Genomic DNA, 115,343 nt, shown 5'->3' on the forward strand with positions numbered 1-115,343 from the left:
CACACACGTTAGTAATTTACGCTAAAACAGATTTAAACGCCGGCGCTAAAGGCATTACCGCGTTTATTGTTGAGAGTGACTTCCCTGGTTTTTCAACGGCGCAAAAGCTCGATAAACTGGGCATGCGCGGCTCAAACACCTGTGAGCTGGTATTTGAAAACTGCGAAGTGCCCCAGGAGAATATTTTAGGTAACTTAAACGAAGGCGTTAAGGTACTTATGAGTGGCCTTGATTACGAGCGCGTAGTACTTGCAGCAGGCCCACTTGGTATAATGCAAGCGTGTATGGATATAGTTGTGCCGTATATTCATGAGCGTAAACAGTTTGATACCCCTATTGGTCAATTTCAGTTAATTCAGGGTAAAGTAGCCGACATGTATACACAAATGAATGCTGCGCGCTCATATGTATACACGGTAGCTAAAGCGTGTGACCGTGGTGAAACCACCCGTAAAGATGCCGCTGGTGCCATTTTATACGCCGCAGAGCTTGCAACTAAAATGGCGCTAGATGCAATTCAAATTTTAGGTGGCAATGGCTACATCAACGAATACGCCACAGGCCGCCTACTGCGTGATGCAAAACTATACGAAATAGGTGCAGGTACATCAGAAATACGCCGCATGCTTATTGGCCGCGAACTTTTCACTGAAAGCCGTTAAGGATTAAGCCATGACGATTTTAAAATCGAGCGTTAATCCTCACGATCCAACGTTTATACAAAACCATAAAAACATGTCAACGCTGGTGGATGATTTACGCGATAAAGTAGCCACAATTAGCCAAGGTGGTGGCGCTGCGTTAAAAGAGCGCCACGAAGGTCGGGGTAAATTATTTGTACGCGACCGCATAACTACGTTAATTGACGAAGGCTCACCATTTTTAGAAATTTCACAATTTGCTGCCTTTGGTGTGTACGAACAAGCAATACCGTGTGCTGGCGTTGTAGCCGGTATAGGCCGTGTTAAGGGTATTGAATGCATGATTATTGCAAACGATGCCACGGTTAAAGGCGGTACGTACTTTCCGCTGACCGTTAAAAAGCATTTACGTGCACAAGACATCGCAGAGCGCTGCCACTTACCGTGTATTTATCTTGTAGATTCGGGCGGTGCAAATCTGCCAGAGCAAGACGATGTATTTCCAGATAAGCTGCATTTTGGTCGTATTTTTTACAATCAAGCCCGCATGTCAGGTAAAGGTATCCCACAAATTGCCGTGGTAATGGGGTTATGTACCGCAGGTGGGGCGTACGTACCTGCAATGGCCGATGAAAGCATTATTGTAAAAGATCAAGGCACTATATTTTTAGCAGGCCCGCCGCTTGTAAAAGCAGCAACAGGCGAAGAAGTAACCGCCGAAGAACTTGGCGGCGCCGATGTGCACTGTAAAGTGTCGGGTGTTGCCGATCACTACGCTGAAAATGACACCCATGCGCTTTCTATTGCGCGCCAATGTATTGAGCGTATTAATTACACACGTCCGACCGCGCCGTTACTTAAACAAGAGTTAGATGATGTAAAACCACCACGTTACGATATTAACGAGCTTTACGGCATTGTCGGTACCGACCTTAAAAAGCCGTTTGATGTACGCGAAGTCATAGCGCGCACAGTAGACGACTCATCATTTGATGAATTTAAACGCTACTTTGGTGAAACGCTCGTCACCGGTTTTGCCAGTATTTATGGCAACCCGGTTGGCATAGTGGCTAATAACGGTATTTTATTTAGTGAGTCGGCGCAAAAAGGCGCGCACTTTATTCAGCTGTGTGCTCAGCGCAATATTCCTTTAGTGTTTTTACAAAATATTACTGGCTTTATGGTAGGTAAAAAATACGAAGCCGAAGGTATTGCTAAGCACGGCGCTAAAATGGTGATGGCTGTTTCGTGTGCGGATGTGCCTAAATTTACAGTACTTATTGGCGGCTCATACGGCGCAGGTAACTACGGTATGTGTGGTCGTGCATTTGAACCAACCATGATGTGGATGTGGCCAAATGCCCGTATTTCGGTAATGGGCGGCGAACAAGCTGCGGGTGTAATGGCACAAGTCAAACAAGATGGTTTAGCACGCAAAGGTCAAAGCATGAGCGAGCAAGAAATCACTGACTTTAAAAAGCCAATAATTGATCAGTACGAAGAGCAAGGTCATCCGTATTACGCAAGTGCACGCTTGTGGGATGATGGCATTATAGACCCTGCCGACACGCGTAATGTATTAGGGCTTGCGTTGACGGCTGCGAATAACGCACCACAACGTGATTCAAAATTTGGCGTATTTAGAATGTAACCGGAGCGCAAAATGTCAGTAACACTACAAATAACAAAATCTAATGTGGCTGTACTTGTGTTAAGCCGCCCAGAAAAAAGAAACGCATTTAATAGCGAAGTAATACACGAGCTTATTCAATGCATTGAACATGCTAATACGCTTGATATTCGTGCTTTGGTTTTAAAAACCGAAGGTAAGCATTTTTCAGCCGGTGCCGATTTAGCCTGGATGAAATCAATGGCAGATAACAACTACGCCGATAACCTAGCTGATTCAATGCAATTAGCTAAATTAATGCAGGTATTGGCAAGCTCGCCACACCCTACAATTTGCGCTGTACAAGGCGCTGCTTTTGGTGGTGCACTGGGCTTAATTGCTTGTTGCGACATAGCCCTTAGTAAAGACGATGCACAATTTTGCTTAAGCGAAGTAAAGTTGGGTCTTATTCCGGCTGTTATTAGTCCATACGTAATTAAAGCCATTGGTGAGCGCGCTGCTCGCAGATACTTTTTAACGGCTGAGGTGTTTGATGCCCATACTGCTAAACAATTGGGTTTAATTCATCAAGTAACCGGTAATTTAGAGTGCGCGCTCGATAACATGCTGCAAACACTGATTGATAACGGACCTATTGCAGTAAAGGCGGCAAAAGCATTAATTAACGATGTAGCAAATAAGCCAATTACCGATGAACTCATTGAGCTTACCGCAGAGCGTATTGCAAAAATTCGCGTATCTGAAGAAGGTCAAGAAGGGCTAACTGCTTTTTTTGATAAACGCCCACCCGCTTGGCAACTGTAGGATTAATTATGAACACACAACGATTACAAAAAATACTGATTGCCAATCGTGGAGAAATTGCGTGCCGAGTAATGCGCAGTGCAAAACAAATGGGCTTAATTACGGTCGCCGTTTATTCTGATGCAGACAAACATGCCCAGCACGTAAAAATGGCTGACGAGGCTTACCATATTGGTGCTGCACCAAGTAAAGATTCGTATTTAGTGGCAGACAAAATTTTACACGTTGCCAAAGATTGCGGCGCTGATTGCATTCACCCAGGATATGGTTTTTTATCTGAGAACAGCGAATTTGCTAAAGCCTGCGAAGCGAACAATATTGCTTTTGTAGGACCACCAGCAAGCAGCATTGAAGCAATGGGGTCTAAAACCCGCGCTAAAGAAATAATGGCTGCTGCTAACGTGCCGTTAGTACCTGGTTATTATGGCGATAAACAAGAGCCCGCTTTTTTACAAAGTGAAGCTGAAAAAATTGGCTACCCTGTACTAATTAAAGCGGCCTTTGGTGGCGGTGGTAAAGGCATGCGCGTAGTACAAAGCGCCAAGCAATTTATGAGCGCACTTGAGGGCGCACAACGAGAAGCGATTGCCGGTTTTGGTAACGACTTAGTGTTATTAGAGCGCTACGTAAACCAACCTCGCCATGTTGAAGTACAAGTATTTGCAGATAACCACGGTAACTGTGTTTATTTAGGCGACCGTGATTGCTCCCTGCAACGTCGTCATCAAAAAGTAATTGAAGAAGCCCCTGCTCCGGGTTTATCTGACGAGCTTCGCAAAGAAATGGGCGAAGCGGCTGTACGTTGTGCGCTGGCTATAAATTATAGAGGCGCAGGTACGGTTGAGTTTTTACTGTGTGGCGATGAATTTTTCTTTATGGAAATGAATACACGCCTTCAAGTAGAACACCCTGTAACCGAAATGGTAACCGGTGTAGATTTAGTCAATTGGCAAATTAATATTGCGGGTGGGCAAACACTGCCACTGACTCAAAGTGATATTCAATTGCAAGGTCATAGCTTTGAAGCGCGTATATACGCAGAAGATCCAGCCAACGACTTTATCCCTTGCTCGGGCACTATAAAAGCGCTACATACACCACTTAACAGTGAATTTGTACGTATTGATACAGGCATTGCACAAGGCGACGAAATCAGCCCGTTTTACGATCCTATGATCGCAAAACTTATTGTGCACGACGACAATCGCGAACAAGCCTTGAGCCGCTTACAGCAAGCCCTTGAGCAATTTCATTTAGCGGGTTTTAGCACTAACATTGGCTTTTTACATAATTTAGCAAGCCACCCTACGTTTAAACAAGGTGCGCCAAGTACACACTTTATTGCAGAGCAAGGCGACTCGTTAGTTGCGGTTAACGAATCGTTATTACAAGCAAGTCAGCTTATTGGTGCTTTTGCGTATTTAGAATCATTATCTAACACCAAAAATGCGCAAAACAGTGCAAGCCCGTGGCAACAACTAAGCGGTTTTACACTCAATGCACCGCAAGCAATCAAAGTCCCTTTTGCCGATTTACAGCTAAGCGCTATAAAAACGGCAGCGGGCTATAGTATTACGCATAACGAGCACGTATTTAACCTACAAGGCGCATTGAATAATGGTCTGTGTAGTGTATTTATTAACGGCGAAAAACACAGCGCACACGTAACTACGGTAGATAATAATACGGTAGGTAATAGTGTAACGGTGATGAATAAAGCACTGCAAACTAAATTTGAACTAGTTGATAAACATTATATTAGTTCGCACGAAAGTGAAGCTCTACCGCTTGCCGCCCCACTCAATGGCACGGTAGTTAAGCACTTAATCGACATTGGTAGCACAATTACCAAAGGTGATGCGGTTGTTATTATTGAAGCCATGAAAATGGAATACACGCTTAACGCACCACATGACGGCATTTTAAAAAGCTACTGTTTTGGTGAAGGCGAACTGGTAACGCATGGAGCCTTACTTGCTATCGTAGAAGATACGACTGAGGAAGGTGTATAATGAGTGCCTTTGTAAATAAAGTTCGTATTGTTGAAGTTGGCGCGCGAGACGGTCTACAAAACGAAAAAACAGTAAGCACTGCCGATAAAGTAGCGCTTATTAACGCCCTAAGTGCTGCAGGTTTGAAAGATATTGAAGCTGGCGCGTTTGTCTCCCCTAAGTGGGTGCCACAAATGGCAGACTCAGCGGATGTAATTTCAGCGCTAGATTTACCCGATGTAAATTTAAGCGCCCTTACCCCTAACTTAAAAGGCGCACATGCAGCGCACGCTGTCGGCATTAAAGAGTTTGCTATATTTACCGCTGCGAGTGAGTCGTTTTGTCAAAAAAATATAAACTGCTCAATTGATGAAAGTATTGAACGCTTTAGTGAAGTAATGGCGTTTGCTAAAGCTAATAATATTCGTGTACGTGGTTATGTAAGCTGTGTGCTAGGTTGCCCCTATGAGGGTGAGATCGACCCGCAAGCAGTATTAAGTGTATCGCAAAAGCTATTAGATTTAGGCTGTTACGAAGTAAGCCTTGGCGATACCATAGGTGTTGGCACCGCAAAAAAAGTAACGCAATTAATCGAGTTACTTTTAACGCACATTGATAAAGCCAAACTTGCCGTGCATTTTCATGATACATACGGCCAAGCGCTAACAAATATTTACGCAGCTTTAAGTCTAGGTATAGCAACGGTTGACGCGGCAGTTGCAGGCCTTGGTGGCTGTCCTTATGCTAAGGGGGCGTCAGGAAATGTTGCCACCGAAGATGTGGTTTACTTACTGCAAGGGCTTGGCATTGAGCATGGAATTGATTTACAAAGGTTAAGTGACGCTGGCTGGGAAATAACCAAAGTACTTGGTAAGCAACCTGTGAGCAAAGTATCTGTGGCACTACACACTAAATAGCTATCTCATAAAATGATGATTCAAGATAGTTAACAACAAATAGCACACAATGAGGAGAGACTCATGGCCGGTTTTGATAAGGTAGTTTCTAGTTACGAAGCTGCAATGGAAGGATTAAAAGACGGCGATACCATTATTGCCGGTGGTTTTGGTTTATGTGGTATTCCTGAGGGCTTAATTAAACAAATTAAGCAGATGCAAACAAAAGACTTAACCGTAGTATCTAATAACTGTGGTGTTGATGACTTTGGTTTAGGTATTTTATTACAGGACAAGCAAATTAAAAAAGTAGTTGCCTCATACGTTGGCGAAAACGCCCTATTCGAGCAGCAGTTATTAAGTGGCGAAATTGACGTTGAGCTTACGCCTCAAGGCACACTTGCTGAAAAAATGCGCGCTGGTGGCGCGGGTATACCCGCGTTTTACACTGCAACCGGTTACGGCACTCCAGTAGCTGAGGGTAAAGACGTAAAAGAGTTTAATGGTCGCCCGTATATTTTAGAAGAATCGATAACGGGTGAATTTGCCATTGTTAAAGCGTGGAAAGCCGATCGTTATGGCAATTTAGTGTTTAGACACACCGCCATGAACTTTAACCCAATGGCTGCAACGGCGGGTAAAATTACTGTTGCCGAAGTAGAAGAAATAGTAGAGCCGGGTGAGCTTGAGCCAAGCCAAATTCATACCCCTGGTATTTTTGTAAATCGCGTTATTAAAGGCAACTTTGAAAAACGTATTGAACGTGTAACTACACGAGATTAAGCGGGAGCATAATTATGGCATTATCACGTGAACAAGTTGCAATGCGCGTTGCACAAGAACTACAAGATGGTTACTACGTAAATTTGGGCATAGGAATTCCGACACTCGTCGCAAACTATGTACCGGATGATATTGAAGTTATGTTACAGTCCGAAAATGGCCTTTTAGGCATGGGTCCGTACCCGACTAAAGCAGAGCTAGACGCCGATATGATAAACGCGGGTAAAGAAACCGTGACAGCAGCCAAAGGGGCAGCCATATTTAATAGTGCAGATAGTTTTGCCATGATACGGGGTGGTCATGTAGACTTAACGGTTCTGGGTGCATTTGAAGTTGACCAGAACGGCAACATCGCATCGTGGATGATCCCTAAAAAGCTGATTAAAGGCATGGGTGGCGCGATGGATTTAGTCGCTGGCGCGAAAAATATTATTGTTACTATGACCCATGCAAGTAAGCATGGTGACTCGAAACTATTAGAGGCCTGCTCTTTACCGCTGACCGGCGTAAATTGCGTTAAAAAAATAGTAACAGATTTAGCCGTACTTGAAGTTAAAGACGGCGCATTTCATTTACTCGAACGTGCTCCGGGCGTGTCGGTTGATGAAATCATTAGTAAAACAGCAGGTAAATTACTTGTTGATGGTGAAGTACCAGAAATGGTTTTTTAGTAACTTTTAATAAGTTAACTTAAATAACGCTTTACCCTGTACCGACCTCATTCCCAGTGCCAATGGCGCTGAGTTACCCAAAATCCCTCGCAAGAGGGATTTTTTTTACCCTGTCATAGTATATTTAACCTGAACTCTGGTTAAGAGATTACTAACGTATTGAATCATGGTGATATTTAAATTTATTTTCTCTAGCCAGAGATTTTCAGTGAACACAAAGCGAATTTACGCGTCAATAGCGGGCCTATTGCAAGTAAATTCAACGCAGTTAGCGCTGAAAATAGCTGCTCGAGATAGATTTATTATCCAGAGTTCAGGTTATTTAGGCTAATTCATCCTACTGTAGTAAATTTTTATCTATAATAGTTGCATAAATAGGTAATCAACTAGTTAGAGCATTTGCACTAATTTATTGCTATGATGCACCAAAATTGTGAGGAACCTTAATTTAAAATCATAATTCATTGATATTATTGCAATTACTAACTGGTTCGATTTTTGCCTGCATTAGGCTACACCAATAATTAAATACTGGAAAACATGCAAACTCCTATTCGAGGCCTTCGCTCTTTTTGCTTTGCGGCAAAAAGTTTAAGCTTTAAGCACGCAGCCAATGAGCTGTATTTAACGCCGTCTGCGGTAAGCCATCAAATCAAACAGCTTGAAGAGCAACTTGGTATTGAGCTTTTTGTGCGTAAAACGCGTTCAATTAGCTTAACCACGGCTGGTAAAAACTTTTTTGATGCAGTGTCTCCTATTATTACTATGTTAGAGAGCACTATTAATGAATTTAGCCAGATGCAACAAAATACAAATTTAACAATTACTCTGCCAGAATTTTTTGCAAGCGAGCTACTCATGCCTAAATTAAGTGAGTGGACATCAGAGCATCCTAATATTAATTTACAAATGGATACGCTTAAAACACGCAAAGAGCTAACACGCCATAGTGATTTATCCATTGTTTTGTCCTCTAGTAAACCCACCGAAGGGTTAGCAACTGAGCTGTTTAATCTAGAATACATTCCTGCATGCAATAAGAAACTGCTCGATCAATGGAAAAATGATCATCGTCAAGCGCTTAACCAAGTACCGTTAATTTTACACAAAGCGCGTCCTTGGGCATGGCATCAATGGGCTGAAAAAGCGGGGATTGATGACTTTTCACCTACGCAAATTATTCAAATAGACAGTATGTTTGGTGTAGCGCGTGCGGCGCAGCAAGGTATGGGGATTGCGCTTATTCCACTGCCAATTAGCCAAAGCTGGTTAGATGAGCAATGGCTGTATAAATTATTTGAACAGCCTTTAACAACAAAAGATAAGTATTATTTAGTACAGCATGAATCGAATATGCCAAACCACCCTCTCGATTTATTTGCAAAGTGGGTTGTGAATACCTTTAGAAAAGTACAAGAATGATTTTGAGAGAGTAAAATCTTGCTGATAACAAGACAGAAATTGAGTTCTTTTATATCAGAATTTTTAATGCCGTGAGCGTCAGGTTTAATCCCTCAACTCATTAAGTATTATTGCTATAAACACCTTAAAAAATAAATTATATAAAAAAGCCTGATTTAAAATCAGGCTTAATTAACTGCTTAGTCTTTATCTCGCGGTACAAAGTCAAGCACCGTTGCATTAATACAATAGCGATCGCGTCCTCTTGGTCCTTCACCTGGGAATAAGTGCCCTAAGTGTATACCAGTGCTTTTTGAGCGAAGCTCAATCCGTGTCATCCCCCAACTGCTGTCGTCATGTTGGGTAACATTGCTTTTTACAGGATGAGTAAACGACAACCAACCAGTGCCTGAATTAAACCTATCTCTCGTATCAAAAAGTGGCTCACCACTTAATTTGTCTACAAAAATACCATCAGGTGTATTTTTAAACTCTTTGTACTCTTTACAATATGCTCTGTCTGTTCGCGCATCAAACGCGACCTTGTAAGCATCACTGTTACCTAATTTAAAAGCGCCCAGTGCTTTATAAAACTCTTCAGGTGTTGCATAACCTTGACGACCATATACTTCAACGCCATTTTCTAAAAACAAAATAGTCGGTGTTGCCCACGTGGCTGACTTAATAGTTAAATTATCAAGTTGATCAGCATGGCGGAATGTCATTGGGATAGACCCTTTATAGTCATTTGCGACTGCTTTTTTGAATTTTTCACAGTATGGGCAGTATTCACGTGAATCTAAGACTACGATTTGCTTTCCTGCTAATAAAGCCGTGTTATCTACTTTTTCTACGGGTGTTTTATTAAAAACAACACCCGTAGAATGTTCTGGGCAATAGCCGTTTGGATTTTTTTCTAAATAATTTTGATGGTATTCTTCTGCCGATACAAAACCTTGAAGCGGTTTAATAACCGTTTCAATGTTGCCGTAGCTCGCATCAGTTAAAAGCTGCTGATATTGCGATTTAACTTGCTCCGCTACTTTAGCTTGCGCATCGGTAGTCGTTAATACGATTGAACGATATTGCGTACCAATGTCGTTACCTTGACGATTCTTTTGTGTTGGATCGTGGCTTTCAAAATAGTTTTTTAATAAATCTTCTGCCGAAATTATATTGCTGTTATACATAACTTGCACAACTTCAGCGTAATTATTTTCGTCAAAGCGACGAGACTGATCAGTAATATTTCTGTATGTTGCTTTAAAACCATTACCGTCTGCATAACCCGATTCAGCATCAATAACACCATTTAGCGCTTCGTAGCGTTTTTCTGCCCCCCAAAAGCAACCAGCTCCAAGCACAATGGTTTCTACATGCATAGTGGCTTCTACATCGCTGTGTTTTACCTTTTCCATTGATAAAGCAAAGCTGCCTGCGCTAAATATAATAGCTGCGCCTGATAAATATAATAAATGCTGGTGTTTCATAAGTTACCTCTGTACATGTGCGTACTCATTAAGACCTCCTTATCTTAATTTTCATTTCATCCTGATTACTTATTTAGTACGAAGCGTATTAAGTTTTGGTCCTAAATAAGTTAAATTCGATTAATTGAATATAAAACGACTCTTAAAGTAAGTTGGGTAATAAACATAACCACTTAGTCGCAATGGTGTAAATAAATTAATAAAACTGTGTTACGTTTAAATTATGTTATACAAATAGGTTTATTTAATGAAGCCAACTCCTCATATTTATGCATTAACAAACAGTAGTTTACTGTTTGATGCATCGTATTTAGACGCTACAGATAGACTCTCTATTCAAAGGAAAATTTGGGCTTTAGCCAGCCACTGTAAAAGCACTGATGAATTTAGCGATTTGGTGCCAGCTATGAACTCGCTCACTCTCTATTTAAAATCAGATAAACACGCAAACAAGTGGTTACAAGTGCTACCTTCGTTGTGGAATGATATTAAAACGAGTACTTTTAAGGGGCAGCATCACTTAATCGAAACGACCTACAAGGGTGAGGATATTGATTACGTGGCTCGTTATCATAATTTAAGCGCTGATGAGGTTATTAATATTCATAGTAACACCAAGTACCACGTTTTATTTTTAGGCTTTCAGCCCGGTTTTGCTTACCTACATGGTTTAGAAGAGCAATTACATACACCAAGGCGTGATGAGCCACGTACTAGGGTTCCTAAAGGCTCTGTTGCGATAGGTGCTGCACAAACCGGAATTTACCCCGCAGATACCCCTGGTGGTTGGCACATAATAGGCCATACAGATACAGCCTTGTTTGATTCGACCTCTGAGCAACCTTGTTTAATTCAACCAGGCGATACGCTTGAATTTGTTCCGCTAGTTAATAAAGGAGCAACTCATGATTAAAGTACTCAAAAGTGGTGTATTACTTACAATTCAAGATTTTGGCCGTGAAGGCTACCGCCATTTAGGGGTAAGCAAAGCGGGCAGCTTAGACCCCTTTGCACAAATCATTGCTAATAGACTACTTAACAATAACGACAATGATGCCGTTTTAGAAATAACCGTTGGTTTGTGCGAGCTTGAATTTAGCTGCGACACAGTAATTGCGCTTCATGGTTCCGATTTGCAAGCAACCCTTGACGGACAAGCAATTTACCCTGGTTGGACATTCGCAGTAAAAAACAAACAAGTACTGAGCTTTGCTACTGGTAGAGCCGGCTTAAGAGCTTATTTAGCAGTGAAAGGCGGTATACAAAATACTGAGGTTATGGGCTCTAAATCCACAGATTTAAACGCGTGTTTTGGTGGTATTGAAGGTAGAGCTCTCACCACTGGTGATGAAATACCTATTACTCCTTATTATGGAGAGTTTATAAAGGTAGGCGCAATGGCTCCCGCCCAGCGCAAGCTTATACGCCTTCACCCAAGCCCCCATGCTAACTTATTAGGCGAGCCTTTACTAAGCAACTTTGTATCTACCGCATTTAAAGTCAGTAGTAACAGTAACCGAATGGGCGTAAGGCTTGAGCATAAAAGTAGTTTGGTGCATTCGCACTGTTTGCCATCACTCGGGGTAAGCCCTGGGAGCATTCAACTACCACCTAATGGTGAACCTATTGTGCTACTTAACGATGGCCAAACCACTGGGGGGTATCCTCTTTTAGGGACTGTTATTGAAGCCGACTTACATCAATTTGCACAATTTAGACCTTTAGACACGGTTGAGTTTAAATATGTAACGTTTGAAGAAGCTGCAAAGGCAAAACAGAAACTTGACGGGCACCTACATCAATTGAGCCTTGCACTTAAAAATAACCTATAAAAATATTCTAAAAATAAATAGGAAAACTATGTTCGATTTAAATTATTGGCCGCTTATTGGCATTCCTGTTGTAGTAATCGGTTTTGCACTGCGCTTTAATCCGTTACTAGTGGTTACCTTTGCAGGACTTGCGACCGGCTGGGCAGTCAATCTTGATTTTATAAGTTTGCTGCAAACCTTTGGCGAAAAATTTATGAACTCGCGCCAATTAGCGAGCTTCATTTTAATTTTACCTATTATTGCACTACTTGAACGTTATGGATTGCAACAACGTGCGCGCGACTGGATTTCACAAATTAAAACAGCCACCAGCGCACGTATACTTGCTCTTTATTTTATTGTTAGAGAATGCTCGGCTGCACTTGGTTTGCTCTCACTCGGCGGGCAAGCACAAACAGTTCGCCCTTTACTTGCACCTATGGCATTAGGGACGGCTACAAATAAATATGGCGAATTGCCTAAACCCGTAAAAGATATGATCAGCGCCCATGCGGCGGCGGTTGATAACATTGCGGTATTTTTTGGTGAAGACATATTTATAGCCTTTGGTGCTGTTTTACTTATGGATGCATTTTTAAAAGAAAACGGCATAACGGGTATTGAGCCGCTACATATTGGTTTGTGGGCAATCCCTACTGCGCTGTGCGCCTTAGTTATTCACTTATTTAGACTAGCTCGACTCGAAAGTAAAATTGCAAAAGCGGTTCAAAAGTACAATGCACCGGAGCCCATACTATGAGTAAAGTAGTTGATGCCGATGTATCGCACTCAAGCACAGCACTTGTGACAATTGAAAACATATACCTGCTTATTGGCATCATGGTGATGTTTTTAGTAGTACGTACCCTGCAAGACAAAAACCACCCAAAAAGACTGACAACTGCCCTATTTTGGTTTTTGTTTGGCAGTAGTTTTTTATTTGGTGATTTTGCTATTGCAACTCTTGGTGCACAAACAACGTACCTAATGGTAGGTATTAGCGTATTACTCATTGCTTTATTAGCCGGTTTAAATTTAGTTTCCATGGGGAACTACTCTATTCCCAGTGAGCAGGAACAAAACCAAAGCGCTAAAAATCTAGGCAATAAGTTATTTATTCCCGCTTTAATGATCCCAATTGTTACCGTAGTCTTTACTGTACTATTTGATAATGTGGCTATAAATAATGTTTACTTACTTGATCAACGCCACTTAACACTTGCATCTTTAACCATTGCTTGTATTTTTGCATTGCTTGTTGGCTGGAAAATAACCGGTGGTAGTCCTGTTCAAGCCGTAAGCGAATCACGTCGTTTGGTTGATTCTATTGGCTGGGCAGCCATTTTACCGCAAATGCTAGCCATGCTTGGTGGGGTATTCATTGTGGCGCAAACAGGTGATTCCATTAAAGAATTAGTTACTTTATTTATAGCCCCTGACAACCGTTTTATGCTGGTTGTTTTGTATTGTGTCGGTATGGCATTTTTTACCATGATTATGGGTAACGCGTTTGCTGCATTTCCGGTGATGACTGCGGGTATTGCGATGCCATTTTTAATTGAAGGTCATGGCGCAAGCCCTGCACCTTTAGTTGCGTTAGGTATGTATAGCGGCTATTGCGGTACGTTAATGACGCCTATGGCAGCCAATTTTAATATTATTCCTGCCGCTCTTTTAGACTTAAAAGATAAGTACCATGTAATAAAGGTGCAAATTCCGACGGCAGTTACCTTACTCGCCGTTAATATTATTTTAATGTATAGCTTGGTGTTTAATGACTAAATCAACTTCTACTATGGCGTGTGTATTAATAACCGGCTTTGCCCCTTTTGGTGGTGAAGCTATAAACCCTTCTTGGCAAGCAGTACAAAAACTTGATGAAACTATCATCATGAAACACAAAATATGCACGCTAGAACTTGCCTGTGAATTTAATACATCTATCAGCCAGCTTATAAACGCCATTGAATCGCACAATCCGGAGATTGTTTTGTGCATAGGTCAAGCTGGTGGGCGCAGCGAAATATCAATAGAGCGTATTGCAATAAACGTTGACGATGCACGTATTAAAGACAATGCAGGTAATCAACCTATAGATACACCAATAGAAAAAAATGGCCCTGATGCCTATTTTACAAACCTACCAATAAAGCGCATGTTACACGCATTGCACAACAACAATATACCAGCTACCATTTCGAATACGGCAGGCACGTATGTGTGTAATCACGTTATGTATGGTCTTATGCATTACATAAATGAGCACTGCGCTGTAATGAAAGGCGGCTTTGTGCATATTCCTTATTTACCCAGCCAAGCGGTGCACCACAGCGGTGCACCTAGTATGAATGAAGAAACCGTTATAGATGCGCTGAAAGTCATAGTAGATCAAGCTTTGAACAATGAAAGTGATATTAAAGTAGCCGCTGGAACCACCCACTAGTCATTATGGTGCAGCTAATTCTAACTTGGTGCATAAATTATTCTTAATTAATTGTAAAAGCTATGTGACTTGAGTAAATATTTCTGATAAAACAAAGGTTCGCAGTGCAGCAAATTGGCTGTACTACACACATAATAGGAATGAGGAGTTACTATGTGTTCAATTTTTGGGGTATTAGATATTAAATCTGATCCCACTCAGTTGCGTACTCAAGCAATTGAAATGTCAAAACTGCTTAGACACCGAGGCCCAGATTGGTCTGGTGTATATGCATCTGAAAAAGCTATTTTAGTGCATGAGCGTTTAGCTATTGTTGGAGTATCAAGCGGTGCACAGCCTTTATACAATCCAGAAAAAACACATATTTTAGCCGTTAATGGCGAGATTTATAATCATAAAGAACTTGCAGCAGAGCTAGATGTTGATTTTACTTTTCAAACTCAATCAGACTGTGAAGTTATTTTAGCCCTGTACAAACAAAAAGGGCCTGACTTTTTAGATGACCTAAATGGCATTTTTGCATTTTGTTTATACGACGAAGAAAATGACGCTTACTTAATTGGCCGTGATCATATTGGTATTATCCCGCTTTACACCGGTCACGACGAGCACGGTAACTTTTACGTTGCTTCTGAGCTAAAAGCACTTTCTCCAATTTGTAAGCATATTGAAGAATTTCCACCAGGGCATTACCTGTACAGCAAAGATGGTAAAATGACGCCTTATTACAAGCGTGATTGGGAAACGTTTGATGCAGTTAAAGATAACAGCGCAGAAGCCCAAGACGTTAAAGATGCATTAGAAGCGGCCGTTAAACGCCAGCTAATGTGTGACGTGCCTTACGGTGTATTACTTTCTGGTGGTTTAGACTCATCAGTTATCTCTGCTATTACTCAGCGCTTTGCTGCCAAACGTATTGAAGATAATGATGAAAGCGATGCATGGTGGCCTAAACTTCATTCTTTTTCAGTGGGCCTTAAAGGCTCACCTGATTTAGCCGCTGCACAAAAAGTAGCTGACATGATTGGGACTATTCACCACCCTATCATTTTTACTATTCAAGAAGGTATTGATGCACTGCGTGAAGTGATTTACCACATTGAAACGTACGATGTAACAACGATTCGTGCCTCTACACCTATGTACTTAATGGCTCGCCAAATTAAAGCGATGGGCATTAAAATGGTGTTGTCGGGCGAAGGTGCTGATGAGCTATTTGGTGGCTACTTATACTTCCATAAAGCCCCTAACGCACAAGAGTTTCATGAAGAGCTAAACCGTAAAGTATCAAAACTGCATATGTTTGACTGCTTACGTGCTAATAAATCAATGGCGGCATGGGGCGTAGAAGCACGTGTACCGTTTCTTGATAAAGAATTTGTTGATGTTGCTATGCGTATCAACCCTGAAGCTAAAATGTGTAAAGATGGCAAAATTGAAAAACACATTTTACGTGAAGGCTTTGAAGGCTACTTACCTGAAGAAGTGCTATGGCGTCAAAAAGAGCAGTTTTCAGATGGTGTTGGTTACAGCTGGATTGATACGTTAAAAGAGTTTGTAAATGAGCAAGTGAGCGATCAAGAGCTTGAAAATGCGAAATTTAAATACCCTATTAATACACCGGATTCAAAAGAAGCGTACTACTACCGTACTATTTTTGAATCGCATTTCCCTGGTGATGCATCCGCTAAATGTGTACCGCATGGTAAGTCGGTAGCGTGTTCGACTCCTGAAGCACTGGCATGGGACGCATCGTTTCAAAACAATGCCGATCCATCAGGTCGTGCTGCGGGCGTTCATAACGACGCATATGCAAGCAAAGGTTAATACTCTTTGCTTAGCGAAGCGTAAGCCTAAATGGCTTACGCTTCGCTTTATAGAGTTCACTTCCACCGAATCTATTTTTTATAGCTCTGCAAATAACTTAAAAGGCTCAAGCGCTTTAATTGTTATTTATAAAAACGGGTTAACGTCAAAAACAATGCAATATATTGCATCACAATCAATTCACCCTGCTACCGTATTTTTAAATCACAATGAGATAACTAAACTGCATTGTAAAATTCGCTGGTTTAACCAAACACATGAAATTAAACGCTGCGGACATGGTACTTTAGCAGCCGCTAATTTTTTGATAGATCATTTTGGTTATTGCCCTGACGTATTTACTTCAATGAGTCATGAGCGTTTTACTATAAGAGTAAAAAAACAACGCGCTCAGCTGTTACTAAAAAGCATAGAGCCTAAAAAAAGCGAATTTGCTGAAAGTGAGTTAAAAAGTGTGTTTTCATCAGCAATAAAAGTAGCCTACAGTACCGATGATAAAAACGGTTATACCGTCGTGCTATTTAATGAAGAATTTAATAAAGAATTTGAAAAAGACGATTTAAAAAGCTTACACGTTGATTTTAAAGCTTTGAGTAAACTCCACAAAAATGCAGTAATTGCCCTTAGTATAAAAAATAAAGACAAGAAAAATGCCATAGCGCATTTTAGATACTTTGCACCTCAGTTTGGTGTAAATGAAGACAGTGCTACAGGCTCTGCGGTATCTGTTATTGCCCCCCTGCTATTTAGACTACATGGTTTAAATAAAGCTAAGCTTATACAGCAATCAAATAATGGCGCATTGCTAAACTATGAGTTTAACAATGCCCAAGTTGTCATTTACTAGGGCGTGTTGATCTTTGCGAATTGAAATTTGTTCAATCTAGGGGCGATTAAATCGCGGCGCGAGGTTTGTAACCTAGTGGGCTAAGTAAAAATCGAGCAACAAAGAGTTTATCGCCCCTAGGCAGAACCCGAAGGGCAGCACATGTTTGGCATTTATGCTGCGTTATCGCCTATTTATGTGGAATAACCACACTTAATAGGCTCTGCCTTGCCTAAAAACCAAACATATTGCTGCAAATTCAACTATCAAAGATCAACACGCCCTAAACTTAAGTAACGTTTAAAGCGGTCTTAATAAGCACAAGGCAAAATAGTTACTATCGTCTTGCCATGTTTGCTCTAACGTTAAATTAGCTTGCGCTGCAAGCTGCTTAAACGATTCAAGCGTGTACTTGTGAGAGTTTTCTGTATGAATACTTTCATCTTCTATAAAGTCTATTTGCTGATCATTTATAATCACGCTTTGATTACAGTTACTTACTAAGTGCATTTCAATACGGCTATGTTGCTCGTTAAAGCGCGACTCGTGGCTAAAGTTATCTAAATTAAATGTGCCATTTAGCTCGTTATTAATACGTTGTAGTAAATTTTTATTAAATGCGGCGGTGACTCCCACTTTATCGTTATATGCATCCAGTAACACTTGGCGCTCTTTTACTAAATCAACCCCAATTAGTACATAACCGTTTACACCGCATAAGCGATGGAAATTATTCATAATTTCTATCGCTTTAACTGGCGCAAAGTTACCAAGAGTAGAGCCCGGAAAATAAACCAAATTAGTTTGACTATCTAAAGCGGTGTCTTTGGTTAGCTGCTTAACCATTTGGCTATGTGTAAAGTCTCCTAGCAAAGGTGAAATTATTAGCTCTGGAAATAACGGTGATAAATGCGCAAGTGAATAACTGAGCATCTCTTCAGAAATTTCAAACGGTACAAAGGTTTTTACGTTTGCCATATGCGCTAATAAATAGGCAACCTTTTTACCCGAGCCGCAGCCTGGCTCGATAATAGAAAGGTTTTCAGGTAACAGATCAGCAATTGCTTGCGAGTGTTGCTCTAAAATAGACAGCTCGGTACGTGTTACGTAATACTCTTGCAAGGTTGTTATTTGCTCGAATAATGCAGCGCCTTTATCATCGTAAAAATATTTACACGGAAGCGTTTTTTGCTGTTGAGTTAATCCGCTTATCACGTCGTTTAAAAACTCAGTGTCGGTGATGTTACTTTGCTTTATTGCTGTTATTTGATTCATACTTTATCCCTCGCCAGTCTTATCCCGCTGCACATCCACGCTTGATGCGGGTAATAAAAATTACGGTATGTTGTGCGCAAATGGTTTTTAGGGGTAAACACACACCCGCCACGTAACACCATTTGGTTATTCATAAACTTACCATTGTATTCCCCTGCAACGCCTTCTATAGGCTTAAAACCTGGGTACGGTAAATATGCGCTGTTCGTCCATTGCCAGCATGCATCTGTTAACTGAGTTATTTTTTCATCGCCTTCGCACTGTCCGGGCATTAGCTGGTTTTGGGAGGGCTTAATAACGTTATGTGCTTTGGCAACGTATTCCCACTCAAATTCTGTGGGTAATCGCGCATCGACAAAATTAGCATAGGCAGTGGCTTCAAAATAGCTGACATGACAAACGGGGGCATTAAAATTGAGTGGTTGTAAGCCGTAATGGGTAAACTCAAACCACTTGCCATCAATATAATGCCAATAAAGAGGCTTGCTTAAACCTTGATTTTTACTATGCGCCCAACCATCACTTAGCCAATATTGTGGATTGTTATAACCGCCCGCATTGATAAATGCTAAATACTCACCATTAGTAACCAATCGATTAGCAAAACGAAATGAATGTATTAGTACCTGATGTTTGGGTTGTTCGTTATCATAAGCAAACTGTGTTTGATCGCTAGTGCCTATATTGACTATAGCTTGGTCAAAATCAATAAAGTTAGCAGGCTTTATCAGATTGTTATTGTTAGAAATAGGGATATCAATGGCTTTATATTTAGGAAACGTCGGGTTAACCGAAAAGTTGTATTTAATATCCATAAGCATAAGCTCTTGATGCTGTTGCTCATGGTTGAGTCCTAGTGTGATTATTTGCTCAATAACATCGTCGTTATGAGTGCTTAATAATTGCAGTACTGCTTTATCAACATACGCTCTGTATGTAAGTACATCTTTTAGGCTTGGTCGTGACAAACTCCCTCTGTTGCTGCGCTTAAATTGCGCACCGATGCCATTGTAATAAGAATTAAATAGCACTTTAAATTGCGGATCAAACACCTGATAATTTTTACAATGAATACTTAATAAGAATGTTTCAAAAAACCAAGTGGTGTGCGCTAAATGCCATTTACATGGACTTACATCAGGCATGGCTTGTAATTGGCAATCTTCGACGCTTAATTGTGCAGTAATAGCTAAGCTGTAGCGTCGAACAGATTGATAACATTCAGCGAGTGCATCGCCGCCTTTATGATTTGTTTCAGGCTTGTTCATAATAACTTAGTCCTTTACCCATGCTCGTTATAAAATATAGCTTACTGTAGTGTTAAATCATATTTATGTTACAACTTAATAAACATCAGTTTTCATTACGTGATCGACATTATTTATACGCCTTAAGTATAAATTTTTACTTTAATAGCAAACTAATTTTTAACGCTACCTGAATGTTGGTTTTTAATACAAAAGTTAAAATAAATTGCTCGTATAGCCATAATATCAGCGTTTTAACTACAAAATCATTTACATTTAATATTTAACTCATACACTAGTGATTGTAAAATCACTCTTCAAATTAGTTAGTCTTCAAATAAATTACAGTATTTGTTTTACTTTGTATTTAAAGGCTAATGTAATTAGATATGACGCTGGTAACGCCAGTATATTAGGACAACTACAGAGGTATTGCATGAAGGAAAATCATGACAAATATAGTATTGACAATACGGACTACACCGTAGGTCAGGACAACGTACAAAAGTGGGGGTTTGATATACACAACCCTGTTTTTGGAACTAGTGCGGGCCTGATTGTCATCTTTTTAATCGCCATACTTGTTACCGACCCACTAACTGCAAAAACAGCGCTTGATAGTATCAAGACCGATATTATTAATAATTTTGATGCCCTTTTTATGTGGGCTGCCAACTTCTTTGTGCTCTTTTGTTTAGCACTTATTGTTTCTCCTTACGGAAATATTCGCCTTGGTGGTGATGATGCTAAACCTTCTCACTCTCGAATTTCATGGCTTGCAATGTTATTTGCTGCAGGTATGGGTATTGGCCTTATGTTTTGGGGCGTTGCTGAACCCGTTGCTTACTTTACTGGTTGGTACGAAACACCACTTAATGTGGCCGCAAATACACCTGAGGCTGCAAAATTAGCAATGGGCGCAACTATGTTCCATTGGGGACTTCACCCTTGGGCTATTTACGCTGTTGTTGGTTTATCTCTTGCCTTTTTTACCTATAACAAAGGGTTACCGCTTTCTATTCGTTCTATTTTTTATCCTATACTAGGCGACAGAGCTTGGGGTTGGCCTGGTCATATCATTGATATCTTAGCTGTACTTGCTACGTTATTTGGTCTTGCAACATCTTTAGGTTTAGGTGCTCAACAAGCCTCTGCTGGTATTAATCATGTATTTGGTACAGAAGGTGGTGTAGGGTCTCAAATTTTGGTTATTGCGGGTGTTACACTCCTAGCAATCGTTTCTGTAGTGCGTGGTATTGATGGTGGTGTGAAACTACTGAGTAATGTAAATATGCTCATCGCGTTTTCATTATTATTGTTTGTTTGTTTAGTTGGCTTTGCTGTAGCAATGGGCAACGTACCGACTACCGTGATGGGCTATGTAGAAAACATTATTCCATTGAGTAACCCACATGGCCGCGAAGACGAAACATGGATGCATGGTTGGACTGTGTTTTATTGGGCTTGGTGGATTTCCTGGTCTCCGTTTGTAGGTATGTTTATCGCGCGTGTATCTCGCGGTCGAACAATTCGTGAATTCTTAATTGCGGTATTACTTATCCCTACGCTAGTTACTGTTTTATGGATGTCTATTTATGGTGGTATTGCTATTGACCAAGTAGTTAACGGTGTTGGTGCGCTAGGCACTAATGGTTTAACTGAAGTACCTTTAGCTATGTTCCAAATGCTTGATGAATTACCTCTATCTAATATCTTATCGTTTATTGCGATTGTATTAGTGTTAGTATTTTTTATTACCTCATCTGACTCAGGCTCATTAGTCATTGATTCAATTACAGCTGGCGGTAAAATTGATGCACCGGTGCCACAACGTATATTTTGGGCAACGGTAGAGGGCGCCATTGCAGCTGCACTACTGTGGATTGGTGGTACACAAGCAATTGAAGCACTCCAAGCAGGTGCTGTTTCTACTGGCTTGCCATTTACTATTGTGTTGTTGTTTATGTGTGTAAGCTTAATTTTAGGTTTACGAACTGAGCCACGCCCAATTAAATAATACAATTAATTAGCAACACTTTTAATTCGTGATGAAACGCCGCAATTTTGCGGCGTTTTTTTGTTTACCTATTTAAGGCTATACCAATTGCATTAAATTAGTGATCTATTATAGCGATAAGAAAATAAATCAATAACAAGGCTAAAATTATGATACATATTTGTTCTATATAAATAATTTTTAACGTCGTTAGTGAGTTATTTAATACGCTAGAATGATCATGTTTTTAATAAAATTGGTATTATACCCACAACTCTGAAATGGGCGTGTCTACACGATAATGGTGACTCAGTTGCGCTTGTAAAAGCTCAGCTGTAGCAAGTGCATCCGTTAGCGCATTATGATTGTGATAAGCCGGTAGAGAATAACGCTCACGACAATCTGTCAATCTGAGCGAACCTAGCTTGGTATTAAACAGCCGGCCTAATAACCCTTGCCTTGCTTTTAGTGCTCTTTTTTCTATTTCCATCGTATCTACCAGTGCAAACTCAATCCCTTCTTTAAGTCTAAGTAATAACGCATTATTTAAAAAGTGGCGCTCTATTGCAGCGTAATGCACCACGACAACTTTCCCACTCAGCGCTTCAAGTAAAGGCTCAATAATTCGATTAAAGTCAGGGGCGTCGTCGACCTCAGAGTGCGTTATTCCATGGATTAAGATCGACTCTTCATGCAGGTTACGCCTAGGTTGAACAACCCAGTGCCGGCTATGTTTACAATAGATACGCTTTAAATTAAACGGCACGAGCCCAACACTTACTATATCGTCGTTTTGGCTATTTAAACCTGTGGTTTCAAAGTCCATTGCTACAAAAGGTACATCTTTTACAGCAGCTTTATCTTGATTATAAGCACCAGCATAAAAGTGTTTTAAAAGTTTATTTTCGGTACTATTGGCAAGATCGTTATATCTAGCTTGCCAATCAAATGCTTTATAATTACGCGGATTCATAGGCTACTTCACACCAGAGTTTGCTGTGTAGCTAAATTTTAAATAACTTTGTGCTTTTTCTAAAATTGCAAATGCCTCTTTTAGGTTTCGCTGTTCAAATGGAGAAAGTAAATGTGGATCTAAGTCATTGTCTGGCTCTTCATCCTTCTCTATTTGCCATGCTTGATGGCGTATTCGCATCATCGCAATATATTCAAGTGCATCACGTAAATCTTGCGCTTTACCCTGCGGTAAAAGTTTCGCTTCAATAATATCTTCTAATCGCTCAAACGAGTTTTGTTTTCGCGATCCAACAGCTAATGCGTGAACGCGTATAACATCAGAAAGTGGTGCAGTCCCCCTTCGCTTTAAGTTCATTGAACGCTTATGTTGGCCATTATGCTCCATAACAAAGCCTTTAAAAAAGCCAAGTGGAGGTGTTCTGTTGCGCGCATTTGCTGCCATATTTGCTAAAAACACACGATTTACTTTACTTTGTTTTGCTATAAATATTTTAAGCTCGTCGGCCCATTTAGTTTTGCCCCATACACCGCCTAAATCAAAAAATATTGAGCTATTTAGTAGTGCTTGTGGTTTTGGCTTCGCTATCCAATCTGCAAATTGATCAAACCACTGTGAGCGAGTTTTACGCCACTTTTTAAACGACGCCATAATTTCTCCATCACAGTAGGTGTAACCACACTGCGCTAAGCCATCACACACAAAATCGGCAATATTTTGAAAATACGCGTCATGTTTTTCATCGTCGTAACTGTCATCTAAAATAAGCGCGTTATCTTGATCAGTTACAATAAGTTGCTCGTCGCGAGCCATTGAGCCTAGAGCAATAAAACAATAAGGCACAGGAGGCGGGCCAAACTTTTCTTCAGCTAATACAAGTAATCTTTGTTTAAATGTACGTCCTATAACAGCCATGGCTGTACCAATCATGTGTGAATTTGCATCTTCATTAACCATACGTACAAATACATTGGGCAATTGACGTGCATAATGCGCCAAATCTTCGATTGTTTGTTGAGCAAGTATGCCACGTACAAGTAATAAGCTGCTTTGCGATTCGTAACGTAAAATATCAGAGAGGGAGATAACCCCTATTGGGCGTCTTTTTTGTACTACTGGTAAATGGTGTAAGTTGTCTCTTAGCATGGCCAGTACGGCTTCGAAAATATAGTCATTAGCATCTAAAAGCACTAAGTTAGTTGACATAATCTCTTTTGCTTGTGTGTTAAAAGCAAGTCCTTTAGCCACTACTTTGGAGCGTAAATCCCTATCGGTTATTATACCAACGACTTGTCCATCGTCTTCTTCTGGGTCATCATTTATTGGTTTATTTACATCGGTTACCAACACTGACGATACCGCCTCTTCGGTCATTAATTTAGCGATGTCTTGTACTGTTGAAGTTGCATCTACGGTGACTACATCTCTGTGAATTAATGATTTCACCTTCGCGGTTGTCAGGTCATTGCCATCGGCTTGCTCGACAATAGCTTGATGTAAACGCACGTTACCGTCAGTTTCAAAGTAATCAGCAAACGCATCAAACTCATCACAGTAGCGATTAAACAGCTCAACATTTATGCAGTAAACTAACGTATCTTCAAGAGCAGTTGCAGGAAAACGCACCTTACGGTTCATCAACAAACCCATTTGCCCAAATATACCCGCTGTAGCCAAACGATTGTAAAGCTCGCCATTTCGACGATACATTTCTACAGAGCCACTTCTAATTACGTACAAATCAGCTATGTCTTGGCCAAAACTCAAGATATCTGTTTTTGCTCTAAAATAAGCAACTTCTACTTGTTGAGCTAACTCATTAAGCGCTTTTTGAGGTAAGTCATCAAAAGGAGGATGTTGTGCTAAAAATTGTGCGATTTCAACTTGTTCGGCTTGCATAAATCCCTTCCTGTACGCGCATTAAAATGACTAAATCTATCTTGCAGATTAACATTATCATTAAGATGTTAAAACAATTACTGCACAATTTTAGGCACAAAAAAAGAGCCTAAATAGACTCTTTAAATGTAATGTTTATTGTAAAAAATTATTTACTGCGCTGAGCGTCTTTTTGGGCTTTTTTAGCTTCTTTACGTTGCTGTAAAACAGCTTGTGCCTCATTACCAATATGGCCTTCACCACGCGCTTGCGCTAATTCTATTTGCTTTTGGCGTTCAGCAAAACGTGCACGTTGCTCATCAGTTACTTCTTCAATACAATGATGACAAGAGACACCTTCCATGTATTCAGGCTTTAACTTTTCTTCTTCTGTAATTGGCATACGACACGCGTGGCATTGATCATAAGAGCCTTTTTGTAGGTCGTGATCAACCGCCACGCGATTATCAAATACAAAACATTCGCCTTCCCACATGGTTTCATCTTTTGGCACTTCTTCTAGGTATTTTAAAATACCGCCTTCAAGGTGATAAACTTCATCAAAGCCTTGCTCTTTCATGTAAGCCGTCGATTTTTCGCAGCGGATACCACCCGTACAAAACATCGCTACTTTTTTATGTTTTTGTGGATCTAAGTTTTCTTTAGCCCACTGTGGAAATTCGCGAAAAGTTTTAGTATTTGGATCGACTGCATTTTGAAATGTACCAATTTCAATTTCGTAATCATTGCGGGTATCAATCAAAATAACTTCAGGATCAGATATAAGTGCGTTCCACTCATTTGGCTTTACATAGCTACCCACAACTTTAAGCGGGTCTACGCCTTCAACGCCCATCGTAACAATTTCTTTTTTTAGCTTAACTTTGGTGCGATAAAACGGGCATTCATCATCGTAAGATTCTTTTGTCACGATGTTTTTTAAATTTGGTTGTTTATCCAGCCATATTAATAAATTGTCTATCCCTTCACGTTTTGCAGAAACAGTGCCGTTTATACCTTCGGCAGCGAGTAATAAAGTACCGCGTACTTCATTTGCTTCCATCACTTCAAGCAATGGCTTACGGATAGCTTCAAATTCAGGTAACCCAACGAATTTATACAGCGCGCACACAACAAAGTGATCGCCCGTTACATTATCTTTATGAACAACAGTCATTATATTTCCTATTTTGCCTTGTTAGCCAGTATTGGCGTTTACCGAATCGTAAATCCGGCGCATATGGGGCGCGTATTTTACGCTTTTTTGGATTAATTGCAAAAAATGCTGCTATAGAATGGTTTTTACTGTTAGCACGGCACCTCAGTAAGCTATAATACGCCAATAAATTTAAAGACTTAATTGCTCATTTTGGAGAAACACACATTGCAGTTTACTGATCTTGGGATTGATACACGCCTTGAAACACAATTAGCACATCAAGGGATCACCCAGCCCACCGATATTCAAGCGCATGCAGTGCCTACCGCACTTGCAGGGCATGACATTTTCGCTCAGTCTAAAACTGGGTCGGGCAAAACCTTAGCGTTTTTACTACCTGCAGTACAACGGGTGATGAAACAAAAGGCACTCAGTAAACGCGATCCTCGTGTACTTATTGTTGCGCCTACACGAGAGCTTGCAACACAAGTGTTCACACAACTTCGCTTATTAATTGCAGGCACAGCGATTAAAGCGGTGAAAATACTTGGCGGAGAAAACTTTAATGATCAAGTTAAAGCACTGCGTAACGATCCACAATTTGTAGTCGCAACCCCAGGTCGTTTAGCGGATCACATTACACAACGCTCATTACAATTAAGCGGACTTGAATTACTTATTTTCGATGAAGCCGATCGTATTTTAGATTTAGGCTTTACCGAACAGTTAAAAATGATTAACGAGCAAGCGAATCACCGTTTGCGTCAAACATTACTGTTTTCTGCAACGCTGGATCACGCACAGGTAGATGCTCTATCTCGTAATTTATTAAAAAAACCAAAGCAAATTACGCTAAGTGCAGCGAATGAGCAGCACAGTGATATCACACAAACACTCTATTTAGCGGATCATCTAGATCACAAAGAGGCATTATTAGAACATTTTTTAAATCAAGATGATGTTGGTCAATGTATTATCTTTACAGCAACGCGCGCTGATACAAGCCGTTTAAGTGAAGCACTTAATGCTAAAGGATTTAAGTCGGTAGCACTTGCTGGTGATTTAACACAAAATAAGCGCCTAGATATTATGGACTCGTTTAGTCGTGAGAATTTTAAAATATTGATCACAACGGATGTTGCCTCACGTGGTTTAGATTTGCTCAGCGTAACGCATGTAATTAACTTTGATTTACCAAAACATGCTGAAGAATATGTGCATCGCATTGGACGTACTGGGCGTGCAGGTTTTAAAGGAAGTGCGCTTTCGCTGGTAGGCCCTAAAGATTGGGCTAGCTATTTAGCCATAAAAGCATTTTTAAATGATGAGTTAAATTTTGCCAGCATTGATGGTTTAAAGGCAAAATTTAAAGGGATAAAAGAGAAAAAACCTGAATCTGTATTGAAAAAAGAAAAAACAGTTGTTGCTAAAAAGCCACTATTTAAACGAAAAGCAAAACCTAAAAAACCATCAGCCCCAATTAAAGCACCCATGAATATTGATGGCGATACACCGATGCGCCGTAAAAAAAAGCCTGAGCAGGAATAATTATGAGTTACCTAGGAACAACACAAACCTTATTTGTAAAAGAAGTAAGCAATGAAGGTGCTTACCTTGATGGCCATGATTTAGGTGAAGTATTTTTACCAAAACAAGAAATAAAACATGAGCTTGAAGCTGGCGATAGTATTAGTGTATTTATCTTTTTAGACAATGCTAACTTAGCCACAGCGACAATTAAAAAGCCTCATGCACAAGTAGGTGAATACGCCCTACTACGCGTTAAAGAAATAAACAGTATTGGGGCATTTTTAGATTGGGGGCTTGAAAAAGATGTACTAACCCCGTTTAACGAACAAAAGCCACGCATGCAAGAAGGTCATTCATATTTAGTTCGTTTGTACCTTGATAATGCAAGCCAACGTATTTGTGCATCAAACAATTTTAATCGTTTCCTATCTAAAGATGAGCCGCAATATACACACTTACAAGAAGTGGATTTAATTGTTGCTGGCAAAACAGATATTGGCTATAAGGTATTAATTGAAGAATCGCACTTCGGTGTTGTATTTTACAATATGGTATTTAAAAGCTTATTTGTGGGCCAAAAGCTTAAAGGTTTCATTCAAAAAGTACGTGACGACGGAAAAATTGATGTCGTACTAGAAAAGCCTGGTATGGGAAAAGTAAGCGATCTTGGTGAAACTATTATGCAAAAGCTTAAGAATGAAGGGGGTGTGATCCCACTCGGCGATAAGTCTGATCCTGAAGCAATAAAAAAGATGTTTTCTACCAGTAAGGCTAACTACAAAAAAGCAATTGGTGGACTATTCAAGCAAGAATTAATAGATATTGAAGCAAAGTCAATTCGTTTGAAGTAATTTTTTACTGATAGAAGTTGAGTGGCCAACCACTCAACTTCTATCTTCACTCAATAATAAACTGCCTATTATTAAATTATTCTTTTACTTAGCCCATAATATATTTATACGGTAAGGTGCATTGCGTATATTGCTTTGAATAATCAATAACCTCTTCTTTAGTTTTTAAGTTCAAAGGTGCTAGACGAAAAATCCTACTTTCACAATCAGGCTTCCTATCATCATGATTATTAACACATTCACGAGCACTAATGTCTTGATAACTAAGGACATCTTCGTTTTTATAGCACAAGTGGTGTGCATAATCTGCCATAGTCTGTTTGAAATCAAAAATATTAACGGGGTAGCTCACGATAACATCAGCAACTGTTAAAGCCTCAGAATCTATCTTCCCTGATAAATAATATTTGTTTACTGAGAAAGCCGCAACAGCAAAAATAACCACATAGAATAACAATTTCAAGACAAACCCTCACTACATATAAACAATATTTTGTAATATTAGAACCATATTTAGTAAGGATTTTAGCATCAATCAACTATTTTTGTTAATTTAATTAATCGAGCGATTAACATCATTAAGCACTTTTACAGGATCATTCGATTTTGTTATAGGTCGTCCAATAACAAGGTAATCACTTCCAGCATCAATCGCTTGTTTTGGTGTCATGATACGCTTTTGATCTCCTACATCACTACCTTCCGGACGAATACCTGGCGTAACCAATTTAAATTTATCACCAAGTTCAACTTTAAGCACTTTTGCCTCTTGTGCTGAACAAACTATGCCATCAAGCCCTGCTTCTTTTGCAAGCCGAGCTAAGTAAATGACTTGTTCCTGCGGGGATTTTTCAATACCTAAACGTTTGAGTTCTTTTTCATCCATGCTTGTTAAAACAGTCACAGCAATAAGCAAAGGCGCTTTATCACCAAACTGCTCTAAAGCAAGTTTAGCTTTATGCATCATTTCAAAACCACCTGATGCATGTACATTAACCATCCATACACCCATTTTTGCGGCTGCAGTGACAGCTTTAGCTACAGTATTAGGAATGTCATGAAATTTTAGATCTAGAAACACATCAAAACCTAAATCAATTAATTCTTTAACAAAAGCAGGACCGAAATAGGTAAACATCTCTTTACCGACTTTAAGACGGCAAGTATCAGGAGAAAGTTGTTTAACAAAATTTAGGGCAATTTGCTGATCATCGTAATCTAATGCAATGAGAATTTTTTTTGAATGTTCGAAAGACATAACTATCCTAATGTATGGCAATAAAGTAATTATATAAATAGATCTAATAAAATAGTTTTAGCGGGTAATTTTGGGTGTCGATAAAGTAAATTTATACAAGCTTACTTTATAAAAATTAAAATCAGTAAACACATGGCTTAATTTGCTAAAATACTCATCTTTTAAATCCGTTATTAAGGGGGGTTATTAAAATCCATCTAACCCTCTACTCGGTACAATGGTTTCCCAATGTTTACAAGAAGGGCAATTCCAATAAATTGTATAGCTAGTAAAGCCGCAATGCTGACATTGAAAGTCAGGTTTAGTCGCAATGTATGAAGTAACAAGTTTATCAATCTGCTCTAAAACTTCTTTCGTGTTTTTATTTTGATCAGCCATCAATTGCAGCAAAAAACTAAAACCGCGAATTGTTGGTTGTCGTTTTAAACTATCAGTTAAAAACTCAAATGCTTGCTCTGTGAAACCTTGTTCTAATAAAGCCTGACAATGTTTTATTTTTATTAATACGCCGCCTTTTTCTAATAAGTCATTTACTAGCTCATGAAATTGGTGCGTTAGATTTAGTTGTTTGTAACTGTGTGCGAGTCTATCAATAAATAGCGGGGCAAATAACGTAAATTGAGTCACGAGTTCTCGCCAATAATAAATGGCTTTAACGTAATCCTCATTTGTATAAGCAGATAAACCTAATTCGTAAAGAGGACGAACAGCTTTATAATTTAAACTAATCGCTTTTCTCATTAATTGTGGGGTATTATCAGCTAAGGCTGTTTCACAATAAAAATTTGCAATCGCTTTAAATTGTTGTTCTTTTGAAAATAATTCGCTGTGGGCCTCAAACATGTTGATGCCTTTTTCCCATTCACGGGTTTGTGAATATAAAGTAATAATAGGTTCGAGAGCTTCAACATGCCCTGCTTTTACTAACCAAACTAGATGCTCCTCTGCACTGTCAAGCAAGCCTGCCATAATATAATCTTCGGCGAGCTCTAATCTGCTTGTAGCTGCTTGTTGTTCATTTAAGCTTGGATGTTTTAGAAGAAGTTCATGAATTTTTATCGCTCGGTCTAACTCACCTCGACGACGAAACATGGTGGCAAGCGTAGAATAATGTTCAACTGAATCAGCAGAAACTTCGAGTAGATTAATTAGGTGCTCTAACCCTTGATCTTCTTCTCTATCAAGTAAAAATTTTAAACCTTTACTATACTCAGAAGTGATCTGACGGTTAAGTTGATGAGCTTGGTTTTTAGCGCTATTTTTACCCATCACCCAGCCGTAACCGGCTGCTACAGGTAATAATAAAAACAAAAGCTCAATCATGATTAGGTGTCTTTATTAGCAGCAAGCTTTTTTTTATCTTTTTCAGGCGCTAATTGTTTTTTTAACCGATAATTTTGCCATTTTAACTGTGAGAACAATTTAAAACTAATAAAACAACCGATTACAACACCTAACAAAAAGCAGATACTTATGATTACAGCTAAAGGTAATGTATTACTGGCAATTATATAATTAATTTGTACTAACTGTGGATTTTGAGAACCCAATACAAAAGCACTAATAAGGCATAGTGCAACCAGAATAATTTTTAATACCTTAAACAAGTAACTACTCCAATAAATTAGTTAACTAGGCAATACTTTCATTTACGCGGTCGCGTAATTCTTTACCTGGTTTAAAATGAGGAACATGCTTACCGTCTAACTCAACTGTATCGCCAGTCTTAGGATTACGACCTGTGCGAGGAGCGCGGAAATGCAAAGAGAAACTACCAAAACCTCTGATCTCTATACGATCTGAAGTAGATAATGAGCCGGCCATTTGTTCAAGAATTTCTTTTACAGCATTCTCAACATCTTTCACTGGAACGTGCGCGTGTTGTTCCGCAAGTGTTTCTATCAATTCTGACTTAGTCATAGCGTTTCCTTAAAAAGAGATATAGGAAGGGCAAAAAATGCCCTTCCAACTAAAAACTAATTATATATTAGTCTTTTTGTGCATTTGCGAAAGCAGCTGCCATTGCGTTTTCAAACACTGGCTCTTCTTTCTTAAGCTTCTCTATTACTTCTTTCTCTTCTGCTTCGAAAAGAGCTTTAACAGATAAACTTAAAGTGCGGTTCTTGCGATCAACACCAACATATTTCACTTCAATTTCGTCGCCAACAGAAACAACAGTAGTTGCATCTTCAACGCGCTCTTGAGCGATATCAGCTACACGAATGTAACCTTCAACGCCTTCGATAAGTTCAACAGTTGCGCCTTTAGCATCAACTTCAGTCACTTTACCCTTAACAATAGCACCTTTTTTGTTTGCATCAAGGTAGTTATTGAATGGGTCAGCTTCGATTTGTTTAACACCTAGAGAGATACGTTCACGCTCTGGGTCAACTTGTAATACGATAGCAGTGATTTCGTCGCCTTTCTTGAATTCACGTACAGCGTCTTCGCCAGGTGTATTCCAAGAAATGTCTGAAAGGTGTACAAGACCGTCAATACCACCGTCAAGACCGATAAAGATACCGAAGTCAGTGATTGATTTGATCTTACCAGTAACTTGATCGCCTTTGTTTTGTAGACGAGCAAATTCCTGCCAAGGATTAGCAATACATTGCTTAAGACCAAGAGAAATACGACGACGTTCTTCGTCAATTTCTAGAACCATAACTTCAACAGTATCACCTAGTGATACAACTTTTGAAGGATGGATGTTCTTGTTAGTCCAATCCATTTCAGAAACGTGTACTAGACCTTCAACGCCTTCTTCGATTTCCACGAAACAGCCGTAATCAGTAAGGTTAGTAACACGACCAGAAAGTTTAGAACCTTCTGGGTAACGACCAGCGATAGCTGCCCATGGATCTTCACCAAGCTGTTTAAGGCCTAGAGATACACGAGTTTTATCTTTGTCGAATTTAAGAACTTTAACTGCGATTTCGTCGCCAACATTAACGATCTCTGAAGGGTGCTTAACACGCTTCCACGCCATATCAGTAATGTGTAGTAGACCATCAACACCACCAAGATCAACGAATGCACCGTAGTCAGTAAGGTTCTTAACGATACCTTTAACTTCTTGACCTTCAACAAGGTTAGCAAGAAGCTCTTCACGTTCTTGTGAGTTTTCTGATTCGATAACTGCACGACGTGAAACAACAACGTTGTTACGTTTTTGATCAAGCTTGATTACTTTAAATTCAAGCTCTTTGCCTTCAAGGTGAGTTGTGTCACGTACTGGACGAACATCAACAAGTGAACCAGGTAGGAAAGCACGGATTGAATCAACTTCAACAGTGAAACCGCCTTTAACTTTACCGTTGATAACACCAGTAACAGTCTCTTGCTCTTCACATGCTTTCTCAAGACGGATCCACGCTTCGTGACGCTTCGCTTTCTCACGAGAAAGGATAGTTTCACCGAAACCGTCTTCAATTGCATCTAGTGCAACATCTACTTCGTCGCCTACAGCAACTTCAAGTTCACCAGCAGCATTTTTGAACTGCTCTGCAGGGATAGCACTTTCTGATTTAAGACCAGCATCTACAAGTACAATGTTATTCTCGATAGAGATTACTGTACCTTTAACGATAGAGCCTTGCTCTGCTTCAAAACCCTTTAAGCTTTCTTCAAATAACTGCGCAAAATTTTCTGACATACGAATATACGTCTCATATATTAATACCAATAAGCAACCATGCTGCATGGGGTTGTTAAAATAGCACTGGCATCCTGCTGGTGCATAAAATGTGTTTTAGCTTCGTTTAGGAAGCTTACCTTCAGAGATAGCAATATCTAATAAAGTTATAACTTTATCAAACACTTGCTGAGCATTGAGTTCGCTAGTATCGAGCTCTATGGCATCCTCTGCAGGTACAAGCGGCGCAACCGCACGATTCATATCGCGCTCATCACGATCTTGAATGTCTTGTAATAGACCACTCAGTGTAACATCAAGACCGCGCGTATTCAACTCAACAAAACGTCTGCGCGCACGCTCTTGTGCACTTGCTGTTAAATAAATTTTTAACGGTGCATCTTGAAAAACCACAGTGCCCATATCACGACCATCGGCAATTAAGCCATTTTCACTGCGAAATGCACGCTGGCGGCGCAATAATGCTTCACGAACACGAGGTAACGCAGCTACTTTTGACGCAGCTGACCCGACTTCTTCATTACGAATAGTGGTTGTTACATCTTCGCCTTCTAAAATAACTTTTCCAGCATTAGTTTGGCTATCCACCAAAAACTGTACATCTAAGTTTGCAGCGAGCGGCACAAGTGCCTCTTCATTGTCTAATGCTATTTGATGATGAAGTGCTGCAAGGGATAATACGCGATAAATTGCACCGCTATCCAATACATCCCATCCCAACTTTTCGGCTAACAAGCGACAAACAGTTCCTTTACCTGAACCACTTGGGCCATCAACGGTGATCACGGGCATTAATAACGCCTGCATTTAAACCTCCTGCAATGCACACCTAAATAAACCGCGATATTATACGTCAGTTATTAAAATATATCTGCTATTAGTGTGTAACTTTTTATAAATAGTTATAACAGTCCTATTCACTCACTGATGCTAATACATTGAAAAATGTAGGAAATGTTTTATAGGTACACTTCGGATCATTAATCGTTATAGGCTTTCCACCAACGGCTACCATAGCAAAACACATTGCAATGCGGTGATCATCGTAAGTGTCTATTGCTACATCGTTGAAGTGTTTAGGCGGTGTAATTTCTATAAAGTCGTGTCCCTCTACTACCTCAGCACCAACCTTTCTAAGCTCAGTTGCCATTGCGTGTAGCCTGTCTGTTTCTTTTACACGCCAGTTATAAATATTACGGATAGCAGTTGGACCTTTTGCAAAAAGCGCCACTGTTGCAAGAGTCATAGCAGCATCAGGAATTGCATTGGCGTCAATATCTACGCCTTTTAGCTCGCCTTTACGTACAACAAGTCGCTCATCATACCAATCGATTTTGGCACCGACTTGCTCCATGACTTTAGCAAAACCAATATCCCCTTGGACCGATTTAGCACCTACTCCTTTAATTTCAATTTCGCCACCAGCAATCGCTGCTGCTGCCACGAAATAAGAAGCAGAAGATGCATCGCCTTCAACCATAATACGTTCAAGCGATTGATACTGTTGACCACCTTTAACTTTAAACGTTGCATAATCACTGTGTTCAACATTCACACCAAAACGTGCCATTACATCAAGGGTAATATCAATATAAGGCTTAGAGACTAACGTCCCTTTAATTGTAATTTGTGTATCACCATTAAATAACGGTGCAGCCATTAACAAAGCGGTCAAAAACTGACTTGAAATACTGCCATCAATTTCAACATCACCACCTTTTATTTGACCACCTACAATTTTAAGTGGTGGGTAGTCTTTGTGTTTTGTATAAGTAACATCACCACCAAGCGCTTGTAGAGCATCAACCAAGTGCCCTATCGGACGCTCTTCCATACGTGGCTCGCCAATTAGCTCATACTCACCAGCAACGGCAGCAAGCACAGCCGTTAAAGGTCTGTAAGCAGTACCCGCATTACCTAAAAACAACGGCTCACTAGGCGTTTTAAATACACCACCAACGCCCTCAACCGTTGCAACTGTTCGCTCATTGTTTAAAGTAACATTTACACCTAATAACTTTAAAGCGCCCAACATATGACGAATATCATCACTATCGAGCAAATTTTCAACAACGGTTGTACCATTTGCAAGTGCTGCAAGTAACAAAATACGGTTAGATAAACTTTTTGAGCCTGGTAATGTCACGCTGCCGTTTACACGAGAAATAGGGTCTAAACGAAGTTGCTCCATTAACTGTGCTCCTTTGCAAATGCGTCCATAAAACTAACAAGTGCTTGAACACCTTCAATAGGCATTGCGTTATAAATACTTGCGCGCATACCGCCCACAATTCTGTGGCCTTCAAGAGCGAGTAACCCTGCATCTTTAGACTGAGCAACAAACTTATCATTTAAGCTTTCATCATTAAGCCAAAACGGAACATTCATACGTGAACGGCAATGTTTAGCTACTTTATTTGTATAAAAGCTCGATCCATCAATAAAATCATAAAGTAGCTGCGCTTTAGCTATGTTCTGAACTTCCATGGCTTTTACGCCACCATTTAGCTCTAACCATTCAAATACTTCAGCCGCTAAGTACCACGCAAAGGTGGGAGGTGTATTAAACATGCTGCCTTGTTTTGCTTCTAAGGCGTAATCTAAAATACCGGGTTTAGGAAGACCTTCACGCTCAAGTAATGTTTTACGAACAATAACAATCGAAATGCCCGATGGGCCTATGTTTTTTTGCGCGCCGGCATAAATTAAGTCAAATTTATTTACGTCTATTTCGCGCGATAAAATAGTCGATGACATATCAGCAACAATTGGCGCAGTTGGATGACTCGGCACATCAAAAATCTCTAGGCCATCTACCGTTTCGTTAGGGCAATAGTGAATGTAAGATGCATCTTCAGGTAACACCCAATTAGTAACCTGTTTAATCGAAAACTCACCATTTACATCGTTACGAACATCAATTGAAAGCGTTTTGGTAAATTTGTTAGCTTCATCCGTTGCACTTTTTGACCACACGCCATTTTCACAATAAACAGCAGTTTTACCATCTTGGTGTAAATTTAATGGCACGGCGCTAAACTGGCCACGACCGCCACCGTGCATAAATAGCACTTCGTATTCGTCACTAATGTTCATCAAGCGTCTAAGGCTTGCCTCACATTTTGCAGTTAATGCTAAAAACTCTTTGCTGCGATGACTCATTTCCATTACAGAAACACCTAGGTCTTGCCAATCTAGAAACTCTTTTTGCGCTTTTTTCATAACCGCTTGCGGTAGCATAGCCGGTCCCGCACAAAAATTATATTTACTCATTACCTTTGCCTCATTCCAGTAATTTAACGACTAAGCATGAACCTATAATATCCATCCACTCAATCTCACGATTTTAATGAATAAATATAATTTCATACACTATTAATTTTTTTCAACAACATTAAAAAAAGCGGCCAAGGCCGCTTTTTCAATCTCAATTATTCTGAAGGAGGATTATCATCCGCTACTTCATCAACAACTGTATCTACTGTTTCAACGTCTTCAATATCAACCAAGTCACTTTGAGTAACTTCAATCTCTTCTATACGTTGTAAACCAACTACTTGCTCTTCGTCAATAGTTCTGATCAAAATAACACCTTGGGTGTTACGTCCAACCGTAGAAACTTCATTAACGCGAGTACGTACTAAGGTACCACGATTTGAAATAATCATTATTTCATCGTTATCATCAACTTGTACAGCACCGACTACAGCACCGTTACGTTCACTCACCTTAATCGATACAACACCTTGTGTTGCACGGCTCTTAGATGGGTAATCTTCAAGTTGTGTACGCTTACCGTAACCATTTTCAGTAACCGTTAAAATAGCACCGTCAGTTTTTGGTACAATTAACGATACTACGCGTTGCTCGTCTGGCATTTTAATACCACGAACACCCGTAGCAGTACGACCCATTGGGCGAACACCTTTGAAGCGAATCTCAGGGTTACCTTCTTCGTCTAATACTGGGTTACCGTTTTCATCAACAACTGTTGTTTCTTCAGCTTCTTTAAAGCGCACAACTTTACCTGCATCAGTGAACAACATAATTTCGTTGCTACCATCGGTAATATCAACCCCAATCAGGCTATCGCCATCATTTAAGTTAACAGCAATAATACCGCTTGCACGTTGACGACTGTAAGCCGTTAATGGTGTTTTCTTAACTGTACCAAATGCTGTTGCCATAAAGATGTATTTATCTTCTGCGTACTCGCGTACTGGCAATATAGCAGTAATACGTTCATCAGCTTCAAGTGGTAACAAGTTAACAATTGGCTTACCGCGCGCTGCACGACTTGCCAGTGGTAACTGATACACTTTAAGCCAATATAAACGACCGGCCGTAGAGAAACATAAAATAGTATCGTGTGTATTTGCAACGAGCAGACGTTCAATGAAATCTTCATCTTTCATCTTGGTTGCTGACTTACCTTTACCACCACGACGTTGTGCTTCGTAATCAGACAATGCCTGATATTTCACATAACCTTCGTGAGAAAGTGTGACGACGACGTCTTCTTCCGTAATTAAGTCTTCAAGGCTGATATCGTGAGCTGCAGCATTAATTTCTGTACGACGTTCATCGCCGTATTGTGCTTTAATTTCAACTAACTCATCACGAATAACTTCCATTAAACGCTCTGGTGTTGCCAAAATATATAAAAGCTCAGCAATTAAATCTAATAACGTTTGGTATTCACTTATAATTTTTTCGTGTTCAAGACCTGTAAGCTTATGTAAGCGTAAATCTAAAATAGCTTGGGCTTGTTGCTCAGAAATAAAGTACTGACCATCACGAATACCTAAATCGGCAGCAAGCCAATCTGGGCGTGCAACATTATCTTCGCCTGTTTTTTCAAGCATAGATTTAACATTGCCTAATTCCCACGAACGTTCTGTTAGAGCAATTTTAGCTTCTGCAGGTGTAGGTGAGTTACGAATAAGTTCGATAATAGGGTCAATGTTTGCAAGTGCAATAGCTAAGCCTTCTAGCATGTGTGCACGGTCGCGCGCTTTGCGTAAATCAAAAACAGTACGGCGAGTTACTACTTCACGACGGTGAATAATAAACTCTTCAAGCATTTCTTTTAGATTAAAACACTTAGGTTGGTTATTAATTAAAGCAACCATGTTCATACCAAATACAGTTTGTAACTGAGTTTGTGCATATAAGTTATTTAAAATAACTTCGCCTACGTCACCACGTTTGATCTCAATAACGATACGCATACCGTCTTTATCGGATTCATCACGAAGTGCACTAATGCCCTCAATTTTTTTATCTTTAACAAGCTCGGCAATTTTTTCAATTAGACGTGCTTTATTAACTTGATACGGAATTTCGTGCACTATAATTGTTTCACGACCGGTTTTTTCGTCTGTTTCAATCTCTGCACGTGCACGCATGTACACTTTACCACGGCCAGTTTGGTAGGCTTGCTCTATGCCTTTTTTACCGTTGATAATCGCAGCTGTAGGGAAATCAGGACCCGGAATGTAATCCATTAACTCAGTAATCGTTAAATCAGGATTCAAAATAAGTGCTAAACACCCATTCACAACTTCAGTTAGATTGTGAGGTGGTATGTTTGTTGCCATACCTACCGCTATACCCGATGAACCGTTTACTAATAAGTTAGGAACTTTTGTCGGTAAAACGTCTGGGATTTGCTCTGTGCCATCGTAGTTAGGAACGAAATCAACCGTTTCTTTGTCAAGATCGGCTAATAATTCATGCGACATTTTTGCCATACGTACTTCTGTATAACGCATTGCTGCTGCTGAATCACCATCAACCGAACCGAAGTTACCTTGTCCATCGACTAACATGTAACGAAGCGAAAATGGCTGTGCCATACGAACTATCGTGTCGTAAACTGCACTATCGCCGTGTGGATGGTACTTACCGATTACGTCACCGACGACACGTGCCGATTTTTTGTAAGGCTTGTTCCAATCATTACTAAGCTCGTTCATTGCAAACAAAACGCGGCGGTGAACAGGTTTTAAACCATCACGTACGTCTGGTAATGCACGTCCTACAATTACGCTCATCGCGTAATCTAAGTAGGAGTTTTTTAACTCGTCTTCAATATTGACCGGCTGAATGCCATGGGCGAAATCAGTCATTGATATCACATTCCTTCAGTATTTGCTCTCAACAACCCAGTATTAGGCACCAAGAGTATTTGTTATTATTACTAACAGCTATGCTATCACAATTAATTTTAATTTACAGGCGCAAAACTTTGCGATTTATCAATTTTGCCCTATATAATGGCCTCAGATTGACGAGGAAGTATTTTATGACCGAACATCAAAATGTAGATCACGCAGAAATAGCAAAATTTGAAGCCATCGCAGAGCGTTGGTGGGATTTAGAGGGAGAGTTTAAACCTCTTCACGAAATTAACCCGTTACGTTTAGACTTTATAGCGCATAAAACCCAAGGTCTATTTGATAAAGACACACTCGATGTTGGCTGTGGTGGCGGTATTTTAAGCCAAAGCATGGCGCGCATGGGCGCAAAAGTAACTGGCATCGACATGGGTCAAGAGCCCTTAACTGTTGCTAAATTGCATAGTCTAGAAACCGGTGTAAATGTAGAATACATTAAAGTGCCTGCAGAAGAGTTTGCAACACAGCACCCAGAGCGCTTTGATGTGATCACCTGCATGGAAATGCTAGAGCACGTTCCCGACCCAGCATCTATCATTCATGCCGTAGCAGCACTTGCAAAACCTGGCGCAGATGTGTTTTTTTCAACTTTGAACAAAACACCTAAGGCCTACTTATATGCGATTGTTGGCGCCGAAAAACTGCTGAAAATGGTGCCTGAGGGTACACATGACCATAAAAAGTTTATAAAACCTGCGCAACTGATTGCATGGGCTGAGCAAGCGGGTTTAAAAGTACGTGCAAGTGCGGGGTTATCATATAATCCATTATCAAAACAATATACGCTTAACACAGATGTAAGCGTAAATTACATTCTGCATTTTGAGAAGTTAGCCTAATGGCGAACTCTCATTCACCTCATATAGAGTACGACGCATTTTTATTTGATTTGGATGGCACCCTACTCGATACCGCCGACGACTTAGGTGCCGCGCTAAATGCGGTACTTCGCGCACAACAAATGGATGAAGTAACAAGCGATGTATACCGTCTCGCAGCCTCTAATGGAGCGGGTGCACTGTTAGCTGCCGGCTTTAAAGATAGATGGCCTGAGCAGCCACAGGCCGAACTTATAAAACAATTGCTTGATGAATACGCGACTAACATAGCAAAACACACCACATGTTTTAAAGGCGTAGAATCTTTACTTATCGCGCTTGATCAAAAAAAGATCAAATGGGGGATCATGACCAACAAACCAGGATTTTTAACCGATCCTTTGGTGGCAGCAATCCCCGCTTTAAAAAACTCCTGCGTAGTCATAAGTGGCGATACCTTGGCTGAGGCCAAACCATCACCACTACCACTACTACATTGTGCAAAGCTTATGGCAGTAAAACCAAACCGTTGCTTGTACATTGGTGATGCACAGCGTGATATACAAGCAGGTAAAGCTGCAGGTATGCACACCGCCACGGCACTTTGGGGTTACATACCCAACAATGAAGAAGCATTAAGCTGGAAAGCTGATTTTAACTGGCAAAGTCCAATTGATGGTTTTAACCATATATAGTGTCATGTTAATTTATAAACACTATATATTGTGATTTAGTCAGTTTTTAGTCAAAGTCTGCTGATAAAAAACTCAGTTACAATTTATTTTTTAAAAGCGCAAATTTAGTAGATCATTAGTTGATTTTTAGAAATTTCAACTTCACCTAATGATCAAAGGTTAATGCTTACTAACACAAGTGTGTTATCCCAAAGTTATCCACAAATAGGGGCAATTATGTCCCTTGCAAAACGACTCAGACCACACTATCTTGTGATCTCTAAATTGAACAACACCAGATATTGTGGCCAAATGTTATTCAATTAAATTCATCAATTTGGTGAAACTTATAATAAATGAGTGCTCCTGCTGTAATTTAAGGAGTACAACATTGGTCAAAATACTAAATCCCCAAGGAATACAGGCAAAGCTATGAACCAACTGTTATCTGTAAGCAAACGTGACGGCCGTAAAGAGCCACTTGATCTTGATAAGATCCATCGCGTTATTGAATGGGCCGCCGAAGGTTTAAATAACGTCTCGGTTTCACAAGTTGAATTAAAATCTCACATTCAATTTTACGATGGTATCCGCACTAAAGACATCCACGAAACCATTATTAAAGCTGCCGCAGATCAGATTTCAAAAGAATCGCCAGATTATCAGTACCTATCAGCGCGTTTAGCTGTATTTCATTTACGTAAAAAAGCGTATGGCCAATTTGAGCCACCGCGTTTATTTGATCACGTCACTAAAATGGTTGGCGATAAGCGCTACGATGCACATTTACTTGCTGATTACACAGAGCAAGAATTTGATGAACTAGATGAATACCTTGATCACTCACGCGATCTAAACTTTAGTTACGCGGCTGTTAAGCAACTTGAAGGTAAATACCTCGTTCAAAACCGTGTAACGGGCGAGATATACGAAAGCGCGCAGTTTTTATATATTTTAGTCGCCGCAAGTCTATTTGCAGACTACCCACGTGAAACACGCGTTTCGTACATTAAGCGTTTTTACGATGCCGTATCGTTGTTCAAAATTTCATTACCTACACCTATTATGGCAGGTGTACGTACGCCTACTCGTCAGTTTAGCTCATGTGTATTAATAGAGTGCGGTGATAGCCTTGATTCAATTAACGCTACATCGTCTGCAATCGTTAAATACGTATCACAGCGTGCGGGCATTGGTATAAATGCAGGTCGAATTCGTGCGCTAGGTAGTCACATCCGTAACGGTGAAGCGTACCACACAGGTTGTATTCCTTTTTATAAGCACTTTCAAACAGCTGTTAAAAGTTGTTCGCAAGGTGGCGTACGTGGCGGCGCTGCAACATTATTCTACCCGCTTTGGCACTTAGAAGTAGAAAACCTACTTGTACTTAAAAATAACCGTGGCGTAGATGACAATCGTGTTCGTCACCTAGATTACGGCGTACAGTTTAATAAACTAATGTACTCTCGTTTAATTAAAGATGACTACATTACGTTATTTAGCCCATCAGATGTGCCTGGCCTTTACGATGCATTTTTTGAAGACCAAGCTGAGTTTGACGCGCTTTACGTAAAATACGAACAAGACGAGTCTATTCGTAAAAAACGCATTAAAGCCATTGAGCTTTTCTCTATGTTTGCGCAAGAGCGTGCAAGTACAGGCCGTATTTATTTACAAAATGTGGACCACTGTAATACGCACAGCCCGTTCATTGCTAAAGTTGCGCCTATTCGCCAATCTAACTTATGTTTAGAAATTGCATTGCCAACCAAGCCACTTAATAACGTAAATGACGAAGAAGGCGAAATTGCCCTTTGTACACTGTCTGCGTTTAACTTAGGTGCAATAGAATCACTTGATGAGCTTGAAGAGCTAGCTGAACTTGCGGTGCGTGCCCTTGATAACTTACTTGATTTCCAAGACTACCCAGTACCGGCTGCTAAAAATGCAACTATGGGTCGTCGTACACTAGGAATAGGCGTCATTAACTACGCATACTACCTAGCTAAAAACGGTAAACGTTATTCTGATGGCAGTGCTAATGCATTAACACATAAAACCTTTGAAGCTATTCAATATTACTTAATGAAGGCATCTAACGAGCTTGCTAAAGAGCGTGGCGCATGCCCTAAATTTAACGAAACAACGTATTCACAAGGTATAATGCCAACCGATACGTATAAACGTGATTTAGATAAAATTTGTGATGAGCCACTTCATCTTGATTGGGATACACTACGTGCAAGTATTAAAGAGCACGGTATGCGTAACTCAACACTAAGTGCGTTAATGCCATCAGAAACATCGTCGCAAATCTCTAATGCAACAAATGGCATTGAGCCACCACGTGGCCATATTAGCGTTAAAGCAAGTAAAGACGGCATTTTAAAACAAGTGGTACCTGAGTACGAGCGTTTAAAAGATAACTACGAATTACTGTGGGATATCCCATCAAACGATGGTTACTTACAACTTGTGGGCATAATGCAAAAATTTGTTGACCAAACAATATCAGCAAACACAAATTATGATCCAAATAAATTCGAAGGCGGTAAAGTACCTATGCAAGTCTTGTTAAAAGACTTACTGAGCGCGTACAAACTAGGTGTTAAAACCTTGTATTACCACAATACACGCGATGGTGCCTCAGATTCACAAGAAGATACTCCTGACGTGGAAGATGACGATTGTGAAGGCGGCGCGTGTAAAATATAACTGCTGATTTTAATTTTAAGCGGGCATCTAGCCCGCTTTTTCTGATAGTTTTTTGAGTGATAAACATGTCTTATACTACTTTTAGCCGAAACCATAATAATCAAATGCAAGAGCCAATGTTTTTTGGCCAAACTGTAAACGTATCTCGTTATGATCAACAAAAATACCCTATTTTTGAAAAATTAATTGAGAAGCAACTATCTTTCTTTTGGCGTCCTGAGGAAGTAGATGTAAGTAAAGACCGTTTAGACTTTCAAGCTTTACCTGATCACGAAAAGCACATATTTTTAAGTAACTTAAAATATCAAACGTTACTTGATAGCGTGCAAGGGCGTTCGCCAAACGTAGCCCTACTACCTATCGTATCGCTACCAGAACTTGAAACGTGGATAGAAACATGGGCGTTTAGTGAAACAATTCATAGCCGCTCGTACACGCATATTATTCGTAACGTAACGCAAGCGCCTGAACTTATTTTTGATGACATTGTTAGCAACGATAAAATTAGCGAACGTGCTGATGCGGTAACTAAATACTACGACGACTTAATCAACTCTGTATCGCTTTATAATTTATACGGTGAAGGCAAACACGAGATTAATGGTAAAACTGTTCTCGTGAATTTGTTTGAGCTTAAAAAGAAACTTTACCTCGCTATGATGTCGGTAAACATTCTTGAAGCGATTCGCTTTTACGTAAGCTTTGCATGTTCGTTTGCGTTTGCTGAGCGTGAGCTGATGGAAGGTAACGCTAAAATCATCAAGCTTATTGCGCGCGATGAAGCACTACACCTTTCGGGCACTCAGCATATTCTAAACATTATGCAAGACGGTAAAGACGACCCAGAAATGGCGATTGTTGCTGCCCAATGCCGCGACGAAGCAATCAAAATGTTTGTAGAAGCCGCAGAGCAAGAGAAAGAATGGGCAGAATACCTATTCAAAGACGGCTCAATGATTGGTTTAAATAAACATATTCTATGTCAGTACGTTGAATACATCACCAATGCGCGTATGACTGCGATTGGTTTACCAGCACAATTTGAAAACAACAGTAACCCTATTCCATGGATAAACTCATGGCTTGTTTCTGATAACGTTCAGGTTGCACCGCAAGAAGCCGAAATAAGCTCATACCTTGTTGGTCAAATAGACTCTCAAGTTGATGCCTCAGAATTTGGTGACTTTGATTTATAATGAGTGACAGTACAACTGCAAGTATAACTCTTGCACAAAGCAGCCAGCGTATAGAATTTAATACTGGCTGCCCTTCTCTTTTACACTGCTTAGAATCTAAAAAAATAGACGTTGCATTTCAATGCCGTGAAGGCTATTGCGGTGCGTGCAGGGCTATTTTGGTATCCGGTAACGTTGAATATAATGAAGAGCCACTAGCGTTTGTCCGCGAAGGCGAGATCCTCCTATGCTGCTGTAAACCCAACGGTAATATAAGCATTAACTTAAAGTAATACCAATTCGCTTGATTCAGTGGTCTACTTTGAGGTAAGAAAGTCATGTCAACAACAAGGCTGAAATTTTAACGCCGTTAGCGTCAGGCTTTATTTCTCTAATTGATTACGTAACCTGAGCTCTGGTTAAGAAATTTACTAACATATTGAACCATAATGATATTTAAATTTATTTTTCTCTAGGGCCTGTTGACCTTTCAGGATTAAAATTTGTTCAATCTAGGGGCTATTTAATCGCGGAGCGAAGTTTGTAATCGAGTGGGCTAAGTAAAAACCGAGCAACAAAGAGTAAATAGTCCCTGGGCAGAACCCTTCGGGCAGCGCATGTTTGGCATTTATGCTGCGTTATCGCCTATTTATGGGGAATAACCACACTACATAGGCTCTGCCTTGCTTAAATACCAAACAGTCTGCTGCAAATTTAACCTCGAAAGATAAACAGGCCCTAGCCAGAGATTCTCAGTGAAAACATGGCGAATTTATGCGTCAATAGCGGACCTATTGCAAGTAAATTCAACGCAGTTAGCGCTAAAAATAGCTGCTCGAGATAGATTTATTATCCAGAGTTCAGGTTACGTATATTTAAAGCATTAAAAAAGGCGCTTAAAAAGCGCCTTGCTAACAAGTATGTGTGCTTAAAACATATCTTGATAGGAGTTTGTTGTACTAAACGTAATTGCTTTTTCAAAGCCTGGTAACTGAATACTTTGCTCGTCTATTACAATATCGTTGTCGTCAATAAGTCCATCGCCAAAACGATAAATAAGTTCGTACTGGCCTAAATCTGCTTGTGTTTGATACGTTTTCTGCGAAGCTCTAACCACACTATTTTTCTGAGTGTAGCTAGTCATAACATCATCACCATGGCGCTTAGCGAGCATTTTCATTGTTACTTTTGGAGAAAGTACGGTCGCTGTTGCATTGTTACCGCCAAAGCCTTTTGAATTTATAAAAGCAATATCCATATCAGCGCATTCGTAATGGCTATTACGAATATCAAGATGATCGCTATAAACGTCGTCTGCTACTTTATCTATTGTGGTAATACCTGGCATAATATTGTGGCTAAATACACCCAAAGCAATCGCTAACTGATCGCCACTTGCAGGGGCAATAGTATGGCCAACGTATGCTTTTGGTGCTGTCACTTTCCAATTATCAATAGCGAACGTTTGTGCCACTTTATGATATATAAGTGACTCTGTTACACGATTTTGCGGAGTACTCGAACCATGCGCTAAAATAAAGCTACGTTCTTGCAGTGCTTCTTTACCTAATAAGCTGCTAGCAAGTGCGGCTGATTTTGCCATTGTAATATAGTTACCAGGTCCAGGTGATGTAATCGACTTCTTAACGCCATCTGCATTTACAAACACATCCGGTACACAGCCCATAATATCAGCGCCCAACTCAAGGGCTAACGCATCATCCATTAAAATTGCAACTTGCGCGCCTTCACCTAATGTAAAGCCGCAGTTATCACCAAATGGTCGGCTACTATTACGGTAATCTGGTTCTTCATCATTTGATAAGTTATCTAAACGACGTAGCCCTTCAACATTTGCAAGTGCACTCATATTACCAAAGCCTTCAACCACTTCGGGTGTAATAGCACACTCAACGCTTGCAACAACTGCAACCCGTGTACGCCCTGCTTGTATGTCGTTAACCGCCGCACGTAAGTTATATAAAAACGTTGCACATGCACCCGAGGTCGAAAACGTAGTACCTACATTACCGGTGACATAGGCGTTAATAAAATCAGTCGACATTGTATTTAAACCCAGTGCCAGCTGTTTAGTGCTAACACGGTCGCCTTGTTGGCGCGCTTTTACTAAACCGCCTAGGCCTTTATCGTCCATTTGACCAATTACCGATGCTGAATAAGTACCAATTTTATCTGGCTCGACGCTATTCATAATATGCTGCCAATCAAGCCCTGTTGATTTAATCGCATCGGTGGCTGCAAAAATAGTCGCCTGCAAACCACGAGGCTGGTAGCGGCTGTTATACATAACAGACGGATCAAACCCAGTCGGAAATTGCCCAGCAGATTTAATTGGGTTATCACGCGTTGAGTTATGCTTAACATCAAAATCGGCTGCAATAGTTACTTTAACCTTTTTTCCTTCAAGTTCTTCAACTTGCCAACTAGCTGGAACAGGTACCGGTAAGTCGCGAGCACGCGTTTCAAACACAATTGCGTTTTCACTTGATGCGGTCAGTGTCATCTTTTGCTGCCACGGCGTGGCATCGGCATCAAAATGTTCTTTTTCAATTTTACGAATAAGTGTACCGGCAATAATTTGCTCACCAAAGCGTGCTTCTATGTCGCTTTGCTCAACATTATTACCTTGTGTGTCTTGTAATTGGCCGTTTACAACGCTGACTAGATTCATCAGTGTGGCGAGGCCTAAAAATGTTTCACTGCGATCTTGATCATTTAAACTATCTAACACGATACGGCGATAACCTTGATGAAAAGAAGTACGGCCAGCGGCGTTAATGCCACCCATGCCTACTATAACGGGTAATGCTGTCATAATTTACCTTTAAAAAACGTGTTATAAGGAGAACAGACAGTTTAAATGGATTATGCACCGCACATTGTGCTTTAATAGCCAAATATTCAGCACAAAAGGCCAAAGAGCACTGGTCGGAGCATTTATATGACTGATAAACACACGAATCCACCTATAAATATTGCTATAGCGGTATATCCGCATTTATTAGTGACTAGTTTAACGCTACCAATTGAAATGCTAAGAGCCGGCGAGGCCTTTGCTAAAGGGCACCTTGATAAGCAAAGCTTTAGACCACTTGCTATAAATTTAGTGGCTAAAAGTGCTGGATCTATACCCACCCGCGCAGGCCTTGCTATAAATCCTAATTGCATAACAACTAACGCGCCCTACAGTGATTTAATTATAGTGCCGGGTATTTGGCGAAACCCACGCCCTGTTGTACGTACAAATCAACACGTAGTTGATTGGCTAAGCCAAAGCTTTAGCGCAGGCAGTCATATAATTGGTGTAGGCACTGGCAACTGCTTATTAGCTGAGGCGGGGTTACTTGACGGTCACCCTGCTACCACCCATTGGCATTACGCCAAGCAATTTAGCCATGACTACCCGCAGGTGCGCTTAAAGCCTGACTTTTTTATAACCCAGTCAGAGCGAATGTATACGGTAGCGAGTCTTAATGCGCTTGCAGATGTGATCGTGCATATTATTAGCCAGTACTATACAAAAGCCGCCGCTCAACATGTAGAGCGTAATTTTTCACACGAAATACGCAAACCCTACGAAGATCAACGCTATTTAGAAGGTGCAGTTGACCGCCACCCCGATGAGCTAATTGCGCAAATTCAGTTTTGGCTAAAAACCAATTTAGCCACCGAGCTAAACTTGCAAGAAGTAGCGGCCCAATTTAGCTTAAGCTATCGTACTTTTACCCGCCGTTTTAGAGCAGCAACGAATCAAAGCCCTATTGAGTATTGGCAGCAATTACGCGTAGAAGGTGCGAAGGAGTTATTAGCATCATCAAATTTATCAATTCAAGAAGTAGCTTTAGAAGTGGGGTATAACGACCAAGGGCATTTAACACGCGTGTTCAAAAAAGTATTAAGCCAAACGCCCAGTGGTTATAGAAAAGTAGTCAGGCGAAAGCTCTTTGGTTAATTAACCTGAGCTCTGGTTAAGAGATTTACTAACGTATTGAATCATGGTGATATTTAAATTTATTTTCTCTAGCCAGAGATTTTCAGTGAAAACAAGGCGAATTTATGCGTCAATAGCTGGCCTATTGCAAGTAAATTCAACGCAGTTAGCGCTGAAAATAGCTGCTCTAGATAGATTTATTATCCAGAGTTCAGGTTAATTATAGTGCTTGTTCGAATTGTACTTATTTCAATAACACTAAAAAACGCCACTTTTAGTGGCGCTCCGTGTCATCAAACTCTTTTCGATAGTAACGTTTTTGATAGTTTTTTACTTTAGTGTGCACGCCTTTGCTTAAGCTTTTAAATTTAGCCTCAAGTACGTCTACACCATATAAAATGCCAACCACCAGCACCGAAAGCTTTATAGCAGCCCCTAAGTTTTCAGTCGCTATCATAACGCCTATTGATGCAAGCACCCAGATGGTTGCAGCGGATGTAACACCAACTACCGCACCATCTTTTGCGAGCATAACACCTGCCCCTAAAAAGCCAATACCTGTAATTATTTGCCCAACTACACGAGAATGATCTATTACATCCCCTTGTAAATTAAACGCAGTGGATAAAAACAAATACGTACCCAAGGTTATTAACGCTGATGTACGAATACCTACAGGCTTGCCGCGCAATTGGCGTTCTATTCCAATAATAGCACCGCAAAAAGCCGCAGTACCAATAGCTGCCCACGAATACGGGGCTACATCAATTAAATCTAAAAAAGTCACTGTTAACCTTATATTTTATTAGCTATAGCCACCGCCGTTCTTAAACGTTGGCTACCAAACGCTGACATTTTACTAAAATCACTTCGTGCAATAGGCACATATTGGCAATCTATTGCGAGCTGTTTATCGTTACCGAGCTCACAAAATGGGTCGTGAACATATACGCAGTGCTCATCAAGGTGCGTAACACACACCCAGTGTGGCGATTTTTTACCATCAAAACTGTATGTACTAATTAATAACAGCACACTAAAGCCTTTACTCAGCCACTGCTCAATATGCTCAAGCTCTACATCTTTATGCGTAAGCGGTATATTTGCCTGTGCAATACTATCTACAAATTGTTGATGCACTGTGGCAAGTACCACTTTTTTGTTTTCGTTGCGTACGCCATCTAAAAACAAAGGCTCGGTGGTATTAACCATTACCTCGCTTTTAAAACCACGCTTATTAGCGGCAAGTGCCAAACCAAACGGATGGCAACCACCATGACCCGATGTCATAAAAATGGTGGTACCTTCACGCCAGAGTGCTAACTCATGTGATTGGCTAAGCTCAGTTGTTGGCTCAAGTGCGCCCATTGCCATTAATAGGGCAGCAGGTCCGCACGTAAACTCGGTAGTTTGCTGATACCACGGCGTTAAACGCGCCACTTTTAACTCACTTGTTTGTCGAATGTTTTTTTGCATTCGTAGTGCATCACTGTGGTCATCGTAATAATCGCTATATTGACCAAACACCCTGTAACCTAAGCTTTTATAAAGCCCTATCGCACCTTCGTTATTTACAGCCACTTCTAAACGAAGGTAAATACGCCCGCGCTTACACGTTTCTTTTTCAAGGCTAGTAAGCAATGCCTTTGCAATTCCCTTTCCTTGCATTGTGGGTTTTACAGCAAGCGAATATAAACGCCCTAAACGCGTGCCTTTATGGCACCACACTAGCCCGTAACCACATAGTTGCTCGCCATTTTCTGCAACGAGTAAAATACCGTGCTTAGCATTTAGCCAGCGCTTTAGACTGCGCGGGCTCAATTTATCGTTATTAAAGCAGGCGTTTTCAACGTCAATCAGTGCATTTAAATCACTGCCAAGCGCCTTTCGAATAACAAGCTTGCTCATGTTATTAACCACGACCTCGTGCTTCTAAGCGTTGTTTAAACTCATCCATAATGATCATGTATAGCTCGTCGCCTAAATAGCCGTCTTCTACTTTGTGATCAATACTTGGATTGTCGTTTACTTCAAGCACATATGCTTTGCCTAGATGCTCTTTAACATCAACGCCATATAAACCCCTACCCACTGTTTTACATGCTTTTAATGCTGCATCTAATACCGATTTTGGTAACTCAAAGGTTGGCAATGTTTCAAAGCCACCAGAGAAAAACCGTTTAGCATCGTGGTTATAAATTTGCCAATGGTTACGCGCCATTAAATAGCGGCATGCATAAATTGCACGACCATTTAACACACCCACTCGCCAATCGTATTCGGTATACATGTATTCTTGTGCAAGCACTAATGCGCTAAATTCAAACAGCTCTGTAAGCTTAGCTTCAAGCTCATCACGGTTTGATACTTTATAAACACCTTTTGAGAAAGACCCTTCAGGCATTTTTAAAACAAGCGGATACGTAAACGCTTCTTCTAGCTGCTCAAGCGTTTCACTTGATTGATCAGCCACTACAACCGTTTTTAAACTTGGCACTTTTTGATAATTAAACGCATCGTGTAAATACACTTTATTACAACAACGTAAAATAGACTCAGCATCGTCAATAACCACTAAACCAATGCTTTGCGCTTTGCTTGCAAGGCGATACGTTGGATGGTCAATCGCTGTAGTTTGGCGAATAAATAACGCATCAAACTGGGCTATGTTATCAATTTCGTCAAAGCTTAATGCTTGTGCATTAATGCCGTGTTTAGCGGCGGCTTTAATAAAGCGTGCAATGGCGTCTTTATCGCTCGGCGGTACTTTTTCGTTATGATCAACAAGTATTGCCATGTCCCATCTAAAACGACGTTGCACTGAGCCAATACGCCACTGCGTTTTAGTAAAGTTATCTAGTTTAGCTACAAATTCGCTGTACTGCTGCTCGCTTAAAGACGATAAAGACCCTTGTTGCAATAATCCCTTTTCATCAACAAATAAAATAGGCGTTGGGTATTGTTTAAATACCGACTTAGCCGCTTTTGATTGTAAATCGTTTTGTGTATTACCAAAGTAAAGTGTGCCATCTATTTGGCCCACATTTAACATAGGGGCTTGACCACTACGCAATGCGTTTATTGTTTTTACACTTGGCAAAACTTGGTGCTTGCGCGCCTCTGCAAGTAACGAGCAATAGTAACCTTTGCTCAAGTATTGGCTTGAGTCGCACAGATTAATAATGCGTGTTTTTGGCTCATTTTGTTTTGGGTAATCACGTAAATAAGTATTAAACGTAATTACATTTTCGAACGATTGAGCAAGCGTTTGCTCGTTGTTATCAACCACAATTAAGGTTTTAAACACGACTTTTCCTAGTTAAGTCAAAATATAAAAAACATGCTTAGTAAAATACTCAGCATTATAAATAGAAACACCCATCGTACTAAGTGGGCATTGCGCGTATCACTTAATATGATGGGTGCTTTAACAGGTACCTACTGTACGAGTTAGCGCTTAAATTGCTTAAGCGACATGTGCTTTATATGCCCTTTTTTTAAAACGCACAAACGAGATATTTTTAGCGTGAAGATGAAAAATATTGATTAACTATATTTTCTAACTAATGCAGATTAAAATACGCAAAACAATACCTTAAGAGAGTTAAAAATGTCGCTGCCTGCTTGCCCAAAATGCCACTGTGAATATGTTTACGAAGACCAACAACTGCTTGTTTGCCCCGAATGCGCTCATGAGTGGAACCCAGATAACACACACGATGAAGCCGTTATTTTAGTTAAAGATGCCAATGGCACTGTGCTAAGTGATGGCGACAAAGTGACAGTAGCCAAAGATTTAAAAATTAAAGGCAGCTCGCAAGTAATTAAAATTGGCACCAAAGCGGTCGTTAGAAGAGTGCTTGATAAAAAAGATCACGAACTTGATTGTAAAGTAGAAGGCATTGGCGAAATGATGGTAACAGCCAAGTTTGTGAAAAAGGCGAACTAAAATAGGATAACCTGAACTCTGAATAATAAATCTATCTCAAGCAGCTATTTTAAGCGCTAACTACGTTGAATTTACTGAAAATCTCTGGCTAGAGAAAACAAGAAGGTGAATTTTTTCGTATCACCTTCACACAACTTGTATACTAGGTATCTGTTTTATCTAAACCATTTCTATAAATAAAGCTAAATACATGCCCGAGTATTTCTTTGTGTATTTTTTTGCGATCAACACCGTCTCGATCCTTGCACAAATATACGCCTTTTACTTTACGTTCTGAGTCACATTTATCAATGTATACAAAATGACCTGCGTTTTGTTCAATACCGACTAAATTCGCACCTTGAATATGCTCCGCATAATATTTGGAATGTGTGCTGTACGGTAGAAAGTCATTCTCTATGGAGCCTAAAATTAGGGTAGGAACATTTATGTTAGCTAGGCTCTGTTCGCTAACGGCATGTCCCAAGGCCGGATCTAAGGCAATAACAGCTGCAACTCGCTCGTCTTGCATTTTTTCTTGTAGCAAACCAATCTTTTTTAACATATCTTTATTCATTGGCTTACGCTTATTTTGCTGTCCATAGTCACAGCCTCTATCATCTTTTGCCTTCTCTAACGAACAATAAGCTTGCGACTTACCTTCCTCTAAAATAGCTCCCGCCATTGCTAAAGAGGTAAAACCGCCCGAAGAATGACCAAACATTATTACATTGTCCGTTTTAAGCGAGGTATTAAATAGCCCGCCTTCAGATAAACTATCAATTGCAAAACTTACATCTTCAGGTCGCTGCCAGAAGCGCATAGCCGAACTCGGATCAATGTTTTGAGCTCCATAAACCCATGACTCACCAAAATGTGCAACTCCAGCAACAACCCAACCTTGTGATGCCAATGCATAGCCCAGCCAGTTCATTTCACGGGGAGAGCCAAATGCTCCGTGAGAAATAATCGCAACCCGCTGATTTTTTTGCTTGGGTGATAAGCAAACCTTTGCTTCGCAAAGCTCTACACCACCTTGATACCAAAACTTGATTTTAACGGGTCGATTAACTTTGTGGTTAAAAAAATCTACTTCTGCTGTCTTAAGCTCCATAGCACTGCCAGAAATGGCTTGAGCACTGAAAAAAAGAATAAATAACATAATGCAGGCACAACAAAGTCTAGTTATATTTAGGTTCATAGTTCTCTCTATTTATTTTTAATTGTACATTCTATACCTAAAATATACGTGCATTATTAAGACTGAGCTGTGCAGAAAGTGCGGTTTTTTTTAAGAAAAGTCACTTTTAGCCTAATGTTAACTTTTCTTTTTTTCAGCAGAGTTTTCTACTGCAAAATACAGCTCCGTTTTAAGTGCTTCAGGCTTAGTTTCCATTGGGTTATTCAGATATAACTGCACAATTTGTTGATCTTTAAGCTTGATGCTATTAGGTAGTACCCATTGGGCATAAATCTGCGAAATAGTTTGCCACATGCAATCGTGTGGGCCTGTATGTGTAAAACAGGCCCATCGGCCTGCCTGCCACTTAAAAGTTTCTAATTTCGCATGGTGAGTAGAGAGTCCCTCAACAAAGCCAGCAAAAAAACGGCTTTGTGTCTGCTCGCCTACCCACGGATTATCAACAGAAACACCTATAGGCTGTAACTCTGTATAACTTAAAAGCTCAGCCATAGTACCTAGACGCCCAAATAGTTCTCCAGCCACTGTTGAGAAAGATTGCTCATTAAAACCTTTACCATAAAAACCGAATACTTTTCGCTCAGGTAATGTTTTCCAGACGGGTAACAATTTTTGATCAGTTTTTAGTTTCCTAGGCTTTAGGCTACCAGCACGGTCATTGTTCGGTAAATTCCCTTGAATTATATCGCTTGGCGTAACAGAGAAGTTCTTTTTAAACACCCTTGAAAAGGATGAAGGAGAATCATAGCCGACGCTAAGAGCAACATCGATAATATTGTGGTTTCCTTGTTTAATTAAATGTAAGGCTTTTTCGAGTTTATGCCGCTGAATAAACTCACCCAACGGGTAACCCGTCGCCGCAAAAAATATGCGATTAAAGTGATACTTAGAGAAGCCTGTATAATTTGCCAAACTATCCAAGCTAATAGCCTGATCGCTATGATCATAAATATACTGTCCGACTTGGCTAATGATTTTTGCGTTTTTGTTGTTTGAAGTATCTACCACGGTATTGACCCAACTTCCACAGTGTAAAATCTAACAGTCATATCACTTAACTGTATGCAAACGAGCCAGTTGATTAACTCGCTTAAATTTATTTTTATTAATGTCTCAACCATAGACGAGTTCCTCTTTTGATTCAATCGGATACGACGTGAAATATTAAAAGAGGATTGGGTGTTGTTTTAATATGGGGTTTAGGTGGTGTTACAGGTATTAAAGTACTTATTTGAAGTGATATTTATAGGTGTTATCCTAATTAGTTTCGTACTTTATCTAAAGGAAAGCAGGCTCACTACCCCAGACTTTATCTTTATTATAAAAAGTTGTTACGGACTATCTATTCAAATTTGATTTTATCTGTAAACCCTCATTTTCATGTGATCCTTGTTTATAAAACAGACTAAACACCCTGTTCTAATTGGCGATTTCTGTAATAATTATAATGAGTGTCATCCTAACTTCTTATACTAACTTCTTATACTTTCTTGGTCGAAAGTTCGGATCTCGGAACAAACATTTAGTTCAATTTCTTAAATGAGATTCAGATTAGTTATTAGCGAAATAAAAAACCATCAAGCTTTGATGGTTTTTTTGTGGCTTTCATACCGTATTTAAAGCATAAAAATTACTTTTTGATAATCCTCCTGTCAAAAGTCAATTTTGCTGCTAATAAAACATGATCAGCTCCCAAACGGAAAGTAACATACAGGTATTTCTCAACAAGTTCTTTTTATTTCTATAAAGATGCTTTTCGTAAAATAGCGCTATAGTTAAAATTGCCATTTGCAACAGGCTGTGCCCCGCAATATGCATTGCAATCATAATATGCGCACAGGTTTGAACACATTTTACACCCTCATCAAAACCTATTCTCAGAATATCTATATCGGCTTTTAGACCAGTTATCCTAGGAGCCCAAATACTACCGCAAGCTGTGAGCAATCGAATCCTAAACTTTGCATTGCACAAAAAACCAGCCAGTGCGTATGCAATCGCAGCAACAGGAAAGCCTTCAAACATCATTGTCAAAGATGAATCAGCCAACAACGCTGTTAAATACAGCAGCACTAAACCAAATATAAACCAAATAAGAGAGTAGCCAAAAATGAACACAACTAAACTTCTTGATTGTCTTGTCAATGGTATTCGATTTACTATCGAGCGGATTGTACCGCTAGTCATTGGAAGCATCATTGCATAAACCATAACCATCCAATCGAATGCCAGTTTCAACAAAGAAGACTCTGTATTTGCATGCATACCATGGTGCATATGTTGATGATGAGGTGCATTCCCTATACTCAATTGCTGCCATACATAATAAACCCAAAGCAAAGCAGCAAATACAAGTACAAACCAATGTGGGTTAGCTACTTTTAAGTAGCTAACCCTTCTTCTAGACGGGGTAAGCATAGCGTATTATCAAACCTCAGCTTTAATACTTACTCGACCTACTATTACATTGGCCTCACCAAGCTCCCTATTCGGCTCAATTTCAATTCGTAAGTCTTCAATTTTCCAACCCGATTGCTTACGAAGTTGTTCAAGCGCTTCGGTAGCATCAAGCTCGACATTAAGACCAGTTCCCGCATGACGTACACTTGCTGTAGAAGCCTGTGTTAAACCAAACAACCCTATTTTACCTACGAAAACACGCTCGGAACTTGCAAACGTTTTCACAAACACGTTAACAGGCCCAACTACACCCGAACCTGTAATGTTATCTAGAGCGATAATAACTTGACTCGACCTTTGAGTAGTTAAAGTGGCCAATGCAGATACTTTAGCAACCTGTTGCTTTTCTGGTAGGAACTCAAGTTTTGCAGACGTCGATTTCGAACTCAACGAGAAAGACTTTGTTGTTGCAGCAATAGTGTCAAACATTTCATTTCCTTCCAATGAAATCAATGCAGATACCTTATTACCATCATGCGACTTCACATCAGGATAATTCTCACTATAGGTGTACCCAAGCGCCTCTGTAGACAATACATCCTTAACTTTAACACTTACAGGGTTAGCTTTAGCATCATGAAAATCAAATGCTTGATCAAGCCAACTAGAGTCGCTAGTGTTCTCTCGACCTTGGTCAATCCAGCTCTGCCATAAGCGGTCAATGTTTGCGTGATGTAACCAAAAAATAGGATCTAAAGCAGCTGTATTTGGATCACCCATCGCTCCGCCAATATCAACATGGATTAAGTTGTGCGGGTTATTTTCTAATTTACCAAAAGTGCCTGAATCGTGACTAAACCCAGTTTTAACACCTCCAAAACTTTGTGAAGGTTGCACAGTTGTGAAGTGCTCTAGTGCAAGAGCCGCTTCACAACTCGCATCCTGTTTAGAGCTGAGCGTATATTGCGCTCTTTCTTCCATCCATAATCCTGTAAAGTCAGGGGTTGGCTGCTTTGTGCCAAATTCTGTAGGTAAATTTAACGCTTGCAGTTGCTGATCATCATTGAGCGCAGGGTTATTTGCATCACAGTAGTTCCAGTAAGGTAAAGTCCAATTTTCAGGTCCACCTAACTCTATAACCGTTTTTGCCACAATCGCTTCAAAAAATTGCAGATACATTCTATGCCAAGGTAAAAAATACCATGTACCATGCTGACATTGTTGCCAAAATTGGCTGTGAACAAGCGAATTAGGTGGTGGGAAGCCTTGGGCTTGCTGCCAAATACTAAACTGGCTCCAACTTTCGCCTAGAGCTAAGTTAGCACTTTTATCTAATCCATAACCATGAATAGCACCTTGATACCACCAACTTGTTGGGTCAGTAATATCTTTTTTCTTCATTGCTTCTACTGCTCTTGAATACCAAAGTAGTGTATCGTCAGTTATTTCACTGGCATTTTTCCTTACACGCATCGAAGTCACTCCGTCTAGTAAATTAAAAATATATTAAATGTAAGCTAAATTATTTCTAGCCAGCTTAAAATATAGCAGCTTATTCGCAATTGATATTACAATGCATTACACGTACTTTGGTTAACACGACTAAACTAGACAGCCAATCTAATTGAAAAACAAAACTGTTCCATTCAATCTACTTTTTAGGTTAATAATTTATCTTTTATCGCTAGGTTATTTTCATCCACAAAATAAGTCATTAACTCCATTAGACCTGAATTATGAGCATGAAAATAACTGCACCTTTGCAGTTTTAATTTTTACTGAGTAGTTAAGGTTTTATGCGAGTAGCTTTTCGCAGTTACTGCTATTCACCCGCCGTTCTCGATTTAGATTTAGATTTAGATTTAGATTTAGATTTAGATTTAGATTTTCACAATAACTTACTTGTAATGACGGTCTGCCTACTGCACCGTGAAATACGCGTGTAAATTGTGTGGTGAGTTTTAACCAGTTTTCAGGGGAAATATTGACTCTTTCGAGTAAGTGTAAGTGTAAGTGTGTACTTTCAATATGCCCTCGCTTGCCTTCTTTTGCATATGTCAAGCGTAGTTGAGCGCTGGTATGGCAATAACACGATTTGATGACGAAATTAAAACGCTTTATAAGTAACATAAAGATCGCGCTATTTTTGATAGCTTACCTGGTGCGGTGCCACAATTAGCGCCTCGATTATTAGCTGCAATGAGGTCAAATCGTGACCGTTATAAGTGCGCCGATGACATACACAAATACGCAGACATTGCTCCAGTAACCGAGCGCAGTGACAAGAAGGAATGGATATACTGGCGATACTCTTGACTAAATTTTTAAGGCAAACATTTGTGGGATGGGCAGGATTATCTGTGTGTTATTCATTTTGGGCTAAAGCATCGTTACTTGGCCACGATAGTTGGCCACGATAGTTGGCAGCAAGAAGCCAAAGGAAAACCCACGCTTATAAATTAAGAACTACCACCATTAGATCATTGGTATTTAAGTGGATACGAATCCTATTTAGGTGCTGGAAAACACATACGCCCTACGATGAATCAACTTACTTAACTGCATTGAAAAGTAAGGGGTTCACCGCTGTTAAAATTTGCGGTGGAAAGTGAGCTTTAGCGCTTACTGTACTCCTCAGGGCGTTTTGTTAGTTTATTTTTTGACTCCGATTAAAACTGTTCTTGTTTCTCCTGATGAGTCCTTTGGCTTCCTATCAATAGTTACATCAAACCCTGCTTTTTCCATCGATGTTTTATAAACATTTGCACCAAATAAGCCTAAAGTCATACTATCAAAATCAAAATTTGTCCCTTCCTCATTATCTAATATATACGATGTGGTTGTTTGTAATATATTGGTGTTTGATGATGATTTATTAATATAGTCAATTATGGTGAGTAAACCAAACGGTGTTTTCCGAGTGACATGATATATCATCGGTTTAGTAAATTCATCTGCATCAAATTCTGGCGATAACATAAATAATCCACCTTGAACTAAATGAGCGGATGCTGTAACACAGACATCATTAATTCCATCGACAGTGTCGATATGTCCGATTCCATCATGCACTAATACAGCATCATATTTATTTTCCAAGCGAATGTTTCTCATGTCGCCTTTATGGCATTTCACTCTAGGATTCAAAGAACCACACTGACACAGCATTTCTTCAGATAAATCAACCACTTCAGCATCAACGCACTCTGATAAGTAAGAAATCAAATAACCAGGTCCTGAAGCCATCTCTAATAATTTCACTTTTCGAGCTGGGAAATAATATTTTAATATTGAATGCCAATAGCTTGCTTCTGGTTCGTAATCTTCTCTCACTATCACATAGGGATAAAAGTGGCTTAATTCACCATATAATCGGTTCTGCTCTATTTTATTAATGTTAAATTTCATTGTTTCTAGATACCCGTTTAAACCAACGCCCAAATAATGGACAAATATCAGTTGGTTAAAATAAGCGACGCAGGAGCAAAAACCAACTGTTATTTGTCCTGATTAATTTGCTTGTTATGTGATTTTATAAATGACTACCTGCGTAATGGATAATTGCATCACCTAAATAATTAACCATTTCTGGGTGATACGAATTATGAAAAATTTTCATATCGTCATTTTCTTTATAAAATATTCCCATGCCTATATATGCTTCTTTGGTTGGGGTATAGAAACGACAAGCTATTTCAAAGTGCTCTTTCATTAATGCTTGAACACTGTGATTATCAACGGCTGTTTCATCAACGTACTCTGCTAATTTTTTATACAGAATATCCCAGTCTTGATGGACAAGTTCTCTATTAACATGCGCCCAATTATCTGTTGTTGATAAGCTGTGAGCTTACTCCATATTAAGAGCATTTTTACATTCAGCTAAATATTCTTTACTCAATTTATTCATTTATAGATATTCCATTAATTATATATTTATTTGCGACAAACTATCCGAATCACATAACGCTTAACATATGGGGGTTTTAAATTCCCACTATAATGTTTTTGTTAGTAGCACACTCACTGCTCCTTAAAATATGTACACGTATAATAAAATTCCGAAACTCCCTTTAAAAAAATCATGAATGGAGCTGAACAGGTAAATAATAAAAAGCTAACTAATGATTCTGAGTTTTTCGCATCATAAAACCATGCAACTACACATAGAACAATAGGTATTATTAGTGCAATTAAGGTTGCTTTTAGTCTTTTCTGTTCACTTTCTCTTATGACACTAAAAGGCACATCTTTATAAATATTTTTTTCTGCATCGTAACGTTCATCACTACTAAAAAAAGATTTAAAAGGAATCTTGAAAGGTAATTCTGCTTCATAAACATAGTAAAACCAATATACGAAGCACGGTGAAAACATTATTAGAAATTTCAAAACTGAACAAGCTCCCAGTGCTACTAACGAGCCTGTAGTTTTACTCGTTTTTTTATTTGTTTTTATTGATAAGCAAACCATAGCTGAGTTCCTATTTTGATTCAATCAATTACTGTATTGTCGTCGCCCTATTGGGCTGTCTATTTTTACTTTCATCTTATCAACATAGCTCAGCTTTTTGCGTGATTCATTATTTATAGACTGTACTTGCTGCCCTGTTTTTATAGGTGGCTTTCGCATACATTGCTGTTGTAGTGGGCATACTTTGCAATCTTTTAAGTAACCGCAGAATCGCGTGTATTGTTGGTTATGACTTTTTACATTAACCCCACTTCGCCACATATCATTGCCTGCGGGGCAGCGGCATGCTTGGGTTGCTTCATCATAATGAAAATCGTCTGAGGTAAATAATCGTGGCTTGCCTTTACTGCGTTTTAGTCGACGCTTTTCTTGCTCTGTTTCGTATGTTTCGCTGTCTTTAAACAGCGGATTTCGTTTTCTAAATTGGTTATCCGCAATGTAGCTATCAAACCCACTTTTCGCCATATATTCAAGGTTCACTTCGCTGTTAAACCCACTGTCTGCGGTGAATTTAATCGTGTGCTCGTCTTTGGGTTTGTCAGTGTTTAATTTATCGAGCTGTTGTTTTAATTGCTTAACAGCTGGCTGTAGAGTTTGTTGCTCACCCACTGAGCCCCACGCTTGTGCTTGTAGGATGATTTGGTGTTTATCGTCATTAATCGCGATGCCGTTGTAGCCTTGAATTGTCCCTTTTGACGTGGTCATTTTCGCACTATCTGGATCAGTGATATTACTTTTAACAGGCTTGCCTTTACTGCCTATTTTTTCTTTGTGAGTGGCTAAGAACTCGGTAATTTTACCTGCACTTTTATCTAGCTTTTCTTTTTGTTTTAAATCCTGAGTTATCAATTCTTCGCCCAGCCCATCTTGTGATTGGTGGCGTTCAATAATACGTTTGCTTGCGCGTTCTAGTTTTGCTTTTTTGCGACCTAACTCATCGAATGTGCCACTCCACTCTTTACTCGCATTGGACTTTAATTTACACCCATCAATGGCAAACATGTTACGGCCTATCAAGCCTTCTTCATCACATATCATCAGCACTTGCGTAAAAAGCGGCTCAATCTGTTCATGCATTTTAGCCACAAAACCCGCTATAGATGTGTAATGCGGCTGGATATCACCCGACACACTCATAAATAAAATATTATGCTCGCAAGCCTTTGCAATCCGACGGCTACTGATCAAACCATGTGCATAGCCCAGTAAAATAATCTTTAGCATTACCGAAGGTGGATACGCCGCCGCGCCCGTTTTGTCATTGTTGTACCACGCGTCAAATCCCGATAAATCGAGTTTATTTTCGACAATATAACAAAGGGCATACTCAAAAGTGCCAGGCAGAATTTGCTCAGCGAAATTGATAGGAATGAATTTATTTTGACAGGATAAGTCAGGCTTGTAGTTAGCCATAACAGTTTACCGTGGGTGAATAATATCTATTAGATCACAGCGAACAGATGGACTCAAGGTTAAAAAGCAATCAATTTGAAATAGTAGAATACGTTCCTAAAAAGAGTAATTCTACAGCCTCAACGCCTGCATAACACGTTTGCTACGATACAGACTTAGCTGAATTTTACTGCCTTAATCACTGAAACTAAAGGCAAACTGACAACGCCGAATGTAGCAAATCGTGTTGATGCAATTGTTAGGTGTTTTTTCCAAAAGTAAATGAATCATCTTCAAAATTTATAATTGACAAATGGTCAGGTATCCCTTTAATGCGTAAAATTTCTTGAAAGTCTTTCGCTGATACATCACAAAATGTCATGGGTTCCATTAATGCACTCTGCTCTCTTGAGTAAATCATGCCAAAGTTCCCGTGCGGAAAATAAATAGGCAGCCTATAGATTACTGAGCTTCCTACACTTACAGCAAAAGAGCCTTCACGATTACTACCTACAGGGATAGTTGATACCCCCTTTAATAGAGATTTAGTTCTACCAAAACCTATTGGATAGCATTCAAAATAACCACAATACTTAAAACTATAACCGTTAAATACTGAAGATATAACAAATCCACCTACATCTTCGATTTTTTCACCCCAAACCACATCACGCATAGCAAAATGGGAACGAGTATAAATTTCGTTCAACTCTTTATCTTGCGTTGGCATTGCAGCAGTAAATATCAGTGTAGAAGAATCTTTACTCATGTGATCATTCAATTTATTTTGACCTGATAACTTAATGAAAGTTTCTTGATATATTCTAAAAGCATCATATGAACCAATCCAGGCGACATTAACGTCAGAAACACTTCCATCCTTAATGGAAAATATTTTACTGTGACTCTCTTCAGGAGAGCCAATAGACAATATAAAATCAGTTTCTTGGTTAGATTCAATATGTAGATAATGAAGGTGACCAATAAGATTATTTATATTGAACTCAACTCTTTCACCAATTTTACCCGGAAAATAAGAAAGCACCCTTTCTGCAATCGAAACATTCCCCGCAAACGATAGGTTGACGTCAGGTGTTAGGTTGATAGTCTTTATTGTTCCTTCACTAGGCCTATGATGTTGAATTCTTTTAGGATCCGGATCATATTGATCGACTTTAGGATAAGTAAGACGGGTGTCACTATTTATGATTATTTTATTTCCTATTTTTCTAGCCACTATTAAAGTCATTTGAACCCACTATATCTAAATTAACACCTAACGTCTTAGTATTTATACGTTACGTTGTTTGTATCGTATAAATACCTTGTTGAACGAAGCATACTCCTCACTCAACATTTTTATTGGTATGCTTAATGCTATAGGAATTCTCTTTTTTAGGGAAGTCGTTGATTGCAGTTTTATTGGACACCCTTTTACTACTAGACGGGTTAGTTACTGTTCATTAATTTTATTTCTACGCTTTTTTATAGCGTTTCTGCCTGCTGTTATCTTTTTTGCTTATTTTAGGCAGCACCACATCTAAGCTGATCCTCTGTTACACCAACTTAGTTAACGAGTTATTGTTAACGGTTCGACTTACTATTAACCACTATTCATTATGATGCTTCCCGTCGCTAGGCCGTCTATTTTTGCATCCTTTATACAAAGGCTTTTCAGTATCAGCCGCCCTTGCTTACATGATGGACACGGCCAATTAACGCTAACCGGCACTGGTGTCTCTGACTTTCCTTGATTTACAGCCTCATACTTACCTATTTGTGCGCTGATAATATCCCGCTTTTTGGCTCTACACGCACTGGCTAAAAAACCGTAGTGTCGTATTCGCATAAATCCACTTGGGAGCACATGCAGTAAATAGCGCCTGATAAATTCTATGCCCGTTAATGTCATTCGCTTTATTTTGCTGTCTCGGTAGTCTTTATAGCTAAACGTGACACTTTCTTTTGTTACCTGCTTGAGTCGTCCTTCATGCAACATGCCTTTACGTGTGTAGCGCCCAAGGTATTTCAACACCGTTTTCGGCTCGGTCAAATTCACCTTGCTGTGTACGCACCATGATTTTTTCATGAGCAATTCGTTTTGAGGTATCGTTAGTTTATGGCCCTAATGGCTGCTAGCATTTAAGACTGTATATATAAACAGTTTAATTTAACTAGTATAGAGAATAAATATCATCCAATAATTAAATGGTTGATAGGGAAAGTTTTAATAATTGCCTTGTGCTTTATTCAATGGCGCTTCGCTTAAAAAACCAAACCTTATAAAATCTCTACCACCATATATTCGTGGGCTACGTCTGCAATTGTTAACGTAATTTCATCATCAATTTGTTTATTTAATAACTGCTTACCCATTGGTGCGCCGGGTGTTACAACAGCAATTGCATGTTGTTTAACATTTACTGTTAAACCACCTGCTGCGGGGCCTAAATAAAACCATTTTTGCGCTGCGTTATCATCTTCTAAACATACCAGCGAACCGATAGCTATTTTGTCGGTTGGTTTTTCGTTAAAGACAGGCTCAAACAATTCTATGTTTTTATAGCAATCGTTTACACGCTGGGCTTGGCCTTGTGCTAAATAAGCGGCTTCGAGCCCTAGAGTATCGTATTTGTTTTCGGCTATGTTTTCTTCATGTGTGGCGGTATCGTGCGCGGTTTTTGCCGCTACTTTTGCTGTTGTAAGCTGCGCTTCTAGTGCAAAACGAAGATGTTCGATAACGTGGGCTTTATTCATGGGGATTAATACAATACAGGCTGTAAAAATAAGGCAACTAGTTTAACATTTTTGCGGGGTTTAAAACCATTATTTTAAACCCCGCAAGTTTGATTGGGATAGTTACCTTTAAAAATACTCTTTTCGTTTATTAAAAAACCTATGGCATATCTAATAATGTTTGCGTGTGGACATCTACTTTAACTTCGTAGTTTTTAGCGCTTAAGCCCAATAGCTCCGGCAAGGTTGCCGCTATACAAATAGACGAGAACGTACCCACTACAATGCCGGTAAATAATGCAATAGCAAAGCCTTGCAGTGGTGCGCCTGCAAGTAACCAAACGCTGGCAACCGTTGCAAGTGTGGTACCCGACGTTATTAAGGTACGTGTTAGCGTACTTTTAATCGCATTATTAATAATAGTCGCTGGGCTAAGTACATTGTTCGATTGAACACGTAAAAGCTCGCGCACTCTATCCCCTACTATTATTGAGTCGTTAAGTGAGTAACCAATAATAGCCAGTAAGCTGGCCAGCACGGTTAGGTTAAACTCAATTTGTAATAGTGAAAATAACCCAAGTACAAGTATTAAATCGTGCACTAGTGCTACCACAGAGCCGAGTGCTAAGCGCCACTCAAAACGCACTGCAAGGTAAATCATTACCGCAATCATTGCAGCAAACATGGCTAAACAGCCTTGATCAAATAACTCATCGCCCACTTGTGAGCCAATATAGGCCGAGGATAAAACCTGTGCGTTTATATCATCATTTTGTGTAACGGCGCTTTGCCAATCAAGGTTATTAGCTGTTGTTGATGCACTTGGCGCTTCTCTTAATTGAAAATGGCTATTACCTTGCGCGGTTAGCTCAAACTCACCGTTGTGATTTTTAGCAATAAACGATTGAAGCTCTTTTAGTTCAACGCTTTGGCTGGTTGTAAACTCTGTTAAATAGCCACCAGTAAAGTCTAGGCCAAAATTTAAACCTTTTTGCGCAAGCGTAACTACTGATAGCAGTACTAACATGGCGCTTAAAAGCATGCCCATAAAGCGTAAACGTGTGCCCGCCTCGCCTTTCAAAAAATAATTAAGCATGTGCTTTTACTCCTGCTTTTTTACCCATTTTTAAATACAACGTTTGGCTTAATATTTTTGATACGTACACACCTGTAAATACAGACGTTAAAAGCCCCAGTGCGAGTGTAATGGCAAAACCTTTAACGGGCCCGTAGCCTATGCCGTATAAAATAAGTGCGGTGATCATGGTGGTTATATTGGCATCAAATATTGTATTTGCGGCTTGTTTATAACCCTCTTGAATAGCCTGATATGGTGCACGGCCTTGGCGACGTTCTTCTTTAATGCGTTCAAATATTATTACGTTAGTGTCTACCGCCATACCTATGGTTAGTACTAGGCCTGCGATACCTGGTAGCGTTAACACAACCCCTGGTAATAATGACATTAAGCCTACAAGCGACGTTAAATTTAATATAAGTGCCACGTTTGCAATAAGACCCAAACGGCGATACCAAAGCGCCATAAATGCAAGAGTAATACCCATCCCTAACATAAGCGCGGCGAAGCCATTACTAATGTTTTCTTGACCGAGGCTTGGCCCTATTGTTTGTTCGTGCACAATTGTAACGGGTGCTGTAAGTGAGCCTGCACGTAGTAACAATGCTAGATCGGCTGCAGCTTGTTGGCTTTTCATATTGGTGATACTAAAACGCGAACTTAAATGCTGAGCAATATTGGCAACGTTAATAACGTCGCTTTTTTTAACTACTTCGCCTTTAGCATTTTGAGAATATTCAGAGTAAACCGTCGCCATTGGCTTACCAATATTGGCTTTTGAAAACGCCGACATCGCATCGCCGCCTTGGCCATCTAAACTTAGTTGTACCAATGGTTTACCCCAATCGTCGCGGCCTATATTGGCATTATTAATATGATCCCCCGTAAAGATTGGTACAGGATCGAGCTTTATAGTCCCACCCGATTGCATATTAAATGTTTGTCCGCCAATTTCTTTTAATTGATAAAAGCCAAGCGATGCGGTTGCACCGATAATACGCTTGGCTTCGCTAGGATCTTGCACGCCTGGTAGTTCTATACGAATACGGTGCTTACCTTGTCGCTGTGTTACGGCTTCGGTAATACCTAATTCTTCAATACGTGAGCGAAGGGTTGTAAGTGTTTGCCCCATGACTTCTTTGTCAAAGCTACTGCGCCCTTGCTCTGAATAACTAAATCTGGCGGTTTTAACGCTGCCATTATAGCTTGTTACCACGGCTAAATTAGCAAAGCGGCTTTGCAACTCTTCAATAACGGGGGCTAACTTGTCGGCTGCATTAGGCAATGCGTTTATTTCAAACCCGTGCTGAGTTTGCTGCGCTTTTACGCCATGTGCTTTTTGCTTAATGATGATCGATTTAGCTTGTAGATACGCACTGACTAATTGCTCATCAACGGCTTTATCTAAATCTACGTCTAGTACAAATAGCACACCGCCATTTAAATCAAGGCCAAGCTTTATTGGTGATAAACCAAAGTCTTGTAACCATGTAGGGCTGGTTGCATGCTCAACAATTTTAACTTGCGTGTTTGGGTAGTGTGCTTTTATAGCCGCTTGCGCCTGAGCGCTTTTGGTTGGCTCGTTTAAAAGTAGATTAATAGTTGAGTGCTTATCTAAGCCCTGCTCAACCTCTAGCCCTTGATTATTTAAAAAGGTAACTAGGGTTTTAGTGCTCGGTAAAAATTGTGTTTCGCTGTGCGGGGTAGCACTGATGTGCAACCACGATTTATTTGGATATAGGTTTGGTAATGCGCTGATAGCTAATAACACCAATACTATTAGCATGGCTATATAGCTTAATTTAAACTTAGCCGTAGACGGCTTTTTATCTTTTTTAAAACTTAACATGTTTTTTCCTTACTATCAGCCATTAACTGATAACGTACTTTCTAAAAGCACAATTAATCTGCAGGCTAAAACGTTAAACGTTGTAACCTAATAAAATTAAATAAGGAAAATTAAACGTGGTAAGTCGTTACAGCCCGATACAGTAAATTTGCATCTTTCCAGCCACTCAAGCGTGACTTATTACTATTAGTGACAAGCGTATACCAAGGCTGTATAGGATTCACCGCCCTTGGTCGTAAAAATATATGCCTAACAAGGTTTTGAGAAAAAAATTCAAAAACCACATCGTATTCTGGCTCTGCTTGCACATTAAGTAAAAAAAACGACGAATTATGTGCCGTCAACCGTGGTTGATGCACATCAAAATCGGTTTGATGTGTTTTTTTATGTTGTGGAGTATCTACAGACTCAGTAGCAAGCTGTATTTTAGTTAAATCGCCAATATGAGTAAGCGAAGCCTGCGTACTAACATTTATATTTAAATTTTGTGAGACGCCCATTGCATTGCTCTGCACACTAAAAAGTGCAGCAAGTAGCAAAAAGGCAGTTAAAAACACTCTAAATTTAAACATTCACGTTTTAAAACTAAAATAAGGGATGCGTAGTATATAAGGGCTAGTATTTGAAATACAATAGCCCTTAGCTATTTACTATATAATTTTACTGAGACTTTTAATGCGCCCCAGACAAAGCAGTGAAAAACGACCAGACGCCATGAATTTACGCCAAAGTGTAAAAACACTGTGGCCCTACCTTACAAAATTTAAAGGCCGTGTTTTTATTGCACTTATGGCGCTTATAGGCGCAAAAGGTGCCACGCTGTTAATGCCTTGGGCGCTTAAAGAAATAATAGACTCGGTTGATAAGTCAATTAACCCACTGTTAGTTATTCCTGCTTTATTATTGTTGATGTACGGTGCGCTACGTTTTGCTAGCGTATTTTTAGGTGAAATAAGAGATGCTGTATTTTCGCGCGTAACCGAGCACGCCATACGCGATATTGGTTTAAAGGTATTTAAGCATTTGCATTCACTTGAGCTAGCCTTTCATTTAGACAGGCAAACCGGCGGTATTAGCCGTGATATAGAGCGCGGTACTAGCGGTTTAAGCTTTTTAATGCGTTTTTTAATGTTTAACATTGTGCCTACTTTGTTTGAAATACTGACCGTTGCGATTATTTTTGGCACGTTGTTTTCTGTTTGGTTTGCGCTTATTACATTACCTTTACTGTGGTGGTTACCCAGTGGAGAAACCGCTTTATTAGAGAAGCAAATGCTGCCGACAATCAAAGTAATACCCGTGCTATAGACAGCTTACTTAATTATGAAACTGTAAAGTATTTTAATAATGAGCAGTTTGAAGCAAAAACGTACGACACCTTTTTAGCAAACTGGGAAAAAGCCCGTTTAAAAAATAGAATGTCGTTGCTCGCTCTCAACTCAGGCCAAGCACTCATTATTGCTTGTGCTATTACCGCGTTAATGTGGTTGGGCTCAACCGAAGTAGTCGCAGGTACGCTCTCTATTGGTGAACTTGTGATGATTAACGCATACATGATTCAGCTATTTTTACCGCTTAACTTTTTAGGTTTTGTGTACCGCGAAATAAGACGCGCGCTAACCGACCTTGAAAATATGCTTGGACTACTTAATAAAAAACCACAAATAACCGATGCACTTAATGCTCAAGAGCTCAATATTAGCCATGGTGAAATAACATTTAATAATGTAAGTTTTAGTTACGATACGCATCGGCCTATTCTTAATAACCTTAGTTTTAGTGTTAAAGCTGGCAGCAAAGTAGCCATTGTTGGTGCCAGTGGTGCAGGTAAAAGCTCATTGGCCCGACTGCTTTATCGTTTTTATGATGTAAGCGCTGGTGAAATTAGTATCGATAATCAAGCAATAAACTCAGTAACACTTAATAGTTTACGAAAAGCCATTGCTATTGTGCCGCAAGACACCGTGCTGTTTAACACTACTATTCGTGAAAATATTGCTTACGGCAGGCCATCAGCAAGCGATGCTGAAATTGACGAAGCCATTGCAATGGCGCACTTAAAAGACTTTATAGCGACACTTGATAAAGGCGATAAAACACTGGTTGGCGAACGTGGTTTAAAAGTATCCGGCGGCGAAAAACAGCGTATTGCCATTGCACGCGCTATTTTGAAAAAGTCCCCTATTTTAATTTTTGATGAAGCAACATCGGCACTCGACTCTCATTCTGAGCAAGCAATACTCGCGGCAATGCGTGAAGTTGCACAAAATCATACAAGTGTCGTTATAGCCCATAGGTTATCTACTATTACCGATGCCGATAACATACTGGTATTTAGCAAAGGCGAATTAGTTGAACAAGGTACTCACGCAGAGCTATTAATACACAAAGGCCAATACTCACAAATGTGGTTATTACAGCAACAAGAAGATTAATAAAATTACGTTTTTAAAAGCCTCAAAAAATCAAAAGCGAAGCCGTTACCTTAAAAATATACAGCATATAAATTAGGTAACTGCTTTGAGGTAAATTTTCCGCACTCGTTTTTTAATATACGAAGATCCTAGGGTCTGTTGACCTTTCAGGATTAAAATTTGTTCAATCTAGGGGCGATTTAATCGCGGCGCGAGGTTTGTAATCGAGTGGGCTAAGTAAAAACCGAGCAACAAAGAGTAAATTGCCCCTAGAAAGAACCCAAAGGACAGCGCATGTTTGTCATTTATGCTGCTTTATTGCCTATTTATGGGGAATAACCACACACCATAGGCTCTGCCTTGCCTAAATACCAAACAGTATGCTGCAAAATCAATAGTTCCTTACCGCTCATAATCCAATCAATCCTAATAGCTTTTTATAAAAAACTGAACAACAGCGAACACACCAACAGTAAATAATCAAAGACCCAATTGATAACAAAAAAATAACATATTGCAAATATAGTTAACAAGATGTAAATTAATATACACAAAATAGAAACATAGACTCTATTAATAATAACTTTTCAATTTTGGGATAAAATATGAAAAAAAAAATTAATAAAAACTTTAAGCGTTCTTTATCTGCATTAGCTATATCGACTGCAATGGCGATAACAGCGCCTACAGTATTAGCCGCCTCAAACACATCAGGTTCAATATATGGTCAAGCAAAAACTGGTGCGACTGTCACATTTAAAAACCAAGCTACAGGGCTAAGTCGTAAAGTTATTGTTGGCGCTGATGGCCGTTTTAACTTTAAAGATGTGCCTACAGGTAGGTATACAGTAACAAGCAGTAATGGAATTTCCCGTGAAATTTTAGTAACACTCGGCACTGGTAGTTCAGTTCTTTTTGATCAGAGCACTGAGATTATTCAAGTCTTCGCTTCAAAAATACGTGCTATAGATACAAGCTCTGTTGAATCAACGATGGTTTTTAGTCAAGAGCAGATTGAGTTATTACCTATAGGCCGAGATTCAACCGCCATCGCACTTTTGACACCAGGTACAGTCCCCGGCGATGATGATTTTGGTAACCTACCCTCTTTTGGTGGCTCATCTGTTGGTGAAAATGGTTTTTACATTAATGGCTTTGATGTAACAAGTTTACGTACTTTACTAAGCTTTGCTGAGTTACCTTTCGATGCTATCGGACAAACACAAGTTAAAACAGGTGGTTATGGAGCAGAGTTTGGCCGTTCGCTTGGTGGTATAACAAATGTAATTACTAAAAAAGGAACTAACGAATGGCAATTTGGTGGAGCTGTTTATTACACTCCAGATAGCCTGAGAGAATCAGGAATAGACACCGTTGATCGTACTCCTAGTGATGAAATAGTATATGCAGGATATAACTCTGATAATTATAGAAATAGTTTAAATTATAACTTTTCGGCTGGCGGCCCATTAATCGAAGATGCGCTTTTTATATACGCCAATGTCGAGTTTCAGGATGACGAACGAGATTACTATAAGCGTGATACGAGTAATAACCGCTCTATTACAAACCCAAATGGTATTGTGACCCTAGATTGGTATATTACTGATAACCACATCCTTTCAGGTACTTACATACAAAATGAAACTAAAATAGACAGAACATATTATGCTAACCCTGCTGATCAATTTTACACAGGTCAGCATGGCAATGAAACGTCTAGTTATACTGAAGAAAATGGCGGTGATATATTCATCATAAATTATAATGGTCACATAACAGATAATCTATCATTGAGTTTGATGTATGGCGAACTTGAAAATAAAGAAGAAAATAAAAACCCACGTAATCCTGATCCAGAAGCGGCTCTATGTGCTTTAGCCTATGATACCTTTGGCGTTTCATTTTCAGCACGTAAAAATATTGGTTGTTTTAATCCATCACAAACTGAAATAGGTGCTCTTGATGCCGATTCAGACCGTGACGAGCGTAAAAGTTATAAAATTGATTTAGATTATACTTTAGGCGATCATAATATTAGGGCTGGTTATAATAATGAAGAATATACTTCATTTACAATAGGCTCTTCTTATACTGGTAGTAATTACTATCGCTACATTGATGTTAGTGAAGGGGGTTATTCATCTACAGGTATAAATGGCGTTGACCTTCCACTTGGTACTAAGGCAGTTCGTGTACGTACTAACGATAGCAAATCTGGCAACTTTAAAGTAGAAAATACGGCCTTTTATATTGAAGATAATTGGCAAGTAACCGACGAGCTACTTCTGTATTTTGGTATCCGTAATGAAACTTTCACTAACTATGCCGCTAATGGTGAAGTATTCGTAGAAGCTGATGACTTAATCGCACCAAGAACTGGTTTCTCTTGGGATATAGACGGTGATTCATCTAAAAAACTTTACGGTACTCTAGGTCGCTATTATATCCCTATCGCTGGTAATACAAATATTAGAGCAACACGTTTAGAATCCTCATCAGAGCATTTTTATTATGTTGACGGTTTTAATCCTGCCACTGGAGAACCAATAAACCTAGGTACAGAAATTGGTACCGGCTATAACGATTTACAAGTCCCCGACCCTAGAACAATCGCTGTCGCTGATTTAGATCCTATGCATCAAGATGAATTTATTCTAGGTTATCAACAGCAAGTTTCTGATAATTGGACCGCTGGTGTGAAGTTTATGTACCGTAAAGTTCAAAATGGTATGGATGACATGTGTTCTCATGATGGTTTTTTCAAATGGGCTGAAGCAGAAGATATTCCAGTTGCAAACGAAGCAAATGGCTGGGCAACGCCCAAAGGTGGCTTTGATGTGAAGTCGACAGCAGGTTGTTTACTGGTAAATCCTGGTAAAGATCTGAAGGTGTTTATGGATATCAATGGGGATGGGAAAGTAACAGAGCAAACAGTTTCAAATAAATACTTTGATCTTCCTAAGTACAAAAGAAGTTATAAAGGCCTAGAATTTACATTAGAGAGAGCATTTTCAGATGGTTGGTACACAAATATTTCTTACGTATATTCAAAAAGTGATGGGAATATAGAAGGCTATGTAAATTCAACTCTTGGACAAGAAGATGCTGGCGCAACTCAAGATTTTGATCATAAAAAGTTTCAAGATGGCTCTGATGGATACTTACCAAATGATCGCCGCCACCAGTTTAAAGCTTATGGTGCTTATAAAGTAACTGAAGAAATTACTTTAACAGCAAATATGAATATGATGTCAGGTACTCCTCTTAGCTGTACTGGTTATATTCCAACTGATGATATGAATAAAGGTGATGGTAACACTATTTATGATGAGCCTAACTTTAAACGTTACGGTGCTTCTAGTTTCTATTGCGGTGGTGAACTAACTAACCGTGGTGACTATGGAACAACAGACTGGATCTATATGCTCGATGCGGGTGTAACGTATGTTCCTGATTGGGCAGATAATAAACTCACTTTAAAAATGGATGTATTTAACTTACTTAATGTAGATAAAGTGACTGAATATAATCAAACAAAAGATAAGTCTCAAGGAAGTACAGACGTAAATCCAAACTTCCTTGCACCAACAGCCTACCAAGCTCCAAGAAGCGTTCGCTTTACCGCTAGGTATAACTTTTAAATCCATTTAATATTATTCTCCCTTAGAGCACTGACTTAGTTGGTGCTCTTTTTATTTGTATATAATACTTAACCTGAACTCTGGTTAAGAGATTTACTAACGTATTGAATCATAGTGATATTTAAATTTATTTTTCTCTAGCCAGAGATTTTCAGTGAAAACAAAGCGAATTTACGCGTCAATAGCGGGCCTATTGCAAGTAAATTCAACGTAGTTAGCGCTGAAAATAGCTGCTCGAGATAGATTTATTATCCAGAGTTCAGGTTACTTACTAGCCCTTGAATGCATTTACCTTTAGAATACGCACTATAATTTTATTCTATTATTTACATATATTAAGGCGAAACGCAGATGGGAAGAGCTTACCAAAACAAAAAAGATTCAATGGCTAAGACTGCGGGTGCTAAAACTAAAGTTTATTCTAAGTACGGCAAAGAAATTTATATTTGTGCTAAAAACGGCGGTGTAGACCCTGATGGTAACTTATCATTACGTCGTTTAATTGAACGTGCTAAAAAAGACCAAGTACCAGCACACGTTATTGACCGCGCAATCGATAAAGCAAAAGGCGGTGGTGGTGAAGACTACGCAGCAACCCGTTACGAAGGTTATGGCCCAGGTAACTGTATGATTATTGTTGACTGTTTGACAGACAACAACAAGCGTACCTTTGCTGATGTACGTGTTTGTTTTACCAAAGCAAATGCTAAAATTGGCGCTCAAAACTCTGTTTCACATTTATTTGATCATCTTGCTATTTTTGTATTTGACGGTGATGACGACGAAGCCGTACTTGAAGCACTTATGATGGCTGATGTTGATGTAACTGATGTAGAAGTAGATGACGGTAAAGTCACTGTTTTTGCTCCTCACACAGAGTACAACAATACGCGTACAGCGCTTGAAGAAATGGGCGTGTCTGAATTTGACGAAGACCTAATTAGCTTTGTGCCACAAATTGAAACGCCGATTGAAGGTGAAGACATTGAAATTATGGAACGCTTTTTAGGCATGTTAGAAGATTGCGACGACGTACAAAACGTTTACCATAACGCGCAATTCTAAACGCCAAATAATTATAAAAAAGGGAGCAACGTGTAACACGTTGCTCCCTTTTTAGTTTATGATTTTTCAATTAACTGAAGTTATTTAGTGCGCTTAAACGGGTAAATCTGTTGTTTAAGCATACCTACTGGCATGTAATCCCCGACTACACCATACGCTTGTGGCCACTCTTTTTGGCCTTTAACAGCCGTGCCAAACACATAATCTAAAAACGAAAAATGCGCAGCGTAATTTCGGTCAATCGCGACTTTGTCTGACGCATGATGCCAATGATGAAACTGCGGTGTAACCATAACATATTTTAGCCAACCAAATTTGACACGTACATTTGCATGGTTAAATACCGCCTGTAAACCCACAATAATTACGTACAAACTAATTATTTGCTGTGAAAACCCCAGTACAAATATGGGTGTGAGCACTAAGCTGCGCGTAACCAGTATTTCAAGAATATGTTGGCGAGAGCCCGCTAACCAATCCATTTCTTTAGCGCTGTGATGTACGCCATGAAAGCGCCATAATAAAGGGATTTCATGATAAGCACGGTGCACCCAATATTGCATTAAATCGGCCACGAGTATAATTAAAAACAGCTGTACCACAAAGGGTGTTTGCTCTATATAACCTTGTATTGTCGACGATACAGCCCACCCAAAGCCATAATGCACAAAGTGATTAGTAACGAGTAATACAAAGCCAATAATTAAATGATTTACAAAAAAGTGATTTAAGTCTCCTCGCCATTCACTACGTAATATTTTTTGATCTTTACGATGAGGAAATAACTTTTCAATCACAATAAATATGAGTGTTGAGCCGAGTAAATCTAAAATAAACCAATCGAGCCCTATATAAGGTGTATCAGAAGCAAATTCGTTTACTTCAACGTTTGGTCCGCCAAACATAATGGCGAGTAAAATAAAAAACCATGCCGTAGCCCCTAAGCGCTTATTGGTATTACGTACAAAGTTAAGTAACCCTAAACTGCCCGAAAGCAATAATGCTGCAAACATAAGCTGACGTAAAAAATCGACGCTGTAGCTCTTACGTAGCTCTGGCGTGGTTAAATATTCAGGAAAGTGAAACGCTAATACGCCTAAGCAACTCAATACTGCTAAAAAGCAGGCTACGTAACCGCTTATATTACCTTCACCTATTTGCAGATGATTAGTGCGAAATATCTTTCGTGATAAAGCTTTGATCATTGTTGTTATTCCTTGCGTCGTTGAGTTGATTAAGTACAACGAAATTTCCATTGGTTTACACGTCGCTATATTAACAAAATTTGGAGTATAAAAAATACAATTAGATCACCCCCTACCTCTCTGCTAGCAAGTATTCGTATAATCCAAGTACAAAAAAGCCACGCAATACGTGGCTTGGTTGGATAAAGCAAAAACTTTTACACGGTCAATTATAAGTACTGACCTAATGCTTTAACTTGATCTAACATGCGGTTTGAGAAACCCCATTCATTGTCGTACCAAGCCATGACTTTAACTAGTTTACCGTTTGCTTTAGTTTGCGTTGAATCAAAGATGGACGACGCTGGATTATGATTAAAGTCTATAGATACAAGCGGAAGCTCATTGTATTGTAAAATATCTTTCATCGAACCTGTCGATGCTTCTTTCATAATTGCATTGATTTCTTCTGCCGTTGTATCGCGTTTAGTGATAAACGTAAAATCAACTAACGATACGTTGATTGTTGGTACACGTACCGACATACCGTCTAATTTACCAGCAAGCTCTGGTAATACCAAACCTACCGCAGCAGCTGCACCCGTTTTCGTTGGGATCATAGATTGAGTTGCACTGCGCGCACGGTATAGATCTGGATGGTACACATCAGATAAGTTTTGATCGTTCGTGTAGGCATGGATTGTCGTCATGCTGCCTTGTTCGATACCTACGGTATCGTTAATTGCTTTTGCTAGAGGTGCTAAACAGTTAGTAGTACAAGACGCATTAGAAATAATGTTGCTATCAGCATTTAGTACATCGCTGTTAACGCCATGAACAACAGTTGCATCCATATCTTTACCAGGAGCTGAAACAATTACTTTTTTAGCGCCTGCTTCAATATGTTTTGCAGCATCATTACGCGCAGTAAAAAAGCCAGTACATTCTAAAACGATATCTACGTTTAGCGCTTTCCATGGTAAGTTTGCAGGGTCGCGCTCTTGCGTTAACGTAATTACGTCATCACCAATTAACATGGTGTTGTTTTCAAGTGTTACTTTTTTAGAAAATTGGCCATGTACAGAATCATATTGCGTTAAATGTGCATTAACATTAGCAGGTGCTAAATCATTAATTGCGACAATTTTAATTTCGTTGTTCTGAGCTGACTCGTAAAGTGCACGTAATACATTGCGACCGATACGACCATAACCGTTAATTGCTACATTAATCATTTTAGACTCCTATTTAAGTTCACTTGCTTGGCGAGCAAGCGCTTCGATGGCTTGCCAGTCTTTATTTTCTATAAGTTGTTTATCTAGCATCCATGTACCACCTACACATATAACGTTGTTAAGCGTTAAATAGTTAGGTGCCGTTGCTAAGCTTATACCACCCGTAGGGCAAAAAGTAATATGAGGTAATGGACCTCCGATTGACTTAAGCATGGCCGTTCCGCCTGCGGCCTCTGCAGGGAAGAACTTTAAATATTTAAAACCATGACTTGCTAACTGCATAACTTCACTTGCCGTCGCAGCACCTGGTAAAAATGGTATATCTGATGTTTTAGCCAAAGTAATCAGCTCATCACTCACACCTGGGCTCACCATAAAATCTGCACCAGCGGCAACTGATGCATCAAAGCTCGCTTTATCAACCACAGTACCTGTACCCACATAAGCTTCTGGCACTGCTGCTTTCATTAGCTTTACAGCTTCTGCTGCAATAGGCGTACGCAGCGTGATTTCCAAGGCTTTTAGGCCACCGTTAAATAACGCTCTTGCAAGTGGTGCTGCATCTTCTAATTTTTCGATTACAACCACTGGCACAACGGGTGCCGATGCTAAGATTTTTTCAATACTCATTACTTGTTCCTCATTACCCAGTATGGCTAATATTTATTCAAGTCCAAAAGCACTCGCGCCTAAATCGGCACTGCTTACGATATTTCTAAATCCAGTAAATAATTCGCGACCTGTACCAAATGTTGCACTTGGCAGACTTAGTTCTGCTTCACGTTTAGCGAGCTCTTCATCGCTAACATGTACTTTTAGTATTCCATTTGGCGCATCAAGCGTCACTAAATCGCCTTCACGAATTTTAGCGATAATGCCGCCCTCTACTGCCTCTGGCGCTAAGTGAATTGCTGCAGGTACTTTACCTGACGCACCTGACATACGGCCATCCGTAACAATGGCGACTTTAAAACCTTCATCTTGAAGCGTTGCCATTACTGGCGTTAGTTTATGTAGCTCTGGCATGCCTTTCGCTTTAGGGCCTTGCTCTTTTAGCACAGCAATAAAGTCTTGATTTAATTCACCACGCGTATATGCATCTTGCAGAGCACTTTGTGAGCTAAATACTTTTGCAGGCGCAGTAACCACTTGATGCTCGATAGCAACCGCTGACACTTTAATAACGGCTTTACCTAAGTTACCAGTAAGCAGTTGCAAACCACCTTGCTTACTAAATGGGTTGCTCACTGGGCGAAGTACTTCTTCGTCATGTGAGTTTGCTGGGCAATCTACCCATTTAATTTTAGTTGGGCCGGTTGAGTTGCTCATAATCAAACTTTCGTCTTTATCTAAACGAGGCTCTGTCATGTAAGGCGCAAGGCCATCACCCAACATTGTTTTAACGTCTGTGTGTAAGTAACCAGCGCTTGCTAGCTCTCGCATTAAGAAACCCATACCACCGGCTGCTTGAAAATGATTTACATCTGCTGAGCCATTCGGGTAAATACGCGTAAGCAGTGGAACAACTTCTGATAAATCAGACATGTCTTTCCACGTAACCTGAATGCCCGCAGCTTTAGCAATAGCAACAATATGAATTGCATGGTTTGTAGAGCCGCCTGTTGATAAAAGACCCACTAAGCCGTTTATAATTGTTTTTTCGCTGATCACATCAGCTAAACACGGGCTTTCTTTGTCGTCTGTAAGTTGCTTGAGCATGGTTTCTACAGCATTACCTGTAAGACCATCACGAAGCTCTGTATAAGGATTAATGAATGAACTACCTGGAAGGTGCAAACCCATTATTTCCATTAACATTTGGTTTGAATTTGCTGTGCCATAAAACGTACACGTACCTGCGCTATGGTAAGAGGCGCTTTCGGCCTCTAATAAGTCTTCGCGACTTACTAAGCCTTGTGCAAATTTTTGGCGAATACGGGCTTTTTCTTTATTAGGAATACCTGATTGCATTGGCCCTGCTGGCAAAAAGAACACAGGTAAATGACCAAATGACAATGCACCAATTAACAAACCAGGGACAATTTTGTCGCAAACGCCTAAACAAAAAACACCATCAAACACATCGTGCGAAAGCGAAATTGCCGTAGACATAGCAATTACATCGCGAGAAAAAAGTGACAGCTCCATGCCGTCACGCCCTTGCGTAACACCATCACACATTGCGGGTACACCACCGGCAACTTGTGCTGTAGCATCGTACTTTGTAGCAATGTCTTTAATTAAATCTGGGTAGTCTTTATACGGCACATGAGCCGACAGCATATCGTTGTATGAGTTTATAATGGCAAGGTTTGGCTGTTCATCAGCTTTCAAGCGCGCTTTATCATCGCTGCTACAAGCAGCCATAACATGGGCTATATTACCGCAACCTAATCCAGCACGAACTCTTGTTTGTTTTTTTGCGTGCAAAATACGATCTAAATAATCTTGACGGGTATTTTTGCTGCGTTCAATAACGCGCTGGGTAACTTCTTGAATACGAGGATGTAACATAATTTAACTCATCTCTATTAGTTAGAGGATAAAGGCTCAGTAGCAATTACAGACTCCACGTAAATAACTGCACTGAGCATCTTTGACTTACCCGTTCAAAGGTACGCTACCAAGGAGCCTCTCACAACAACCTTGACACCGGTGTCAGAGCATTAACGCATGAACATGACACCGGTGTCAACTGTAGTTGTTTAAAATAGCTTAACTTTTTAACATGACTAAATAATGAACGCTTTTACTTTTGTGTACAAGAAGAACTTTAGCAAGTTTTAACCAAAAAAAGCCCGAATAAGCGTCACTCATATTCGGGCTACTGTGAAAATATTTTATATTAAATTTTTACTTGAGCGGTTGATTCACGTGCTATTAATCGAGATTCAAGAGTAACTTGACATGGTTGCTCTTGAGGTTGTGAAATATGTGAAATTAACTCGCTTACAGCAAGTTTCGTCATTTCTTCAACTGGTTGCGCTATTGTTGTTAAGCCAGGCCAAATATGGCGAGCAATGGGTGCATCGTCAAAGCCTGCTATAGAAATGTCATTCGGTACGGTTAAATTTCTTTGAGTAGCTAATTTAAGCACCGCAGCTGCCATGTAATCGTTAGAGGCAAAAACTGCCGTTGGCCTTGGCGATAAATCTAAAATGCTACGCGCACTATTTACACCAGAGTGATAACTAAAGTTACCCTCTTCTACTAGTCGCTCATCAAATTCAATTTTATGGTTTGCAAGCGAACGTCTGTATCCTTTAAAACGTTGTTGCGTCGCACTGTGATCAGGATGACCTTTAATAAATGCAATTGATTTATGGCCAAGACTAATTAAATGCTCCGTTATCTCAAAAGCGCCTTGTTCGTCGTTACTGCGTACAGAAATCGAGTCATCTTGTAATACTGCAGATGCCACTCTGGCATACGGTATTTTTTTGGCTTTTAAAAGATTGACCAACTCAGCAAAATCACCAAACGGGGGCGTGAGCACGATGCCGTCTAAACGCGATGTTTGTAACAACTGTTCAATATTATTAATTAAAGCACCCCCTCTTAATTCACAAGGGTGTATCAAAAGGTTGTAATTATTTTCTCTACAAGCGGCTAAAGCACCGGTTTGTACACGCGTTATATAGCTTTTACTTGGATTATCGTAAAGGCAACCAATAATGAAACTACGATTTTGAGCAAGGCCTCGTGCTATTGGATTGGGTGTATAATCGAGTTCTTTAAATACCGCAAGCACCTTTTCACGAGTTGCCGCACTCACATTTGGTTCGTTATTTAAAACGCGCGATACGGTTTTTTTAGAAACACCAGCATGACTTGCTACACTATTTATGGTTACTTTTTTCATCTATCCATTATCCAAATACAACCAACAAGGCTAAAAGTCTATTTGCTATTGTGTAAACACGCAGCAGCACCAATTAGTGGAATATTATCTTGCGTTACCAGTGTGACAGGAATTTGCCCTGCGTATTGCGACATAATACCCTTTTGCGAGAATCGTTCAACAAAACGGCTTTCAAGTAAACGAGATTGCATACGCGGCAATATACCACCACCAATGAACAAACCGCCTAAAGCACCATAAGCTAATGCTAAATCGCCAGCAACACTGCCTATCCAATCACAAAATTGGTTTAACGTTGCATCACATACCGTGCACTCACCACTATTTGCTAAACTACTAATTTGTGCAGCATCTAAATTTTTGGCAGTAACTCCCTTAACCGCAGCCATCGCTTTGTATAAATGCGTTATGCCTGGACCTGAAAAAACGGTTTCTACTGACACGTGAGGATGCTCTTTACGTAACTCATTTATAAGCAATACATCTAATTCGTTAACAGCGGCAAGGGATATGTGCCCCCCCTCTGAACTTAACACCGATGTAGAATGTGAGGTTCTTACCAAACATGCAGCGCCAAAACCAGTGCCTGGTCCCATAACACCAATGTTTGCATTTTCATCAGCTTGGCCCGTTTTAATGGTTACGTTTTGCTGAGGATCTAAATACGGCGACGCATAGGCAAACGCTGCAAAATCATTAATAACTTCTAATTGTTCAAACTCAAAATGCTGTTTAAATTCGTTGACGCTAAAGTGCCACCCTAAATTAGTCAGATGCACTTGCCCTGCTTTAATAGGTCCTGCCACCGCTAAACATGCACGTTTAGGTTTAATATGAGATACTGTCGATAAATAAAGCGTTAACGCTTTTTCGAGCGAACCAAAATCAGCACTGGGAAATGTGTTGTTGTGCTCTATCGTAAATTGATTTTTTGAATCATCAAAAGACGTTACAAGAGCAAAGCGCGCATTCGTGCCGCCAACATCAGCAACTAGAATAGGGTCAAATTGAGTAGAAGAGTGTAAGCTCATGGTGTTATCTCTTTTGTTTAAGCGATTCATGCTTATTATTCTACAAATGGTAAACCATTGATATTTATTTACTTTGGGCTATCACCCCAAGGCAGCTATCACAGTAAAAATACTGCCTATAAAAAAACATAGGCAGCTAATACGTTTTGACAACAAAATGATAAAACGTCCACATTATGACACCGGTGTCATTACCAAATCAATAAATAAATGCGTTTAAACACAAAAAGCTTGAAAAAATTAATTAATAAACGAAAATGGCACAATTATTTATCACTTTAATTAAGTTGTAACAAATGAAAGGTAAAGCTACATCATTTGACATTGCCCATTATGCAGGGGTATCTCAATCAACTGTATCTCGTGCTTTACGTAATAGTCCACTTGTTAACGAAGAAACCCGCAAACGTGTTCACGACATAGCAAAAAAACTTAATTACAAAGTAGATAAAAATGCCAGCAACCTTCGCACACAGCAAAGTAGCACACTCGCCCTGCTTTTGTTTGAAGATCCAACCTCAGATGACTCGCAAATTAATCCCTTTTTTCTAGCTATGCTCGGCAGTATTACCCGCGCGTGTGCAAAAGAAGGTTACGATCTTTTAGTCTCGTTTCAATCTGCTAGCGCCGATTGGCAAGCTGACTATGAAGACAGCCACAGAGCCGATGGAATTATCTTGCTTGGCTATGGCGATTACATCGATTTTCAACCAAAATTTAATACCTTACTAGAGCAAAATACTAAATTTGTATGCTGGGGTGCAAAAGTTGATAACCGCCCAGATCTCACCGTTTGCTGCGATAACTACGGTGGAGGTAAGCAAGCTGCTGCCCATTTTATTGCCCATAGTCGTACTGATTGCGCATTTATTGGTGATGCATCGGATCATAGCCCAGAATTTTTTTCTCGTTTTCAAGGATTCAAAGATGAGCTGCTTGAAAATAATGTCACCTTAAATGAGCGAAAAATGGCAAACGCAATATCCACTGAAGAGTCTGGCTATCATGCTACCCGTTCTTTGATTGCAAATAATATTAAATTTAATGCATTATTTGCAGCCAGTGATTTAATTGCTATTGGTGCAATACGGGCACTCAAAGAAGCTGGTATTAGTGTGCCTAAAGACGTTGCGGTTGTTGGCTTTGATAATATAGCCATAGCAAGCTACGTAAACCCACCACTTACGACTATAGAGCAAAATACAACGGTTGCAGGACAAATGTTGGTGGAAAATCTGTTAAAACTTATACGCGGACAAGAAGTGCAAAGTACCTTATTACCGCCGCTGTTAATTGCCAGAGGCTCAAGCTAATTTAAGTACTCTGAGATCATATTTTATATTTAACAAAACCTAATGTAGCAATTTTTCTTTTCTACCTTAGGTTTTGCGTGACGTTTATTAAACGATTAGGAATCAACTTGTTATTTCTTTAGCGCCGTGAATATTGACAAGCCAATTTGTTCTGCAAGCTTAGCGGGAACTGCATTGCCTAACTGCCTCATCACTTCCCCCCAAGAACCTTCAAAACTAAAATCGTCTGGGAAAGACTGTATTCTTGCACTTTCGCGAACAGTGTAATATCTAACGCTACCATACTCAAAACGAATCATATTTTCTCCACCAGGCACGCCATGCGCTCCTGCTTTAAGAGCCTTTGAAGGCTCATCGATATAACTACTAGTATGACCTGGGTAGATTTTAGCTCCACCTTTAAACACATGTTGATTATAATTTTTTGCATCTTCATGTTCACAGTCGGGTAAACCAGATAAAGCATCACGCACTGTTACCCAAGGCAGGCTTTGTGGCGTTGATAAGCGATATTTCTAGCGAATCTTATCCACTTTTTTTAACATTTTTTCTTGCGCAATTTGCACAGGCAGATTGTGCCGCTTCCAATATTCACCTGAAACCCACTTATCCCAAATTAAAGATTCTTCTGAGTGACTCGGTTTAGGAAACCCCCAGTTTTGGTCAATATCCGTTCGAAAGCCAATAAAAAAATGCGTTCTCGCTTTTGAGGAATACCATAATCAGCTGCATTAACAAGCTTACAGGTTACTTTATATTCTAATTGCATGTGATCACTTTGAGCATGATAGTGATCCAATCTAGATTTATGTAGCCGCCAAGGCTCATCAATAGCTTTGTTTAACGAGGGATATTGAGGCTGTAAAGTAATATACTCAAAATAATCAGAGAATGACTTTCTCATTAAACCTTTAACATTTTCAAATATGAAAGCTTTTGGTCTTTTTTCACGAATTGCGCGAATTACTTGAGGGAACATATCTCTAGAATCTTCATTCCCTTTCGCTTTACCGCCCAAAGAAAAAGGCTGGCAAGGTGGGCCTCCCGATATCAAATCGATATCAGCATCAATCGCTGTATAATCAAAGTTTACGACACTGCATTCATACACACATTTTCCGAAATCAAATGCACTATTGAGTCTAATTGTTTTACAAGCATTTTGTTCAACTCAACAATGGCTTTATGATGAAAGCCACTTTTAACCAAACCAAGCGCCAACCCCCCGCCACCAGAAAAAAGCTCAATTGAATTCATAGAAACCTTAGATAGTTATTTTTCAGACCATTATACAGTGATAATAAGGGAAAATATTGGTCTTACACATCAAAACTAACTTGGTCAAAGTACGGGTTTTGTGTGCACGATTTAAGCACGCTAATTGTTGTTAGCACAATGAGTTGCAGCTCGCTATTGACGTTAACGACTATGCACTCCTCTCGATTAGCATTACGTTTTGTGTCAGTTGCTATACCACGCATAGTGTCACCACTTTTTAAAACAATCTCAACGTGTAAACGGTTCATACAGGCTATTTCAACATAATCGTGTTGGTCGCAACTAATCATAAAAGATCCTTTGTTTTATTTTAAAATAACCCTAAGCCCAATAACACAGCAAATAATACATCAAACCCGCCAATCCACCGTAAACCATAGCAACGGGTATAAAATTTAAAACTCCGTGCTGTTTGTCGGTCAGTTTATATTTATAAAATAAAAACAGATACAGAGGCACTACAACAAAGTATTAAATTATACCTTGCCCGCTACCAATAATTAGAAAGCCCCTAATTGCGCCACCAACGGTTACTGGCAAACAAGGTAAGTAATGCGACTAAGCCTATAACTGACGCAATCATAAACGAGCCGCTAAGCAAACCTAAAGCCGATACAGACATTAGTGACTCAGCGCCGTCAAAGCTAAACGTAGCCGTTAACGTATTAGGGATCGCCCTTAACTTAAATGATAAACCTAATAATAAAAAGCCACTCGCTAATAAAAAATTCATTAAAATTAACAAATACTCGTAATGCGAATGCAGGTTTTAACATTCGTGGACTATCTCCAGTATACTCAACCTTGGTTTCTGACGTCTTTTTTTCTGAATATAGTTAAGTGCCACCCCCAATGCAGTGAGCCCAATCTTAAAAATAGAGTGGTAAAAAATGAGCCTAAAATGCACCAAATATAATCTATGTTAAGACTAAATAAAGCACCATAAACAAGCCCACCAGCTAAACATGCAGATGCATAAGGTTCACTGCGCATAACGGTTGGTACCTCACGGCAAATAACATCACGTATTAACCCACCAAAAATTCCTGTTGTTATACCCATGGTAATGGCGACCACCATGCCAGAGCCATTAATTAATGCTTTTTCGATTCCTATGATATTAAATAATGCCATACCAACAGCGTCTACGAGTAAAAAATAATAGTTATTAACGTGCGGTAGATATCGAATAAATACAATTGTTGCTACGACAGCGCCATAAGTGAAATATAAATATTCAGGCATTGCAATCCAAAATACTGGCTTGTTTAAAAGTATATCTCTGAGGGTCCCGCCGCCTAAAGCGGTAACCGTTGCCACCACAACGACACCAAATCCGCTGATGTTTTTTTCATACCCGAGCAACGCTCCCGCAACAGCAAAAAAAGCGACTCGATCAGCCCTAGTACCATAAAGTAGTCAGCAGTCATGGTCATTCCTTTTTAAAATATATCAGGCACTGATTCAACTTGCATACCAAAGTCACAATTAGGGAAATATAAACATAACAAATTGAAAGTATTTACTTTATTTCACTTATAGAAAATTAAATGCGACTAACCCAAGGTAATTATTCTAATTATATGTATTTTTTACACACTAAAATGAACAAACGCTTTAATTTAGGTTGCGACCTTAATCAGGTAAATAACAGCCTATATTAACGCATAAAAGTTGCTACACTAGGGCGTGTTGACCTTTCGTGATTAATTTTGCAGCAGACTGTTTGGTATTTAGGCAAGGTAGCGCCTATGTCGTGTGCTTGTTCCCCATAAATAGGCGATAACGCAGCAAAAATGCCAAACATGCGCTGCCCTTTGAGCTCGATCTAGGGGCGATTAACTCTTTGTTGCTCAGTTTTTACTTATTCTTACAGGGATGTAAGCCATTAGAGTAACGCAGGAGCAGTTACCGAGCCCACTAGGTTACAAACCTCGCGCCGCGATTAAATCGCCCCTAAATTGAACAAATTTCAATCTACAAAGATCAACACGCCCTAGTTCGCTACAACTTTGTATCTTACGCAAAGCATACTAATAAAATGGAGATGCCCGAACACCATGAAATTAACAACACCTATGCCCCCAGAAGAGGCTGATTTTGAAGCCTTAAAAGCTGGTCTCACTGCATTTAATGAATCTTTTACTGGCATTGTATTTAGAGAAAAAGTGTCTGCTTTTGTAAAAAATGACTCAAATGAAATTTTTGCCGGTATATTAGGTGAAATTAATTGGGACTGGATGCACATTCAAGGCCTATGGGTTGACACCAGTGTTCGTAAAATGGGTTGGGGACTTAAACTTTTATCTGAAATGGAGGGCTATGCTTTGTCAAAAGGAATTAAAAATGTACGGCTAGAAACAACCACATTTCAGGCACTCGATTTTTATATTAAAGCGGGATATTCTATTTTTGGTGAATTAGCCAACATGCCTAATGGACACACCAGTTATTTTTTACAAAAGCAGCTAAACGTATAACAACGCGATCAAAAATAGACGTCAAATAATGCAATAAAATTTAAAGCAGCCCTAAAGCTGCTTTAAATAGGTTTATTACCCAAAGTTCAGGTTATATTACTAAAGCAATTGCCATACGCTCGCTGAATCTGGCTTATCCCCTTGCGTCCACCATTTAGCTTGATATTGGTTACCTTGATAAATAACTTTATCACCACTGTTGTAAACCGCCGATGGCTGCCAAGCTCGATTCCCTTCTCCATCTGTAGGTGGTGATTGCGCATCCCACGGCCCACCTAAGTCAGGGCTATTTCCTTGAGTCCACCATTTAGCTTTGTAAGTTATTGTATTAAATACAACTGTATCGCCTTTAACGTATACCTTGCTTGCATCCCATGCATCTACTGCTGGAGGGGTTGTTGAATCGTTATTTGTTACAGTGACAGTAAAGTTTTGTGTAGTTGAAACCTGACCATCACTTACAGAAACAGAAACCGTAAAGTCTGTGTTTTGTGCAACTGCGTCTGCTTCAAGGTTGATATTTGCGCCGTCACCGACACGCTTTAACCCTGCAGGTACGCTCCAGCTATAAGTTAGTACATCGTTTTGTGCATCGGTTGCAATAACTGAAACTGTTGCAGTTGCGCCCTCTTCAAGGGTTATATCTGCAAGGGTGTTAATAACGGGTGCGGTATTTTCACCACCACTGGTTGGTGCCAGTACATTAACAACAATTGCTTTACTAACGGTTACTTTACCATCAGACACATTAACTGTTGCTGCAAACTGGCTATCTTGACTCACATTTGGGGCAGTAATTGCCACTGTGCTTGTTGTCTCACCTGAAATGGATAACTGCGCAGCAGCTGTCCACGAAAATGTGAGGACATCGTTATCGGCATCGGTTGCGGTTGCACTTACAGATACTGATTCACCTGCGTTGACTGTCACTGTACTTTGTACATTTAAAACAGGTTTGTTATTAACCGGTTGCACAACGCCACCTAAACCATCATGCATTGCATTAAGAATATCGCCGTTATCGCCGTCGATTTCCCATGCAAATAAGCCGCCTAAGTTGTACTGTTGAACATATTGGCCTTTTGCAATGACAGATTTAGCATTATCGTATGTAATAAGCTTTCCTGTTGAGCGATTCCACACATACGCGCCTTGAGCTTGATCATCATAACCCACTTCAAAACCATTCACGCCCATGCCATCAGTACCAATCATGAAAGATTTAATGCCTTTGTAATCAATTACACCGTCTTCCCATACGCCCTGCGCGTTGCTTCCTTTTAATGGACCTGAGCCGGTTGCTGTCATTGGATTACCATCAATAGTGGTACCTGTTGGAAAAACCCCTTCCCAACCACGGCCATACATTGCAGCGCCCACTACAATTTTTTTAGATGGTACATTTTGCGCTAATAATAACTGCACTGCGTTATCTGTTGTATATGCGGGGCCTTTACGTGGCTCACCGCTTTCATCTAAGCCAGTGCCATTACATTCGCCTGCGCTAATATGCTCACCACAATAAAGTGCAGCTTGATGACCTGTTACGCCACTCCATGCGCCGTAAAAGTCATAAGTCATCGCAAAAATGTAATCCATATACTGGCTAGCTGCTTGGTAATCAACGTCTTCAATTTTGTCATACCCTGCGCCAATGGCTGATGTTAACTCGTAAGTACGGCCAGTTTCCGCTTCAAGTTGATCAAGCATGGCGCGCAGCTCTTGCATTAATGCCACATAGGCTGGACCATCATTTATAGGATCGCCTATACTTTTATTTGCACCGTCACCTCCAGGGTATTCCCAATCAATATCAACACCATCGTAAAACTTCCATGTTTTTAAGAACTCCTCCATTGATGCTACAAATATGTCCCTGTTGGCTTTATCAGTAAAACTAGAAAATGGATCTGATAGTGTCCAGCCACCCACCGAGGGTAAAATTTTCAGATCTGGGTAGCGCTGTTTAAGCGCCATTAACTGTGAATACGTACCACGGATTGGATCGTTTGCATCCACACCTGGTAATGCTTTTTGTACAGCGGCCCATGGGTCGTGAATAACAACTTCAAAATCTTGTGTCCCTGCGCACGCTATCTCCAACGAGCGTTTAGGATTACCTGTCAGTGAGTCGTTTGGTCCACAAATTGGAATAAAGCCATATAGAATGTGACTTAGGTTTTGTGCGGGGATATTTGTTACATCAAAGTCACGCCCGTAAATGCCCCATTCAACAAAATAAGCACCGGTAACCAAATCTTGTTTAACACCAATGTCACGGTTATTTGAATTAACATTCATTGGCAGTGGCGCTAAATGAGATCCATCGGTATCGGCTATAACAATTGGTTTCCCTGCACTGCGAGCACACGTAGTCCCTCCTTCACATAACTCAACGTACAATGTATGACGACCTGCTTTGTCATAAAGAAAAGAAATAGTCCCGGTCTTAGAACCTGCCGCAAGAGTACCTTCATTTACCAACATGTCATCAAAGTAAACTTTGTAACTATCACCACCGTCACCGCTCCATGCACTCCATTGAATATTGATATTCACCTGCTCCACACGGGTAACAAGTTGTTTATATGATCCATTCCCCTCCAAATCCACTTCCACAAAAGAATATTGTTGCGGTTCCCAATTAATACTTGGTGTAGACGGTGCGGCAATCGCTGTACTTGAAAATAATACTGCACCAATGGCGGCTGTTAACTGTTTAATATTCATATTTTTCTCTCATTTTGTTACAAAGGCGTGTTGATTTTAAAAATTAAAATTTGTTCTTTTAGGGGGATTTAATCCCTTCCTAAAAAAGCAACACGCTCTTGTGTTTTTAATAAACGCGAACTAAAAAATTAGTGTGTTAAAGCTTGGCCCACACACTGGCTTGCCCAGGTGTATCACCTTGAGTCCACCATTTAGCGCGATAACCTTGGTTTTGAAAAATCACTTCGTCGCCACCTTGGTAGGCTTTACCTGCTTTCCATAAATTGCTTTGCTCTGGTGATGTTTCACCTTCCCACGCATTTGATTCATCGGGTTGTTGCTCTTGGTTCCACCACTTAGCGGTATAAACAACGCCTTGATAAGTGACCTTATCGCCAGCTTGATATACTGCGGAGGCACTCCACTTAGGAGCATCAGAATCGACAATTGTGCTATCGTTAATGGTTACTTTAAAACGCACTTGAGTGGTTAGTTCACCGTCGGATACCGACACTGAAACCGTATAGTCCGTATCAGCTGTTACCTCGGGGGCGTTGAGTTCAATATTTGCATCCCCGCCGCTAAAACTAAGCGGGGCTGGCACTGACCAATTATAAATAAGCGTATTTTTTTCATCGTCAAACGCATGTAAATGCACTTTTTTTGAGGTGTTTTCATCAATGGCTAAGTCAGCAGGAGCATTAACAATCGGTGCCGTATTTGTTGGTGAGCTTTGCACACTTAAGGTGTAGGTATAGTCAGCATTGCTGCTATAAACTTGATTAATTAAGGTGTCAGAATCATTAAATACAATATCGCCAGCTTCGTTTTGTACCCCGATTTGCATTAAATGTGCATAATCAAGATTAAGCTGTGCTGCTAATGTTTGTTGCCAGCTGGCACTATTTTGAGCCGTTACTTTAAATTGTTGATTAATAACTTCTTGGCCACTTTCGTCAAACAAACGTGCCCAAACAGTATCCCCCACCATTGCAGTTTGACCTTGACGTACAAAGTAGCCAACACCACTCCATTGACTTGGTTCAACGGGTGTTGCATCGCTTATAATATTAATGTCGCTACAGTTATAAAAACCTTCGCCAGCTTGATCTACACGCTGCCAACGGCTGTATAAAATGGCATTGCCACTGCGACCTTGTGGAATTGCAACATTCATTTCATAGTAACGGTTACCTTGGGTACCTTTAGTGAAATCAATGTTACTGTGCTCTTGCACCAGTTCCAAATCTGCCCACGTCAACACATCAGTGGCAGCATTAAAACTCGGCTTGGTTAAATAAAACTGCCAAAAACTTGGGTTGTGAGGGGTTGTGGCAAGGTAACGTATTTTTACTTCGCCATTAGCGTTAGGCACAATATCGCTGCGTTGCCAGTGTGGCGATGGTAAATCCATACCGCGTTTTTCATTATCGCCACCAGCGCACAATAACCCATTGGGTACTTTTTCTTCAACCGCTGCTTGATTAAGGTAATCGGGAGTATTGACAGAAAATTCAATATCTTGAACAAACTGAACTGTCCCTGATTCTAAAAATGCTGCACGACATGCTAGATTTGGAATCGCGCTGCCATCAGTTGGCCACCAATAACCTGCATCAGCTTTACAAAATGCTTGCCGTGCTTTTGGGCTATCCATGTAGCCATGCGCAGTAACCTGAGCAGGCATGATTGCAAGCAGTACACAGCTTGAAGCTGCTGAGAGCGATAGAGTTTTAAATTTAATTAATGTCATTATTTTATCCTTCAAAAGACTTTAGGCAGAGGAAAATTGTTCCTCGCCTCTAAAGCGGTTTTATTTACAGACTACAACGTTTGATCCAATCAGCCGTAGCGCCTGGCTCAGACGTGGTCCACCATTTTGCTTTAAAAACCGAATTTTTATGGGTCATTAAATCGCCACTGGTGGCATGGCTTGGGTTTCCTGCCCAATCTTTCTGTGGAAAGTTTGGGTAAACTGGAATTGATGACACAGCAACACCTTCACATGTGCCTGAGTTGCTTGGCTCACTCGTATTACCTGCTGTTGCCGTTGGGAGTTGCGGGTACTCAAATTTGAATGCGTAAACGTTGCTATCTTTTTCAATAGTAAAGTTACTTGGGCCTGTAATGGGCATGTAATACATCACTTGTGCGTTAACGGTGGCGCCTGCACTAAAGTCTTTTGGTATATCGCCCCATTCATTATTAAGAGTGATAGAAAAGCGGTGAAACTCATTTTCAAAACCACCTATATTGTTGCCCGCTGTATTTGAGCCGTTTACTTCGACTGCCATACCCAGTTTTTCTTGGGCATTCCAGTTTGATTTAAAAATAGCTGAGGTTGATACAGGTACATCAAATGATATTTTTGCACCACTTAAATCAATTGATGAGTTATTAGTAAATGAAAAGGTAGGACTTATCGGGTAATTATCATCCCCCACAGGAAAGTTATTCGCTGCAAACGTTATATCAACCGACTCTGTTGGCACTGTAAAACTTGGGTTGCCGCCATGCACATTATATACAACACCACTTTGGTTAAATTTGTCATACGCAAGAGACGTAAGCGTCGCCCCCATGAAATATTCATTTTTTTGTGAGTCGTAATCAAAATCGCCTGCAAGCTCCCAAAACATGATGCCGCCTAAGCCATTATTGATCACGTAGTCAACTTTAGCCGTCATCGATTCTTCGTCTTCGATTGAAAGAAATACTTTTTTATCTGCATTCCATAACCAAGGCGCAATGGCAACGTTGTCGTAGTAGCGTGTATAAGTGCCCGTTAATTTATCTTCTGGGTTAGTATTGGGCGTTAAACCATACGCACCTAAATACGAAGGGGTTATTCCACGTTCGAGGTTTTTAGCATGCCAAAGTGGGTTTGAACCTGCGGGCATTTCTTGGCCTGCATCATTTTTATCATGCCAAAGATTATCTATGCCTAACGCACCATCTCCACATTTGTTTTTTTCACCCACACCGGTGCCAGGCGAACAATTGGCTTGATTAGGTAAAGCAGCTTGCCCCCATAAGCCATTAGTTCCACCACTTACATCTTTAAATCCCCGAGTGTAGTAAGGTAAACCAATATTGATACGACCCGCTGACATGGCACCACGAAAATAACGCACAGCCCAATCTGTATTTAAATAGCCAATACCTTCAAACTCTTTGGTGCCATACACATCCCATTGAGTTAACTCTGAATCTTGACCGGTATCAAACAAGGCTGCGTTATGACCAACATGTGAGTTCCATGCACCGTGTAGGTCATAAGACATGATATTGACATAATCGAGGTATTTGACCGCTTGGAATGTTTCCATACCACGCAGTAAATAACCTGAAGAAGGGGATGCTATTGTTAAGAGGTAATGTTTACCTGCTTTTTCGCCAGCGCGGTCGAGTGCTTCGCGTACTTTTTTCATTAGCACTTGATATGACGCATTTAAACCAGCGCGGCGTGCATTTGAAATAGGGAAATCATCAGGATGGCCTGAATCTTTCATTGATGAAGGATATTCGTAATCGATATCAACACCATCAAAACCATACTTTTCTATAAACTCAACGGTGCTTTGCGCAAATGCATTAATACCTGAATGATTCACCGAACCATCAGCAAGAGTTGTCATGGTGTAAAATCCACCACTTGCAACGCGGCCTGTGCTATCAAAGTAACCGCCAGTTTCTGCCCAGCCTCCAACAGACACTAACGTTTTTACTTGTGGGTATTGTTTTTTGTATTTATTTAAAAGATTAAAGTGCCCCTTATACGTAAAACTCGGATCCATTTCAGCTCCGACCACACCGGGCCATTCCATGTTTGTTGCTGGATTCCCTTGTGCAGCTGGGTCGCCAATTGACACTTTATTGTTTATATCAACATGTGCAAATGCATAGTTGATATGAGTGATTTTATCCCACGGAATGTCGTTCACTAAATAACGTGGCTCACCATTTGCGCCATTACGCCAGCTAGTAAAATAACCGATTACGCGCCGAGGATGATCCTCCCCCATAACCTCTCGTCCCTGGGCATCATACACAGTACAATAAGGGGTATTCACACCTTGGGTTTGATATAAACCCTGGGGTTTGCACTCATCAACGCCGTCACTGGGAGTCCCCTCTTTCGCAACTGTTAATATCTTTGTTGCTTGTGAGGTCGCGCCTTCGTTATCTGTTACCGTTAGTGTAAAAGTCACATCTCCACTTGCTGTTACTTGGTGTTCATAACGACTTGATGGTGTATTTGCTTGGTATACATCACTGCCATTGACTGCAAAATTAAGCTGCGTTACTTGGCCATCATCGTCAGTACCTGAGAGCTCAAACACAACACGTGAGCCAACAACAAGTGGATCTGATGAGGTGCTAAAAGAAATAGTCGCCATGGGTGGTTGATTTGTAGGTTCAACCACAACATCGTTAACATTAACGGTGCTGGTAACTTGACTCGACTGCTGTCCTTTATCATCAGTTGCCACTGCACTTATTTGATGCGTTCCCCCTATTGCTTGCCAACGAGCGCTATACGGAGCAATGCTATCGGTTGTGATCAGGGATCCGTCAACAAAAAATTTAACATGATCAATTGTGCCATCTGTATCTGTCGCTTCAGCCAAAATGACAACGTTGTCTTTAATGGTAAATTGAGAATCATTTGAGGGGGTTAAAATAGAGACTACAGGCGCATCATTGACAACGCTGTCACACGCACCTAATTTAATCCATTCTTGCCACTCACCAGCATTTTCAACAGGGTTAGACTGTGTCCACCACTTTGCTTGGTACGCATTACCTTGCGCTTTAACTTGGTTACCCTGAGTATGGGTTTGGCCTAATTGCCATGTATCTAATGCATTGCAATCAACTGCCGCATGTGCGCTCAAACCAATAATACCCAGTGACAATACACTTAGTTCAAAGGGGGTTTTAATCATTTTACGTAAGTTCATTTGATCCTCCGTTAAAAACTCAATTAACACTTAATTTACATCTTAGTTTCTAAAAGTAGCATAATCTACTCGTTCGTCAACAACTACAAACTGAACACGTGAGCAAAAAACAACCTCGAATGTAATCAAAAATAATGTAATTTAAAATTAATTACGTTCTTTATCATTATATAACAACGATTTAGTATCTATATTAGGTAATTTTTGTGGGGAGATATTAATTTGAAATTAACAGAAAATTTACTATGGAGGAGGTAGATAGTAAGCAGTTTTTCAGATTATTACTTCTGCCGATATAACTTATTTTTCAGTTGCGCTTTGCTTTTAGAATTAAAGCTGCGTGACCCTAAAAAGGTAAATCTCTTTTAAAATATAAAGCCCAGCAAAGCTGGGCTCAAATAACTTACAAAATGTTAAATACTAATCAAATGAAACTGTAATTGTGTTCGAACACACATTTTGGGTTACACAAAGTTTATAATCGTATGTTGGCAATGTTGCTTTGCGTACATGGTCACGGTATCTGCCGCTATCAGATGTAGTATCCACTAGCTCGCCATTTCGATAAACGTCTAGTGATTCGGCGCCAACGCTTTCCCAGCTAAGCTCTACACGCATCGTATCTAAGCGTGATTTGTTTGCTCGTTTTAAGCTCAACTCAATGTCGACATTACTAACAACTACTGTTTGTGTTGAGGTGTCTGTATTGCCTTCACTGTCTGTTACTGTCAGTTCAACTGTGTAACTACCTGGCTCTGAGTAAGTATGTACAGGTCTAGGATCGGCAGACGTTGCACCATCACCAAAGTTCCAACTCAATTGTGTAATATCATTATTTACGTCACTACTTGTATCAACAAACAAAGCTGTTAACCCTTGCGTATCAACAGTGAAGTCGGCACGTGGCGGTTGCGAGCTTACTTCGCCAAGCGCACTAAAAGTAAGTGACCACGTGTTAATGTTACCCGTGTCAGCAGCGCCAGTGTCAACTACATTGAGTGTCCAATCCCCTGTCGCTACTTCTCCGTTAAACGCATCAGATGTAAAGCGCTTAACAATATCGTCATTACCTCCGCCAATATTACTTTGTAATGTCACTTCACTGCCTTGCGCTGAAATGAGTTTTACAACTAAATCACCCGAATAAGTGTGGGTAATATCTACATTAGCAGCAGTGCCAAATATTGTGAGCTCATCCGCTACATTAATAACGGAACGTGCACCTTCTGGAGAATTATCAGGAATGGCTACACTGTCATCATTACTGTAAGTAAAATCATTTAAACCAGCAGGTTGAATCATTAACTCGACGGTTTTAGTTTTCACTAGCTCGCCTGACGTAGCGGTAACGGTAAACTCATACTCACCCCATGGGGTATCGTTTGTTGTTTCAACATTGAGTTCAACGTCGTCACCCGGATTTGCCGTTGTGCGACTAAGAGAAACACCTTCTAAAGACGATGCTAAATCGAGTGTTACTTCTGAATCCCATCCCGCTATTGAACCTATCGTGAATGTATAATTTGTAGTGTCACCAGCGGTGATCTGTTGTGATTGTGGTGTGACAGAAAGCTTAAAGCCAGGAGTTGGATCTGCATCAACAAGCGCTTGGTGTACATTTAGGCGTGTACCTGCAACAGTTTTACCTTGTAGTGCCGTATTTGCGTCACCGCTATTCATTAATAGCTCTTTTAATTCTTGCGTTGTTAAATCTGGATTAATAGATAAAACAAGTGCTGCAGCACCCGCAACATGTGGTGTTGCCATTGAAGTACCCGAGTATGACGCGTACGAATTACCCGGTGTTGTAGATAAAATAGCACTGCCTGGGGCGCCCATATCTACACTGGTTAAACCCCAGTGCGAAAACCACGAAATGCCATCAGTCTGATCTGTACTTGCTACAGACAATACACTCGCATTTTCATAATTTGATGGGTAATGTGGATTAACATCATTATCAATAGTATCGTTACCTGCCGCCGCGACAAACAATAATTCTGCAGCTTCGCTTGATGCTATTGCATCAGCAAGTGCTTGGCTATAACCACCGCCGCCCCAGCTATTATTTAATACGCGTAAGTTAACGCCGGAGTTTTTAAGTCCCACCATATAATCAATACATTTAATTGCGTCTGAAGATGAACCACTACCTTGTGCGTCTAAAAACTTACAACCAACAATCGATACTTCTTGGTTTACACCCACAATGCCTGTTGCGTTATTTCCGCTTGCACCAATAGTGCCCGACACGTGTGAGCCATGTCCTTCGTCATCCATTGGGTCGCCACTGTTAGTAATCGCATTAATACCATGAATGTCATCAATATAACCATTTCCGTCATTATCAATACCATCTCCTGCTATTTCGGCTGTATTTACCCACACATTGCTTGCAAGATCATTATGGGTATAATCTACCCCCGTATCTATAACCCCAACAACTACATCGCGGCTACCCGTAGAAATTTCCCATGCCTCTGGCGCATCAATATCAGCATCAACAGTGCCGCCCGTTTGTCCTTCATTATTTAAGCCCCAAAGCTCATCAAAACGGGGGTCATTTGGCAAACTTGCAATGCTTACACGATAATCTGGTTCAACATATTCAATAGCTTGGTGCGTTTTTAACAGTTTAATAGCGTCTTTAGTACTCATGCCTGATATTTTAAATTTAGCAAGTCGACCAGACAGTAATGATGTATAGCTGTCGTCAACTTCATCGTTATTCAAATCAGTAATTTTAGCTCTAACCAAGGTTCTTGCTTGTTTACGCATTTGAGGCGAAGCATTTTTTTTGTATTTAACAATCAGTGAGTCGCTACTTGAAGCAACTTGTTGAATCGCACCTGCATCAGGCAGTTTTGCAGCAGCTAAACAAGGTAATAATGCAAGTGTAATAATAGATAATTTTGTTTTCATTGTTCTATCCATAGTTGGGTTAGCTCAGTTTCACTAAGCAAGGTGCTTTTACTACTTCAAGTACAAGGGATCACGTGGCAAGTTATTAGAAAACTACTAAATGCCAAATTAAACAAGATAAAAAGTTTAGACAAAACAAAAAATCATTATTTTTGACTGAAATACTTATCAAAAAAACAGTAAAGACAGTCTTTTTAATGAAATGAATACTAAAACACCTCATTGCACAGAGTCATTACTTTTTACTGCTTTTTAAAATACACTTAAAAAAAATACACAATAAAAATTCAACTCATTGAAAAAAAAGGCTTAATTATTTGGTAAAAAAAGATGATTTAAGAATGTGAAATTCTATGTAGAGTTAATACGACGTTGCGAGGTTACATAAAGTCGCATTAGTTAAAAAACAACGATGTTTGGTATTTATTCCTTTCAATTATCAATAACGCTTTACCTACTTACAAAGTAAATCAAGCGGATCACAAAACTTTATATCAGCACGGCATGCTGAAACACCAAGTACCTTATAAAACCTATAACATTTAAGGTATTTGATTTTACTATCTCAAGGAGAAAATAATGAAGTTAAATAAATCACTTTTAAGCTGTGCGATTGCTATTGCAATGGGTACAAGTTTTGCCTCATATGCTGACACTAACAATAAAGCAGTATCAAACTCTGAAATTGGGACAAAAATTTCGACGCTCAGCACTGCTAATGCAATAACTTTAGCTCAATCGCAAAATAACAACTCCGCAGTGCTAACCCAAAATGGTGATAGCAATGCTCTTGAGATTGCAACAACGGGTAATGAAAATAATACAACAGTCACGCAAACTCAATCAGGTAACTTCACAGGTGTAACAACTACCGGCGATAGTAATACACAAATATATACTCAAGATGGTGTTGCTAATGGTGTGTTAACTGAGCTTACGGGTAATAATAACTCCCTATCAGTGATGCAAAGTGGCCAAGGCATCCTCGTCAATAACGAAGCTATAAATAAAATTGCTGGCGATGATAACACCATTAATATTGAGCAAGGTGCTGGTGGTCATTGGTTTTACAACTACGATATGAAAGGTAATGAAAATGAAGTAAACACACTTCAAACAGGTCAATGGCATGAAGCTGAAATAACGACTCTCACTGGCGATCAAAATACCTTTGATTTAGAGCAAGCGGGTTACTGGAATACGTTCAAAGTAAGTTCTTTACAAGGTAACGATAACGAGCTTGAAATTGAACAAGACGGTGAGCGCAATGCGATAACAATAAGCGATATTTCAGGTGACGCAAACGAGCTTAAAATAGAGCAAGATGGTGATGCACATGCTGTTACATTTGCTGCTGTGAAAGGTGATGATAACGAAATTAATTTAGATCAAGAAGGTTCATCAAACAAGATAGCATCTAACTTATTTGAAGGATCGAATAATGAAGTAACCATCACCCAGGTAGATGCTAATAACCTAACAACAATAGATGTTGTGGGCGATAATAATGAATTAACAACAATGCAAGTAGGCTCAGCTAATGAAGCTTACATGGGCGTTATTGGTTCAGATAATGAATTTATGGTTAATCAAACGGGTGCAACAAACTCAGTTCATTTAGCTAATTTTAATGGCTCTGATAATGATGTGGATTTAGTACAATCTGGCGACGAAAATACGGTGCTTGTACAGTCTTCATACCCAGATGTATCACTAAGTTCTAATAATAATGATATTGATATTGCGCAAAATGGTGCCGAAAATGAAGCTATTGTAACTCTCGCAGGTATTTTAGAGAGTAATAATAACCAAATTGATATAGCGCAAAGTGGTGATTTAAATGCCATCGATATGATGGTTGAAGGCAATGATCACAGTATTGATATTTCACAAACAGGCGAAGGTAACTGGGTTGGTGGCACGGAACAATCTGCCTTTTTAGTTGGCGGTGCAAACGTAACATTTAACGTAACTCAAATGGGTAACGGTAATATTGTTGAAGGTTCAGTGATTGGTGTAAACAGTACGGTATCGGTTACTCAAATGGGTGATGGAAACGCAACAACAATTACGCAAATGTAATTATACCAATCTGCTTATATATGGGGTCTATTTAATGTTAAGAAAATTACGCTAGAACTAGGCAAAAATTTTTATATCTAGTTGTTCTAAATACAAAATTTTTAACGACGTTATAGTGCAATTTAATTTGTTAAATTGATCAAAAATTTATGCAGTTTGGTATTACTAAGGCTGGGGAGAGTGGCTCTCCCCTATTTAATAATGAAAAAAAATAAAAATAACCTGTGTGGATACATCTTCACACTATTGATTTGCTTCTTACCGAGTGTATATGCCGAAGAACTTGAAATAGATGGTTTATTACTCGATAGAAGTATTAGCCGTTTTGGTCATCAATTTTATTACGAATTTTCTAACTACTGGCGAGATTTACCCTCAACAGCTGGCTTTAATATTGAGATAAAAGAAACCGTGATCCCCAAAGCTGGCACAAAACTTTCTTTAATAATGAATAATCAACTTGTTTATGCAACTTACTTAGGCCGTAGGCTAGAACCGCTTGATGAACGCGTTGAGCAAGCAGTTTATACTGTTATTGATGCCATGGCTCGCTCAAATATGACGGTATCCACACCTGATATGGCTGTAAATGGATGGTAAAATGAAAAAAATAATATTTATAATAATAACATTAAGCTTTTCAGCTACTGCAACTGAAATAATTTACACCCCAATAAACCCTAGTTTTGGTGGGAACCCTCTCAATGCAAATATGTTATTAAGTAAAGCACAGGCTCAAAATAAGCATAAAGCACCTGTAATCGAAAAAGGGTATGCCGATCAATTTAAAGACTCTCTAGAGCGCACCTACTTAAATCGTATGGTCAGAGAAATTACAGATATGGCCTTTGGTGAAGACCCTGAAAACAGTATTTTTAATCAAGATTCAATTTTTATGAGTGGCGATTATCAAATAGAAATTATTACTAGCACCACTGATACCATTACAGTAAAAATCACAAATATAATTGATGATACGGTTGTGATCATTGAAGTGCCGAGGTTTGGATAATGTATAAACTACTAATAACAATAATATTAATAAGTTTAAGTGGCTGCGCAAGTTTAGGTAACTTAATCCCACCATCGCAACAAAAAGCAGCCAGCTTAGCGCCTACTGAATTATTTTCGGACTTAAAAAACTTGCCTAAACCTGTTGGCAGTATACCGGTATCAGTGTACTCATTTAGAGATCAAACAGGTCAGTACAAACCACAAACAAACGTGAGCTCATTTTCAACAGCGGTTACCCAAGGAGCAAATTCTATACTCATACAAGCCCTGCATGAGTCAGATTGGTTTACACCTGTTGAACGTGAAGGGTTACAAAATATTTTAACTGAGCGAAAGATAATACGCGCGGCTCAATCAGACAATCCTAACCAAGCTGATCTCCCCCCACTTACAACGGCAAAGATTATTTTAGAGGGCGGTATTATCAGCTACGATACCAATGTAAAAACGGGAGGGTTAGGAATGGAATATTTTGGTATTGGTGCATCAGAACTCTATCGAGAAGATGCTATTTCAATATATCTACGAGCCGTGGACGTTCGTACAGGACAAGTATTACTCAGTGTCGCCACCAGTAAAAAAGTACTAAGCCAAGAAATGCGTGCAGGCTTTTTTAGATATGTAAGTTACAAGCGATTAGCCGAAGCTGAAGCCGGTTTTAGTGATAACGAACCTATGAGTATTTGTGTAACACAAGCAATAGAAAAAGCACTTACAGATCTTATAACCAAAGGTATTGATAAAGGGTTATGGGCAAAAAAAGTAAGCTAATAACATAAACAATGAAAAAGGCGATTTAAAGTCGCCTTCTTTATAAAAATTTGTTTAACCTGAGCTTTGGTAAGAGATTTCCTATTAAAGCCTTAGGCCATTGGGAGCAATACAGAAATGTAGCGTTGTGCCCAGTTAGCCAACTCGACTCGATTCCGAGAGTGTGTTTTTTTAAATGCGCTGTATAAATGTGTTTTTACAGTGTGATCACTTATATTGAGTTTGTCAGCAATCGTGTGATTACTTGCGCCTTGCGCGATGAGATGAATAACTGATTTTTCGCGTTTAGTTAAATGGTTGTAATCATCTTGTTTTAGCTCTATATCTGCATTAAATGAATTGAACGAAGACGCAACAGACAAAATATCTTTAAATGTTTTCGATATGATTTTTCGTGTAAACCATAATTCGCCAGCATTGATTCTAACTAAGCCTCTGAAGATTATTTCCGCAGCATCTGACTTATAAAATACCCCATTGATATGATTCAGTAATAAATTTTTTTCACACACCACGTCGCTCTCAACATTAAAGATAACCACATTATATTGCTTAGCTAAACATATAACATCAGCAGGAATAAGGTCATGCCAATTACTTGTACTCCCATCTATTAAATATAAAGTGTGGTTAGAGCGAAAATCTGCTTGTGGAAGCGTATCATCCATTTTTACATCACTAAAAAGAGCATGGAGTGTTCTTAAAATAGCCGTGTAGCTTTGAGAATGAAAAGATGACTGAAAAGTAGTTTTTACAAATGCTGATAACTGTTGTGACATAGACTTCGTCCCTAAAACGTTTATCTCACATTACCTAAAACATATACGACTTACAAATAATTTTGACATTTTAATTTCATTTTTTATTCTTTCCATTAACATAACCAATAAAAAAAAGCACTATAGTATTACCCTGCATCCATGCAGTCGTACATCAGAAATTTTTAACGTCGTTAGCCTAAGGCGACTAAAACACAAAATATTGAGTAAAGAGTGCAAGCATTCTGATCATTCTATACGCGCTTTTAATTTATTTAGCGCATCTACAGAAAACCCACGGTCGTAAAAATATAAAATTTTACCATTGCTATCTATAAGCACTACTCGAGAATTATTTGGTCTTTGGTTACCAGTAAATTTTTGTACAGCTTCACCATCGTTATAAATGGTGATCACTCCACCCCACAATTCTTTAGGGATACCTTTGCGCATACCACTGTCTATAAATGAGCTAAACATACGGGGTGCCATGCCAGCAATAGTAGGTAACTCATAAGTGGGAAGCGTGGTCCCTGCCATATCTAAACCAATTAACCAGCGGTCTATATCGAATTGGCTATCTTGCTTGTAGCCAATAAGAATCAAGGTTTTATCTGCTTTAAAATCACTGGGGATAGTGACCATATTTTTTTCTAAACTTTCGCCACTAATACTTGGAAACTGTTTACCTGTAACTTGTTGATTTGGATACTGGGATGTACATGCACTAAGGAGTACAACGGCACAAGCAACTAACATTGATTTGATCATCATAAAGCCCTATTCTAAATTTTATAAATATCATGCATATACGTTTAATCTAGGCATAAAGATCTAAGTCGTTTGTTTTAAATAACCTGAATTCTAGGGCGTGTTGACCTTTGTGGATTGAAATTTGTTCAACTTAGGGACGATTCAATCCCGGTCGCAGCGTGAGGTTTGTAATCGAGTGGGCTCGATAGCTGCTCCTGCGTAACTCTAATGGCTTACATCCCTGTAATAATAAGTAAAAACCGAGCAACAAACAGTCAACATGCCCGAGTTAAGGTATTTATTAACCAACTGAATTAGAAGGTATTTAAACTTATTTTTTCTAGCCAAAGATTTTTAGTAATAACAAGGCGGATTTACGCGTTAATAACGACTTTATTGCAAGTAAATGCAACGCAGTTAGCACTAAAAATAGCGGCTTGAGATAGATTTATTATTCAGAGTTCAGGTTAAATATGTCTTAAATTTAGCCACTGTCATGGGTCGTCCGTACTTCCAGACTTGCCCAAAATGCACACCCGCAGTTTTTAAAATCGCTTCTTGTTCATTAGTTTCAATCCCCTCAGCGACACAGGTATAATTAAATTTATGCACCAATTCCATAATATTAGGGATCATAGAAGCTTTTAAACCCTCAGTGGCGATATCTTGCACAAATGTTCGATCTATTTTTAACTGATGAAAACTCAAATTTTGCAAATTTCTCAAGTTAGAATAACCAGTACCAAAATCATCGAGTGACAAGTGAAAGCCAGATTCGACCAATGTCCTAAAGTGCGCATGCGCAATACTGGTATCTAAGTATTCATCCTCGGTAATTTCAAGGCAAATAATAAACCGAGAGTGCGTGAGCTCGGGTATTTGTGTCAAAAGCGAGACATTGCCTTGCTCTAAATCACACGGAAATATATTCAACGACACTTTAAAGCCCTGAGGTAACGCTTCTAAGGGTGTTAACTCTTCGAGTACTTTTGCAATCATAGCTTCAGTAAACGACCATGTTAAATGGTGTTTACGGATCTGCGAAATAAACTCACCCGGGTAAAGCACACCGTATTTATCTTCAAAACGGGCAAGTACTTCGCAACCTACCACCTTACCTGTTTGCAAACAAATAATAGGTTGATAAGTCCAGTAAAAAGAGCCTTTTTTCAATCCTTTAGATACACGAACTTTTATCGAGCGACGTGCTGCAATTTGAAAGTCAATAATAAACGCACTTGATACACCAACCAAACAATTTAGAATGAGTGAAATAACCAATAATAACTGATTATTAGCAAAAAATTGGCTCCACGGTATATGGACTGCAACACAATAACCTGCGCTTCTATCACTGCACTTTAATAGAGTTTCAAAAGGAAGTTGATGCTGGTGCGTTATTTCATCGTAGAGTCCGTTGTGACCAGCTAAATGATGCAGTTTACTGCCTGCTTTATAACTTGCCTCCCAACGATGAGCTGTAATTAAACCATTTACGAATGCTGTCGTATCTATTATCAAGTTATAGCTGCCTTTACGTACTATAACTACTGGCATCTCTCGCCCATTAAAAAGTAACAAACGTAGTTTAGGTTCAAAACGGATCCTGACATTACTATCAGGGCGAATAAAATCTGGTTTTCTATCATCTATCACTTTGCTAAGTAAACCTGCACCTGTAGTGCAAACTAATTGATCATTTTTGAAAAAACCAATATCGATGACATATTTAGCATCAAATAATGCACGGCGCATTTCGAGCAAGTTTGCATCGTCGCACTGCGTAAAAATGCGTGTATTTAATGGAATGAGAATTCGACTACTTTCTTCAACTGCAGCATCTATGTGCTTAATAATATGCTTAGCGTCATCATTAACCGTAGCGGCTAATTTATGACCAGCAAAATACAGTAAAATTAAACTTCCCATTACAAAAACTACTACACCGGTTAATACTGCAATTACTGCAATTACTGATTTTTGCTGATATTTTTTCATTCTATCCTTATCGGCTAAATAGTTATGTAATTATAAATGACATTTTATAATTACATAACTATTTTTAAATGCCAATAAGTTAGGGTCTATTAAACTTTTCCTTAACTTTAAATCAAACTAAAACACGCTCTAGGGCGTGTTGACTTTTGTGGATTGAAATTTGTTCAATCTAGGGGTGATTCAATCGCGGCGCGAGGTTTGTAACCTAGTGGGCTCGGTAACTGCTCCTGCGTTACTCTAATGGCTTACATCCCTGTAAGAATAAGTAAAAACCGAGCAACAAAGAGTTAATCGTCCCTAGAAAGAACTCAAAGGGCAGCGCATGTTTGGCATTTATGCTGCGTTATCGCCTATTTATGGGGAATAACCACACTACATAGGCTCTGCCTTGCCTAAATACCAAACAGTCTGCGCAAAATCAATCACGAAAGGTCAACACGCCCTAGTTATTTTAAAAACGGCATCCGCTATTTTATAGTGTCCATCAGTACTCATATGGATCCCATCTAATGGCGATACGTTTACCACGCTTTGTAAATCAAAAAAGAGCGCATCATTGTCAAACGCCACGTTCTTAAACTGCTCAGACATTGCTTCGTTTTTACACTCAGCCCCCTGATAAATGTGCTTATAAGGGCCTACTGTTTTTATATAAGCAGGACTAAGAATGAGTATTTTAGGTTGTTTATTTATATCGTAAAAGCACGTAACTTTACGTATTAAGCAATCAAGCCCTTGGCTAATTTGCTTAGGCGTTAGGTTAAAACGTTTTTTAAGATCGTTTGTCCCAAGTGCAATAATAATTACATCAAGTGAATACTGTTCTAAATATGGTTTTAAATAACGTACGCCACAAAGCACGCCATCAAATGGCGGTAGATTTATTAAAGTACGATTAGGTTGCCCTGCTTCAATTACGTTAAAATCCGGACCTAATTTTTTGGCTAATCTCGCTGTCCATCGAGTGTTTTCGTCAAAGCGTTTACCTGTACTCGGATCTAGTCCCCAAGTATTAGAATCGCCAAAACATAAAATGTTTTTTATCATTAAAATGGATTCAACGTATAGCCTTGTTGTTGTAATTGCGCATGGGCAGTCATGGCAGAAAGCGACATCTGCACACCTTCAATTAACTGCTTTGGCGAAACTTTATTATGCGTAGCCGACTGACCACACACATAAACAACGGTATTGTTAGCGAGTAATTGTTTAATTAAACGTTGATTTTTATTATCGGTTTTAAAACGTTTTTTATATTCAGTATTAGCGAGTACATCTAAACTGGCACTACCGTGAACCACTAACGCAAGCTGAATATTTTCTGATTTAACACCGTGCGCTACATGCATATTAATAAAGCGCGCCAGTGAATTTATATTATTATTTTGCTCACCATTTTTAGCCCCTTGTGCAACATCAAACACTATTTTAAATACGGTAGAGTCGTTAATTTTTGCATGCTCCGGTACAGAGTAAAAATAACCAAAGTCTTTAATAGCCAGTTCATTAGCCAGTGAAAGCGAACTAAAAAACAGCAATAATAAGTATTTCATAAAACATTCCTGTGTTATTGCGTAACTAGGGCATGTTGACCAATCTAATAAATTACCAGAAGCAAAGCCTAAAAGGCAGCGGATTATACTGCCGATTGCGTTTTTTTATGCTGATGGCTTACAAAACTCATCCCTAAATAGTTAAAAGTTTGTTTAAACATCTGTACAAACACCTCTGGGGCCTCAATAGATGATGCATTTGATAGCAACGAAAAATCTTTGCTACGCAGCAAGCGTAATCTTGGTTTTAAGTGTTCATCGTCCATGTAATCTGTGATTCTATCTATAAAAGCCTTCATTTGTATTGTTGTGTTGTACCAATATACTGGAGACGCAAATACCCAATGGTCGTAATTTAAAAGTGATTCAAACAGCTGGTAAAAATCGTCATTCTTATAATTTTTATTGTAACAATAAGGAGGGATTTTATAATCATCTAGGCACACAACGCGCACATCATTTTGCTCAGCAAAACTATTTACATGAGCCGATGTATTACCATTTTTACGTGCTGATGAATAAATAATAACCGTACTGCGATTAAGTTTTTGTTGCATTTTGTTAGTTCCTTTTTTATGTTGTACGCAGCTTAAAACCTCAAGTTACATTGAGGTCAACTCATGGAGTTAAATAATGAACACGGATCAAAAAAAACTCACAGAAGCTAATTTAACAGTTGGTTATGTAGCAAAAAGAAGTGGTGTTAAAGTATCAACCTTGCACTTTTACGAAACTAAACAGCTAATAAGAAGTTGGCGTAATACTGGTAACCAGCGACGCTATAAGCCTGATGTATTAAGGCGTGTTGCAGTTATAAAGGCAGCACAAGCAATGGGAATAACGCTGGATGAAATTAAAAATACGTTAGCAACACTTCCCGATAATAGAACACCCACAAAACAAGATTGGTCAGCGCTTTCTAAGCAATGGCAAGCACAACTTGATGAACGAATTGCTTATATGCAAGGTATACGTGACAAAGTAAATGATTGTATTGGGTGCGGTTGCTTGTCACTTAAAAGTTGCCCTATCTATAATAAAGATGATTTTTTGGGAGATAGTCAAAGTGGTGCAGTATTGTTAGGTAAACTTAATAAGTAAAAGCATTTAGCTTTTATCACTATTTGATTGATACTCTGAATTTAATGTTCGTCAGCACGCCTATCTCAAGTGAATTTAACTTCTGCAGTGTTAAAATATCAGCTTGAGAGAGGTTCGTCACAAAGTATTCTAATAAAATTACCAACAGCCTAATCTAGACCGTTTAAACCTTCTCTGGCTGCTCTGTATAAAGCGCCGAGTGTTGAATCGAATACTGATTTTATAAAGCTGTACGTTAGTTCTACCATTGTACTAATCACTTTACCTGCAAACACTAACATATGCCCTAGCAAGCCTAAGGTTTGCGCTGCAAAAGAAGCTGATGCTTTTGCTATTTTATCTAAAGTACGTGCAAGCATATCGTAAAAAGTTAACCCTGTTCCAATGGCCGCTTGTGCAGCAACCGCACTGTAATAGCCGGCATCTTTTAACAACGTAATTAATGCTGCACTTAATTTATCTGACCAATGTGCATTAAATGAAGCTTGGTTTCTATCTTCAAACCGTAAACGTACGGGTGTACTTAAAAAATGATTAGCTTGTACTGTTAAGTTATTCCAATCACTGCTATTTGCCGTGTTAATATAGCCAGGCGTACCGTTTAATTTATGTGCGGCGCCTTTTAAGCCTTGACCATTATCTAAACGAATTTCTTGACCATTATAAGGCGCATGCGAAAATGGCCATAAAGGGACTTTAGCTACTGGATCAGCGCCATGAGTACAACGGTAAATTTTATCAATTCTTGATGTTGCTGCTCTAGCAAAATTATCTAAGCCTACACGGGGAGAACCAAATGTATAAAGCTGCACAGGTAGAGAATATTCTGCTTTTATCCAATCGGCAGAAAGTGTAGCTAAAGCGCCGCCTAAACTATGGCCAACAATATGAACACAACCTGTTATTTTATCTCGAATGTTTGCCGTTACAAATTCTTGCAACGTAGGTTTCATCGAATAAAATGTTTTATTAAACCCCGCATGCACCATACTACCGTTTGCGCCGCCACTTAAACCAAAATGTGCGTCAGTTAGTCCATCCCGTAAAGATGCTGTACCACGTATTGTTATAACTGAATCACCTTGGTAAATGCCTTGCCCATGACCTAACAAACCAAAGCCAGTGCTCAGACCAAACAAATGAGAAAAAAATCCACCTGACACTCCTTGCACAGCTTCTGAGTTTACCCCAAAGTTGAAATTGCCACGTAAAGCTGGGTGCAGGGAGTTGTTTAGTAAAGTCGTACTTTTAATGCTTTTAGCTTTATAAGCAAGCGACGCCATTTGTACTGCTTGCATAGGTGTTAAAGTATTCATATAAAGTCCTTTTGAATGAGTCTGTCAAAAAGTTAGATTTTACACGTCGTATAAATTGTAAAAACGTGTTCAGGTGCTTCTTTTATTGGTAAGTCATATGTTTGTGGCTCTTTTGAAATATCACACACTAAACTGGTTAACAGCTCAGTTAACGTACTACTCTCTTCATGCAAAGACACAGTCACGTACCACAATACAATGCCCTCTGGTGTCCCATTTTCTAAATATATATGCTGAATTAGTGACTCGTTGTCGAACATATTTGATGGTTTTGACGTCTTAATCGCTTTTTTTGGAAATGAAAAATACCCATCACTATCTGTTGTTGCCTCATCTATATATTCATCGCCATAAGTAAGCGTTCTCGTTACTTTTGTGTTTGCAACGGGTTGCCCATCATCTAATAACTGCCCCTTTACTGAAGCCGATAAAACAAAATCTTGCTTATTAAAAAAACCAAACATATCTGCACAAGCCTGTGTTGTAGTAAAAATAATGGTAATAGATACAATTACCAAAAAGTAAGCTTTAAAACGTGATAACAAAATATACAAGCTCCCAAATATTCGCTTTAAAATATACTTATCGTGTTGCTATTTAATGACGTTTATAAAGTATATAAATATTGATGAATTGCCATATTGTCTAAAATTCAGTCTAATTGGATACAAAGGCAACCGCAAGCATTTAGAACAAAACACAGTCATCACTCAATAGGTTATTTACTAAAAAAACACTTCATAAACAAGCTTACAAATAACGCTAAGCCCAAGTCCCATCATCAATATGTAACCATAAAAAATAGCAATCGCCCCTCCTGATGCATCCCCTATTTTATCTATTTCAATACACGCAGAACAAAATATGAAAAAATAAAAAAGTTAGCGATTACCCCCAAAAGATAAGCACCACCAAATAAAGGAAAAATACCTACTAATAATGCGCTAAGCATAATTAAAATACTTGATAGCGCCTCTTTAAATGAAAATCGATACTCAATAATTTTTAATACTAAGGTGACTACCATTAAGGCTAAAAAATACAGCGAAGGCCAAAACTGATTATATAAATAGTCCACGCTAAAAAATTGGCTAATAGTCAATGAAGGCTCTTCAACTGAAGGACTTAAGTTTGGTGTTGTAACGTGTGTAGAGTCATCAGTAACAAAGTACGCGACCGCAACAATAATTAATTTTATAATCCCAAAAAATATAAAACTTGCTATGGTAAGTCCTATTGCATCATCTCTGGTCAAGCTTATTTTCTTTACTTCCTACTATTATGCCTAGCAATATGTCTAAAAAACGCTAAATAAACGAATAAAGGCTGTAAAAACAGCATTAAAATACTCGTATTTATGAGTGTCAGTTATCATCCTTGAAGTGAAAAAAGTTAATGCAACACGAATGCTGCAAGAACATGAAAAACAAGTGAGTACTTAACAAAATATAAAGGTTGGTATTAAAGGTTAACTTTTTGCAAGTACGTTTTAAGTTTTAACAACCCAGATTCGAGTTCAAACTTTTGAATTTTCGGGTTTTTAAACTTAAAGCCGTTTGAAATATGCGTATTAATCATAGTAGCCATACCCTCAAAGCCCTCTGGCGCTTTAGCCACTAAGTCGCTGAGTAAAGGTTGAATAAGCACTTGATGATCTTCTATTAGGGAAGGATCCTCATAAATATCATATACAAGGTTGGTTAGTGTTTGTTGGTTTTGTTGTTCCATAATAATTTCTATTAGCCCTATATTAGGGTTAACAGCTCCTTTTGAGTTTAATAATTCATTCCATTAATAAAAATTGAACCTAACTACTCAAATCATTAAAGTAATTAGAGCTGATATTTAATCATATTTTTCTAGAGATATACCAGTTTCTTTTTGTTTTTTGCCATTTTCAGTTTTAACTTATTTTGTATAGATTGCATAGAGTTTTTTCTTGGATACTAATTGCTTGAATTATTACTAGGGCCTGTTTATCTTTCGAGGTTGAATTTGCAGCAGACTGTTTGGTATTTAGGCAAGGCAAAGCCTATGTAGTGTGGTTATTCCATATAAATAGGCGATAACTCAGCATAAATGCCAGACATGCACTGCCCTTTGGGTTCTTTCTAGGGGCAATTTACTCTTTGTTGCTCGGTTTTTACTTAGCCCACTAGGTTACAAACCTCGCGTCGCGATTAAATAGCCCCTAGATTAAACAAATTTTAATCCTGAAAGGTCACAGGCCCTAGCAAAACAATCAGAGCTGAAGGTAGTGATAATGCGAGAACAGTATCGGCCTTTTATATTTTTTCTCTTTAATTAAAAATATAAAAGGTAGCGAAGGCTACCTTTCATAACTTGCTTACCAATTTAAAAACACGCTATCTAAACAAAACATCTTCACGATTAAACCATTTAACACAAAATGCCAAAAGCGCTGCCGCTATAATTGCTGTTGCTAAAAAGATTAAACCAACAAACGTGTAATCTACAGTGCCCTTTACTATTTCTTTAATTGCTAAAGCTACATTTGTAACAGGAATAAATGCTGTTTTGGCATTAAGTTCCATATTTGGCATTATTGAAATAATAATAGGGAAAAATACACCCATGCTAAGTGGAGCCATATAGTTTTGTGCTTCTTTAAACGTACGTGCATAAATAGAAATAGCCAGCGCTAAGGCCGAAAATATAGCAGCAATTGGCAAAAGTAATACAAATATCATCAGTAAATCGCTAACTGCTAATGTACTAAACGCGGCTTTGATGAAATCTAAATCTGCAAATGCTAATGCAAGTGCAACCCAAACGCCCATACTTAAAACGGTTATGGTTGTACTAGCAATAGAGGTTGTTAACAACGTAATAAATTTACCGAGTACTAGTTCAGTCCGCGTAATCGGCGTCAATAATAATGTTTCAAGAGTGCCACGCTCTTTCTCGCCCGCGCCCAAGTCGATTGCAGGATATGTAGCGCCCATTAAGACTAATGGAATAAGTAAATATGGTAAAAATCCACCGATTTTTTCACCCAAATTTTCACGTTTATCTGCTGTATCAACTTTAACGACTTCGATTGGATTTAAAATGGCTTTTTGCGTTGACTCATTAACACCAAAGCTAAGTAACTTTTCCTTTTGCAACACATCACTGTATTCTTTTGCAAGTTCTTTTACGCGCTCAAATAAAAAGTTAATAGATTTAGCATCATTAAAAACAATTTCCCACTTACTTTGCTTGCCGTTATTAAGTGTTTGCTGTGCTTGGCTTGGTAGGTAGATACCCATATCAATATCGCCGGCGATAACGCCAGCCTTGAGTTCTTCAATCGTATTAAAAGTTTTAGTTCCTTTATATAACTCGAAACTTTTGTGATAAAACACTTTATCTGTAAACTCTTGTGCATATTGGCCATTAATAATTACATAGGTATTTACTTTTTGCTCTGCATCAAGCGCGGCTTGCGAGCTCATAAACGCCATCACAGCAAATATCAGTGGGAAAATAGCAACAGGCAATGCAACAACGAATAGTAGTGTTTTTTTATCGCGTAGTAATTCTCTTAATTCCTTTTTAAATACCTCAAACATCATGCTTCTCCGTTAATATATTCATAAACGCTTGGTTTAATTCGTCACTGTTACCTGCTTTTCTAAACTCATCAACAGTGCCATCAAAACAGCTTATACCTTCATTAATAACCGCAACACGGTCACATAATAACGCGACTTCGTCTAAGTGATGGGTCGAAAAAATAACGGGTGTCCCTTGTGCTTTTAAACCTTTAATAAATTCAATGACGGTTTGTGTAGTCATAATATCTAAACCCGTTGTTGGCTCATCGAGTACAACTACTGCTGGGCGATGAACAACTGCACGGGCTATATTCGCTTTTTGTTTCATACCCGTTGATAAGTTTTCAGCTCGCTTATCTATAAACTTATGCATATCGAGTAAAGTGAATAACTCTTCACAACGCGAGGCTATATCATTTTTTTTCATGCCGTGAAGTTTGGCAAAATATTCTATATTTTCTTTTACGGTTAAACGCCCGTACAACCCGGTAGAGCCAGATAAAAAGCCAATAGATTTGCGACCTAACAATGGCTTTTTAACTATGTCGTTACCTGCAATAGTGATGCTGCCTTCATCTGGTTTCAATGCCGTTGATAACATCCGTAACGTGGTTGTTTTGCCCGCGCCATTAGGACCTAATAAACCAAGTACTTCGCCTTTTGCACAGCTAAAACTAACGTTACGTACTGAATGAAAATAATCTTTGTCTTCGCGGGGATCTATCTCGTCGACTTTATTTTTTTTATGGTCTTTCGTTAGCTTAAATTTCTTTTTAAGCCCAGCAACTTCTATCATGCTCGTGTCCTTCGTTTCGGTCTAAAGTAGTCCGTATTGTTATAAAATGCTTCATCTGTATTTTCATCATGCCAACCAGGCACACCTAATAATGGTAATGGTGAAAGCTGTTTATTATCGGCTAAACAATTATCAATTTTAATCATCTCATAAAGGGCTTGATCTAGGTACTGGTATTGAGCTGCTAAATCTTTACAAAATATTTCATCTGGTACAAAAACAAATAAAGCTTTGCCCGTTAAACCTATATAAGGTTTAGTTAGCATTTCGTAATTTGCATGGCCAAACATAAATGGCTGTATAGTTTTACCCCATTCATTTTTATGCTCAACAAATGCAGTTTTCCATTGATGATCGCAAAGCCACTGCTTCCACTTATTCTCGCTTATTGCTAACACAACACCACACTCATCAAAAAGTGTTAATGCATTTCTGTGCTTCGTGCGCTGTTGTAAACCATACTCAGCAATATCTTGCACGTGCCTTTGGTTTATAAGTGCTTTAGTTTTAGGGAACAAACACCAAATAAAGCCGCCAAATAGATCATGCCAATTTTCTGTGCGTGTGGGCACTTCGCCAGTTTCAAAAATAACTTGCTCATAGTAACGATCGCCAAAATCTATTTTTGCATCGTCAATAAACCGTATCGGTAGATTATTTTCATTAATAGCATTTAGGTATGGGGCAAACCACTGTGGTGTTGGCCAGCTTATTTGCTCATCAATTTTAAAAAGAGTATTTAGATGCAAAAATGCACCACTTTGCAGACTACTTGGCTGCCACTGCTCCGGGGGGGTAAAACGTTTCATTGTTATTAGTTACTTACTCGTTTATGCCTTAAACTTTACAACAGTTTACCGCAAAAACTGGTTCTACTTAATAGAAGTTAATATACTTACGAGAACTTAAAACAAGAAATGAGCTGATATGAAACGTTATTTCTCTCTTACTTTACTTGCTGGTGCTATTTTAGCCGGCTGTGCAACATCACGTATTACTCCTACCGACATAACCAATGGTTATAACAGTATCCAAACAAATGAACTGGCTAAGCATGTAAAGGTACTCGCATCAGACGAATTTGGTGGCCGTGCTCCTTCATCACCTGGCGAAAAGCTAACACTTGATTATTTAACTGCGCAGTTTAAAGCTTTAGGCTTAGAGCCTGGTAATGGCGACAGTTACTTACAAGAAGTGCCATTGGTTTCTTTAGAAGCGGATTCGAACATGGTGCTTAGTATTGGTGGTAAAGACTATCAATATAAAAAAGACATGGTTATGGGTAGCAGCCGAATTAGCGCACAAGAAGGCATAGAAAATTCTGAACTCGTATTTGTGGGCTACGGCGTTAATGCACCTGAGTACAATTGGAATGACTACGAAGGGTTAGACGTTAAAGGCAAAACAGTTGTAATGTTGGTTAACGATCCGGGCTTTGCTACAAAAGATCCAGCCTTATTCACTGGCGATGCGATGACTTATTATGGTCGTTGGACCTATAAATACGAAGAAGCAAGTCGACAAGGAGCTGCAGGCGCTATTATTATTCATGAGACAGCACCTGCATCTTACCCGTGGTCGGTCGTTGAAAACTCGTGGAGTGGCGAGCAGTTTGGTTTTCAAAAAGAAAACAACAACATGGACCGTGTTGCAGTCGAAGGTTGGGTGACAACTGAGGTTGCAAAGGAGCTGTTTACTAAAGCGGGATTAGATTTTGATACAGCTAAAGAAAACGCTGCAAAAGGTGCTTACCATGTTGACATGGGCGACTTAACTGCTTCTGTTAATGTTAAAAATACCATTAAAAAATCAGTATCATATAACTTTATTGCTACTTTACCAGGAAGCGAACAACCAGATGAGCATGTTATTTACTCAGCTCATTGGGATCACTTAGGTACAGATAAAACACGTAAAGGCGATCAAATTTATAA

Annotated in this window: 94 protein-coding genes and 7 pseudogenes (2 of these 101 only partly in view); 37 read left to right on the forward strand and 64 right to left on the reverse strand. The window is 39.4% G+C overall.

What is annotated here, in order from left to right; genetic code table 11:
• The 8 genes from PALI_RS07110 to PALI_RS07145 form a co-directional block, all read left to right on the forward strand.
• Positions 1-662, forward strand: the 3' portion of a protein-coding gene (locus tag PALI_RS07110) for an isovaleryl-CoA dehydrogenase (protein WP_077537936.1). It extends 514 nt beyond the left edge of the window; only the last 662 of its 1,176 coding nucleotides appear in the window; its start codon lies beyond the left edge, outside the window; the stop codon is at positions 660-662.
• 10 nt (positions 663-672) lie between these two features.
• A complete protein-coding gene (locus PALI_RS07115; protein WP_193155398.1) occupies positions 673-2,292 on the forward strand; it encodes a carboxyl transferase domain-containing protein in 1,620 nt (539 codons plus the stop codon).
• Between the two features lie 12 nt (positions 2,293-2,304).
• Positions 2,305-3,075 carry an enoyl-CoA hydratase/isomerase family protein gene (locus PALI_RS07120; protein ID WP_193155399.1) on the forward strand — a complete coding sequence of 257 codons (771 nt, stop codon included), beginning with the start codon at positions 2,305-2,307 and terminating at the stop codon, positions 3,073-3,075.
• An 8-nt stretch (positions 3,076-3,083) separates the two neighbouring features.
• Positions 3,084-5,087, forward strand: coding sequence for an acetyl/propionyl/methylcrotonyl-CoA carboxylase subunit alpha (locus PALI_RS07125; protein ID WP_193155400.1), 2,004 nt, complete (start codon positions 3,084-3,086; stop codon positions 5,085-5,087).
• Positions 5,087-5,983 carry a hydroxymethylglutaryl-CoA lyase gene (locus PALI_RS07130; protein WP_193155401.1) on the forward strand — a complete coding sequence of 299 codons (897 nt, stop codon included), beginning with the start codon at positions 5,087-5,089 and terminating at the stop codon, positions 5,981-5,983. The genes PALI_RS07125 and PALI_RS07130 overlap by 1 nt, the downstream gene beginning before the upstream one ends.
• A 63-nt stretch (positions 5,984-6,046) precedes the next feature.
• Positions 6,047-6,745: a CoA transferase subunit A gene (locus PALI_RS07135; protein ID WP_138585137.1), complete on the forward strand. Its 699-nt coding sequence runs from the start codon at positions 6,047-6,049 to the stop codon at positions 6,743-6,745.
• Between the two features lie 14 nt (positions 6,746-6,759).
• Entirely contained in the window at positions 6,760-7,416 is a 657-nt protein-coding gene (locus PALI_RS07140) for a CoA transferase subunit B (protein ID WP_007376577.1), read from the forward strand.
• Positions 7,417-7,956: 540 nt separating this feature from the next.
• The gene (locus tag PALI_RS07145; RefSeq protein WP_138584178.1) at positions 7,957-8,838 is read left to right on the forward strand and encodes a LysR family transcriptional regulator; all 882 of its coding nucleotides are present in this window, start codon (positions 7,957-7,959) and stop codon (positions 8,836-8,838) included.
• 179 nt (positions 8,839-9,017) lie between these two features.
• Here the strand turns inward: PALI_RS07145 and msrA are convergent, their stop codons facing one another.
• Positions 9,018-10,307: a peptide-methionine (S)-S-oxide reductase MsrA gene (msrA, locus tag PALI_RS07150; RefSeq protein ID WP_193155402.1), complete on the reverse strand. Its 1,290-nt coding sequence runs from the start codon at positions 10,305-10,307 to the stop codon at positions 9,018-9,020.
• 247 nt (positions 10,308-10,554) lie between these two features.
• On the opposite strand from msrA, the gene pxpB reads away from it, so the two are divergent.
• The 7 genes from pxpB (at position 10,555) to PALI_RS07185 (ending at position 17,235) form a co-directional block, all read left to right on the forward strand.
• Complete coding sequence (gene pxpB / locus PALI_RS07155) at positions 10,555-11,220, forward strand: 5-oxoprolinase subunit PxpB (RefSeq protein WP_193155403.1); 666 nt, start codon at positions 10,555-10,557, stop codon at positions 11,218-11,220.
• Positions 11,213-12,139 carry a 5-oxoprolinase subunit C family protein gene (locus PALI_RS07160; protein WP_138584181.1) on the forward strand — a complete coding sequence of 309 codons (927 nt, stop codon included), beginning with the start codon at positions 11,213-11,215 and terminating at the stop codon, positions 12,137-12,139. Before pxpB ends, PALI_RS07160 begins: the two co-directional genes overlap by 8 nt.
• A gap of 28 nt (positions 12,140-12,167) precedes the next feature.
• Complete coding sequence (locus PALI_RS07165) at positions 12,168-12,878, forward strand: DUF969 domain-containing protein (protein ID WP_193155404.1); 711 nt, start codon at positions 12,168-12,170, stop codon at positions 12,876-12,878.
• Positions 12,875-13,900 carry a DUF979 domain-containing protein gene (locus tag PALI_RS07170; protein ID WP_193155405.1) on the forward strand — a complete coding sequence of 342 codons (1,026 nt, stop codon included), beginning with the start codon at positions 12,875-12,877 and terminating at the stop codon, positions 13,898-13,900. The genes PALI_RS07165 and PALI_RS07170 overlap by 4 nt, the downstream gene beginning before the upstream one ends.
• Positions 13,893-14,561, forward strand: coding sequence for a pyroglutamyl-peptidase I (pcp, locus tag PALI_RS07175; protein ID WP_193155406.1), 669 nt, complete (start codon positions 13,893-13,895; stop codon positions 14,559-14,561). Before PALI_RS07170 ends, pcp begins: the two co-directional genes overlap by 8 nt.
• 153 nt (positions 14,562-14,714) lie before the next feature.
• Positions 14,715-16,388, forward strand: coding sequence for an asparagine synthase B (gene asnB, locus PALI_RS07180; RefSeq protein WP_193155407.1), 1,674 nt, complete (start codon positions 14,715-14,717; stop codon positions 16,386-16,388).
• Positions 16,372-17,235: a PhzF family phenazine biosynthesis protein gene (locus PALI_RS07185; RefSeq protein WP_193155408.1), complete on the forward strand. Its 864-nt coding sequence runs from the start codon at positions 16,372-16,374 to the stop codon at positions 17,233-17,235. The genes asnB and PALI_RS07185 overlap by 17 nt, the downstream gene beginning before the upstream one ends.
• 279 nt (positions 17,236-17,514) lie before the next feature.
• Here PALI_RS07185 and egtD read toward each other — a convergent pair whose 3' ends face one another.
• Together egtD and egtB are read right to left on the reverse strand one after the other, a co-directional pair.
• Positions 17,515-18,489, reverse strand: a complete 975-nt coding sequence (gene egtD, locus PALI_RS07190; protein ID WP_193155409.1) for an L-histidine N(alpha)-methyltransferase — start codon at positions 18,487-18,489, stop codon at positions 17,515-17,517.
• Positions 18,486-19,757, reverse strand: coding sequence for an ergothioneine biosynthesis protein EgtB (egtB, locus tag PALI_RS07195; RefSeq protein ID WP_193155410.1), 1,272 nt, complete (start codon positions 19,755-19,757; stop codon positions 18,486-18,488). The genes egtD and egtB overlap by 4 nt, the downstream gene beginning before the upstream one ends.
• Positions 19,758-20,172: 415 nt before the next feature.
• Between egtB and PALI_RS07200 the strand changes: the two genes are divergently transcribed.
• Positions 20,173-21,753 (forward strand): BCCT family transporter, encoded by a 1,581-nt coding sequence (locus PALI_RS07200; RefSeq protein WP_193155411.1) that lies wholly within the window; start codon positions 20,173-20,175, stop codon positions 21,751-21,753.
• A 241-nt stretch (positions 21,754-21,994) separates the two neighbouring features.
• Here PALI_RS07200 and PALI_RS07205 read toward each other — a convergent pair whose 3' ends face one another.
• The 3 genes from PALI_RS07205 to trhO all read right to left on the reverse strand — a co-directional run bounded on the left by PALI_RS07205 (position 21,995) and on the right by trhO (position 25,760).
• Entirely contained in the window at positions 21,995-22,705 is a 711-nt protein-coding gene (locus PALI_RS07205) for a 3'-5' exonuclease (protein ID WP_138584901.1), read from the reverse strand.
• A 3-nt stretch (positions 22,706-22,708) separates the two neighbouring features.
• The gene (locus PALI_RS07210) at positions 22,709-24,604 is read right to left on the reverse strand and encodes a DUF294 nucleotidyltransferase-like domain-containing protein (protein ID WP_193155412.1); all 1,896 of its coding nucleotides are present in this window, start codon (positions 24,602-24,604) and stop codon (positions 22,709-22,711) included.
• A 148-nt stretch (positions 24,605-24,752) separates the two neighbouring features.
• Complete coding sequence (trhO, locus tag PALI_RS07215; RefSeq protein ID WP_193155413.1) at positions 24,753-25,760, reverse strand: oxygen-dependent tRNA uridine(34) hydroxylase TrhO; 1,008 nt, start codon at positions 25,758-25,760, stop codon at positions 24,753-24,755.
• 207 nt (positions 25,761-25,967) lie between these two features.
• Here trhO and PALI_RS07220 point away from each other — a divergent pair, with 207 nt between their 5' ends.
• Complete coding sequence (locus PALI_RS07220; protein WP_077537958.1) at positions 25,968-27,290, forward strand: DEAD/DEAH box helicase; 1,323 nt, start codon at positions 25,968-25,970, stop codon at positions 27,288-27,290.
• A gap of 2 nt (positions 27,291-27,292) precedes the next feature.
• Positions 27,293-28,123, forward strand: a complete 831-nt coding sequence (locus tag PALI_RS07225) for a CvfB family protein (RefSeq protein WP_077537959.1) — start codon at positions 27,293-27,295, stop codon at positions 28,121-28,123.
• Positions 28,124-28,211: 88 nt separating this feature from the next.
• On the opposite strand, the gene PALI_RS07230 is transcribed toward PALI_RS07225, so the two are convergent.
• From PALI_RS07230 to gyrA, 10 genes are all read right to left on the reverse strand, one after another.
• The gene (locus PALI_RS07230) at positions 28,212-28,586 is read right to left on the reverse strand and encodes a hypothetical protein (protein WP_193155414.1); all 375 of its coding nucleotides are present in this window, start codon (positions 28,584-28,586) and stop codon (positions 28,212-28,214) included.
• Between the two features lie 90 nt (positions 28,587-28,676).
• Positions 28,677-29,381 (reverse strand): orotidine-5'-phosphate decarboxylase, encoded by a 705-nt coding sequence (pyrF, locus tag PALI_RS07235; protein ID WP_193155415.1) that lies wholly within the window; start codon positions 29,379-29,381, stop codon positions 28,677-28,679.
• A gap of 186 nt (positions 29,382-29,567) precedes the next feature.
• Entirely contained in the window at positions 29,568-30,704 is a 1,137-nt protein-coding gene (lapB, locus tag PALI_RS07240; RefSeq protein ID WP_193155416.1) for a lipopolysaccharide assembly protein LapB, read from the reverse strand.
• A gap of 2 nt (positions 30,705-30,706) precedes the next feature.
• Complete coding sequence (locus tag PALI_RS07245; protein WP_024612800.1) at positions 30,707-30,988, reverse strand: lipopolysaccharide assembly protein LapA domain-containing protein; 282 nt, start codon at positions 30,986-30,988, stop codon at positions 30,707-30,709.
• A gap of 25 nt (positions 30,989-31,013) precedes the next feature.
• Positions 31,014-31,301 carry an integration host factor subunit beta gene (gene ihfB / locus PALI_RS07250; protein WP_007376597.1) on the reverse strand — a complete coding sequence of 96 codons (288 nt, stop codon included), beginning with the start codon at positions 31,299-31,301 and terminating at the stop codon, positions 31,014-31,016.
• A gap of 67 nt (positions 31,302-31,368) precedes the next feature.
• Positions 31,369-33,036 (reverse strand): 30S ribosomal protein S1, encoded by a 1,668-nt coding sequence (gene rpsA / locus PALI_RS07255; RefSeq protein ID WP_077539018.1) that lies wholly within the window; start codon positions 33,034-33,036, stop codon positions 31,369-31,371.
• 96 nt (positions 33,037-33,132) lie between these two features.
• The gene (gene cmk / locus PALI_RS07260) at positions 33,133-33,843 is read right to left on the reverse strand and encodes a (d)CMP kinase (protein WP_138584908.1); all 711 of its coding nucleotides are present in this window, start codon (positions 33,841-33,843) and stop codon (positions 33,133-33,135) included.
• Between the two features lie 106 nt (positions 33,844-33,949).
• Positions 33,950-35,227 carry a 3-phosphoshikimate 1-carboxyvinyltransferase gene (aroA, locus tag PALI_RS07265; protein ID WP_193155417.1) on the reverse strand — a complete coding sequence of 426 codons (1,278 nt, stop codon included), beginning with the start codon at positions 35,225-35,227 and terminating at the stop codon, positions 33,950-33,952.
• Positions 35,227-36,309 carry a 3-phosphoserine/phosphohydroxythreonine transaminase gene (gene serC / locus PALI_RS07270; protein ID WP_193155418.1) on the reverse strand — a complete coding sequence of 361 codons (1,083 nt, stop codon included), beginning with the start codon at positions 36,307-36,309 and terminating at the stop codon, positions 35,227-35,229. Before serC ends, aroA begins: the two co-directional genes overlap by 1 nt.
• A 158-nt stretch (positions 36,310-36,467) precedes the next feature.
• On the reverse strand, positions 36,468-39,167 hold the full coding sequence (gene gyrA, locus PALI_RS07275) for a DNA gyrase subunit A (protein WP_138584911.1): 2,700 nt from the start codon (positions 39,165-39,167) through the stop codon (positions 36,468-36,470).
• A gap of 176 nt (positions 39,168-39,343) precedes the next feature.
• Between gyrA and ubiG the strand changes: the two genes are divergently transcribed.
• The 5 genes from ubiG to yfaE all read left to right on the forward strand — a co-directional run bounded on the left by ubiG (position 39,344) and on the right by yfaE (position 44,890).
• The gene (gene ubiG, locus PALI_RS07280) at positions 39,344-40,054 is read left to right on the forward strand and encodes a bifunctional 2-polyprenyl-6-hydroxyphenol methylase/3-demethylubiquinol 3-O-methyltransferase UbiG (RefSeq protein WP_077537967.1); all 711 of its coding nucleotides are present in this window, start codon (positions 39,344-39,346) and stop codon (positions 40,052-40,054) included.
• Positions 40,054-40,728: an HAD family hydrolase gene (locus tag PALI_RS07285; protein WP_193155419.1), complete on the forward strand. Its 675-nt coding sequence runs from the start codon at positions 40,054-40,056 to the stop codon at positions 40,726-40,728. The genes ubiG and PALI_RS07285 overlap by 1 nt, the downstream gene beginning before the upstream one ends.
• Before the next feature lie 411 nt (positions 40,729-41,139).
• On the forward strand, positions 41,140-43,422 hold the full coding sequence (nrdA, locus tag PALI_RS07290) for a class 1a ribonucleoside-diphosphate reductase subunit alpha (protein ID WP_193155420.1): 2,283 nt from the start codon (positions 41,140-41,142) through the stop codon (positions 43,420-43,422).
• A gap of 65 nt (positions 43,423-43,487) precedes the next feature.
• A complete protein-coding gene (gene nrdB, locus PALI_RS07295; protein WP_182702454.1) occupies positions 43,488-44,618 on the forward strand; it encodes a class Ia ribonucleoside-diphosphate reductase subunit beta in 1,131 nt (376 codons plus the stop codon).
• Complete coding sequence (gene yfaE / locus PALI_RS07300; RefSeq protein ID WP_077537971.1) at positions 44,618-44,890, forward strand: class I ribonucleotide reductase maintenance protein YfaE; 273 nt, start codon at positions 44,618-44,620, stop codon at positions 44,888-44,890. The genes nrdB and yfaE overlap by 1 nt, the downstream gene beginning before the upstream one ends.
• 635 nt (positions 44,891-45,525) lie before the next feature.
• Here the strand turns inward: yfaE and PALI_RS07305 are convergent.
• Positions 45,526-47,433, reverse strand: a complete 1,908-nt coding sequence (locus PALI_RS07305; RefSeq protein ID WP_193155421.1) for a beta-ketoacyl synthase — start codon at positions 47,431-47,433, stop codon at positions 45,526-45,528.
• Between the two features lie 126 nt (positions 47,434-47,559).
• Here PALI_RS07305 and PALI_RS07310 point away from each other — a divergent pair, with 126 nt between their 5' ends.
• Complete coding sequence (locus PALI_RS07310) at positions 47,560-48,570, forward strand: GlxA family transcriptional regulator (protein ID WP_193155422.1); 1,011 nt, start codon at positions 47,560-47,562, stop codon at positions 48,568-48,570.
• A gap of 253 nt (positions 48,571-48,823) precedes the next feature.
• On the opposite strand, the gene PALI_RS07315 is transcribed toward PALI_RS07310, so the two are convergent.
• Genes PALI_RS07315 through PALI_RS07325 form a run of 3 tightly spaced genes read right to left on the reverse strand, consistent with a single transcriptional unit; the run spans position 48,824 to position 51,856 of the window.
• On the reverse strand, positions 48,824-49,336 hold the full coding sequence (locus PALI_RS07315) for an MgtC/SapB family protein (RefSeq protein WP_193155423.1): 513 nt from the start codon (positions 49,334-49,336) through the stop codon (positions 48,824-48,826).
• Positions 49,337-49,344: 8 nt separating this feature from the next.
• Positions 49,345-50,457 (reverse strand): GNAT family N-acetyltransferase/peptidase C39 family protein, encoded by a 1,113-nt coding sequence (locus tag PALI_RS07320; protein ID WP_193155424.1) that lies wholly within the window; start codon positions 50,455-50,457, stop codon positions 49,345-49,347.
• A gap of 4 nt (positions 50,458-50,461) precedes the next feature.
• The gene (locus tag PALI_RS07325) at positions 50,462-51,856 is read right to left on the reverse strand and encodes a RimK family protein (protein ID WP_193155425.1); all 1,395 of its coding nucleotides are present in this window, start codon (positions 51,854-51,856) and stop codon (positions 50,462-50,464) included.
• Between the two features lie 303 nt (positions 51,857-52,159).
• Here PALI_RS07325 and PALI_RS07330 point away from each other — a divergent pair, with 303 nt between their 5' ends.
• Positions 52,160-52,498 (forward strand): zinc ribbon domain-containing protein YjdM, encoded by a 339-nt coding sequence (locus PALI_RS07330; RefSeq protein WP_077537975.1) that lies wholly within the window; start codon positions 52,160-52,162, stop codon positions 52,496-52,498.
• Between the two features lie 142 nt (positions 52,499-52,640).
• On the opposite strand, the gene PALI_RS07335 is transcribed toward PALI_RS07330, so the two are convergent.
• The 5 genes and pseudogenes from PALI_RS07335 to PALI_RS20070 all read right to left on the reverse strand — a co-directional run.
• Positions 52,641-53,591, reverse strand: coding sequence for an alpha/beta hydrolase family protein (locus PALI_RS07335; protein ID WP_077539021.1), 951 nt, complete (start codon positions 53,589-53,591; stop codon positions 52,641-52,643).
• A 204-nt stretch (positions 53,592-53,795) separates the two neighbouring features.
• The gene (locus PALI_RS07340) at positions 53,796-54,686 is read right to left on the reverse strand and encodes a GyrI-like domain-containing protein (RefSeq protein ID WP_193155426.1); all 891 of its coding nucleotides are present in this window, start codon (positions 54,684-54,686) and stop codon (positions 53,796-53,798) included.
• Between the two features lie 663 nt (positions 54,687-55,349).
• Positions 55,350-56,096, reverse strand: coding sequence for a DUF2182 domain-containing protein (locus PALI_RS07345; protein ID WP_193155427.1), 747 nt, complete (start codon positions 56,094-56,096; stop codon positions 55,350-55,352).
• Between the two features lie 9 nt (positions 56,097-56,105).
• Positions 56,106-57,551: a tyrosinase family protein gene (locus tag PALI_RS07350; RefSeq protein ID WP_193155428.1), complete on the reverse strand. Its 1,446-nt coding sequence runs from the start codon at positions 57,549-57,551 to the stop codon at positions 56,106-56,108.
• 321 nt (positions 57,552-57,872) lie between these two features.
• Positions 57,873-58,127: pseudogene (locus tag PALI_RS20070) on the reverse strand (hypothetical protein); the annotation flags it as partial.
• Between the two features lie 30 nt (positions 58,128-58,157).
• Between PALI_RS20070 and PALI_RS20415 the strand changes: the two are divergent.
• Positions 58,158-58,697 (forward strand): annotated as a pseudogene (locus tag PALI_RS20415) (transposase); the annotation flags it as partial.
• Between the two features lie 33 nt (positions 58,698-58,730).
• On the opposite strand, the gene PALI_RS07365 reads toward PALI_RS20415, so the two are convergent.
• From PALI_RS07365 to PALI_RS07410, 10 genes and pseudogenes are all read right to left on the reverse strand, one after another.
• On the reverse strand, positions 58,731-59,486 hold the full coding sequence (locus tag PALI_RS07365) for a methyltransferase domain-containing protein (protein WP_193155430.1): 756 nt from the start codon (positions 59,484-59,486) through the stop codon (positions 58,731-58,733).
• Between the two features lie 124 nt (positions 59,487-59,610).
• A pseudogene (locus PALI_RS07370) lies at positions 59,611-59,898 on the reverse strand (TipAS antibiotic-recognition domain-containing protein); the annotation flags it as partial.
• Positions 59,899-60,101: 203 nt separating this feature from the next.
• Positions 60,102-60,551, reverse strand: a complete 450-nt coding sequence (locus PALI_RS07375; RefSeq protein ID WP_193155431.1) for a hypothetical protein — start codon at positions 60,549-60,551, stop codon at positions 60,102-60,104.
• Positions 60,552-60,581: 30 nt separating this feature from the next.
• Positions 60,582-61,964 (reverse strand): annotated as a pseudogene (locus PALI_RS07380) (transposase); the annotation flags it as partial.
• A 238-nt stretch (positions 61,965-62,202) separates the two neighbouring features.
• The gene (locus tag PALI_RS07385; RefSeq protein WP_193155433.1) at positions 62,203-63,192 is read right to left on the reverse strand and encodes a hypothetical protein; all 990 of its coding nucleotides are present in this window, start codon (positions 63,190-63,192) and stop codon (positions 62,203-62,205) included.
• Between the two features lie 354 nt (positions 63,193-63,546).
• A pseudogene (locus PALI_RS07390) lies at positions 63,547-64,085 on the reverse strand (IS91 family transposase); the annotation flags it as partial.
• Between the two features lie 138 nt (positions 64,086-64,223).
• Complete coding sequence (locus PALI_RS07395) at positions 64,224-64,700, reverse strand: GreA/GreB family elongation factor (protein ID WP_193155435.1); 477 nt, start codon at positions 64,698-64,700, stop codon at positions 64,224-64,226.
• A 139-nt stretch (positions 64,701-64,839) separates the two neighbouring features.
• Positions 64,840-65,775, reverse strand: coding sequence for a protein translocase subunit SecF (gene secF, locus PALI_RS07400; protein ID WP_193155436.1), 936 nt, complete (start codon positions 65,773-65,775; stop codon positions 64,840-64,842).
• Positions 65,768-67,606 (reverse strand): protein translocase subunit SecD, encoded by a 1,839-nt coding sequence (gene secD / locus PALI_RS07405; protein ID WP_193155437.1) that lies wholly within the window; start codon positions 67,604-67,606, stop codon positions 65,768-65,770. The genes secF and secD overlap by 8 nt, the downstream gene beginning before the upstream one ends.
• 110 nt (positions 67,607-67,716) lie before the next feature.
• On the reverse strand, positions 67,717-68,178 hold the full coding sequence (locus tag PALI_RS07410; protein ID WP_193155438.1) for a hypothetical protein: 462 nt from the start codon (positions 68,176-68,178) through the stop codon (positions 67,717-67,719).
• Between the two features lie 103 nt (positions 68,179-68,281).
• Here PALI_RS07410 and PALI_RS07415 point away from each other — a divergent pair.
• The 3 genes and pseudogenes from PALI_RS07415 (at position 68,282) to PALI_RS07425 (ending at position 74,729) form a co-directional block, all read left to right on the forward strand.
• A pseudogene (locus PALI_RS07415) lies at positions 68,282-70,041 on the forward strand (ABCB family ABC transporter ATP-binding protein/permease).
• A 584-nt stretch (positions 70,042-70,625) separates the two neighbouring features.
• Positions 70,626-73,664 carry a TonB-dependent receptor gene (locus tag PALI_RS07420; RefSeq protein ID WP_193155439.1) on the forward strand — a complete coding sequence of 1,013 codons (3,039 nt, stop codon included), beginning with the start codon at positions 70,626-70,628 and terminating at the stop codon, positions 73,662-73,664.
• A 351-nt stretch (positions 73,665-74,015) separates the two neighbouring features.
• Positions 74,016-74,729 carry a YebC/PmpR family DNA-binding transcriptional regulator gene (locus tag PALI_RS07425; RefSeq protein ID WP_193155440.1) on the forward strand — a complete coding sequence of 238 codons (714 nt, stop codon included), beginning with the start codon at positions 74,016-74,018 and terminating at the stop codon, positions 74,727-74,729.
• Between the two features lie 80 nt (positions 74,730-74,809).
• Here PALI_RS07425 and PALI_RS07430 read toward each other — a convergent pair whose 3' ends face one another.
• From PALI_RS07430 to glk, 6 genes are all read right to left on the reverse strand, one after another.
• Positions 74,810-75,934 (reverse strand): sterol desaturase family protein, encoded by a 1,125-nt coding sequence (locus PALI_RS07430; RefSeq protein WP_193155441.1) that lies wholly within the window; start codon positions 75,932-75,934, stop codon positions 74,810-74,812.
• 209 nt (positions 75,935-76,143) lie between these two features.
• Complete coding sequence (gap, locus tag PALI_RS07435) at positions 76,144-77,148, reverse strand: type I glyceraldehyde-3-phosphate dehydrogenase (protein WP_138585963.1); 1,005 nt, start codon at positions 77,146-77,148, stop codon at positions 76,144-76,146.
• Positions 77,149-77,157: 9 nt separating this feature from the next.
• Positions 77,158-77,778, reverse strand: a complete 621-nt coding sequence (gene eda, locus PALI_RS07440) for a bifunctional 4-hydroxy-2-oxoglutarate aldolase/2-dehydro-3-deoxy-phosphogluconate aldolase (protein ID WP_193155442.1) — start codon at positions 77,776-77,778, stop codon at positions 77,158-77,160.
• A 33-nt stretch (positions 77,779-77,811) separates the two neighbouring features.
• Positions 77,812-79,662 carry a phosphogluconate dehydratase gene (gene edd, locus PALI_RS07445; RefSeq protein WP_193155443.1) on the reverse strand — a complete coding sequence of 617 codons (1,851 nt, stop codon included), beginning with the start codon at positions 79,660-79,662 and terminating at the stop codon, positions 77,812-77,814.
• A 331-nt stretch (positions 79,663-79,993) separates the two neighbouring features.
• Positions 79,994-81,010, reverse strand: coding sequence for a LacI family DNA-binding transcriptional regulator (locus PALI_RS07450; RefSeq protein ID WP_193155444.1), 1,017 nt, complete (start codon positions 81,008-81,010; stop codon positions 79,994-79,996).
• 38 nt (positions 81,011-81,048) lie between these two features.
• Positions 81,049-82,041: a glucokinase gene (glk, locus tag PALI_RS07455; RefSeq protein WP_193155445.1), complete on the reverse strand. Its 993-nt coding sequence runs from the start codon at positions 82,039-82,041 to the stop codon at positions 81,049-81,051.
• Between the two features lie 296 nt (positions 82,042-82,337).
• On the opposite strand from glk, the gene PALI_RS07460 reads away from it, so the two are divergent.
• Complete coding sequence (locus PALI_RS07460; protein WP_138585966.1) at positions 82,338-83,354, forward strand: LacI family DNA-binding transcriptional regulator; 1,017 nt, start codon at positions 82,338-82,340, stop codon at positions 83,352-83,354.
• Positions 83,355-83,464: 110 nt separating this feature from the next.
• On the opposite strand, the gene PALI_RS20080 is transcribed toward PALI_RS07460, so the two are convergent.
• The 6 genes and pseudogenes from PALI_RS20080 to PALI_RS07480 form a co-directional block, all read right to left on the reverse strand.
• The gene (locus PALI_RS20080; protein WP_226894514.1) at positions 83,465-83,827 is read right to left on the reverse strand and encodes a DNA cytosine methyltransferase; all 363 of its coding nucleotides are present in this window, start codon (positions 83,825-83,827) and stop codon (positions 83,465-83,467) included.
• A 143-nt stretch (positions 83,828-83,970) separates the two neighbouring features.
• A complete protein-coding gene (locus tag PALI_RS20085; protein WP_226894515.1) occupies positions 83,971-84,465 on the reverse strand; it encodes a DNA cytosine methyltransferase in 495 nt (164 codons plus the stop codon).
• Positions 84,444-84,611 (reverse strand): hypothetical protein, encoded by a 168-nt coding sequence (locus tag PALI_RS20090; RefSeq protein ID WP_226894516.1) that lies wholly within the window; start codon positions 84,609-84,611, stop codon positions 84,444-84,446. The genes PALI_RS20085 and PALI_RS20090 overlap by 22 nt, the downstream gene beginning before the upstream one ends.
• Before the next feature lie 62 nt (positions 84,612-84,673).
• Positions 84,674-84,922 carry a Rho-binding antiterminator gene (locus PALI_RS07470; RefSeq protein ID WP_193155446.1) on the reverse strand — a complete coding sequence of 83 codons (249 nt, stop codon included), beginning with the start codon at positions 84,920-84,922 and terminating at the stop codon, positions 84,674-84,676.
• 221 nt (positions 84,923-85,143) lie between these two features.
• Positions 85,144-85,365: a hypothetical protein gene (locus PALI_RS20095; protein WP_226894517.1), complete on the reverse strand. Its 222-nt coding sequence runs from the start codon at positions 85,363-85,365 to the stop codon at positions 85,144-85,146.
• 65 nt (positions 85,366-85,430) lie between these two features.
• Positions 85,431-86,062: pseudogene (locus PALI_RS07480) on the reverse strand (trimeric intracellular cation channel family protein).
• A gap of 630 nt (positions 86,063-86,692) precedes the next feature.
• Here PALI_RS07480 and PALI_RS07485 point away from each other — a divergent pair.
• Positions 86,693-87,112: a GNAT family N-acetyltransferase gene (locus tag PALI_RS07485; RefSeq protein ID WP_193155447.1), complete on the forward strand. Its 420-nt coding sequence runs from the start codon at positions 86,693-86,695 to the stop codon at positions 87,110-87,112.
• A 99-nt stretch (positions 87,113-87,211) separates the two neighbouring features.
• Here PALI_RS07485 and PALI_RS07490 read toward each other — a convergent pair whose 3' ends face one another.
• The 4 genes from PALI_RS07490 to PALI_RS07505 form a co-directional block, all read right to left on the reverse strand.
• Positions 87,212-89,842 carry a glycosyl hydrolase family 18 protein gene (locus tag PALI_RS07490; protein ID WP_193155448.1) on the reverse strand — a complete coding sequence of 877 codons (2,631 nt, stop codon included), beginning with the start codon at positions 89,840-89,842 and terminating at the stop codon, positions 87,212-87,214.
• Positions 89,843-89,978: 136 nt separating this feature from the next.
• Positions 89,979-91,574: a lytic polysaccharide monooxygenase gene (locus PALI_RS07495; RefSeq protein WP_193155449.1), complete on the reverse strand. Its 1,596-nt coding sequence runs from the start codon at positions 91,572-91,574 to the stop codon at positions 89,979-89,981.
• 64 nt (positions 91,575-91,638) lie between these two features.
• Entirely contained in the window at positions 91,639-94,785 is a 3,147-nt protein-coding gene (locus PALI_RS07500) for a glycosyl hydrolase family 18 protein (protein WP_193155450.1), read from the reverse strand.
• Between the two features lie 420 nt (positions 94,786-95,205).
• Positions 95,206-97,707 (reverse strand): S8 family serine peptidase, encoded by a 2,502-nt coding sequence (locus PALI_RS07505; RefSeq protein WP_193155451.1) that lies wholly within the window; start codon positions 97,705-97,707, stop codon positions 95,206-95,208.
• Positions 97,708-98,286: 579 nt separating this feature from the next.
• Between PALI_RS07505 and PALI_RS07510 the strand changes: the two genes are divergently transcribed.
• The 4 genes from PALI_RS07510 (at position 98,287) to PALI_RS07525 (ending at position 101,574) form a co-directional block, all read left to right on the forward strand.
• Positions 98,287-99,789 (forward strand): curlin, encoded by a 1,503-nt coding sequence (locus PALI_RS07510; protein WP_193155452.1) that lies wholly within the window; start codon positions 98,287-98,289, stop codon positions 99,787-99,789.
• Between the two features lie 201 nt (positions 99,790-99,990).
• Entirely contained in the window at positions 99,991-100,389 is a 399-nt protein-coding gene (locus tag PALI_RS07515) for a curli production assembly/transport protein CsgE (RefSeq protein WP_077538004.1), read from the forward strand.
• The gene (locus PALI_RS07520; protein ID WP_077538005.1) at positions 100,379-100,801 is read left to right on the forward strand and encodes a curli assembly protein CsgF; all 423 of its coding nucleotides are present in this window, start codon (positions 100,379-100,381) and stop codon (positions 100,799-100,801) included. The genes PALI_RS07515 and PALI_RS07520 overlap by 11 nt, the downstream gene beginning before the upstream one ends.
• Positions 100,801-101,574, forward strand: coding sequence for a CsgG/HfaB family protein (locus tag PALI_RS07525; RefSeq protein WP_077538006.1), 774 nt, complete (start codon positions 100,801-100,803; stop codon positions 101,572-101,574). Before PALI_RS07520 ends, PALI_RS07525 begins: the two co-directional genes overlap by 1 nt.
• A 92-nt stretch (positions 101,575-101,666) precedes the next feature.
• Here PALI_RS07525 and PALI_RS07530 read toward each other — a convergent pair whose 3' ends face one another.
• The 6 genes from PALI_RS07530 to PALI_RS07555 all read right to left on the reverse strand — a co-directional run bounded on the left by PALI_RS07530 (position 101,667) and on the right by PALI_RS07555 (position 107,193).
• A complete protein-coding gene (locus PALI_RS07530; protein ID WP_193155453.1) occupies positions 101,667-102,353 on the reverse strand; it encodes a helix-turn-helix transcriptional regulator in 687 nt (228 codons plus the stop codon).
• 228 nt (positions 102,354-102,581) lie between these two features.
• Entirely contained in the window at positions 102,582-103,103 is a 522-nt protein-coding gene (locus tag PALI_RS07535; RefSeq protein ID WP_193155899.1) for a hypothetical protein, read from the reverse strand.
• A 444-nt stretch (positions 103,104-103,547) separates the two neighbouring features.
• Positions 103,548-105,083: an EAL domain-containing protein gene (locus tag PALI_RS07540; RefSeq protein WP_193155454.1), complete on the reverse strand. Its 1,536-nt coding sequence runs from the start codon at positions 105,081-105,083 to the stop codon at positions 103,548-103,550.
• 432 nt (positions 105,084-105,515) lie between these two features.
• Positions 105,516-106,130, reverse strand: coding sequence for an SGNH/GDSL hydrolase family protein (locus PALI_RS07545; protein ID WP_193155455.1), 615 nt, complete (start codon positions 106,128-106,130; stop codon positions 105,516-105,518).
• Positions 106,130-106,636 carry a DsrE family protein gene (locus PALI_RS07550; protein ID WP_193155456.1) on the reverse strand — a complete coding sequence of 169 codons (507 nt, stop codon included), beginning with the start codon at positions 106,634-106,636 and terminating at the stop codon, positions 106,130-106,132. Before PALI_RS07550 ends, PALI_RS07545 begins: the two co-directional genes overlap by 1 nt.
• An 83-nt stretch (positions 106,637-106,719) precedes the next feature.
• The gene (locus PALI_RS07555; RefSeq protein WP_193155457.1) at positions 106,720-107,193 is read right to left on the reverse strand and encodes a flavodoxin family protein; all 474 of its coding nucleotides are present in this window, start codon (positions 107,191-107,193) and stop codon (positions 106,720-106,722) included.
• Between the two features lie 76 nt (positions 107,194-107,269).
• Here PALI_RS07555 and soxR point away from each other — a divergent pair, with 76 nt between their 5' ends.
• Positions 107,270-107,737, forward strand: coding sequence for a redox-sensitive transcriptional activator SoxR (gene soxR, locus PALI_RS07560; protein ID WP_138584265.1), 468 nt, complete (start codon positions 107,270-107,272; stop codon positions 107,735-107,737).
• A gap of 149 nt (positions 107,738-107,886) precedes the next feature.
• Here soxR and PALI_RS07565 read toward each other — a convergent pair whose 3' ends face one another.
• The 7 genes from PALI_RS07565 to PALI_RS07595 all read right to left on the reverse strand — a co-directional run bounded on the left by PALI_RS07565 (position 107,887) and on the right by PALI_RS07595 (position 114,218).
• Positions 107,887-109,053 (reverse strand): lipase family protein, encoded by a 1,167-nt coding sequence (locus tag PALI_RS07565; protein ID WP_193155458.1) that lies wholly within the window; start codon positions 109,051-109,053, stop codon positions 107,887-107,889.
• 32 nt (positions 109,054-109,085) lie between these two features.
• The gene (locus PALI_RS07570) at positions 109,086-109,598 is read right to left on the reverse strand and encodes a DUF6795 domain-containing protein (RefSeq protein WP_193155459.1); all 513 of its coding nucleotides are present in this window, start codon (positions 109,596-109,598) and stop codon (positions 109,086-109,088) included.
• Between the two features lie 293 nt (positions 109,599-109,891).
• Positions 109,892-110,308, reverse strand: a complete 417-nt coding sequence (locus tag PALI_RS20100) for a hypothetical protein (RefSeq protein WP_226894518.1) — start codon at positions 110,306-110,308, stop codon at positions 109,892-109,894.
• A gap of 206 nt (positions 110,309-110,514) precedes the next feature.
• Positions 110,515-110,781 carry a hypothetical protein gene (locus PALI_RS07580; RefSeq protein ID WP_193155460.1) on the reverse strand — a complete coding sequence of 89 codons (267 nt, stop codon included), beginning with the start codon at positions 110,779-110,781 and terminating at the stop codon, positions 110,515-110,517.
• Between the two features lie 638 nt (positions 110,782-111,419).
• Entirely contained in the window at positions 111,420-112,628 is a 1,209-nt protein-coding gene (locus tag PALI_RS07585) for an ABC transporter permease (protein WP_077538017.1), read from the reverse strand.
• Positions 112,621-113,409 (reverse strand): ABC transporter ATP-binding protein, encoded by a 789-nt coding sequence (locus PALI_RS07590; protein ID WP_138586355.1) that lies wholly within the window; start codon positions 113,407-113,409, stop codon positions 112,621-112,623. The genes PALI_RS07585 and PALI_RS07590 overlap by 8 nt, the downstream gene beginning before the upstream one ends.
• Entirely contained in the window at positions 113,406-114,218 is an 813-nt protein-coding gene (locus PALI_RS07595) for a DUF3025 domain-containing protein (RefSeq protein WP_193155461.1), read from the reverse strand. Before PALI_RS07595 ends, PALI_RS07590 begins: the two co-directional genes overlap by 4 nt.
• A gap of 118 nt (positions 114,219-114,336) precedes the next feature.
• On the opposite strand from PALI_RS07595, the gene PALI_RS07600 reads away from it, so the two are divergent.
• A protein-coding gene (locus PALI_RS07600; RefSeq protein ID WP_193155462.1) for a M28 family metallopeptidase crosses the window boundary here: on the forward strand, positions 114,337-115,343 show its 5' portion. 619 nt of this gene lie beyond the right edge of the window; the window shows 1,007 of its 1,626 coding nt (coding positions 1-1,007); it begins with the start codon at positions 114,337-114,339; its stop codon lies off the right edge, out of view.

This window comes from Pseudoalteromonas aliena SW19 (assembly GCF_014905615.1).
In the GTDB taxonomy this organism is placed as follows: domain Bacteria; phylum Pseudomonadota; class Gammaproteobacteria; order Enterobacterales; family Alteromonadaceae; genus Pseudoalteromonas; species Pseudoalteromonas aliena.

What these genes read in the sequence shown, in the direction of transcription:
- PALI_RS07115 (WP_193155398.1), top strand. Translation starts at nt 673, where the DNA reads ATGACGATTTTAAAATCGAGCGTTAATCCTCACGATCCAACGTTTATA.
- PALI_RS07120 (WP_193155399.1), top strand. Translation starts at nt 2,305, where the DNA reads ATGTCAGTAACACTACAAATAACAAAATCTAATGTGGCTGTACTTGTG.
- PALI_RS07125 (WP_193155400.1), top strand. Translation starts at nt 3,084, where the DNA reads ATGAACACACAACGATTACAAAAAATACTGATTGCCAATCGTGGAGAA.
- PALI_RS07130 (WP_193155401.1), top strand. Translation starts at nt 5,087, where the DNA reads ATGAGTGCCTTTGTAAATAAAGTTCGTATTGTTGAAGTTGGCGCGCGA.
- PALI_RS07135 (WP_138585137.1), top strand. Translation starts at nt 6,047, where the DNA reads ATGGCCGGTTTTGATAAGGTAGTTTCTAGTTACGAAGCTGCAATGGAA.
- PALI_RS07140 (WP_007376577.1), top strand. Translation starts at nt 6,760, where the DNA reads ATGGCATTATCACGTGAACAAGTTGCAATGCGCGTTGCACAAGAACTA.
- PALI_RS07145 (WP_138584178.1), top strand. Translation starts at nt 7,957, where the DNA reads ATGCAAACTCCTATTCGAGGCCTTCGCTCTTTTTGCTTTGCGGCAAAA.
- msrA (WP_193155402.1), bottom strand. Translation starts at nt 10,307, where the DNA reads ATGAAACACCAGCATTTATTATATTTATCAGGCGCAGCTATTATATTT.
- pxpB (WP_193155403.1), top strand. Translation starts at nt 10,555, where the DNA reads ATGAAGCCAACTCCTCATATTTATGCATTAACAAACAGTAGTTTACTG.
- PALI_RS07160 (WP_138584181.1), top strand. Translation starts at nt 11,213, where the DNA reads ATGATTAAAGTACTCAAAAGTGGTGTATTACTTACAATTCAAGATTTT.
- PALI_RS07165 (WP_193155404.1), top strand. Translation starts at nt 12,168, where the DNA reads ATGTTCGATTTAAATTATTGGCCGCTTATTGGCATTCCTGTTGTAGTA.
- PALI_RS07170 (WP_193155405.1), top strand. Translation starts at nt 12,875, where the DNA reads ATGAGTAAAGTAGTTGATGCCGATGTATCGCACTCAAGCACAGCACTT.
- pcp (WP_193155406.1), top strand. Translation starts at nt 13,893, where the DNA reads ATGACTAAATCAACTTCTACTATGGCGTGTGTATTAATAACCGGCTTT.
- asnB (WP_193155407.1), top strand. Translation starts at nt 14,715, where the DNA reads ATGTGTTCAATTTTTGGGGTATTAGATATTAAATCTGATCCCACTCAG.
- PALI_RS07185 (WP_193155408.1), top strand. Translation starts at nt 16,372, where the DNA reads ATGCAAGCAAAGGTTAATACTCTTTGCTTAGCGAAGCGTAAGCCTAAA.
- egtD (WP_193155409.1), bottom strand. Translation starts at nt 18,489, where the DNA reads ATGAATCAAATAACAGCAATAAAGCAAAGTAACATCACCGACACTGAG.
- egtB (WP_193155410.1), bottom strand. Translation starts at nt 19,757, where the DNA reads ATGAACAAGCCTGAAACAAATCATAAAGGCGGCGATGCACTCGCTGAA.
- PALI_RS07200 (WP_193155411.1), top strand. Translation starts at nt 20,173, where the DNA reads ATGAAGGAAAATCATGACAAATATAGTATTGACAATACGGACTACACC.
- PALI_RS07205 (WP_138584901.1), bottom strand. Translation starts at nt 22,705, where the DNA reads ATGAATCCGCGTAATTATAAAGCATTTGATTGGCAAGCTAGATATAAC.
- PALI_RS07210 (WP_193155412.1), bottom strand. Translation starts at nt 24,604, where the DNA reads ATGCAAGCCGAACAAGTTGAAATCGCACAATTTTTAGCACAACATCCT.
- trhO (WP_193155413.1), bottom strand. Translation starts at nt 25,760, where the DNA reads ATGACTGTTGTTCATAAAGATAATGTAACGGGCGATCACTTTGTTGTG.
- PALI_RS07225 (WP_077537959.1), top strand. Translation starts at nt 27,293, where the DNA reads ATGAGTTACCTAGGAACAACACAAACCTTATTTGTAAAAGAAGTAAGC.
- pyrF (WP_193155415.1), bottom strand. Translation starts at nt 29,381, where the DNA reads ATGTCTTTCGAACATTCAAAAAAAATTCTCATTGCATTAGATTACGAT.
- lapB (WP_193155416.1), bottom strand. Translation starts at nt 30,704, where the DNA reads ATGATTGAGCTTTTGTTTTTATTATTACCTGTAGCAGCCGGTTACGGC.
- ihfB (WP_007376597.1), bottom strand. Translation starts at nt 31,301, where the DNA reads ATGACTAAGTCAGAATTGATAGAAACACTTGCGGAACAACACGCGCAC.
- rpsA (WP_077539018.1), bottom strand. Translation starts at nt 33,036, where the DNA reads ATGTCAGAAAATTTTGCGCAGTTATTTGAAGAAAGCTTAAAGGGTTTT.
- cmk (WP_138584908.1), bottom strand. Translation starts at nt 33,843, where the DNA reads ATGCAGGCGTTATTAATGCCCGTGATCACCGTTGATGGCCCAAGTGGT.
- aroA (WP_193155417.1), bottom strand. Translation starts at nt 35,227, where the DNA reads ATGGAGCAACTTCGTTTAGACCCTATTTCTCGTGTAAACGGCAGCGTG.
- serC (WP_193155418.1), bottom strand. Translation starts at nt 36,309, where the DNA reads ATGAGTAAATATAATTTTTGTGCGGGACCGGCTATGCTACCGCAAGCG.
- gyrA (WP_138584911.1), bottom strand. Translation starts at nt 39,167, where the DNA reads ATGACTGATTTCGCCCATGGCATTCAGCCGGTCAATATTGAAGACGAG.
- ubiG (WP_077537967.1), top strand. Translation starts at nt 39,344, where the DNA reads ATGACCGAACATCAAAATGTAGATCACGCAGAAATAGCAAAATTTGAA.
- PALI_RS07285 (WP_193155419.1), top strand. Translation starts at nt 40,054, where the DNA reads ATGGCGAACTCTCATTCACCTCATATAGAGTACGACGCATTTTTATTT.
- nrdA (WP_193155420.1), top strand. Translation starts at nt 41,140, where the DNA reads ATGAACCAACTGTTATCTGTAAGCAAACGTGACGGCCGTAAAGAGCCA.
- nrdB (WP_182702454.1), top strand. Translation starts at nt 43,488, where the DNA reads ATGTCTTATACTACTTTTAGCCGAAACCATAATAATCAAATGCAAGAG.
- yfaE (WP_077537971.1), top strand. Translation starts at nt 44,618, where the DNA reads ATGAGTGACAGTACAACTGCAAGTATAACTCTTGCACAAAGCAGCCAG.
- PALI_RS07305 (WP_193155421.1), bottom strand. Translation starts at nt 47,433, where the DNA reads ATGACAGCATTACCCGTTATAGTAGGCATGGGTGGCATTAACGCCGCT.
- PALI_RS07310 (WP_193155422.1), top strand. Translation starts at nt 47,560, where the DNA reads ATGACTGATAAACACACGAATCCACCTATAAATATTGCTATAGCGGTA.
- PALI_RS07320 (WP_193155424.1), bottom strand. Translation starts at nt 50,457, where the DNA reads ATGAGCAAGCTTGTTATTCGAAAGGCGCTTGGCAGTGATTTAAATGCA.
- PALI_RS07330 (WP_077537975.1), top strand. Translation starts at nt 52,160, where the DNA reads ATGTCGCTGCCTGCTTGCCCAAAATGCCACTGTGAATATGTTTACGAA.
- PALI_RS07335 (WP_077539021.1), bottom strand. Translation starts at nt 53,591, where the DNA reads ATGGAGCTTAAGACAGCAGAAGTAGATTTTTTTAACCACAAAGTTAAT.
- PALI_RS07345 (WP_193155427.1), bottom strand. Translation starts at nt 56,096, where the DNA reads ATGCTTACCCCGTCTAGAAGAAGGGTTAGCTACTTAAAAGTAGCTAAC.
- PALI_RS07350 (WP_193155428.1), bottom strand. Translation starts at nt 57,551, where the DNA reads ATGCGTGTAAGGAAAAATGCCAGTGAAATAACTGACGATACACTACTT.
- PALI_RS07365 (WP_193155430.1), bottom strand. Translation starts at nt 59,486, where the DNA reads ATGAAATTTAACATTAATAAAATAGAGCAGAACCGATTATATGGTGAA.
- PALI_RS07375 (WP_193155431.1), bottom strand. Translation starts at nt 60,551, where the DNA reads ATGGTTTGCTTATCAATAAAAACAAATAAAAAAACGAGTAAAACTACA.
- PALI_RS07385 (WP_193155433.1), bottom strand. Translation starts at nt 63,192, where the DNA reads ATGACTTTAATAGTGGCTAGAAAAATAGGAAATAAAATAATCATAAAT.
- PALI_RS07395 (WP_193155435.1), bottom strand. Translation starts at nt 64,700, where the DNA reads ATGAATAAAGCCCACGTTATCGAACATCTTCGTTTTGCACTAGAAGCG.
- secF (WP_193155436.1), bottom strand. Translation starts at nt 65,775, where the DNA reads ATGCTTAATTATTTTTTGAAAGGCGAGGCGGGCACACGTTTACGCTTT.
- secD (WP_193155437.1), bottom strand. Translation starts at nt 67,606, where the DNA reads ATGTTAAGTTTTAAAAAAGATAAAAAGCCGTCTACGGCTAAGTTTAAA.
- PALI_RS07410 (WP_193155438.1), bottom strand. Translation starts at nt 68,178, where the DNA reads ATGTTTAAATTTAGAGTGTTTTTAACTGCCTTTTTGCTACTTGCTGCA.
- PALI_RS07420 (WP_193155439.1), top strand. Translation starts at nt 70,626, where the DNA reads ATGAAAAAAAAAATTAATAAAAACTTTAAGCGTTCTTTATCTGCATTA.
- PALI_RS07425 (WP_193155440.1), top strand. Translation starts at nt 74,016, where the DNA reads ATGGGAAGAGCTTACCAAAACAAAAAAGATTCAATGGCTAAGACTGCG.
- PALI_RS07430 (WP_193155441.1), bottom strand. Translation starts at nt 75,934, where the DNA reads ATGATCAAAGCTTTATCACGAAAGATATTTCGCACTAATCATCTGCAA.
- gap (WP_138585963.1), bottom strand. Translation starts at nt 77,148, where the DNA reads ATGATTAATGTAGCAATTAACGGTTATGGTCGTATCGGTCGCAATGTA.
- eda (WP_193155442.1), bottom strand. Translation starts at nt 77,778, where the DNA reads ATGAGTATTGAAAAAATCTTAGCATCGGCACCCGTTGTGCCAGTGGTT.
- edd (WP_193155443.1), bottom strand. Translation starts at nt 79,662, where the DNA reads ATGTTACATCCTCGTATTCAAGAAGTTACCCAGCGCGTTATTGAACGC.
- PALI_RS07450 (WP_193155444.1), bottom strand. Translation starts at nt 81,010, where the DNA reads ATGAAAAAAGTAACCATAAATAGTGTAGCAAGTCATGCTGGTGTTTCT.
- glk (WP_193155445.1), bottom strand. Translation starts at nt 82,041, where the DNA reads ATGAGCTTACACTCTTCTACTCAATTTGACCCTATTCTAGTTGCTGAT.
- PALI_RS07460 (WP_138585966.1), top strand. Translation starts at nt 82,338, where the DNA reads ATGAAAGGTAAAGCTACATCATTTGACATTGCCCATTATGCAGGGGTA.
- PALI_RS20090 (WP_226894516.1), bottom strand. Translation starts at nt 84,611, where the DNA reads ATGAATTCAATTGAGCTTTTTTCTGGTGGCGGGGGGTTGGCGCTTGGT.
- PALI_RS07470 (WP_193155446.1), bottom strand. Translation starts at nt 84,922, where the DNA reads ATGATTAGTTGCGACCAACACGATTATGTTGAAATAGCCTGTATGAAC.
- PALI_RS20095 (WP_226894517.1), bottom strand. Translation starts at nt 85,365, where the DNA reads ATGAATTTTTTATTAGCGAGTGGCTTTTTATTATTAGGTTTATCATTT.
- PALI_RS07485 (WP_193155447.1), top strand. Translation starts at nt 86,693, where the DNA reads ATGAAATTAACAACACCTATGCCCCCAGAAGAGGCTGATTTTGAAGCC.
- PALI_RS07490 (WP_193155448.1), bottom strand. Translation starts at nt 89,842, where the DNA reads ATGAATATTAAACAGTTAACAGCCGCCATTGGTGCAGTATTATTTTCA.
- PALI_RS07495 (WP_193155449.1), bottom strand. Translation starts at nt 91,574, where the DNA reads ATGACATTAATTAAATTTAAAACTCTATCGCTCTCAGCAGCTTCAAGC.
- PALI_RS07500 (WP_193155450.1), bottom strand. Translation starts at nt 94,785, where the DNA reads ATGAACTTACGTAAAATGATTAAAACCCCCTTTGAACTAAGTGTATTG.
- PALI_RS07505 (WP_193155451.1), bottom strand. Translation starts at nt 97,707, where the DNA reads ATGAAAACAAAATTATCTATTATTACACTTGCATTATTACCTTGTTTA.
- PALI_RS07510 (WP_193155452.1), top strand. Translation starts at nt 98,287, where the DNA reads ATGAAGTTAAATAAATCACTTTTAAGCTGTGCGATTGCTATTGCAATG.
- PALI_RS07515 (WP_077538004.1), top strand. Translation starts at nt 99,991, where the DNA reads ATGAAAAAAAATAAAAATAACCTGTGTGGATACATCTTCACACTATTG.
- PALI_RS07520 (WP_077538005.1), top strand. Translation starts at nt 100,379, where the DNA reads ATGGATGGTAAAATGAAAAAAATAATATTTATAATAATAACATTAAGC.
- PALI_RS07525 (WP_077538006.1), top strand. Translation starts at nt 100,801, where the DNA reads ATGTATAAACTACTAATAACAATAATATTAATAAGTTTAAGTGGCTGC.
- PALI_RS07530 (WP_193155453.1), bottom strand. Translation starts at nt 102,353, where the DNA reads ATGTCACAACAGTTATCAGCATTTGTAAAAACTACTTTTCAGTCATCT.
- PALI_RS07535 (WP_193155899.1), bottom strand. Translation starts at nt 103,103, where the DNA reads ATGATCAAATCAATGTTAGTTGCTTGTGCCGTTGTACTCCTTAGTGCA.
- PALI_RS07540 (WP_193155454.1), bottom strand. Translation starts at nt 105,083, where the DNA reads ATGAAAAAATATCAGCAAAAATCAGTAATTGCAGTAATTGCAGTATTA.
- PALI_RS07545 (WP_193155455.1), bottom strand. Translation starts at nt 106,130, where the DNA reads ATGATAAAAAACATTTTATGTTTTGGCGATTCTAATACTTGGGGACTA.
- PALI_RS07550 (WP_193155456.1), bottom strand. Translation starts at nt 106,636, where the DNA reads ATGAAATACTTATTATTGCTGTTTTTTAGTTCGCTTTCACTGGCTAAT.
- PALI_RS07555 (WP_193155457.1), bottom strand. Translation starts at nt 107,193, where the DNA reads ATGCAACAAAAACTTAATCGCAGTACGGTTATTATTTATTCATCAGCA.
- soxR (WP_138584265.1), top strand. Translation starts at nt 107,270, where the DNA reads ATGAACACGGATCAAAAAAAACTCACAGAAGCTAATTTAACAGTTGGT.
- PALI_RS07565 (WP_193155458.1), bottom strand. Translation starts at nt 109,053, where the DNA reads ATGAATACTTTAACACCTATGCAAGCAGTACAAATGGCGTCGCTTGCT.
- PALI_RS07580 (WP_193155460.1), bottom strand. Translation starts at nt 110,781, where the DNA reads ATGGAACAACAAAACCAACAAACACTAACCAACCTTGTATATGATATT.
- PALI_RS07585 (WP_077538017.1), bottom strand. Translation starts at nt 112,628, where the DNA reads ATGTTTGAGGTATTTAAAAAGGAATTAAGAGAATTACTACGCGATAAA.
- PALI_RS07590 (WP_138586355.1), bottom strand. Translation starts at nt 113,409, where the DNA reads ATGATAGAAGTTGCTGGGCTTAAAAAGAAATTTAAGCTAACGAAAGAC.
- PALI_RS07595 (WP_193155461.1), bottom strand. Translation starts at nt 114,218, where the DNA reads ATGAAACGTTTTACCCCCCCGGAGCAGTGGCAGCCAAGTAGTCTGCAA.